The organism is Candidatus Abyssobacteria bacterium SURF_5 (assembly GCA_003598085.1).
Taxonomy (GTDB): Bacteria; Abyssobacteria; SURF-5; order SURF-5; family SURF-5; genus SURF-5.
This window is the reverse complement of the sequence record QZKU01000114.1, coordinates 1-99,757: the sequence shown is the minus strand read 5'-3', so window position 1 is coordinate 99,757 and position 99,757 is coordinate 1. Positions and strand designations below refer to the sequence as shown.

Genomic DNA, 99,757 nt, shown 5'->3' with positions numbered 1-99,757 from the left:
TGTCGCGCCCCGCGGGGGCGCGTGGATTGAAACGCGCTGATTGCGCATGACGCACATCAGGCACTGCGTCGCGCCCCGCGGGGGCGCGTGGATTGAAACGAGTCAACGAGATAGCATCGGTCGCGGTCGCCCTCGTCGCGCCCCGCGGGGGCGCGTGGATTGAAACGAGTCAACGAGATAGCATCGGTCGCGGTCGCCCGTCGCGCCCCGCGGGGGCGCGTGGATTGAAACTCCCCGACCAGGACATCGGGCTTGAAAAGGTTGGTCGCGCCCCGCGGGGGCGCGTGGATTGAAACCACATGGCATTGTTTGATGCCATCAGTAAGGCCGTCGCGCCCCGCGGGGGCGCGTGGATTGAAACTGGAATGCAGAGTCTGAATGTTGCTCGATCGTCTGTCGCGCCCCGCGGGGGCGCGTGGATTGAAACATCAAGACGCTGGATAGCGACGAGGAAGCAAGGCGTCGCGCCCCGCGGGGGCGCGTGGATTGAAACATTCGCGCTGTGCTGCATGATGGCCTCGTCGATGTCGCGCCCCGCGGGGGCGCGTGGATTGAAACATACATCCGTACGACGCTCAGCGCGAGGACATGCGGTCGCGCCCCGCGGGGGCGCGTGGATTGAAACCCGCATACTCGTTCCTCCGAACCGTCCACGCCGTGTCGCGCCCCGCGGGGGCGCGTGGATTGAAACGCCATCAGCCAGGAACGTGTACGGCCGCCCCTGAAAGTCGCGCCCCGCGGGGGCGCGTGGATTGAAACGTTCGGCTATTGTCATTATGGAGGAGGTAGCCGCGTCGCGCCCCGCGGGGGCGCGTGGATTGAAACTGATAGAGCGGAGGTGATATCAAGTGAGCAGACGGTCGCGCCCCGCGGGGGCGCGTGGATTGAAACGGCAGGCGAGGCGACGGAAGACTGTGGCCGGCGTCGCGCCCCGCGGGGGCGCGTGGATTGAAACCGGCATCCGACATGCCCGGAGACCGGGCGCGTTATGTCGCGCCCCGCGGGGGCGCGTGGATTGAAACGAGTCAAAGCGCGTCTGGCCATTCTGCGCCTTGTGTCGCGCCCCGCGGGGGCGCGTGGATTGAAACGGCGTATAAAGGAAATCCCTTCGCCGCATGTATGTCGCGCCCCGCGGGGGCGCGTGGATTGAAACCTGGTTTCCCGCGTCTCCCCATCCTGGGACGGGGAGGTCGCGCCCCGCGGGGGCGCGTGGATTGAAACCTCGATCTCCGCCTGCTCCTGCGAGCTGGCGGGTCGCGCCCCGCGGGGGCGCGTGGATTGAAACCTTGTGCGGGTCGAGCTTGTGCGGAGGGGACTGCTGTCGCGCCCCGCGGGGGCGCGTGGATTGAAACATGAGGCTCTCATAGGTTTCACCCGCAGGCGTTGTGTCGCGCCCCGCGTGGGCGCGTGGATTGAAACTTAATATCGAGCTGGGTTATTACCGCCTTAGAGAGTCGCGCCCCGCGTGGGCGCGTGGATTGAAACCCTTCGGTTGACGTGTGGCGCGAATGTCTGCGGGCGTCGCGCCCCGCGTGGGCGCGTGGATTGAAACGGTTTTGGTGACGGCTAATGTTTCGCCGGGGTGCTGTCGCGCCCCGCGTGGGCGCGTGGATTGAAACCGCTGGATTTCCTCGCTCACAAGCACCCACTGCTTGTCGCGCCCCGCGGGGGCGCGTGGATTGAAACGCTCCGCGCCAGACCATGCGCGCATGGCCTAGGCCGTCGCGCCCCGCGTGGGCGCGTGGATTGAAACACTCGTGGCTTCAGCAGAACCCGGACGTGCGCAATGTCGCGCCCCGCGTGGGCGCGTGGATTGAAACGTCGCCCCTTTCGCCTTTTCCCTCGCAGCCATGTCGCGCCCCGCGTGGGCGCGTGGATTGAAACCCGCTGCCGGGTGAAGGCGATAAATAAATACGAGGTCGCGCCCCGCGTGGGCGCGTGGATTGAAACTTTAATGGAGTGCTCGAGCAGGCGCATTTCCGGCGTCGCGCCCCGCGGGGGCGCGTGGATTGAAACGATTGCGTGGCCGGTCGGGAATGCCGCCTTGGGTTGCAAATGGGGTCGCATCTTTATTCTTTACTATTCTACTCATAGTAAAGAAGTTGCCTTAGTGACCGAAGTGCTGTCTCCAAGATCCCATGCTTCCTTCCTCCCGGCCCCAGAATAGACGCGTAATTCGCGGTTCGCGGTTTTCGTGCGCTTTCGCGGCGACGAATGCTTTTGTCTTTGCCGTTCTCCGCGGGTCTTCGTGATCTCCGTGGTGAGAAATTAGTCCAAGGTCCAATGTTCAAGGTTCAAAGTTGAAGAGATAAAGGCAGGTAACAGTCCGTGGTCCACAGGTCGCCAAAAGAAGAAAGCCGGAGAAAGCAGTAAGGCAATATGTAACCGCAGAGGCGCAGAGGTCGCAAAGATTTAAGATACAGATCTCTTGCATGTACTTCTCTGCGCTCTTTGCGTCTCAGCGGTGAAAAGGAGGTTTTTCCTGTGGGGCGATACGTTCCAGGTTTAAAGGTTGTGAAAGAATAGCAGGCAGGATGCCTGCGCTACGCGAGAGGATAACTCGAAATGACTCGGTTACGGCCGCGTGTTCTGGATTCCTGGCGGCAGCGGGGTCGCGACCCGAACGCAGGCGAGACATGCGGGAATGATCACGCCAAACGCGTGACTTCACTTCGTTCAGCGGGGTATGCCATCGGCGTCGATCGGCGTTCATCGGCGGTTGAAGAAACGTTTTTTCGGGCACGTCGCGCCGTGCCCCTACGATGATAATTTACGTGAATGGTTTGTTTCCGAGAATTCGTTTAATTCGCCTAATCCGTGAAATTTGTTCTGAGCATGCCGGCAAGCCATTATGAGGAGAGAGGCAGATTGAGAAGTTCTCTGAGGAGATCATCCGCTGCGGCACAATCTTCAGGAGAAAGTCTACCCAATTTTCTGAGGACGAGCCGTGTTTCTATGCTCGATATGACAGGCTTGACGGCTGAGGGTTTCAGTAAACCGGCGGAGCGCCAGTCAGCAATGAGACATTCCTCACTTCCTCTTCGCCGAATTTGGCTGGTGACGGCTATGATGACGATATCGGAGAAGGATTTGTTATGGTTATTCGAACTGATAACTGCGGCCGGTCTTTTTTTTGTAGAAGATTGGTCGGTGAAAGGAAAAGGGACGAGAACAACATCGCCTCGTTCATAGGTTGTCATATGCGGAGTCTTCTTCGTTATCCCACACTTTCTTGAAGGACGCAGAAGACAGCTCCTGACAGCTCTTTAACAGATGGCCCCTGTCCCTCTTGCCCTCAAGATACTGGATGAAATCGTAAACCTCGGCCAGAAGCTTTTCCGGAAGCTTATCGATTTCGTTTTTTATGGTCTCTCTCAACGACATTGACTCAACTCCCTCTGCTCCGAAGCGACTCTCCTATAAAAATAGTATATACGGCAGGCGCGAATGTCAAGTTGACTGGACGATGTTTCCGGTAAAAAAAGAAGCAAGTAAAGAGCAGAGAGGGGATGATTTCTCGAACAGCGGGGCTTCGCAGGCGACCCATCGCATCGCCCCCACGGTTCACGGGTGATGGCGGGGAAAGTCCCGCTTAGTCCCCCTTTAATAAAGGGGGAGATTCAGAGAGATGCGAGAGTTGAGAGCGATTTGTTTTTGCTCCTCAATCGCCTTTGATAAAGGGGGAGATTCGTTTTTTGATAAAGGGGAATGATTCTTCGACGGGCTCAGAATGACACAGCGTCGGCCATTGCCGCGGATCGAGGAGGATGAAATCCCCCTTAGTCCCCCTTTGTGAAAGGGGGAGATTCAGATGCGTGATGGCGGTGGAGAAGAGAGAGATTTCTCCCGAGAAGAAGAAGAATTCAGAGGTAGGGGCTGAAGAGCCAGCAGAAGGAATCGCGAATCTGGACGAGGAGCGGGCGGCCGTCCATCTCGGCCAGCGAGGTCTCTCGGGATTTTGAAAGCGCCTGCAGGAATTTATCGGCAAGAGTTCTGTTCAGCGACGCGTCGAATATCTCGAGGACCAACTCGAAGTTGAGCCGCAGGCTGCGCGGATCAAGGTTGGCGGAGCCGACGACGGCATAGAGATCGTCGACAAGGAATATCTTGCTATGGACGAAGGGGGGCGGCTGGTAATAGATGCGCACGCCTTGCTGGAGAAGCTGCCACAGCATGTTGTCGGATGCCCATTTGACATAGGGCAGATTGTTTTTTGATGGCAGAATCACGCGCACGTCGACTCCGCGGAGGGCGGCGGTCTGGAGCGCTCCGATGAAATCGCGCGAGGGCAGGAAATAGGGGGTCATGATGAAGACGCGATGCCGCGCCGCCGCGACTGCGCCCGTAAAAATGATGGAAAGGATATCCATGTCGTCGTTAGGCCCATCGACGATGACGCGGCAGAGGGCCTCGCCTTCCGTCTCACCGTTTGTCTCGACCGGGACCGGGATCTGCGTTCCGGTGCAAAAGCTCCAGTGCGCGAGGAAGACCTGCTCCATCTGGGTGACGACCGGCCCGCTCACGCGGAAATGGAGGTCCTCGACGCGAGCGGGATTTGAAGCATCGGCCGCCAGATGGCGGTCGCCGATGTTCATGCCGCCGGTGAAACCGACCTTGCCGTCGGCCACCAGGATTTTGCAGTGATTGCGCAGGTTGATGAACAGCGACGGCGGCAGCAGCTTCGGAGGGAGGAACCTGGCGACCGGGACCCTGGCCCGTTTGAGCAGCGTTCCGGCGCGCGGGAACGAATAATATTCTCCGACTCCGTCCAGAATGACGCGCACGTCAACGCCCCGGCCAACGGCGTCCTTCAGGGCTGCGATGAAAGCCCGGCCCGTTGTGTCGGAATCCATGATGTAAGTGGATAGATAGAGGCGTCGCCGCGCGCCGTTGATGGCGTCGAGCATGGCGGGGAAGGCCTGTTCGCCATGCTCGAGGGGCTCGACGCGGTTGCCTCCAAGCAGGCGCAGGTTGGTGATCCTGTCAGCAAGCCTGATGATCGCCCGATACGGCTCAGGCGCGGAGGAAGGAAACGACGGCTCCTGCCTGCTGAGTTCTTCAGCCGCCTCAGAATCGCTGCGCAGGAGCAGGGTCAATGCGCCGCCGAGCCGCTGGCCTTGCGTTTGCACGCGGTTGATTCCGAAGAGAAAATACAACAACGGACCGAGGGGCGGGAACAGGAGACAGAATCCGATCCAGGCGAAGGCGGCGCGCGGGTCGCGCTTGTTGAGAAGCGCATGCAGCGCGCTCGCCCATGAGATGAAAGCGATAAAGATGACCAGCGCCCAATTGAGAAAGGGCGTGGTACTATTCCAGGCGGAAACGAGAACGTCGTGGAATGTCTGGCCGGTCATGTCCATGGCCGCAACGCCGGTTTCCAAGTGTGTTGGGGGAAATGTGAGGTTGCGCAATTGAGCATTTATATCAAAATGCGGGTGAGAAGTCAAAGAGGAAGGGGTATTGCTTTTTGGCGTTGGTCGCCATATAATCGGACCGCCGTGGTTTTGCGGCCCGACTGCTCTTCGCCGAAAGTCGATTTTCTGTATATGGAGGAAAAATAATGAGTGTTGATTTTGAAGCGATCCGAAAGCTGTTTCCCGTGACCGATAATTTCGTGTATCTGCTGGCGAACGGAAAGTCGCCGCTGCCGAAGCCGGTGGCGCAAGCCGCCAACGATATGAACGAGGCCATGATGAATTCGGGCGTGATCGCAATGGCGCTATCGCGCAATATGATTGAGGAGACGCGCGAGAAAATGGCGCGCCTGATCGGTTGTGACGCCGAGGAGATCGCGTTCTCGCGCAATACGGCGGAGGGGATCCTGTGGCTCGCGCAGTCGATCGCGTGGAAGAAAGGCGACGAGGTTCTGTTTACGCGCCGCGAATACCCGTCGATCGTTTATCCGTTTCTCGCGCAGAAGCATTGCGGGGTGAAGGTGAAGCTGGTCGAGCAGGATAAGAGGAGAATCACGCCCGAGGTGATCGAGAAGGGGATTACATCTCGCACGCGGCTTGTGGCCGTTAGCTGGCCTCAGTTCGATACCGGCCAGCGTCCGAACCTGGAAGCGATCTCGGAGCTGTGCCGCGGGCGCGGAATCATTTTTCTCGTCGATCCGATACAATGTCTCGGCTCGATCCGGCTCAACGTGAGAGAAAAGGGGGTCGATTGCCTGAGCGCGGGCACACATAAAGGATTGCTGGGGCTGCCCGGCCTCGGCATCTTCTATTGCAAGAAGGATCTGCTCGAACAGCTCCGGCCGGTTCATATCGGGTGGGGCAGTCTCGAACATGAAGAGACGATGGAATACGACATCGAGTCGTACGACTTCAAGCCGGCCAAGGGCGCGCGCCGGTACGAGGAGGGGTGCAAGAATTTTGCCGGCATCGCCGCTCTGAACGCGTCGCTTACGCTGCTCGAGGAAATCGGAGTGGAGAATATCGAGCGGCGTCTGAAACAGGTGACCGATTACCTGTGCGAGAAGGCGCGCGCCAAGGGATGCGAAATCATGAGTCCGCGGGATAACGACGAATGGTCGGGAATCGTTCTGCTGCGCCTCCCGAAGCAGGATCCGTATAAACTTGCGGAAGAACTGCGGGAACACCTGATCATGGTTCATGCAATGCGCGGCTGCCTGATCATGGGATTCAATTTCTATAATAATGAAGAGGACGTCGACAAGTTGATGGCGCATATCGAAGCGGCGTGATAAAACGAACCACCAAGGCACAGAGGCGCCAGGACAAAAGGTTTAGTGTAACATCACGAATCAGAATCGGGCGGCCACATGGGCCGCCCCAACGGTTCAGGGGCAAGAGAAATCCCCCTTTAGTTAGGAGGCTGTCCCGTTATTGAGATTTGTCTTCTTCTGCCAGACCCTGGATTCCTGCTTTCGCAGGAATGACGGGCTACTCTGACTTGTCGATACCTTTCTGTCATCGGTGCCGACCCATTATAAGCCGACAGACACCATTCTACGAATTCAAGAGGACGTGAAACCATAAATGGAGTCAGTTCCCCGCGCGTTGGTGCCCTGTGATTGTTTCCGACCTCACACCGTGCGGTTGCCGTTGACGCGGTCTCTCAGGATGGTGAGATAGCGGTAGGGGAGTTTGACGCTGCCAAGCAGCATTTTGTCCTTGATCACGCCGTGGCAGTCGGAGCCGCCGGTGACCAGCAGGTTCAGTTGTTCGGCCACCGCGACGTACCTTGCTGTCTCGTCGGACGTATGTTTGGAGTAGAACGCTTCGATGCCCTTCAGGCCGATATGCACGAGTTCGGGGATATGTTCGTCGATGTGCACCAGTTTCGGATGCGCGAGGACGGCGATGCCGCCGGCGCCGGTAATGAGCTCGATCGCCTCGGCGGCTTTCAGGCGCGGTTTGTCGGAATACGCCGGTTTTCCTTTTCCGATGTAACGGTCGAATGCCTCCTGCACGCATGTCACCTGGCCGCGGTCGAACAGCGCGCGCGCGAGATGAAGGCGGCCGATGCTTCCCTTGCTGCCGGCCACCCTGCGTACCGCTTCGATATAGATGTCCACTCCCAGCTTCCTGAGTTTGTCCACCATTCGCTCCATTCGCTTGAACCGTTCCGATCGCAGGTGTTTCAGGGTTTCCCGCAGATCGGTGTTGTTGTGATCGATGAGATAACCGAGCAGGTGGATTTCCTTTCCATTGCAGGCCGAGGTCAGCTCGACGGCGGGAATGATTTCGATTCCATGCGAGTGTCCGAGCCAGATAGCCTGGCTCACCGCTCCGACTTCGTCGTGATCGGCGATTCCGATGGCGGCGAATCCGAGTCGTTTCGCGTGAGTAACGACATCCTCGGGTGAAAAAGAGCCGTCAGAATAATAGGTATGCACGTGAAGGTCAACAAACCGATTCATTGGTGCTGAATGTCTCCGTTGTCTTGTTCGCTGCCGGCTGTGGACTTGCCGATTTTCTCGCGAATCTTGTCGAGGACTCCGTTGATGAATCCTCCTGATTCGTCAGTTCCGAACGCTTTTGCGATTTCGACCGCCTCGTTGATGGTAACCTTTGGCGGGATATCGGGGAGGTAGACCAATTCATACGTCGCAAACCTGAGGATCGCCCTGTCGACGGAATTGAGACGATCGATCGACCAGTTCTCGACCGTGGAGCTGATCAACTCATCGATAGGTTTCCGGAATTCGAAAGCTCCGCGCACCAGCGTTTCAGTGAACGATTTCACTTTATCGCCGGTGGGATTGCTTTTCCAGAAGTCCCGAAGAACCGTTTCGATATCCGATTTATTGAAATCGAGCTGAAAAAGTATCTGAAGCGCCTTTTCTCTCGACTTGCGTCGTGAACCCATCTTAAATCTTTTCGAAGAGATTAACCATTTCGATTGCCGACATAGCCGCCTGGAACCCTTTGTTGCCGGCCTTTGTGCCCGCCCGCTCTATCGCCTGTTCGAGTGTGTCCGGGGTGATGACCCCATAGATGACCGGCACGCCGGTTTTCAGGCCCGTCTGCGCGATGCCCTTGGTGACTTCGCTGGCGATGTACTCGAAGTGCGGAGTCGATCCCCTGATGACCGCGCCGACGCAGATAATGGCGTCATATTTTTTGCTTTCCGCGAGGCGCTGCGCGGCGTAGGGTATCTCGAAGGAACCCGGAACCCACGCAATTTCTATTTCATCATCTTTGACGCCGTGTCGTTTCAAAGCGTCGAGCGCGCCCTCGAGCAATTTGTTGGTTATGAATTCGTTGAATCGGGATGCGACTATTCCAAATTTCTTTCCGGTTGCCACCAACTGGCCTTCATAGGTTTTCGGCATCGCCCTCTTCTCCTTTTTTGATTTTCTCCCGGGTCATGCGATTCGAGACCTTTAGGGACACCCTATTCTACGAATCCAACAAACAGGATTGTAAATAGGGTCAGGTCCAGGTCAGTCCCCTCTACAGGTTTAACAAGTGGCCGAGTTTGCGCTGCTTGGCCTCGAGATACAACAGGTTTTCGGCGGTTGGCGCGATTTCGATCGGGATTCTCTCGACCACTTTCAGGTTATAGCCTTCGAGCCCGACAATTTTCCGCGGGTTATTCGTCATCAAACGGATTTCAGTCAGCCCGAGATCGGAGAGAATCTGTGCTCCGATGCCGTAATCGCGCAGGTCGGGCTTGAATCCGAGTTTCTCGTTTGCCTCTACGGTATCCAGTCCGGCGTCTTGCAGCGCGTATGCCCGCAACTTGTTATGAAGGCCGATGCCGCGGCCCTCCTGGCGCATGTAGAGAAGTACGCCGACGCCTTCGTCGTGAATCATTTCCAGCGCTTTGTGCAGTTGCGAGCCGCAGTCGCAGCGTCTCGAGCCGAAGACGTCGCCCGTGAGGCATTCCGAATGGACGCGAACGAGCACTCCTTTTTTTCCGGCGACTTCGCCCTTGACGAAAGCAAGGTGGTGCCAGTTATCGACCGACGTCTCATACACATGAAGATTGAACTCGCCGTAGGGTGTCGGTATTTTCGTGGTGACCGTCTTGTTCACCAGCTTTTCGGTGAGGCGGCGATATTTGATGAGGTCCTCGATCGAGCACAATTTCAGGCCGTGCTCTTTTGCGAACTCAATCAAATCTGGCACGCGCGCCATGGTACCGTCGTCCTTCATGATCTCGCAGATCACGCCTGCGGGATAGAGTCCTGCCAGGCGGGCCAGGTCCACCGAGCCCTCGGTCTGGCCGGTTCTCACCAGGACGCCGCCGTTTCGCGCCCGCAGCGGGAACACATGTCCCGGCCGGGCGAGGTCTTCAGGTCTGGTCGCCGGATTGACAGCCGTGAGTACGGTGGTTGCCCGATCCGAAGCCGAGATGCCGGTGGTAACATTTCTCTTCGCTTCGATCGAAACGGTAAAAGCGGTTTCGAAGGTCGACGTATTCTCGGTCACCATCGGAGGCAGCTTCAACTCGTCGCATCGTTGGGCTGTCATTGCAAGACAGATGAGGCCGCGGCCATACCTTGCCATGAAGTTGATTGCATCCGGCGTCACCTTCTCGGCAGCAAGCGTCAGGTCGCCCTCATTCTCGCGGTCCTCATTATCAACCAGAATGATCATGCGGCCGGCCCGCACTTCATCCAATATTTCCGGAATCGGGCTAAACATGTGGATCCTCCTCCATTTTGCCGTCCTGCGCGCGTGCGTCGTGCACGACTCTACAAAAAGCCTGAATCCCGCAGAAGCTTCTCTGTTACTGTTCCCGATGCGCCCCGCAGGTAGCGGTAGATATATTTCCCGATGACATCGGTTTCAAGATTTACGTAATCACCCGCGCCTTTTGAATTGAGCGTCGTGTGTTGAAGCGTGTGCGGGATTATGCCGATCGTAAACGCGCTGCGGCTGCATTCGATGACGGTGAGGCTGATGCCGTCAACCGCCACGGAGCCTTTGGGCGCCAACTGCTCGGCCAACTCAGGCGGAACCGATATCTCGTACAAGACCGAGTTTCCGCTGCGCCTGGTCGTGAGAATTTTTCCCGTTCCGTCAACGTGACCTGCGACCCAGTGGCCGCCCAACTTGTCGCCCAGCCTGAGCGACGATTCGAGATTCACTTTGCCGCCGATCTGCAGGTACTTCAGGGTTGTCTTCTCGATGGTTTCGGGCATGGCGTCAACCTGAAAACTTGCCGCGTCATAATCGACGACCGTGAGGCAGGCGCCATCGATACTGATACTGTCGCCCAGTTCGATATCCTTGAGTGTCTTTTTTGCTCCAACCCTCAGCTTGTATGCCTGCCCGGGCAATATCTCGCGTATTAATCCGATTTCTTGAATGATTCCGGTAAACATCTAAAATTCCACGTAGGCCTCGATCAGGATGTCTTCCCCGATCAGCCGGGTCGACAGGTTTCGGAGCCGGTAAGCATCGGCGACCTTTGCGACGCCGGCGCCGCCAACCGGCGTCGGAGCATCTTTACCACCAAAAATTTTCGGGGCGACGAAAAAAAGCACCTTATCCACGATTCGTGCTTCGAACGCGGCCGCCAGCAATCCGCCACCGCCCTCGATCAGAACATTGGCTATATTTTGACTTCCTAATAGCGCGGCTACTTGCTTCAGGTCTACTTTTTCTCCGATCGGATCGACCTCAAGCAATTGGGCGCCGGCCTCTTCGAGGGCCGCCTTTCGATCACGCGGAGCTGTGGTTTTCACAACGACCATCGTCCGGGCGGACGACTCTGTTTTCAGCACCCGCGCCTCGGGCGAGATGGAGGCCTCGCCATCGATGACGATGCGGAGCGCGTCGCGCCCATTGCCGGATTGGGTGCGCGTGGTGAGCAATGGATCATCGATTTTGACGGTTCTGCTGCCGACCAAGATCGCGTCTGCGCCCGCGCGCAGCCAGTGCACGTATTCGCGGGCTTTCTCGCCGGTAACCCATCGGGAATCGCCGGTATGGGTGGCGATTTTGCCATCGAGCGTCATAGCGGCTTTCGCGGTAAAGAAAGGGGTGTTCGTTCTGACGAACTTGACGTACCATTCGTTCAAGCGATTTGCCTCGTCAGCCAGTACTCCGGTTTCGACCGCGATGCCGGAACCCTCCAGTGCCGATTTGCCCTTGCAGGAGACGAGCGGATTCGGGTCCTCCATCGCCATAACGACTTTTGCGATTCCGGCCTTAATCACCGCCTCCGTACAGGGAGGGGTTTTGCCATAATGGCAACACGGCTCGAGGGTTACGTATAAGGTTGAGCCGCGGACGGATTCGACCGCCTGTTGGAGCGCGGCAACCTCGGCATGCGCTTCCCCATACTTCCGATGAAAGCCTTCGCCTATTACTTTTCCGTTCTTTACAATGACCGCGCCGACCAGAGGATTCGGGCTGGTGAAACCGCGGCCAAGCGCCGCTAGCTCGAGGGCGCGCGCCATGTATTTTTGCGATTGGGAAGACATGTGCAACTGCTTCAGTTTGGTCCAATTAAGAAGCTTCGGGAGGTCTGCAGGAGAGGCAAAACACCGCACGTGCCCTCAAGCAAAAGCCCGAAATGCAAAGGCATTTCGGGACACTTGAGACACTTCTCTTCTGATCGACTTCTCCCATCCAGACTTTCACTGTCGGCCCTGGCCTCTCACCAAGTCTGCATATCATGGGGGTTGAAAGCCAGATACGCTCGCGGGCTCGGCCCCATTTACGGCGCCATACCGCCGGTAAGGAATTTCACCCTGTCCCGAAGCCGTTTTATGAAGACAATATACCATGGGAGTCGGAGATTTGTCAATGTCGGTTTTCCTATTGCTCACCTGAAAGTCGGATGACACATTTCAATCAGCACTTCTTCAGCCCCTTTAATTAAGTTCATTTCTGCGGGAGCATTATAAATGAAGGCTTTAGGATGAAAGCATCTTGAGCTTTCCTTGCGGAGGACATACATTATGGACACACAAGTGAAAAGGTGTACGTTTCGCCGCGGAACTGAAAAAGATCTCCCGGAAATCGCGGCCTTATTTCGGCGGCACAACTACGGTATTAGACGGTCCGAATGGCTGCATTGGAAGTACTTTCAAAACCCTGATGGACCGGCCCGTATTTATGTTGCGGAAGACGAGGAAAAAGGAATAATCGGACTTACCGCGCGCACGCCGCGTCGATTCACCAGCACGAAAACCGGTGCATTCGATGTTTTCCAGAATGTGGACCTCTTCATGGCGGAGCAATTCAGAAACAAGGGGATATATGGAAAACTTTCAAAGTTTGCCGGGAACGAGCGCAACTATTTTCTCATCGGATTTCCGAATGAACTTTCGCACGTAGTGAATGAGCTGGACCACGTTATCCCTCTTGAAGTATGGCTGTTTCCCCTGGCTCTTTCGCAACTGAAGGTTTTTTTTCATCATAGAGCCGCGTCTTTCCTCTTGGATTTATTCTCGGAGATGTACACATTGATGTGGTTTGGTTCGTCCCCGCGCAATATCCAGATGAAGCCGGTCATTCGGTTCAAGCAGGATTTCGATGTGCCCTCCGATTTCATACAAGGCGTGCGGTCGGCCGCGTTCTTGAACTGGCGGTTTTGTGACAATCCGACCCGGCGGCTTTCCAGTTTCGAATTCATAGAAAATGGAGAAAGCATCGGCTACTGCGTTTACGCATTCTCCGGCACCGCGGCAGAGATCTATGACCTGGTTTGCATTCGACGGCAGCGGGAATGCATGCGCCTGCTTATCGATCATTGTCGATCCTGGAGATTCAGCCATCTCAGTTTTCAGGGAGTAAACCTGCGATTGCATCGTTTTGGTTTCATGCGTTGCCGGTCTCGCGAAGACTGTATCCTTTCGGACATCCGAAACGGTCCGCGGGCGCCGGAAGGGCCGTGGATGCTTACCCTTGCCGACAGAGATGTCTGATCGCGGAACTGCTTACTGCTCAGAGTGTAACCGGTTCTTCCCTTGCGCCCTCCATTTGATGATTGCAATACTATTATAGGTAAATATACCGCTCTTCGAACGTCTTCAGACGGGAAGAAGGGGAAAAGGGGGTGAATCAAGTGAAGATACGTGACGTTATGACACGCAATGTGGAATCGATTCATCAATCGGATTCGATTGCCGACGCGGCTCGGAAGATGAAGGAGCTGAATATAGGTGTGCTGCCGGTTTTTGATAATAATCGGTTGGTTGGAATGATAACGGATCGCGACATCACGATACGAGCCGTTGCGGAGGGCTATGACCCGAATACTTTTAACGTGAGCCAAATAATGACAACGGATGTCATCTCATGCAATGAGGATGCCGATGTCGATGAAGCGATCAGGCTGATGGAAACGAACCAGATACGCCGGCTAATCGTGAAAAATGAAGAGAACCAGGTTGTGGGCATTGTCTCGCTCGGCGATCTGGCGGTTCATTTAAGCGGAGCACTGGTCGGCGAAGCGTTGCGCGAGGTTTCTGAGCCCGCAAGACCGGAACGTTAAAAGACAGCAGCGAAAGGTGTCGAGAAGGGGGAATATCGATTCCCCCTTTTCTTGCAAGGGGGCACATGGTTGCGGGGCGGCAAATATTGCCGGGGTTGCTCATTTGAACGAGGGAGTGTTCCTTTTGAGGCTTTGGTAATTTGACAAGGGGGGGCGCTGTGACTATAATGCGCGATTAACCGAATTGTGGTATTCTAGAGTTGTGATGAAAAATGGCGCTACTTATTGATGGACACAACTTGATCGGGAAAATGTCGGGGATCTCTCTGGCCGATCCCGATGATGAAGAGCAATTGATCCGGATTCTGGCACAACATTTGCAGTTACGGCGTCAAAAGGTTACAGTGGTTTTTGATCGCGCGGCTGAATTGTATTCAGGGCCGCGTTACGAAAGGGGTGACGTGCGGGTTATTTTCGCGCTGCCCCCAATTTCTGCCGATGAAATCATCATCGAGATGATCAGAAAGGACCCGAACCCGAAAGGTCTGACCGTTGTATCTTCGGACAATGAGATCCGCAGGTGCGCGCGCAGCCGGCGGGCACGGACGATAAGCGCTGAGGAATTTGCACGAACATTGGAATCGCCGGCTCCGAAACGCCGGCCTGTTCCCGGTTACCTGCGGGAGGAGGTCGATGTCGAGGAGTGGCTGAAATATTTCAGGAAAAGGAGAAGTTGATTCGTGGCCAAGAAACTGTTGGTAGTAGAGTCGCCTGCAAAAGCGAAGACTATAAACAAATATTTGGGCAAAGAATATCACGTTGAAGCCTCGATGGGGCACGTCCGTGATTTGCCGGAAAAGGAACTCGGGGTGGATGTTGACGGCAACTTCCGGCCCAAATACACGATTCTGAGCGGCAAGAAAAAGATTGTCAGCCGTCTCAAAAAAGAGGCTCAGGATGCCGAAATCATATACCTCGCGCCGGACTTCGACCGCGAGGGCGAGGCTATCGGATGGCATATTCAGGAGGCGCTCGGCTCACAGGCCAATAAGAAGATGAAGCGGATCGTCTTCAACGAGATCACGCGGAATGCCGTTCAGGAAGCGATCCGCCATCCGCGGGACATCGATATGGCTCTGGTGAACGCGCAGCAGGCGCGACGGATTCTTGATCGCCTGGTTGGATACAAGATCAGCCCGCTTCTGTGGGACAAGGTCAAGCGGGGGTTGAGCGCAGGGAGGGTGCAGTCAGTGGCCGTTCGGCTGCTGTGCGAGCGGGAAGAGCAGATCAACAAGTTTGTTCCGCAGGAATACTGGTCGATCAAGGCCCTGCTTCAGAAGGCGGGATATTCGCCGTTCGAGGCGTTGCTTGCGAAAATAGAGGGAGAAAAAGCCGAAGTCGCGAATGGCGAGGAGGCGAGCAGGATTGCCGGTGAATTGCGCAAAGCGTCTTACGTTGTCAAGAACCTCGAGACGAAAGAGGTTCGGCGCAGGCCGTATCCGCCTTTCATCACCAGCACGCTGCAGCAGGAAGCTTCGAAAAAATTGAGGATGCGGCCGACCAGGACAATGCGGCTCGCACAAGAACTGTATGAGGGCGTGGAGATCCCGGGAGAAGGCAATGTGGCGCTCATCACCTATATGAGAACGGATTCGGTCCGTATCTCGAAAGAGGCCCAGGATGAAGCGCTGAACTACATTCTTGCTCGATATGGCAGGGAATATTATCCGCCGAATCATGTGAATGTGTTCAAGAATAAGCGCGACTCGCAGGACGCGCATGAGGCTGTTCGACCAACTTCAATGGAATGGACGCCTGAAAGGCTCGCGCAGCATCTGCCGAAAGAGTACCTGCAGTTGTACACGCTGATCTGGAACCGATTTCTCGCGAGTCAAATGGCCCCCGCCATCTATGATCAGACGACGATTGAAATAGAAGCCGCCGCGAAGTACCTACTGCGGGCGTCGGGCTCGATACTACGATCCAAGGGATTTCTCGTGTTGTACAAAGAGGAATCGGAGGATAACGGAAACGGCGAGGAGCGAGAGACTTCATTTCCGCCGGTAGTCGAAAACGATGCATTGGAGCTGAAGGACGTGCAGCCGGAGCAGCATTTCACGAAGCCGCCGCCCCGGTTTACGGAGGCCACTCTTGTGAAGGCGCTCGAGGAACAGGGGATCGGGCGGCCCAGCACGTACGCCACGATCGTTGACACGATTCAAAAGCGCAAGTACGTGCACCGCGAGAGAGGGAGGCTTTCACCGACCGATCTTGGCTGCACGGTTAATGATCTGCTTGTCGAGAGTTTCCCTAAGATACTTGACATCGAGTTCACGGCGAAAATGGAGGAACAGCTCGACGAGGTCGAGGAAGGGAAGATCGATTGGCAGCAGGTGTTGTGGGAATTTTATCGCCCATTTGAAGATTCGCTTGCGACCGCAAGCCAGAAGATGCGGGATGTAAAGAAAGACGGGGTTCCCACCGAGGAGACATGCGAAAACTGTGGGAAACCAATGGTTCTTCGCTGGGGCCGATACGGGAAATTCCTCGCTTGCTCCGGATATCCCGAGTGCAAGACCACGAAGAAAGTAGCCGAAGAAGGCAGTGCCGGCTCTCAAGAGGAGGCCCAGCAACTCGTTTCCGGGAAGACCTGCCCTAACTGCGGCGGCCAATTGGTAGTGAAGATGGGGCGGATGGGCCGCTTTGTTTCTTGTTCTAATTATCCCGAGTGTAAGACAGCCATGCCTCTAAGTATCGGCGTCGCGTGTCCCGAGCCCGGGTGCGGAGGTGAAGTTGTCGAGCGGCGCTCCAAGAGGGGGCGTGTCTTTTACAGCTGCAGCCGGTATCCCGACTGCAAATTCGCCAGTTGGAACAAGCCGGTGGCCAAGGCTTGTCCGTTGTGCGGCGGGAATTATCTGGTCGAGCAGTACACGCGCGACGGCAAGCACCTGTTCAAATGTCCCAGGAAAGGGTGCTCATATAAAGAAGACGTAAAAACTGAGGCTGCACTCTAAGGCGTATGGATTGCCTTTCCCTTTTCGAGGAGTACCTGAGAAGCGAGCGCAACGCCAGCAAGCATACGGTGCGCGCGTACGCTTCCGATATCCGGCGCCTCTTGCTTTTCGCAAACAACTCTTCTGACGACGCGCTGGTCCATCCGGAGGCGCTCCGGCTGATCGATACCCTGAAGCTGCGAGCGTATCTTGCCTCGTTGCATGCGAGCGGAGCGTCGCGGCGAAGCATTGCCCGAAAGCTCTCGACCGTGCGAAGCTTCTTCTCCTTCCTGCAGCGCGAGCGGATCATTTTCGAAAATCCGGCCGAGGAGATCTCCACGCCGAAAGTGCGCAGGCATCTTCCCGAATTTCTTACGGTTGACGAGGTGAAGCTGCTGCTGGAATGTCCGGAAAAGGACGCGCTGGCGGGCCTGCGCGACCGCGCGATCCTCGAGGTGTTTTACTCGACCGGAGTCCGTGTGGCCGAATTGGCGGCGGCTGATTTGAGCGACATGGACCTGCTTGGCGGCGTCATGAAAGTCACGGGAAAAGGTGGAAAGCAGCGGATGGTCTTGCTGGGCAGATATGCGGTGGACGCAGTGCGAAGCTATTTGCCTGAGCGGGCCTCGTGGGACAGGGGGCTCTCCCGGAACAGGATTTTTCTCAGCAGGACAGGGCGTCCGTTGCAGGAGCGAGATCTGCACCGGATCGTTACGAAGTACTCGCGAAAACTGTGGGGTGGCCGGTCAGTAAGCCCGCACACGCTTCGCCACAGTTTTGCGACTCATCTGTTGGACGGAGGGGCGGATCTGCGCGACGTTCAGGAACTGCTCGGTCATTCGAGTCTCTCGACCACTCAAATATATACGCATGTAAGCGCTGAGCGGCTGCGGATCATGTATGATCGGGCGCATCCTCATGCGCGGCGGAAACCGGAGGGCGGATAACATGTTTCGTGGAACGACTGTGCTGGCGGTCAGGCATAAAGGGATAGTTGCTCTTGGCGGAGATGGACAGGTGACCCTTTCGGAGACGATTGTCAAGCACCGGGCGGTGAAAATCCGGAGATTGGCGGAAGGAAAAGTTCTTGCGGGCTTTGCAGGGGCTGCCGCCGACGCGATCACGCTTTTTGAGCGGTTTGATGCGAAGCTGTCGCAGTACAAGGCGAATCTTCAGCGGGCGGCAGTCGAACTGGCGAAGGACTGGCGGACGGACAAGTATTTGCGCAGATTGGAAGCGCTGCTGGCGGTGGTCGATTCCACTCATTCGCTTCTGTTATCGGGGACGGGAGAGATCGTCGAGCCTGACGACGGCATAATCGCCATCGGTTCCGGCGGTCCATTCGCCCTTGCGGCGGCGCGGGCGCTCATTAAACATTCCGACCTCGACGCGGAGCAGATCGTCAGGGAGTCCCTGTTGACGGCGGCATCCATTTGCATTTATACGAATGAAAATATTACGGTCGAGACATTGCAGGCGGAATAGAATGCGGCGGGGCGGCTCTCTAGGACAGTTTTCTGATCTTCTCGATATTTCTGTTCTCGCCCATGATAATGAGCACTTGGTTTTCCTGAATTCGAAAATCGCCGTCGGGGATTTCTACATTTCCGGTCTTCCGAGTCGTGATTTCCTGTTTCTCCGGTGTTCTGACTGCCAGCACGTGAACCCCGAAACGATTCCGCAGCTTCAGATCCGCCAAAGTTCTTCCGAAGAATTCATGGGGAGCTTTTATTTCCACGATGCTGTGGCCATCGCTGACGGGGATGAAGTCAATCAGGTTTGGCGTAATCAGGTTATCAGCCACTTTCTCTGCGATGTCGCGCTCGGGGAAGACGACAATGGTCGCGCCGACATTCTTGAGGGCTTCGACATGGTCCTCGCTAATGGCTTTAACCAGTATTTCCTTAACGCCCACTTTTTTCAAGAAGAGGGCGATAAGGATGGAGGCATCCACTTTTTCTCCGAGGCTGACGACGACGCAGTCGAACTTTTCGATATCGAGTGAGAGCAGAGCCTTCTTATCGGACGCGTTTGCGACCACGGCTTGCGTTACCGAGTCCTTGATATTCAGGACCGCTTGCTCGTCTATGTCAACGGCCAGCACCTCCGCCCCTTTGCGGGCGAGAGAGCGCGCCAGATGAGATCCGAAATTTCCCAAGCCTAAAACGGCAAATCTTTTCACTGGGAATCCCTCCTAACCTATCATAACATTTTCTTCGGGATATTTGTATCGCTGTTCCAACTCCCGTCCGAGCAGAGAAAGAGCCAACCCCAGGGGGCCCAGCCGCCCGATGAACATTGTCGCAATGATAACGAGCTTGCTGCCGGGGCTCAGGTAAGAGGTAACACCTGTGGAGAGGCCGACCGTTCCGAAAGCCGAAACCACTTCGAACAGCCAATCGATGAAAAACAGGTGAGAGAAGTTGCCGCCATTCCCGCTTTCAAAGACAAGCAACAGAATGGTTGACCCCACGATCAAGGCAAATGCCATTGCGGTTGTGGCCACCGCCTTGGAGATAATTCGCGCCGGAATAGTTCGACCGAAAATCTCCACATGCTGTTTACCCCGAAGATAGGATATCACCATTATCAGATAAATTGAAAAAGTTGTCGTCTTGATTCCGCCGCCAACCGATCCGGGTGACGCGCCGACAAACATCAGAAAAATCAGGAGAAAAAGCGTCGCATTGGTGACGCCGGCGATGCTTATGGTGTTAAAACCCGCGGTTCTGGCAGTTACCGATTGAAAGAATGATACAAGAATCTGCTGGGAAATGGGTCGTCCGGCGAAGGCCGGGTTATTCAATTCAAACAGCCAGAACAGAACTGCGCCTCCCGCGATCAGCGCGATCGTCGACATGAGAACCACGCGCGAGTGCAGGGAGAGACGCCGGAATTTTGTTTTGTGGGGAAGCAAGATGGCTACGACATCCGTCAGAACGGTGAATCCGAGCCCTCCGACGATTATCAATGACATCACTATGAGGTTAATGGGCACATGCGCCGAAAAATCCTCAAGGCCGCTCGGTAATATTGAGAAGCCGGCATTGCAGAAGGCAGATATCGAATGAAAAATAGCAACATAGCCCGAGCGAGTCTGGCTGAAATATTCTCTGAAGCAAAGCCAGAGCAAGATAGCGCCGATCGCTTCAGTGACAAAGGTGAACAGAAGGATATTTCTTACCAGTCGAAACAGGTTCCGGTACGGAAAATGGGTCATCGTCTCCTGGATGAGCATTCTGCCCCGCAAAGAAGTGTCCCCTCTGAGGATAAGAACAAAGAAGGTCGAGAACGTGAAAATGCCAAGGGCGCCGATTTGGATCAGCAGCAGGATTGTCCATTGTCCCACAGGAGAAAAATACGTGCCGGTATCCACAACGACCAGGCCGGTAACGCAGACGGCGGAAGTTGCTGTGAATAAGGCATTTATTAACGATATGCGGCCTTCGTCCACCATCACCGGCAACATGAGAAGCGAGGTTCCCAGCAAGATAGTGGCTCCAAACCCCGCCAGAAGTACTATGGTGGGAGACAAAACCCGCCTTCTCAGGGTACCCGTCTCTTCTGTCAACGACTCCACAACGCTTCTCCCCAGGTTGAACAATTCCGGATATTATACCACGAGCCGGAGAAAATTCTGTGCAGGGAGTCTTTTTGCGCGTTAATCGTGCTTAGCCACCATGATCTTCGTCATTCAAAAAACCGCTAAAATGAGGAGATGAAGCAGTCAGGACGGAAAAGCTTGTTTAAAAGCAGCTCAAAATGATTCAAAGTCTTTATTGACAGAATCTTCGGCTCTGCGCTATAATGCACTGAATCGGCCGCTAAATTTGGTAACGGTCGAGTTTTTTCACTTATGATACGACACCGCCGCATGGACGCCTAAGGAAATTGATCCAGATGGAAAAACTCAAGGAACGCGTCATTGAGATGCTTCGTGAATCGGCTGATCGACCGGTCAAGCTGAAAGAGATCGCTCGACGGCTGAAGATCGATGTGGAAGCTACTCGCAGTCTTCGAGTTGCGGTGAAGGAGCTTGTTGAGGCGGGCGAGTTGGTCCAAACGAAGGGGAAGCGTTTTGGGGTACCAGAACATATGAACCTCGTTGTGGGCGCACTGATCGGGCATCCGAACGGCTACGGGTTTGTTCGGCCTTTTCCCAGGCCGGGCCAGGTGAATCTGCCCGATATCTATGTCAGTGGAAGAGATATGGACGAGGCGATGCACGGCGACAAGGTAGTGACCAGGATATCCGGCCATCTCACCAAGGAGCGGATCCGCGGGGAAATCATTCGAGTTCTTGACCGGGCAAACAAGACAGTCATCGGGTATTATGAAGAAAGCCGCCATTTCGGGTATGTTGTCCCGATTGATTTCCGGATCACTCAGCATGTTTCGATTGATCTTGCCGAGGCCATGGATGCTCGTCCGGGGCAGATCGTTGTGGCAGAAATAATCGAGTACCCTTCTTATCAAAGGAACGCCGAAGGCAGAATTATCGAGGTGCTCGGGTGGAAGGGCGATAGAGGGCTTGACACCGAGGTGCTGATTCGCAAGCACGGCCTGACGCCGGAGTTCTCTCTTGCTGTTTTACGGGCGGCCGAGGAGTTGCTGCGGATCATACCCGAGGAAGAGCTGCGAAAGCGTGTGGATCTGCGAGACGTGCCGATGGTAACGATCGACCCGACCGACGCCAAGGATTTTGATGATGCCGTCTCTCTCGAGATCAATGAGGAGGGGAATTACCTGCTGGGCGTTCATATCGCCGACGTGAGTCATTATGTTCAGGAAGGCGGGATTATCGATGATGAAGCCTTCCGCCGCGGAACCAGCATTTATTTGGAAGACCGCGTGTTGCCGATGCTGCCTCATCGGTTATCCAACGAGCTGTGCAGTCTCAGGGAGAACGAGGACAAACTCACCTTTAGCGTGCGCATGGAAATTAGTCCGAAGGGGAATGTTCTGAGCGCCGAGATCTTTGATAGCGTCATCCGCTCGAGCCATCGGATGAGCTATGACCAGGTTTTTTCCATTCTTGAAGGCGATGAAGAGCTGACGCGGCGATTTTCGGATGTCGCGGACACGTTGAAATTGATGAACAAGCTGGCGCAGACGGTCCGCGCCAAACGCATTGCGCGTGGCAGCCTCGACTTCAATTTTCCCGAGGCTCGCGCGATTTTCGGGAGCGAGGGAGAAGTAATTGACATTGTTTTGCAAAAGCACAACGTTGCGCATGAGCTGATCGAGGAATTCATGCTGCTTGCGAACGAAATGGTCGCGCGTCACGTCACGGCGAGGCAGGCTCCGATGCTCTACCGTATTCATGAAGAGCCGGACCTGGAAAAGATGAGCGAATTCCGGGAATTTATTGCGTCTCTGGGTTACCGGCTCAGCGAGAGCGATTCGAGGACGCCGAAGGGGCTTCAGAAAATATCGCACCAGGCGCGGGGAAAGCCGGAGGAGTCGCTGATAAATTATCTCATGCTCCGCTCGCTGCGTGAAGCGCGGTACTCTCCCGAGAATGCCGGCCACTTTGGACTCGCCTCCGATTACTATACGCATTTCACGTCGCCTATCCGGCGGTATCCGGACCTGGTGGTGCATCGTATTCTCCGGACGCTTGCGCGCGAGGGAGTCAAGGGTGTTGCCGGGCGCTACGGCGATCAGTTGGAAGATATCGCCGTGCAGTCGTCGCTCCGTGAGCGAGAGGCGATGGAAGCGGAGCGCGAATCGCTGCAGATGAAACAGATGGTCTTTATGAGCGGCAAGATCGGCGACGTCTTCGACGGCAGAATTACCGGCGTTCATTCCTACGGCCTGTTCGTTGAAATCGTTGATTTTCTTGCGGAGGGGCTGGTGCATGTAAGCTCTCTTGACGACGATTATTATGCCTACGTTGAAGAGCGGCATTGTCTGCTGGGGGAGAACACGGGAAAAGTGTACCGGCTGGGCGACGCGGTCCAGGTGCAGGTGGTGCGGGTTGACCTGGAGAAGAGGCGAATGGACTTTGATCTGGCGGATTCGGAAGCCGGGAAGGCTCCGTCAAAGGAAAAGAAGGGAAAACCGGCGAAACTGCTCGAGCGCGGCGGAGCGGGGAGAAAAAAAGCCGGAAAAAGATTCGTCCCTGGAGCGAAAGGCAAGAGGCGGAGAAGATGAAGAAAGTAAAGGTGGCGATAATCGGAGCCAACGGATACACCGGCGGCGAGATGGTGAGGCTTCTTTCGGGACATCCGTCGGTCCGGCTGACCGTCCTTACGTCGCGCCAATTCAAGGACAGGAACATCAACGAAGTATTTCCCTCGCTTCGGGGCATTCTCGATATGAAACTGGTGGAGTTTGAGGCGGACTCGGTGGCCAAATCATGCGAGGTCGCCTTCCTGGCGATCCCGCACACGCAGGCCATGCCGATCGTGGCCGAGTTGGCCGAGCGGGGCGTTCGAGTTGTTGATTACAGCGCCGATTTTCGCCTGAAGGATGCGCGGGTGTATGAGCAGTGGTATAAGGCGGACCACTCCGCGCCGGAATTGCTGGAAAAGAGCGTTTACGGTCTTCCCGAGCTGCACGGGGAGGAAGTTCGCGTCGCGGACGTGATTGCACTGCCCGGCTGCTATCCGACGGCCGCGTTGCTGGCGCTGGCGCCCGCCGTCAAGGGTGGCATCATTGATGTCAACCGGATCGTGATCAATTCGCTTTCCGGTGTCTCAGGCGCGGGGCAAACTCCGAGCCAGCAGACCCATTATCCGGAAATCGCCGATAATCTGCGGGCGTATGGAATCACCACGCACCGGCACACGCCGGAGATAGAGCAGGAACTGTCATTGCTTGCGGGAAAGGAAATCCACGTGCTTTTCACACCGCATCTGGTACCGGCGAATCGCGGCATTCTGAGCACGATTACCGCTCCGGTAAAGAGCGACATATCTGTCGAAGAGCTTACAGAGATGTATCGGTCATTTTATGAAGATGCGCCATTTGTGAGGATCAATCCGCCGCGGACTTATCCGGAGATCCGGTTTGTGCGCGGCAGCAACTTCTGCGATATCGGGCTGGCGATCGACAAGAGGACCAGCACATTCATCGCGATATCAGCGATAGACAATCTTTGCAAGGGAGCGGCAGGCCAGGCGGTTCAGTGCATGAACCTGATGTTCGACCTGCCGGAGAAGAGCGGTCTTGGTTTTGGGGGTTTGACGCCGTAAGGGAGAGATCCATGTTGGAGTTTCAGGAAGTATCCGGGGGGATCACTGCGCCGGTGGGATTTCGAGCGGGCGGATCGCATTGCGGCATCAAGAAGAACGGTAATCCGGATCTCGCTTTGCTGTTTTCCGAGCGTCCCGCCGCTATCGCCGGCATGTTTACTCGAAACATTTTCAAGAGCGCTGCGGTTTTATATTCACAACGAATTGTTCGATATGGAGTGGCCCGGGCGGTTGTTGTCAACAGCGGGAACGCGAATGCAGCGACGGGCGCCCGCGGCGAGCGTGACGCCGAAGCGATGGCCGAAGCGGCGGCGGAGAGCCTTGGCATCTCGTCCGATCAGGTGGCTGTTGCCTCGACCGGCACAATCGGGGTGCTGCTGCCGATCGACCGCATAAAGAAGGGGATAGGCGAGTTATCACGTCGATTGGACGCTGCGGGTGGCGAGATTTCGGCGCAGGCGATCATGACAACCGATACATTTCCTAAAAGCATCGCGGTAACTGTGCCGCTTTCAACCGGGAAAATCACCATCGGCGGCATGGCGAAGGGTGCGGGAATGATTTGTCCGGATATGGCGACGATGCTTGCATTCGTGACCACAGACGCCGCCGTCGAGCTGTCACTCCTTTCGCGGGCATTGCGGGAGGCCGTCGAGACAACTTTTAACTCGATAACCGTTGACGGAGACGGCAGCACGAACGACACCATTCTCATTTTAGCAAATGGAGCATCGGGGACACCTGCTATCGATCGCGTCTCCGATGATTACCGCCTGTTCTGTTCGGCGCTCGAGCACGTGTGCGCCGAATTGGCGAAAATGCTGGTTCGCGACGGAGAGGGCGCGACCAAACTCGTTGAGGTTAACGTCGGGGGAGCAGAGCGGAAAATGGATGCCGAAAAGATAGCCAAGACCATCGCGAACTCGCTCCTGGTGAAGACCGCCATTTTCGGCAGCGACGCAAACTGGGGCCGCATCATGGCCGCGGCCGGCAGAGCGGGAGTTGCTCTTGACCCGGGTCGGATTGAGATTCGCCTGGGAGACCTGCTCATGTTTGAGAAAGGCTCTCCCGTTCCTTTTGATGAGGATCGCGCGAAACGGCTTCTTTCCGAGAAAGAGATCCAACTCCATGTAAATCTGGGTATGGGCGGCGAATCGGCCACCGTATATACGTGCGACCTTACGTACGACTACATCAAGATCAATGCATCGTATCGAACCTGACACAGCACGAAAAGGATCGGATGCCCCATGAAAGAGTACATCGAGAAGGCGACAATACTGAGCGAGGCGCTTCCGTATTTCCGCAAGTTTTACGGGAAGACGGTCGTCATCAAGTATGGCGGGAGCGCGATGGAGGATGAGGCGATCAGGGAGAAAACCGCCAGCGACATCGTATTGATGAAATATGTGGGTATGAATCCGGTCGTCGTTCATGGCGGCGGCAAGGCCATTTCGGAAGTAATGGCGAAAATGGGCAAAAAAGCGGAGTTTCACAAAGGAATGCGGGTCACTGACAGCGAGACCATGGAAATCGTCGAAATGGTGCTCGTGGGCAGGATCAACAAGGAAGTGGTTTCCTTGATCAACCGGGCCGGCGGAAAAGCTGTCGGCGTCAGCGGGAAAGACGGCGAACTCATTCGGTCTTCCAAATATAAGCCCACAGAGGATATTGATATCGGGTTTGTCGGCGAGGTGCAAACGATCAATCCCGGCATTATTCGTTCTCTCGAGCACGGGGGCTATATTGCGGTGGTCGCTCCCATAGGCGCCGGAGACGATGGAGAGACCTTCAATATCAATGCCGATTCCGTCGCCGGGGAGATAGCCGCCGCGCTCCAGGCTGAGAAGCTGGTGCTCCTGACAGATACGCCGGGCATCCTGCGCGAGCGTTCGAATGACGCTTCGCTGATATCCACGATTCAACTTTCCGAGATACCGCAATTCATTAATGCCGGCGTGATCGATGGCGGCATGATTCCGAAAGTCGAGGCGTGCGAGCGCGCACTCAGGGCGGGAGTGAAGAAGACGCACATCATTGACGGTCGCATTCTACACTCACTCTTGCTGGAGATATTTACCGATAAAGGGATCGGTACACAGATCATTCCGTAAAATCATTATGTTCCACATCAATCTCCGCCGACACCAACGAACATTCCAGCCAAAGAGCGCCGGTTCTTACTGGAGATACTTGCCGAAAGGGGAGATGCGGCAGTTGCGTCGCCCGCTTGCGGCGGCCGCATTTCTGTTTCTTGTCTTTGTGACCTCGTTTTTGGCTGCTGCCGACCAGGGCTCCGATTTCAATCGTATCCAAGCTGCCTTGAGGGCGGGCGACGTGCTGGAAGCGCAGGGGCTTCTCGAGAATTTTCTTGAGGAATATCCGTCAGGGAGGAGAGTGGCCGAGGCGCGATACCTTCTGGGACAACTGTATTATCGAAAGGCGGCATATAAAGAAGCGGGCGAAGCCTTCGCAAGAATACTGACGGATCACCCTGATTGGGAACAATCAGACAAGGCGCTGTATGGGTTGGCCATGTCGCAAGTCGGGATGCTCAACTATTCGAGTGCGGCCCGTTCTCTGAGCAACTTCCTTACGCTCCATCCCAAGAGCGAATTGCGTCCGGATGTGCTTTACTGGCTTGGTGAAGCTTATTACCGGTGGCAAGACTATGCCGCGGCCCTCGAAAGATTCGAAGAGTTTTTAAAGCTTTATCCGGACCATAGCCTTTGCGAGTATGCGCTTGATTCGTCGGGATGGTGTCTCGAACAGCTCAACAGGCACGCCGACGCCGTCGTCAGGCGGCGGGAATTCTTGAACCGTTTCAGGAACAGTTCTTTCGCGGACACAGCGAGATACTGTCTGGCCGGCGATCTGCTGAAGGCGGGGAAGAAGAAGGAGGCCGCCGATCTTTATGTGGAGCTTGCCAAGGCAGAGACGGATTCGACGCGGGTGAAGCAGTCTCACCTGCGAGCCGGATTCCTGCTGGCGGAAACGGGGAGAATAGAGGAAGCGGTTGGATTTCTTGAAAATGTTGCCGCCGCGACGACGGGAAACGAACGGCGGCTCGCGAGGGCGGTTCTGGCGAATTGTCACCTGAAAGCGGGCGACTATCAGAAGGCGAAAACGATACTTCTGGACTTATACAAAAAGGATCAAGCCGCCGAATTTGGAGAGGATTTGCAGGTTGCTCTTGCGCTCATTGCGCTTGGCGAATTCAGCCAAGTTACATCCTTTTTGTCATCGAGTGCGGTGGCACAACAGGGTGGCTCTCACGAGGAAGTGCGGCGTTTCCTGCTCGGTGCAAGCTGGCTGAATCAGGGCCAATATGAGAAAACTGTCGGGATTATTGATGTCCCGGCGGCAGGCAAGAAACTCTCTCAGCGCGCGCCGGATCTGCTTTTCTCGCTTGCCGCCGCGTATCTTCTTCTGGATCAATTTGATCAGGCTGAGCCGGTTCTCGAGTTGCTTTGCGGCAACAAGCAGTTCAGCGCGAAGATGCCGCAGGTTCATTATTATTATGGCCGATGCCTGTTCAAGCGGGAACAATATGTTGCCGCGAAGGAACAGTATGAGAAATTTTTGGAATCGGGGCGCATGAATGCGCTGGATGTGCCGGCTCGCTATCTGCTGGCGGAGTCGCAAGCAGGGGCGGGAGAGCTTGAACAATCGCTGAAATCGTTCAGGGCGTGTTTGGAGAAATCGCCGGAAGGCCCGGTTGCCGCATCAGTTTCCTATCAGGCCGGACTCATGGCGCTTATGTTGAGGAAGTATGATGCGGCGGTGTCTTTGCTTATGGGATTGGTTGAGGCCGGCCCTTCAGGTCCCGCGGGAGAGGCGGCGCGTCATTTTGCCGGTATAGCATATTTGAGAAGTGGTGATCCTGAGAAAGCAGCCCGAATGTTTGGGCCTTTGATCGGTCGCGGCCCCAACGGGCATCTTTCGGACAGGACAGCCATTGCGTACGGTCTGGCGGAATTTGGGCGGGGGAACCTGGAGAGAGCCGAAGCCGTTTTTCGAGAATTACCTCTTCATTTTGCCGATACAGAAATGGCCGACTCCGCTCTTTTTTTCGCTGCCGCTTCCCAATTTCGGAGGGGTTTGTTTTCGAGCGCAGGAATCGGATTTCGCGGCTTTGCCGAAGTCTACTCATCGAACAAGCTGACGGGGCCGGCCCTGCTGTGGGCCGCCATTTGTGAAGAGAAATTGAATCATCCTGAGAACGCGCTCGTTTTTTATCAGCGGGCTCTTCAGAAAGACCTCTCCGGCAATGAGCGTGCGGCCGCTCTTGCCGGGCGAATCTCGGCTTGTCTGGCCACAGGCGATAGTGAGAGGGCGCTGACGCTCCTGAGTCCGGTTGCCGAGGATCCGGAACGAGAGGCTGGAGAATATGCCGAGTTTTGGGCGGCCAGGCTGCAGTACTCTCTTGGGCACTGGATGGAGGCTCGAGAAGCGCTGGCGCATTATGCGAAAGGGCATCCTGCGTCTCCGCTGGCGGACGATGCTCTTTTTTTCTCAGGACGGGCCGCTCGAATGGGTCATGATTATGGCGGCGCGATTTCCCTGTATAATGACTTGAACCGGCTCTATCCCGGGAACCCGTTTACGGAGAATGCCGCGATTGAACTGGCAGAATGCATGCTCGAATCGGGAGAAGTCGATGGCGCCGTGGTGGAATTCGAAAGATTCATTGAACGGAACGTCAGTTCGCCATTGCGGCCGGTGGTCCTGTATGATTTAGGCAAGGCGCTGCAACGATCCGGAAGGTTTGAGCAGGCGATCGAGCAATTCAAAGCCGTTGCGGGCGGGAATACCGGCGAACTGGCGGCGAATTCACGCTTTGCGATCGCTGAATGCCTTGCGGAATTGGACCGAAGCGATGAAGCGGTGGCAGAATTGGTCGGAATGGTCAGGGGCGCATATCCGCGAGGGTGGCCTGAGCGGGCTCAGCTCCAGGTGGCACGGCTGCTTGAGCGAGAGGGACAGCTTGATGAGGCGCGGCATTTGTATGAGGCGGTTGCGCAAACGTATCGGCAGGAAGCAGCCGGCATGGTGGCTCAGAGGGCAATTGACCGCCTGAATACGGAGAAAATGATTTCAGCTCGATAAGAGCGTTTGCGGAATCAAAGAACAGAGGAGGAAGGAATGTCTCAAATCAATATTATCACGGGCGGCGGATGGTTGATGATCCCCATCTTCGGCTGCTCATTGGTTGCGGTTTCTCTGATTCTGGAGCGATTCTTCAGTCTCCGGAGGGCGCGTGCTTACTCGAAAGACCTTATGGATAACATTCGCGAAATCCTGAAACACAACAGGATATCCGAGGCGATCACGCTGTGTGAGGAAACCGGAGGACCGCTTGCTTTTATTCTGAAAGCCGGTTTGCTCAAGCACGGCCGGCCGAGGTCGGAGATTCGAGAGGCCGTCGAGGACGCCGGATTATTGGTCATTCCAAGTTTGGAGCGCTACCTGAGCGTTTTGGCGACTATAGCCAATATCGCGCCTCTGCTCGGCCTGCTTGGGACAGTGGTCGGTATGACGGAGGCATTTATGGTCATCCAGAGCCACGGCGGCGCCGTCACGCCTGGCGACCTGGCGGGGGGGATCGGGACGGCCCTCTTAACGACGGTATGGGGGCTGATTGTAGCCATACCAACACTGGTGGCATATAATTACTTTGTCACGCAGGTTGATAATATGGTCTGGGAAATGGAGATCTTGTCATCCGAACTGCTGGATATTCTTTCAGAAAAGGAAAAGACGTATGCAGTTTAGGAAAAAAGCGGTTACCCATGAGAAGGTGATGGTGGCGCTGAACATGACGCCGCTCATCGACTGCGTGCTGCAACTGCTGATTTTCTTTATGCTCACTTCCAGTTTTGTTCTTCAGACGGGCATCCTGGTGGAGCTTCCAAAGGCGCGCACGCCCAAGCTTCAGGAGGAACAGGATATCGTGATCACGATAACGCGCAATAATGAGACCTATTTGAATGATCAAAAGGTGCCGCTGGCGCAGTTGCCGATAGCCCTGCTGGAGAAGGTCACCAAGAGCAACCAGAAGATGGTGCTCATCAAGCCTGATAAGAGGGTGGAAACCGGAAAACTGGTGGAAGTGATGGGAATTGCGAAAAGTGTGGGAGTCGAGTCGCTCGGAATAGCGACAGAGCCGCAGTAAGGGAGGCGCCACCTCGTGCTTCATTCGGGCAAACCGGCGTTATTTGCACTCTTCTCGGTAGTCGTTCATATCCTTTTCGTCGTCCTCTTCGCGCAGGTGACCCTGAGCTTTACGCCGCCGCCGGTCAAGCAGCTTTCGCTGGTGCTCATGTCGAGCGGCGGAGGTCAGAGCGACATCGTCCAAAAAGAAGCGGTTTGGATCTCGCCGAAGAGAATCGAGCCTGCATTCCCGGTCGATGCCGTGCTTTCCGAATTGGAATCTGAAGTTCCGAAATGGAGGCATTTAGCCAAACCGGAGGATGCTCTTTTCACGTTAAAAGAGACCCTCCTTCCCGTTGTCGACGTGAAAGAAACCGCCGATAAACTTCGCCCTCGCCCGCCGGATAAACTTTTCGCTGCGCCGCCGGCTGAGTCCAAGCCCATGCCTACCGCGGAATTTGCTCTGGGTCCCGATCTTCCCCGAATTCTTCATGAGGATTGACGCATGCTGCACGCGAATTTGTACGTCGCCATACTCGGCTACGCCGGCACGATCCTCATATTCATCATTGCGATTTGGATGTGGATAGAGTTGAATGCTCACAGCGGAAGTTTGGGAGGGCAGGGGGTTGCTCAGCGAAAATGGAGATGCCATTACTGCGGGTACATGTATTTGGGATCGGGCGAAGAACAGCTTTCTCAATGTCCGCGCTGTGAGAGTTTCAATACTATGTCGGAGAAATAAGGCTTATCAGTAAGCATTTGATGGTTTTTAAGTGAGCATCTGAAGCTGCGAAGCGATCTGGCGGAAGGGGAGCAGGTGACTGCGGAGAAACGAAAGATATACTATGGCTGGTATATCGTTGCGGTTTGTTTCCTGGCGATGTTCTTTCTGAGCGGCATTGGATACACATTTGCCGTCTATTTCAAAGTCTTCATCGAAGAGTTCAAATGGAGCCGGACCGCGCTCTCCGGCGTCGTTTCCGCAAGCCTGGTTGTCGGAGGCCTGGCCGCTCCCTTCTGGGGCAACTGGACTGATCGCGCGGGCGGACGCGCGGTGATGATAACGGCGGCTTTTTTTGCGGGCTTGAGTCTGTTGTTGCGCGCGGGCATTTCCACTCTCTGGCAGTTGTACGTCATTTCGATAGCCGGCTCGGTGTTCTTTGCCGGCGTCAGCCTTATCCCCTTGAGCGCGATTATTTCCCACTGGTTCCAGAAGAAGCGTGGGGCGGCGATGGGATTAACCCTTATCGGCGGGAGCACGGGCGGCTTTCTCATGCCGCCTCTGGCAGAATATTTGATTGAATTGACCGGCTGGCGTATCTCTTATCTGATCCTTGCGGTAATCCTTTGGGGTGGAGTAATCCCTGTTGCCGCGTTGATCCTGAGAAGGAGTCCTTCCGCGATCGGTCTTCTGCCTGACGGCAAGGGAAGTGAGTCGGAACGGATGAAACCGGGCGGGCTGGAGGAGATCATTTCGCAGGAGAAAACGGTGAAGCTGCCGGCGGAAGAGTTCACTCTGCAGCAAGCGATGAGGACAGTAACTTTCTGGATGATTGCCGCCGCCTTCTTCTTTCCGATGATGTCGGGGGTCGGCTTAATTACGCACCTGGTGGTGGTCCTGACGGACGCCGGCATCGATACGCGACTCGCGTCTGTCTGTCTGGGACTCGTTGCCATACTGGGCATCGCGGGCCGCGTCACATTTGGTTTTGCGGCTGACCGCTTTCCTGTTCGCAAGGTATTCACAGCGTGTTACATCCTGGAAACGATATCGGTTTGCATGCTGCTGGCATTGCCGTTGATCGGGACAAAGGCCTTTTTTGCGTACGTTCTTGTTTACGGCCTTACCGGCGGCGGCGGACTGGTGCTCGCGCCGCTGATTATCGGCGAATGTTTTGGATTGAAGTCGCTGGGCGCGATATTTGGAGTGCTTGCTATCAGCGGGGTTGCTGGAGGGGCAATAGGGCCGCTGCTGGCGGGCTTCATTTTTGACACGACCGGCGGCTACTATCTCGCCTTCGTCATCTTCGCCACCGGTGAAGCGATTGCCGCCTTTGCCATTTCCCGCGCAAAGATCATGCGGTCGCCATCGATAGAGACTGCAATCGTCGCCGGTGTTCTCGATTGACATTCCAGGCTTTACTTCCGGACACAGCCCTCAGCCGAAGGTTTTCAGAAAATCATCTTTGAGCCATTTATTCGATCGGCTCGAAGCGCGCCTGGAAGAAGCGCAGGTATTGCGGCTCGTAGGCCATCTTGAGGCCGCGGGTCTTTTCGCGGGCATCGAACACCGCCTTCACGGCTTCGGCGGTGACATCCATGTGCGCCTGCGTATAGACGCGACGCGGTATTGTCAGCCGCACCAGTTCGAGGGCCGGATAGCGGTGGTCGCCGGTTTTCGGGTCGCGCCCGGCGCTGACCACTCCGCGTTCCATCCCGCGGATGCCGGAATCGAGATACAGTTCGGCCGCGAGGCGTTGCGCCGGGAACTGGTTCTGCGGAATGTGAGGGTAGAACTTTTTGGCGTCGAGGAAGATGCCGTGCCCGCCAACCGGCTGAACGATGGGGATACCCCACTCGGTGAGCAGTTGCCCCAGATAGCGAACCTGTCCGATCCGAGCCCGGATATGATCATCCTGGACTGACTCGACGATCCCGATAGCCATGGCCTCCATATCGCGTCCGGCCATGCCGCCGTAAGTGTGAAGCCCTTCATAGATCACAACGAGGTTGCGAAGTTGGTCGAACAGGTCTCGATCATTAACGGCAAGCCAGCCGCCGATATTGACGAGGCTATCCTTTTTTGCGCTCATCCATGCGCCGTCGGTATAACCACAGAATTCCTTCAGAATCCGGGCGATCGATTTCCCGGCGTAACCTTCTTCGCGTTCCTGAATGAAAAAGGCGTTTTCGACCATGCGTGTCGCATCGAGATAGACCGGCATGCGGTTGCGGCTGCATAATTCATGAACCGCCTTCACGTTTGCCATGCTCACCGGCTGTCCGCCGGCCATATTCACCGTTCCGGCGAGGCTGACGTAGGCGACGTTTTCTTTTCCGACTTTCTCTAAGAGCGCCTGCAATTTCTTCAGATCGATGTTCCCCTTGAACGGATGGGTGCTTGCGGGGTTGTGAGCCTCATCGATAATAACGTCCACGAAAATGCCGCCCGCAAGCTCCTGGTGGAGGCGGGTCGTGGTGAAGTACATATTGCCGGGAACGTACTGTCCTTTCTTTATTGCGGCCTGGCTGATGAGGTGTTCGGCGCCGCGACCCTGATGGGTGGGAACGAGGTACCGATACCCGTAATACTGCTGAACCGCCGCCTCAAGGTTGTAGAAGTTGCGGCTGCCGGCGTAGGCTTCGTCGCCCAGCATCATTCCAGCCCACTGACGGTCGCTCATTGCGCTGGTTCCGCTGTCGGTGAGGAGATCGATGTAGACGTCTTCCGAACGCAGCAAGAATGTATTGTATCCGGCGTCGGTAAGGGCCTTTTGGCGATCTTCGCGACTGATGATCTTGATGGGCTCCACCATTTTAATTTTCCACGGTTCCGCCCACGACCTGCGGCCATACTGCTGTCCGATAGTTTGCGGTATATGTTCTGGCATCGTCTCCTCCCGGCTGCAATGGACGTATTCTTGATCTCCGTGGGGGTATTGAATTCGGCTATTATAGCAGATTTGCGCGTATGGGTATTGGTCTATTGTTCTCTTCCTGAGACTAGCCACCTTTTCCCTTTGACATCGGACATCTTCTCTCGTTATAATTCAGCCTGCCGTTGAAGCGTTTGTACTTGGTCTCACCGGCAGCCAAAGCTCGGCTGCGCCAGGAGTGCATATGACGACTGCAGCCGTCTCTTCATCAAGAAAACTCTCCAAGAAGGAAATCATCAGTTATGGTCTGCCGCGATTCGGTTCAGCGATCATGTTTCTTACCGTCGTCATTTATCTGCCGAAATTTTACACTGATGATCTGCTGCTGAATCCGGGGCTGATCGGGCTGACGTTTCTCCTGGCGCGGTTCTGGGACGCCGTGACAGATCCGGCAATGGGTTATATTTCCGACCGCACGCGCTCGCGGTGGGGGCGACGGCGGCCGTACTTCGTCATCAGCGCGATACCAGCCGCAATAGCTTATTTTATGCTTTGGACTCCGCCGCACGGTTGGCAGGGGCTCTGGCTGTTTGCTTACGTCACTGCCGCATACGTGCTCACGTACACGTTTTGGACCGTCTTCTCGATTCCCTATAATTCCCTTGGCGCCGAGATGACAATGGACTATCACGAGCGGACGGTGCTAACGGGGGTGAGGGAACTATTTGGAGTGGTGGGGACGTTGGTTGCGACTATAGCTCCTCCCGTTTTCGCGGCCAGGTTCGGGAAAGCGCACGGCTATTCCTACCTTTCGATATATGTGGGCGCGATAACCGCACTCTTTATCTTCGTTGCTTTTTTCAATACTCGGGAGAATCCGGAAAACCAGAAGAAAGCGCAGATTCCCGTTAAGGAAGGGCTGCGGGCGCTGGCTGGAAACCGGCCGTTCAGAATTCTGCTGGTAGTGTTTGTGGTCGCGTTGATGGGGAACACTCTCGTGCCCGTATTGACGCTGTATGTTGCGGATTATGTGGTGACGTTGCCGTCGGAACAAGCGCCGTTGCTTCTCAGTCTGGGGGGGCGCACGATAAAGATATCCGACATCGCGCCGATCATCATATTGAGCTATCTCTTGGCCGCCGCCCTTTCGATCATTTTCTGGACGCGTCTGTCGCGCCGGATCGGCAAGAAGGAGACGTGGTCGTACGCATTGGTAATGTCGTCGCTCGTGTTCATTGGCTCCCTTTACTATCATACTGGCACATGGCTCATCTGGATATTTCTTGCCGCCCTTGCAGGCTTCGGCTACGGCTGCACGTTTGCGATCGCGTACTCGATGATGGCGGATGTTATTGATATGGACGAGTTGGAGACCGGCCATCGGCGGGAGGGAGCGTACTTCGGGATGTTCTTCCTGATTGAGAAGGGGGCGGTGGGTCTGACCGCATTCATCGGACTGCAGGCGCTGGCCCTTTCGGGATACGTCCCGAATGTCGAGCAGCCGCTGCGGGTCTTTTGGACGATCAAGGCGTTGTACAGCATCTTGCCTGCTGTCTGTTTTGCGGCAGGCTACTACCTCCTGCGGCGATATCCGATCACACAGGCCGAACACCAGCGAATTCGGTCGCAGATCGAGCTGAAGAAGGCGGCCGCAGCGACTTGAGCGGCTCTCGTACGTGTTTTCCTCCCTGCTGAGGGCGGCGCGAAAAAAAACCTTCAGCGCCAACTACTCATCCCCCGACTCAAGTGCACCGAATCAAGCCGGACATTGGTAATTGCCCTTCCCTCACGCGAGCGTTATGGTAAAAAGAGATGATAGTGCAACATCTTTTTGCCATTTTGCTTCCATTTCATCAAGAAGAAGGGAGCTTTCTGAGAGGTGTTGAATTATGGCACAAGAAAGGAAGGAAAAAGTAAGTACACTCGAAAAAGGGGATATTTATTTCTTTTACAGGCCGAAGGTGGAGGAGGAAAGCCCGGAAAGCCGTGAGGATGTCCAGCGGCTATATATGGTTCTTCATCCTGAAAAAGAGAAGAAGTACCGGTTGTCGATAATTGGAAGAAAAAGGATGCCCGATCCGGCGGTATCCGGAAAAGAGCGGTACTGGGGATTCGTCCAGGTGGTCAGAAAAGATCCGAAGGCGATCCGAGACGAATTGAGAGAGGAGAAGTATCGAACGAAGACCCGCGGGGAGAGAGAAATACCCGCTGCACGGCCGCTCGGTGAAGGAATCTATCGTATCGCCCGGCACGGCAATCACACGCATTTGTTGTATTCGCTTGAGCTGCCGAAAGAACCGGGTGAACCGCAAGAGGAGTTTCAGATCGAGGAAGAGGCCAGCTACATTATGAGCATCAAGAACCCGGAGAAGCCTACGCCGCCTTCAGCCGGGCTGGGGGAGGCGCGGCAAGCTGAATACCCGAAGAAGTTGCAGGAGGTCTTTCGAGATCGCCGGTTTGCGGACGTGGATCCGCCGGAATTCATGGATCATGAAGGCACGCAGTTTGTTCTTGTCGCTGCATTAGAGGATATTAAGGAGGACATGGGAATCGATTTGGAGACCGAGAATGAATCTCGAGCCTCAGCCGATGTCTTCAAAGACTTGAAACTTGATAGATCCAAGCATCCTACCAAGCCGCTTTTCGAGGGCGAATGGGAATAGCTTCTTTTTGAATTGACAATCCGGCGGCGGCATTGTCGTCGCCGGATTTTTTAATTTTTCAGGATTGTAGTTGCGGGAATCATCAGATTTGTATATATTCATATTCCCGATTTCGGGTGTATGTACCGGAAATCAGGTAATTACTGTCCACTTACCATGAAAATAACAAAGTCTTTTGCTGGAATAGAAATTGCTATTCTTGGCGACGTGTTTGGCTTAGCCCCCACTGAAAAAACCAACACGCTGGCTGAATAAAAACCCACGCCAGAGCGTCTCACGAACAATTTCATAATTTTCAGGATCATTTTGCCCGAGAATGCGGCACGTCAAGGAGGTGATCTGGGGAAAACCCTTCTTCTTTTAAGCAGTAGCGTATGAAGATATTGACCGAACGGATACGGCATATTTTACATATCAAACCAGAAGCGTGAGTTACACCGACAGCAGTAGTCCCGTTGAGGAGAATCAGTACATGAGGAAGGCTTATTCATTCATCATCTTGATTTTGTTCGCCGCATTTACCGCAAGACCCGCGACCGCCGATTCAGTTGAAGAAGAAGCAACAGCCGCCCAAATCAAAGGTGCGGCCTTCAATTCCGACCTACTTGGGGATGAGCCGGTGGATAGACAAAGTGATTCGTTCCTTGAGGCGCCCGTCGAAGAGCCGCCTCTCATTTCCTGCGCTCCAGGCCTCAGGCAAATGATTGAATGTCTTGCCGAAGTGGCGTCTTTGCATGAACTAGTCGCCTCCTGCTTATATTCGACCGAATACAAAGCTCCCTTCTCGTTTATCGCGTCCGGGCCAGACGTTTTTGCGGGAGTGCGAGCGGTTAAGGCAGCGGATTCGGCCGGAGTCGCTTGTATGAGACGCGATCGAGGATACTAGAGAGTAACTGCCCGCTCCAACTGCGCATGCCAAAGCAAGAAGAACTGTCGGACGGGTCGGACAGTTCGGACGAGTCGGACAGGTCGGACCAGTCGGACCTGTCAGACATGTTGAAGATTCCGCCTATTTCAAGCCATTTGGACGGTTCCTTTTTTCAATCCGGTGTTTGCCGATCTTGATGGTCGCGCATTTTTCAGTTGACATTGCGCCCGGTATATTGTATGGTTGACCAACCAAAATAACAGGAGAGTCATGGGAAGAAAGAGTCTTGCGAAAGAGCGGCGCGAGCAAATTGTCCGTGCTCTGAATCGGTGTGTCGCCGAGTATGGGCTTCAGAAAACGACCATCAAGAATATTGCGCGGAAGGCCGGTGTCCAGCCGGGCATTCTGCATCATTACTTCAAGGATCGGGACGAAATCATCGAGGAGATGGTCGAGATGATTGTCAATGAGGTGAGCGCGAAGTATCTTGAGGAGCTTCAGCGCCATGATGATCCCGAAAAGCGGTTCGAGGAGGGAATCGATTTCCTTTTCAACCCGGTCATGATTAATGACGAGTATGCGAGCTTTTTTTACGACTGCTGGGCGGAGGCCAAGCGCAACCCGCGGATACGCGAGAGCTTTAAGATGCTGTATACTCGTTTCCGGAAGGCCATAATCGATTTGCTCGCCCAGAACAAAGGTGCCGCCGGTCTGTCTTCTGCGAAGATTCAAGAGCTTGCGGATATGATCATGGCGATACAGGACGGGATCTCGCTGCAATGGGAGATGCTTCCCAACGGGGTCTCTCTCAAGAAGGCAGCGAGCATGACAAAGCAGATGATTCGGTTATACATAAGAGAAGAGAACCGGTCCAGATGAACGGCCGAGGAAAGGTAGTGCAGGTCGGTGGAGATTCGGGGAGACGTGATTTTTGAAGACGTTGTCATCGTTCCGCTGCAGAAGATGATCAAAAAGCGGGCGGCGGCGCTCCTGGCGCGCGCGTTTGTGGAGGATTCGGAAGTCATTACCATTATCAGAAAGCCGCGCCGCGTTCGGCAGAGGATACTTCAATCCCACTATTCGATTCTGATCTCTTCATTCTTGCGCTACAATGCGTCGGCATGTGTGCTGGCGGGTGGAGAGCTGGTCGGGGTCATGCTGGTGTGCGCTCCGGGAGAGGAGCCGATAGGCGTGAAGGAGCTGGCGAGATTTTTCCTGAGGATGCTGTTGCAGCTCAATCCGGGTTCGTTTCGGCGCGGCTGGGTCTCGGCGCAGGACGATGAGCATCATCGTCCGTGCGAGCCGCACTATTACCTGAGCACACTCGGGATCGAGCCAAAGCGGCAGGGAAACGGTATTGGCAGTGTTCTGCTGAAGTATCTGATCGAACGAGCGGATAAAGAGAATACGGCCATCTATCTCAGCTCGACGAATCCCAAGGCTCTCCCGCTTTATGAGAGATTCGGATTCAATACGATTTCAATAACAAGTCCTCTGGGGGTCCCGAACCACCATATGGTACGCAACGGGATTAAATGAAAGGAGCGAGGCAGGATGTTTTCGCTTGAAGGGAAAGTGGCTGTGGTAACGGGCGCCGCGTCGGGGATAGGATTGGCTACGGCTCGCCGGTTCTCCCACGCGGGCGCCACGGTGGTGGTTGCGGATAAGAATGATGCGACCTCGGTTGCGCGGGAGATCGGCGGCCTGTTCATCAGGACGGATGTGACCCGCGAGGAGCAGGTGAAGGCGCTGATGGACGAAACGGCGCGAAGGCACGGGCGCATCGACATTGTGATCAATAATGCCGGGGGAGGAGACGGCAGTGGCGCGAATTTTATTTCGCAGCTTCCCGCGGAGGATTATGAATCGAGTTTTCGCCTGAATTCAATGGGAGTCTTGTTCGGGATCAAGCATTCAGTCGACCACATGAACAACGGCGGCTCGATAGTGAACACGGCCTCGGTGGCGGGCATACAGGGGGTAGCCATGTATTCCCCGTATGTCGCATCCAAGGCCGCGGTTATTGCCATAACGAAGACGGCCGCGCTGGAACTGGCGGGTCGCAACATTCGCGTCAACTGTGTTTGTCCGGGGACGGTGGACACACCGATGGCTTACGGGCCGGGGGGCGAAGCTGAATTGAAGCTTTCGAAGCTGATGATGCCGCTCGGCCGGCTGTGCAAACCCGAGGAGGTGGCAGCCGCATTCCATTTTCTGTGCTCGAACGACTGTTCGTTTATCTCCGGCCAGGCCATCTGTATAGACGGCGGCATGACGGCCGGCCTGAGTATGGGCCTGGTAATGCCTTTGCTGGAGATGCTGTAAGAATTGGACGGCGCTGGAGAGCGGGGGGCGGGCCGGCAATCGGCGTTCCCTCATCTTTCCAATGGACGATTCGAGAATTAACTCATTCGAAAGTGAGGGGGACAATATGAGCAGCGACATCGAGAGCAAATTTTCCGAAAAACTGGGCAGGTCGAACGAGGTGCTCGAACGGGCGAAGAAGGTGCTCCTCTCACCTGTGGCGACCGGGCCGTTTCGCGCGCCCAGGGCAGTTGTATTTGTCAAGGAAGGAAAGGGGGGTCGGATCAAGGATCTCGACGGCAATGAATACGTTGACGTTACCATGGCGTATGGTCCGCTCATACTCGGGCACAGCCATCCCGTCGTTGTCGATGCGGTTGAAAAGCTGGTGCGCAGGGGCACGGTGTATGCGATCGCCCACGAGAATGAAGTGCGCATGGCCGAGATTCTGGTTGAGGCGATTCCCTGTGCCGAGAGGGTCGCTTTTGCGAATTCAGGCACGGAAGCCACGATGCACGCGATGAAGGTTGCCCGCGCCCGAACCGGGAAGGACAAGATTGCGAAGTTCGAGGGCGGCTATCATGGAGTGCATGATTACGCTCAGGTGAGCAGCCTCTTTTCAGTTGGGGGCGGCACGATTGAGGACCCATTGAGCGTGCCCGACACCAGGGGCATCCCGCAGGCGGCGGTCGATCAAGTCATGGTGCTTTCTTACAATCGACCGGAGAGTATCGAGAAGATTCGAAAACACAAAGATGAACTGGCGGCGGTCATCATCGAACCGGTTCCGAGCGCGCTCCCCATAGATATGGGCGATTTCCTCAGGCAACTCCGAAAGGTGACGAGGGAGTGCGGTGTGCTGCTGATCTTCGATGAGGTCATCAGCGGGTTCCGTCTCGCGTACGGAGGCGCGCAGGAATATTTTGGAGTCGTGCCGGATATGGCAACGTACGGCAAGATAATCGGCGGGGGTTTCCCCATCGGCGCCATAGCCGGCAGCGTCGACGCGCTCCAGCCGCTTGTCACCACGGGCGACTTCTTCCAGGACATCCAGGAGAAATGCGCCATCATCGGCACGTTCAGCGGCAATCCTATCAGCACGGGAGTCGGCGCCGCGGTCCTGAAATATCTGGGCGATCATCCGGAGATTTACGATTACATCAATAGCCGGGCGGCGCGAATAAAGCGCGAGGTTCAGGAGTTTTGCAAGGACAACGAGTTTCCGCTTCAACTGTTCGGACTCGGCTCATGGTTCGTCCCTCATTTCCATTGGGGAAAAGCTGAGAACCCGCGCGATCTCCTCAGCCCGGAAGGATGGGCGAAGGGAACGGCTCTCGGCCACTATATGCGGTACAACAAGGTGTATATGCCTGATCTGCACACGGTCTTCGTTTCGGCCGCACATACTGATGAGGATATCGAACTGATAATAGAGGGTTTCAAAAAATCGTTGATGGCGATGAAGCGGGACGGGATACTGGAATAAGCAGCAAGAAGAGAGGGTCGGGAGAGATTCTTCCCACGCGAAACGCGTGGTCAGAATGACTCCGTTGGGAGGACTTGCGCTTTTCAGCAGAAAGAACGGGAAAGCACGAAGGCACAAGAGCGTCGGTAGCGATCTTTGGAGGTCTGTATGGGACAAATAACCGGTGGTGAGCTCATCCTGCGATGTTTGGCTCAGGAGGATATCAAGACGATTTTTGCGGTTCCGGATGCGGGATATAATCCTGTGCTCGGAAAACTCAAGGATTATGGAGTACGCCTCGTGCCGCCGCGCCACGAGGCTGCCGCGGCGCACATGGCCGATGCGATGACTCGCATGACCGGCCGGCCCGCTGTTTGCATGTCTGGGGCGGGTCCCGGCACGGCGAATCTGGTTTCAGGCATTGCTACCGCTTATGCTGAAGGGAGTCCGGTCGTGGCGATAACGTGCAATCGGCGCAGGCCGGTCATCTATCCCGACAGGGGAGGATCTTTTCAGTACTGTAATCAGGTGGACCTGTTCAAGCCGGTAACGAAGTGGAATGCGGTAGTGAACGATTGGGCTCGCATTCCCGAGCTTGTACAGAAGGCGTTTCGGACGGCAACGTCCTGCAAGCCGGGTCCCGTGCAGCTCGATGTTCCGGATGACATTTTTTATGCGACCGGCGACGAAGATTCCGTGCGAGTGGTTTCTCCCAAGCGGTACCGGGTCGGCTACAGGCTGGCGGCCAATCCGGAACTGGTGGAGGAGGCGGCGCAGTTGCTGACAAAGGCGAAGCTCCCGCTGCTTCATGCGGGCGGCGGCGTGAAGCATTCGAAGGCGGCTGCAGTCGTATGCGAGCTTGCGGAATATCTGGGAGCGGTGGTTTCGACATCCGCGGGCGCGCGCGGAGTCGTTGCCGAAGATCATCCCCAGTGTTTTCACTGCCTGAGCCCGGCGGTGCGCGAGGCGCGCAAGAATGCGGACGTCGTGGTTGTCATTGGCAGTCAATTCGGCGAGACGGAGTTTCGGGGGCAGGCGCCCGATTGGGGGAAACCGGAGGCGCAGCGGGTTATACAGATCGACATCGATCCGGAGAGGATAGGGGTTAGCCGCGAGGTCGATATCGCGATCATTGGAGATGCGCGCAGAGTCGTCGCCGACATTCTTGAGCGGGTGAGACAACTTGGGCCGAGGCGCGGACCGGGGGCGCGGGTCGAGTCTTTTCGCGCCACACAGGATCTGTGGATCAAGGAACTTCTTTCCACAGCAGGTGATTCGCCCGATTCGCCGGTTCATCCCGGCGCAATGGCGGCAACGGTCAGGAGGTTCTTTCCGCGGGATTCGATCATGGTGCTGGATGGCGGAAACAATGGCCTGTATACGGCGCACTACCATCACATTTTCGAGCCCGACTGTATGCTGTGGACGTCGAAGTTCGGCCATCTCGGGACGGGGATCCCATACGCGCTCGGGGCGAAGCTGGCATGTCCCGACAAGCTCGTGTACGTTGTTACGGGCGACAGCGCGAGCGGATTCAATTTGATGGAACTGGAGACGGCGAAGCGCGAGAATTTGCCGATTGTGGTGATCATCAATTGCGATTATCAGTGGGGGATGGAGGCGCCCGGCCAAATCATGGAATTTGGCGGTCCGGAATTCATGGTTGGCGTGGCGCATTACCCGATCCGCTATGATAAGATAGCGGACGCGATGGACTGCCACGGCGAATACGTAGACAATATTGCTGATCTTGAGCCCGCTTTGGAGAGGGCTGTCGCTTCGGCCAAGCCTTCGGTTATCCACGTGGTAACCAACAAGGAAGCGAACACCTGGCCGCCGGGATTGCTCGAGTTTGCTCGGGTTTACAGCGGCGAGCAAGCTGCCGAGTAGCATTTGCGGCCGGTTATGCCGGGCCGACGGAGCGAATGAAACGGAGGAAAAGAAAATGGGGGAGTTAGAGGGGAAGGTTGCAGTCGTAACGGGAGTTGGACGTCCCCGCGGCATCGGCCGGGCATGCGCACTAAAACTGGCTTCAATGGGTGCGGATATTGTCATCAGCGATATCTGCCGCAGGTATGAGGGGGACCTTGCATTTTACAATCTCGGTGATTGGGAACAACTGCAGGCAGTGGTAAGAGAAATAGAGGCAATGGGTCGCCGAGCGCTTGCATGCAGGGTCGATGTTGCGAAAAAAAATGAAATCGAGCAGATGGTAAATGAAACTGTGGATGCGTTCGGGCGAATCGATGTTTTGGTGAATAATGCCGGCACCGGAGTTGGCGTCGGTCCGATATTAACCATCAGCGAAGAAGCCTGGGACAAGACGTTTGCCGTAAACGCAAAGGGCACTTTTTTGTGTTGCCAGGCGGTGCTTCCGGGGATGATGGAGAGGAGAGAAGGCAAGATCGTCAACATTGCCTCGACCGCAGGGCTGCGCGGGTCCGCGCAGTATGGGGCTTACGGCGCCTCCAAATTTTCAGTTGTCGGAATGACGCAGATCATGGCCGCCGAATTTTCGCAATTCAACATCAACATCAACTGCGTGTGTCCGGCAATGGTCGAGACCGATCTCGGCTTTGAAGAGTATGAGTTTCTCTCGTTTGTGCGGGGCGGGACGCCTGAGGAAGCGCGCCGGCGCATCATCTCGCAGATTCCGCTCGGACGCCCGGCCGTTGCCGCTGATATCGCCAATGTGGTTGCTTTTTTGGTGTCGAAACAATCCAACTACATGGTGGGGCAAACGGTGGCGGTGACCGGCGGGATGGAGTTCGGCGCGCATTAAGAAAGCTGAATCAGGCTGCGGACTATTTTTTTCAGCTCTTCGCTGCTAAAGGGTTTTATGAGCAAGGCATCCGGTTCCGGATGCATTTCCTCTTCTGCATGGCCGGTCATTATGATGACGGGGACACCCGGGTGATGGAGGCGGACATGTTCGAGCAGTGAAAGGCCATCACGATCGGGCATGAATTTATCGGTCACCACGAGATCGATTCTTTCGGCGCCGAGAATACGAATAGCCTCTTCCACTGTAGAGGATTCGCTTATTTGATACCCTTCCGATTTCAAGACTCTGACGAGTTGCCGTCTTTGCATCGCGTCGTCTTCCACGAGGAGGACATCAATTGTTGGCATATCGATCCCTCAAATTCTGCTGTCGAAGTGAAGGGGCGGCTTTCTAAGCATAACCACAGGAGTTGTGAAAGACAAGGGCGGACAGGACTTTTTTTGAATATGACACCTGTGCGCCGCTGCCGCTAATGGAGCCAGCCTAATCCGCTTCCCGTTTCGCACGTAAATGCCGATCTTCTATTTTCACGCAATGATGGTCGGCCGGATCGGAGTTTTTGTCAGGACTTCGTTTCCGGACTGTGTGATGAGGACGGGGCACTCAAGGCGGTGTCCGCCGACACCGGGCCGGTTGATCACGAGTGCGGCCACTTCGGTCAGATTCGGTTCGAGCACGATGTGGCTGAACTCCTCGCCGCTGGTTATTGCCGGGTACCACTCGTGGCCGACGATGCCGATGCCATGCCCGAATGCAGCGAGCGCGTCCTGCACGTAGCCGGCGGAACTGAGGTAATCCATCATTTCCTGCCAGATATCGGGCACGCGCGCCCCGGGGACAAGTTTGCTGATCAGGAATTCGGCGGCGCCGGTATACGCTTCCGCGAGTCTTTCCTGTTCTCTTGTCGGTTTTCCGATGATGTAGTTGTGTGACAGGTCGGAGTAATAGTGGCCATATGTGCTGTGGAGGTCGACGAGCACGTTGTCGCCGGGCTGTACGATTCGATCGGTGGGCGGAGTGCATCCGCATTGGGCGTAAGCGGTGCGCTCGCCGGAGGCGATCTCGTTGCTGCCGGTGATCGGCCAGTGGAACTCGCTCCCAAGCTGACGCATTGTCAGCTCGCCGATGCCTGCTATTTCGAGTTCTGTCAAGCCCGGGCGAAGCTCGTTCCTCACGGCTTCCTGTGCGGCATCACAAATGGCTGCCGCCCGCTTCATCAGGGCGATCTCGCCGGTTTCTTTGGTTGCGGAGACTTTATCGACGACGTTGATTGCATTGACGAAGGTCGCCTTTGGCAGGTCTTTGAGGAGCATCTCGTATTCGGTGGCAAACAGGAAACCTGCCGCCAATCGAGGAGAATGTCCGAGTTCGACGCCAATCGTTTTCTCCGCGTATCCCCAGGATTGAATGCGGGCAACGGCTTGCTCGATGAGCGAGAATCCGGGAAGGACCGGACCTGATCCGACGACTCTGTCGCCAAGCCAGGATTCGGCCTTCACGCGTTCGAAGTCCATGAGGAGGGTGTTCACTTCGATTCTGCCGTCCGACGACATAAGAGCGTAGCTTCTCCACGGAACGAAGGCGCCGCTGATGTAACAAACGCTTTTTTCGCGAGTGGCCAGAAGGATGTCGACTCCTTCTACGGCCATCTCTCGACGAATTCTTTCCATCCTGGCGGGGTAATCTATGTAGATGTTCATTATCTCTCCTCCGGCTGTTTCATGTTGATGGTGGGACGCACGATTATACCAGTTTCGCGTAGGGTTCTTCAATTCTGGGGCTTCGGGGACAGAGAATGCGTCGATGAGCAATTCCGCCGTGGAGTGCCTATATCCGGGCCGAGGAGAGATTCTTCCCACGCGAAGCGCGTGGTCAGAATGACGATGTTGTTAGGATGTCGCGCCTGCGGTGGGTTCTTGAGATGGTGGAAACCTCCCGGTATTTGAATAAGAGGAAAGTATATGTTACCTTTGCAGGAGGGGCTTCAATCGATCGTGGTTTGGAGGCAGGCGTGGAGATTATGCAGCGAAAATACGCATTTATAGTGAATCCCGCTTCGGGTGCAGGCGAAGGCGCTCAGATTGCCGCAATGCTGATGCGAATTGTCAAGGATCATCCTCGGCTCGGGGAGGGAGAAGCGGCGGTATTCACGGTAGACAGGCTGTCTGAAGATGAAATGATCAGCCTTATCTCGGAATCGGAAATGCTTATTGCTGTCGGCGGCGACGGAACCGTCAGCCAGTTGATCAGCCGTATGATGCAGTCGAAGAGGACGCCGGCGCTGGGCGTCGTACCGGTCGGGACCAGCAATGATCTGGCGCGCGCTCTCGGCGCGCCGCTACGAGCCGATTTTACCGATGATCGCGTCCTACGCGCAACCATTGACAGACTTCTTTCCGCGCGGCCGATACTGCTGGATATTCTTGCGATCAACGGGAGATTCTTCTTCTGCAATTACTTCAGCATGGGATTCGACGCCATCATTGTAAGCGATTTCGCCCAGATGCGCAAATCGCGCTGGATTCGGCTGCTCCCACGGGGGCGGTTCGTGAACAACCTGATTTACTTTCTGATGGGCGTCAAAAACGCGGGCTTCCGCTTGTCGCCGCCCGTAGTTGTTTCAATCGAATATTCCGGTGCCGAGAAGCGTCTTACTTTTGATCAGCCTGTACGCGCTGTAATCGTGACGAATCTGCCGGTATATGCGGGAGGAACAAGGATCAATCCGGGTGCCCGATTGGACGACGGCCGATTTGAGATTACGGTGGTAGAGACGCTGTTCCAGTTCATCATAGTGATTCTCACCCGTTTCCTTCGCTTTTTGACGTTGCCGCGCGGGATCGTCCAGGTTCGAGCGGAGCGGGCGGAAATCCAGTTGCACGGACCTGCGCCGTGCCAGATCGATGGAGAGGCGGCTTTCGATGCTCTGTCGGCCGATCATCTCCTCAAGATTACGCGTTGGGGCAGCATTCGGATCGCGGTCTAGGAACTGCGCTACGTAATGCGGCTTACAGATAACTTATTCCTGGTGAGTCAAAATATAAAGGAAATTTATCATCTTCACAAAAAGGGGGTCGTTCAGCGAATGCTGTCGTTCATAAACATGAAGTGTTCGGCGTGTGAATCTGTTTACACTCTCTTGATCGAGCAACTCAATATAGTGCTGCTGTTCAAATGTTACGAGTGCGGCCAGCACAACGTGTACGTCGCAGGGAACATCCTTGAGCTTGACCAGCAGATAATGACTGAAGGCACGGACGCACAGAAGCGGAAGCATATTGTCAATACCGTTCAGTGCTTTGCCGGCAAGTTTGCGGAAAATGTTTTTGGACACATTGATCGGATGGTCAATGTGAATGTTGATATCGAGATGGTGGAGAGTCGCCGTCGGAGGAGGAAACGCATGACTGAGAAACCACAACCGGCCAAGGAGATAGCCTCGGCCCGCCCCGTGCCATCCATCAAACAAATGGATGCACCCGAGATTTCCGCCGATGAGGTCAAGGATTTCGTGAAGATCGATTTGAATCTCATCGACAAGAAGCATTACTTTGACAAGTTCTTCCGCACGACCACCAATTAGTATCCCCTAACCGGGGCCGGCAGAGCGGAACCGACCGGCGATCCGGCAGTGAAGCGCATGCGCAGGGCGAAGGCTGCTTCTCTAACCGCTGACGATTTAGCAACTTAGATCATCCTCCAGAATCCTCTTTCATTTGACAAATCCAGGCGTCAGGGCTATAATTTTTTAATCCCCTTCAAGTGGAATGTTCAGGTGAGGAACGAATGATTCGGAGCATGACGGGATTTGGACAAGGCGCTGCCGAAACCGACGGATTGTCGGTATGGGCTGAGGTGTCTTCGCTTAACCATCGGTATCTGGATCTGAACCTCAAGCTGTCATCTGTCTTTCTTTCTTTCGAGCATGAACTCAGAAAATTTGTGCAAGGGTTCTTTGAGAGGGGGAGAATCAATATTTCTCTTACTTCGGAAGGCGCATTATCCGAGGCGACCGAGGTCGAATTCAATCGGCATCTTGCCCAGCAGTACCTTGATCAAGTGCGCGCTTTTTCCCTGGAATCCGATCTCAGGGACGACCTGAGCCTCACGTCCATCCTCCGCTTGAGCACGTTGTGGAATCCAAAACGCCCGGCCGCGGAAGACCTCGAGAAACTTCTCGGAGCGGCCAAGAAGGCTCTGACGGTTGCGATTGAGCAGTTGACCCGGATGCGCGAGCAGGAGGGATCGGCAATCTGGGCGGACCTCTGCGGCAGAATAGATCACATCAACACTTTCATCAAGCAGATATCATCGCGCGCGCCTGGCGTTGTGGACGATTATCGCCAGCGGCTGAAGGAGCGCATTGACAGCCTGTTGCCGGAGGGCGCCGCACTGGACGAGCAGCGGCTGCTGGCGGAGGTGGGTCTCTTCGGTGAGAAAGCCGATATTTCCGAAGAACTCGTGAGGCTCGCAAGCCATATTGAGCAGTTTCATGCGATAGGACAGCAGCATGGCAATGTGGGGAGGCGGCTGGATTTCCTTCTGCAGGAGATGTTCCGGGAGATTACAACTATCGGCTCGAAAGCCCGCGATGCCGCTATTTCGCATGATGTTGTGGAAGTAAAGGGGCTTCTGGAGAAGATGCGCGAGCAGGTCCAGAATGTCGAGTAACTTTTGAAAACTTCGGCCATGTCAGCGATAATAAACATCGGGTTCGGCGGCGCGGTCATGGTTGAGAAGGTGGTGGCCGTCATATTGCCCGACTCGAAACCGTCGGTTCGCCTGCGTGATGCGGCTCGGAACGAGAACAGGTTGATCGATGCCACCCAGGGACACAAGACGCGGGCCCTTATCATTACGACAAGCAATCATGTGATTTTGTGCGGCATTAATGCTGAAACTATTATTCAGAGGATCAAAGAAAGCAGTGCCACATAATCAGGTGTTTTCATCGAGAAAAGATGTTGAACCCGATGAGCTTGTCCGGGCCCTGCATCGCAGACGCGGACTGGCGGTGGTAATTTCGGCCCCGTCGGGAACCGGGAAGACTACTCTTTGCAGGCAGTTGCTTCGGGAAATACCGGATCTCAGCCTGTCTGTCTCGGTTACGACGCGATCGCCAAGAAGGGATGAGCAGGACGGGCGTGATTACCATTTCATATCACGGGAGCGATTTCAGGAGGAGATGAGGAGCGGTGGTCTGCTTGAGTGGGCCGAAGTTTACGGACATCTGTACGGCACTCCTCGCGAGCCGGTTGCGACGAGGATCGAGCAGGGTAAGGACACTGTTCTTGACATCGACGTGCAGGGCGCCCAATCGGTGAAGGAAACTCTTCGGGAGGCGGTGCTGATTTTCCTTCTTCCGCCGTCGCTGGCTGAACTCGAGCGGAGGCTGCGGACTCGCAGTTCCGACTCCGCCGACGATATCAGCGTGCGTCTTCAAAACGCTTTGACCGAACTCAGCCGCTACAGGCTGTATGATTATCTGGTGGTCAATGATGATATGAGCAGCGCCGTGAGCGTATTGAAGTCCATTGTTCTCAGCGAGCGTCATCGGTTGAACAGGATTCTCTAACAATGTGGATCAAATTTTGTTGTAGTCCGGGAGGAACGAATGTTCAAAATTTCATCGGAGAAACTTTTGCAAGCCTGTGGAGGCCAGTATCGACTTCTGGAGATGGCGTTTCAGCGGATGCATCAACTGAACAATGGCATGCCGCCACTTGTGAAGCCGGCTTCAAAGAAGAATTCCACGATAGCGCTTCAGGAGATAGCCGAAGGGAAAGTGTGGATTGCCGATAAGAAGGCCAAACCCGATGAAGAGGCTGGATAGCAAGTCCATCGTGCTGGGCGTATGCGGCGGCATTGCCGCATATAAAGCCTGTGATCTTGCGAGCAAGTTTAGCCAGGCGGGGGCGGAGGTGACGGTTATCATGACGGCGGCGGCCCAGCAATTCGTCACGCCTCTCACGTTTCAATCGCTCACGCATCGCCCGGTGATAACGAGCCTGTTTTCTCCGATCGAGGAATGGGAGATCGAGCACATTGCGGTCGCGCATCGGGCTTCTTTGGGGATTATCGCGCCGGCCACGGCGAATGTTATCGGGAAGATTGCCGGCGGAATAGCCGATGACTTCCTTACGACATTTGTCCTGGCTACTCGAGCGCCGATCGTGGTATGTCCCGCGATGAACTGTGAGATGTACGCAAACAGCGTCGTCCAGGAAAATCTCGGCCGGCTGCGGGCGCGGGGATTCCACATTGTGGAGCCGGAAGAAGGGGCGCTTGCGTGCGGCGATACGGGCAAGGGCCGGCTCGCGGGGGTGGAGACGATCATCGAACGCGCCCTGTCGCTGCTTGGCAAGCCCGGCGATTTTGAGAAGATCAAGGTACTTATTACCGCAGGTCCCACACACGAGCCGATCGATCCCGTCCGCTATATTACCAATCCGTCAACCGGCAAAATGGGGTACGCTCTCGCGCAGGCCGCGCAGGAACGCGGAGCCGAAGTTGTCCTGGTTTCGGGGCCGACTAATTTGACGGCGCCGGCGGGCGTGGAGGTGGTGAACGTGACAACGGCGAAGGAGATGGCTCGAGCGGTGAAACAGAAGAGCGCCGGCTGCCGCGTCATCATTGGGGCTGCGGCCGTTTCGGATTATACTCCCGAGCGTTTTGTTGATCAGAAGATCAAGAAAACGGATGAAGCGATGACGATAAGCTTGAAACCAACTACAGATATTATCGCGGACTTGGGAAGGAGAAAGAGCGGGCAAGTGCTGGTGGGCTTTTCAGTCGAGACCCGCGACCTGATACAGAACTCGAAGGAGAAATTGAAAAGAAAGAATTTGGATTTGATTGTGTGCAACGACGTCACCCAGCCGGGAGCAGGTTTCGCAACGGACACGAACATCGTCACCATTCTGGACTCGAACGGCGCAACCGAACAACTGCCGAAGCTGTCGAAACTTGAAACCGCACACAAGATTCTTGATAGAGTTCGCTTGCTCCTCTAAGGGCCACACAGCTCTTACCGTATTATGGATGAAAAAAAGGCTTCCCTCCTTCCGCTCCTATTTCTGAGCGCCGCAGCCGTTTGCACAATCTACCTTTTCTCTCGCTATTCCGGAAACAGCCTCAATTACAATGAGAGCCACAACCTCATATATGCCGCCTCACGGACTCCGATTCAACTGCTGAAAATCGACGACATGCACCCGCCGGGCTTCTATCTTTTCATGCGCTACTGGCAGAAAGCGGCGGGAAAGAGCGAGATTTTTCTCCGGTTTCCTTCGTTGATCTTTTCGCTGGTGTCTATTCTGCTCGTGTATAAGGCGGGCAGGAGCTTATTTGATGCCAATACGGGCGCTCTTGCCGCTCTTCTGTTTGCCGTCACACGATTGAACGTGCAAGCCGCAAACTCAATTCGCCCGTATGCACTCATGACGCTGTTATTTCTGATGTCTCTGGTTTCTTTTCTGGAAATCATTCGGGACAACAGGACCCGAAGTCATCTGTTAAATTCTGCCGCGATCCTTGGGGCTTTTTTCCTACATTATTACGCCATATTTTTTGCGATGTGCCAGTTGTTATACCTTTTAATCGATTTTCGCAGCCGGCGGCCTCAGCTTAACAAGTGGTTGATCTTCCAAGGCGCTGCAGCAATCCTCTTCCTGCCTTTCGCGTACATTGCAGCCACTCATCAACTACGGATGGTGAACCCGAGCGGGGGCGCCGATATCCTCTCGTTCTCGAATTTCGTTCGACTGCTTTATTCGATGAGTCCGCTCTCGCAAAAGTATTCACCCCATATTTCGGCGATAATGTTCGGCGTCGCCGCTTGTTTTACCGCGCTTGCGGCGTTCGGGCTGCTTCCATTACGGCAGAACAAGCTGTTGCTTTTGGTGCTCGCCACACCAATGCTCGTGGTAGCGATTTTGTCGAACGCGGCGGGATTGAAGTTTTTTCAGCCCTACCACTTCACCTACCTGCTCCCGGCCTTTGTGTTAGCGGTTGCGCACGCGCTGCTCAAGTTCGGGAAAACCGGATACGTAATTGGCGCCGGCGTCGCACTGGCGGCGCTGATGATTCCGCTGCAGACGCCTATACCTGATTGGAAAGCCTGCAGCGAGTATCTGCAGACACATATGCATCCGGGTGATAAGGTTCTTATTTGTCCGGACCTGAATGACGCCCTCCTTTATTACTGGCCTGACGCGCAGATCATTCCCATTTCAGGAGTGAGTCGTGACACAGATGAGCCGCGGCGGGTCTGGCTTGTCCTCGTTTATAAGGACATCTATTATACGGTCAGCGCCAAGGATGCACTGCTGGACTGGTTTCGATATCTGAATTTCTCCGACGAGCCGATCGAGGCTGGAATAAAGAATGTGGATATTATTGTTTTAACCCGGGGAGCGGGAAACTCGCTCTTTCAGTCATCCTCCGCCACGACGGAGGGGAGAAAAGGGATTGTCGAACCTGAGGGGGGCTGAAGCTGCAAGCGCACGGGTAAAAGAGAAGACGCCCGACGCATGTCTTTATCGGCTGTTTGCTGGCAACCGTATGACAGCGTCAGGCGCGGACTAAGTTCAGCTTTGGGTGGCGTCGGGTTCCGGCGTTTTCTTTACGCCGAGCGAGGCAAGACGTTCTTGCGCATAGTCGGCCCAGAGGCTGTCGGGGAGCAATTCCGAAACACTCTCATATGCTTCTATTGCGTCCTGCACGTTCCCCATTCGTTCATGGCACAGGCCCAGCCGGTACCTTGCTCTTGTTGCCGCCGGGTGGGACGGATATTTTTTCTTTACGCGCTCATATTCGTTTATTGCTTCTGCCCATAGGCCGAGAGATTCGAGGCTATAACCGGCCGCTTCCAAAGCCGCGGGTGCGGCCGGATGGTTGGGATGGTTTTTGGCAAAATTGAAAAATTCCCTACGGGCTTCCTCATACTTTCTCTGGTTATACAGGAAATTCGCCCGTTGGTATTTCGCCAGCACGGCAGCCGGTGTTCCCGCATAATCTTCAGAAACGTTCAGCAGCCCCTGTTCTTTTTCATTATCTTTGAGCCCCTCGGCCCGATAGAGCGCGAGTGAAGCCTCCGAAGCGAGGCGATTTGCGCGTATATGTCGATAGTACCCCAACGCGAACAGGGCCAAAAGGGCGAAGATTCCGATGGCAAGTTCGAGACGACGGCGCACAATGAAGTCAGTAACGCGCGCTATCGTGGTGTATATTTTGTCTTCTTTCAGGTCTTTTCGTGTTACTTTGGGCCCCGCCATTCGTTACCTCAGGCTGACTGGAGGCGCCGCCTCCGTGGATTTTGGGAAGAAAGACGCATCGATAAAGGAGCTTCGGCTGCCTTTCGGGCTGATCAGGATAGTTGCCGTTTTGTCCGTCTTATCATAGTAGAGGGTAATGGTATCATGCTCGGCGATATTGAGCAGTTTCCATCCATATCGCGGCATTTCGTCGATATAGAATTGTGCAACGGATGTAAGCGGCTGTTTTCCGACGTAGCGGATTTTTCCGACATCGAGGAGCGGGTTCTGGAAAACAAATGTGCCTTCCCGCACGATCTCGAATCCTGCCGGAACAGGGATGTCGGAGATGCGGAAATCGGGAGCCAGCGGGATCCCCGTTGAAAGCTCGGTGGCGGCTTCCGGTTCAGGCGCGCGAGACGTTGTTGCGCAGCCCATTGCGACAACGGCGAGAAGAGCAAAAATCGCCACAGCCATTTTCATTCTCATCTTCAGCCTCCTAGCCTAAGATTTTGCCCATAAGCCTGTTAACGAGCAGCCGAGAGTTTTCGGCCGTCTTTTTCAGATAATCCGCATCCAATCCTGCACCCAAGATTACGTGTTCTCGCATATGCGGAGTCATGAGATCCCCCGGCGAATGAGAATCTGTATTAACAACAAGGATCGCTCCCGCCTCGCGCGCGAGGCCGGCCACATGACCGTTTGTCATCCCATGCATTTTTCGCGTTGTTAACTCGAGCGCCACTCCTTTGTCGCGGGCAAGCTCGACCTCTTCCCTGGTGATCAACCCTGGATGCGCCAGAATATCGGCTCCCCCCTCGATAGCCGCTCGATTCGTTCCCTTGGGCACCGGCTCGACAACAGTTTCGCCGTGAACGACGATAAGCCGCGCACCCAGCATACGAGCCTCCTCGATCAGGTCCCGGATCGCGGAAGGGCGCACGTGAGTCAGTTCGACTCCCGGCACAATGCAAATAGGCGAAGCGAGGGTGGAATTGAATTCGCCGGCTATTTTATTTGCCGATTCAACCAGGAATTTCAGATTGGATTGATCAGCGTGATCGGTTATGGCCATAGCGCTATAGCCGGCGGCGATGCATCTCTGCACAAGTTCCGAAGGCAGCAGATCTCCATCGCTGAGGAATGTGTGCATGTGGAGGTCGATCAGCAATTCTTGTGGCTTCATTGTCTGTTGTACCCAAGCTATTGCGCTGATTATACCATGAGGGGTTGGAATAGTCAAAGGCGCAGAGTCTTGTTTACCGGCCCGAGTGGGGCGGGCGGGAAAATCTTTCCTACTGCCAAAAAGCGTTAATCGTGTGGTTCCAGTTCAGCTTCGATCATTTTGCTGAGTTCGTCCAGACTGCGCTGTTCCAAACGTTTCCCATTGACGAAGACAGTGGGTGTTCCCCGAACATCGGCCAGTTGTCCTTCACGGATGTCCCTCGAGATAATTTCTTGAAGAGCCGGATCTTTCAGGTCGGCCTTAAATGTTTCCAAATCCAGTTCCAGTCCCTGCGCTATTTCCTCGATCTTGGCTTCATTCAGGAGGTGCTGGTTTTCAAATAACTTGTCGTGGAATTCCGGAAATTTCCGCTGGCGCTCGGCGGCGAGAGCGGCCGCTGCCGCCAGCCGAGCCGCTTTATGCATCTGGAGCGGGAAATTTTTGTAGACGACGCTGACCTGGCCCGGAAATTTTTCCATTATTTGGGTGAGCAGACCGCCGACATTCTTGCAATAGGGGCACTGGTAATCGTTGAATACCACGACAGTGACCGCAGCATCGGGCGTCCCGAAACGAGGGAGATCCTCGACGGAAAAATCATACACTGCTTGCAGACGAATTAATTTCATTTTTCTTATTGAGGTGCTGAATAGGGCTATCTGCTCATCGCGGGTGATTTCGATCATGTCGAATCCTTCATCGACGGAAATGCGCTCCTCTATTTTTTGCGCGGCGAGGGAATACAGAAGGATTTCGCCCGGTAAGAGGATGCAGAGCCGTTTGCCGTCGGGCGATGCCGCCACATCCAGCGGCGGATACTCCAGTTCAAGGCGTTCAACAATTTCCCATTCAATGTGTTTTGAAAAGTCAGCGTCCGCCGACGGGGTAAAAAGCAAGACCGAGAAGAGAACCAGCAAGACCATGAACTCTCTGCTTTGGGATTCGTACCGACCGATTCTTTTCATTTTCATTTTCCCTTTCCTTTTTGCAGATATTGGCTGGTAAATCATATCTAAACGAGATTCTCCGGTCAACAGATACTTGAAAAGTCCGGTAAAAAAATTATTGCCGGATTTTTCATGGATCGATGCGGCTTTTTTCCGTCTCACTGTATAATTGGGACCATTTTGTAAATCAGCAAGTTCTTATGATATCATAAAAAGGACCCCATGGCGCCATGAAAGCCCAATCAAAGCGAAAATGGCGACAAAATGACCCGGTGAAGAGGTCGGTCGCTTTTGAATGCGCTATTTGCATGGCGTGCACTGGAACTTTTTTCTGAGGCGGGATGTTGCTCCGCGTGTGATATGGATAATCAATTAAGTACCGTTACTCCCGCCGGCGGGAACCAAAGCGATGGCAGGCCTGCCGGTTTATTGGCTTTTTGGAGTCGTTTAGGGCTTCGCTCCCGGATCCTCATTACACTGGGAGGCCTTGTTGTTATCACGGCCGCAGGCGGCATTGTAATGATCTGGTACACTTACCGGATGGAAAAGCTGCTGATGAGCGTGCTGGAGGAAAACGTGGCGTCTCTTCAAGTAGCGAAGGGGCTGGAAACGGCTCTTTTGAATCAAAGAGGCTATGTCTCATACTATCTGCTTGAGAAGAATCCGGATTGGCTGAAAGAACTTGGACGGTCTCGCCAGGACTTTGACGAGCGGATGCGTGAGGCTCGGGCGCTGGAATGCGTTGGCGGTCATGCGCAGATCCTTGACAAGATCGAGGCGGAATACCGGACGTATATCGATGGAAAGGATGAAACCATTACTTTATATTTATCGGGGCATCGTGAAGAGGGAGAGAAGCTCCACCGGGATTTGAGGCAAAAGTTTTCTAAAGTTCTCGAATTGTGCGGCGAGTATAACGAGATGCACAACCGGGAAATACATGAGATGTGGTTGAGGGGGCAGGCTCAAGCGCGCGGACTTCGCGGGATAGCCGCTGCGGCTGTATCGGCGGCGGTTCTGATCGGCGGTTTCCTTTCCTTTGTTCTGGTGGTGCAGATACTTGATCCAATCCGACGGCTGGCGATCCAGACGAGCGGCAAAAACGGGTCCGATAGATCGCTTGATGAGGTGGCTGCATTGAAGAGCGGCGTTCGAGGTTTGATGGAGGACGTCGACCAGACTCATCTGGAACTGGAGCGCAGCCGCACTCGGCTGCTGCAGTCGGAGCGGATGGCTCTGGTAGGAAAGCTGGCTGCGGAAGCGGCTCACAGTATTCGCAATCCGATGACGTCAATAAAGATGCGATTGTTCTCTCTGCAGCGGTCGATTGGTCCCGCGGTCGCGCGGGACGATTTCGACGTTATCTCTGAGGAGCTGCGTCATCTGGACAACATTGTCAGGAATTTTCTGGAGTTTTCGAGGCCGCCGAAGCTGAAGGTGCAGAAGGTGGACGTATCTGATGCGGTGGATTCGGTCCTTCAACTGCTGGAAAAGCGACTGGAGCGCCATGGGGTGAAGCTGGAGCGAGAGCGGCGCAATAGTATTCCTTGTATCGATGCCGACCCGGAGTTGCTTAAGGAAGTCATGGTGAATCTGATCGTAAATGCATGTGATGCGATGGGGGAGGGCGGCAAGATATTGATTACGGAGGAAGAGGGACTGGCGGAGGAGATTGGGAGGGTGGCGCTTATCCAGATAGCCGATACCGGTCCTGGAATTCCTGAATCGATCCGCGACAAGATCTTTCAGCCGTTCTTCACGACCAAAGAGGAAGGAACGGGACTGGGTCTTTCCATCGCCGCCAGGATTGTCGAGGAACATGGCGGGCGGTTGACGGTGCGGTCTGAAGAGAATCTGGGGGCCACCTTTATCATCGCTCTCCCCATCAAAGAGGAACCGGCATGAGTTCGATTCTGATTGTTGAAGACGATGTGCAACTGCGGCAGAGTTTTGACAAGCTGTTGCAGGAAGAAGGCTATTTGGTCAGAACGGCATCCTCCGGAGAAGAAGGTATCGAGGCGCTCAAGCAGTTCGTTCCCGACCTGCTCATCATGGACGTGCGCCTGCCCGGCATGAGCGGAATGGAAGCTTTCCAGGCGATCCGCAAGATCGACTCCAAGCTCCCGGTTATTATCATGACAGCTTTCGGCACGACCGACACGGCGATTGAGGCGACCAAGTTGGGCGCCTTCGATTACGTCCTCAAGCCGTTCGACATTCCCGATATCCTCAGTCTCATCGAGCAGGCGATTGAGGCGGGCAGGTTCATGCGCTCGCGCGTTGAAATGGATTCGGTCCCGGATACGGCGGCGCCTGAAGCCATAATCGGGCGATCTCCCGCGATGCAGGAAATCTACAAGGCCATAGGGCGGGTTGCCCCGACCGATGCGACCGTCCTGATTCGCGGGGAATCCGGAACGGGCAAGGAACTGGTTGCGCGGGCATTGTATCAGCACAGCCTGCGCGCCGACAAGCCGTTCACGGTAATCAATTGCGTCGCGATACCGGAGACATTGCTCGAGAGCGAGTTATTCGGGTATGAGAAGGGGACGTTCACCGGCGCCGTAGCCCGGCGGATCGGGAAGATCGAGCAGGCAAACGGGGGGACGATCTTTCTCGATGAGATCGGGGATATGCCCCTGAGCATTCAGGCGAAAATCCTGCGCTTGCTTCAGGAGAAGAATATCGAGCGGTTGGGCGGTCGGGAGCCGATCCCGGTGGACGTGCGTATCTTGGCGGCGACCAACCGCAATCTTGAGGCCGCCCTTTCAGAAGGCCGATTCCGCGAGGATTTGTACTATCGCTTGAAGGTGGTCACGATTGAGATTCCCCCGCTTCGGAGCCGCAAGGGCGACACTCGGCTGCTTTGCCATTATTTCCTGACCCGTTTCGCAACGGAAATGGGGATGGAGAGTCCCGGCATCACAAATGAAGCGTTGTCGATGGTGGAAAATCATCCGTGGCACGGCAATGTGCGTGAGCTGGCAAACACGCTCCAGAAGGCGCTGATTTTCAGTCGCGGCTATCCGATCCGGCCGGAGGATATCTCACAGGCGGTCCATAATGATGCGGCTAAGGACGTTGTCGCCAACAGGAATATAGAAGAGAGCATCCGCCAATGGGTGCGCGGCAGCATAATGGCCGGAGGACGGAATAATCTTTTCTCGTCTCTCATAGATCATTTCACCGAACTCCTGATAACGGAGGCGCTGAATCTGACGCATGGGAACCGGACGAAAGCCGCCAAGCTTCTGGGCATCTCGCGACCCACCCTCCACGCCAAGATGGAAAAGTGCAACTTGACTGAGTCCTCCGAACAGCCTCAGGAATAACAACATCTCGGGGTTCCCTTGTCAGAATTCCTTACAGTTGTAAAATCCTTCGTCAGCAATCACTCCTTCTCCGGATGATCCCACAGCATTCGGGACGCAAAAAAACCCCGTAATTTCCGCAAATTTTGCTTTTCCTTCTTTTCTTCTTCACTCGGCATATCGATTGCAGATAGGTAACTGAAAGTATGGAGCAGGTTCCCGCCTATCCATACAGCAGGAAACCAATGACCCGGCGAAAAGAGGAAGGGGCGGTTAAGTACAAACCGCAGATGCCACCTCTGTGGCCGGGCTCGAGGAGCGAAATGCATAAGAGCGCCGAGACCATGGAGCCAACGGAGAGGCCCAGATCTCCCAGGACGATCCCGCCGCTTCCCCGGGTCGGAATGCGGGAATACTACCGCCGACTGCGCCACCGATTGTCCGTGGGCTTGCTGATCGCGTTCCTGACGCCCCTCGCAATTCTTTCTCTTTACTTCCATTTTCAGTTCAATGTGACGCTGAAGGAAAGCGGGAAGCTGCATCTGACAACATTGGCCGAAACCCAGCGCAACACGATCGACCTCTTCCTGCAGGAGCGGGTGGTCAATATATTCAATCTCTTTCATGGCAGCTACCTGGATTTTCCTCCCGCCCAGGAAGACATGGGCAAGGCGTTGCAGCAGCTTCTTGAAATGAGCGATGCATTTGTGGATGTCGGTTTCCTCAATGAAAGGGGGACGCAGATCGGCTATGCCGGACCTTACTCGTATCTGCGGGGGAAAGACTACAGCAAGGAAGCATGGTATCAGACACTGATGAGTCAGAATCAGAACTACTACATCAGCGACATTTATCTTGGATTCCGCCAGAAGCCTCACTTTACGATTGCGGTAAAACAGATGGTGGAAGGCCGTGCTTACGTGGTTCGGGCGACCCTGGACCCCGACAAGTTTTACCGCTTCATACGGACGATTGGTCAGGGGAAAGTGGCGAATTCGGCTCTCATTAATCGGGAAGGGAAGTACCAGGTGGTCGATCCAGGCGAGGGCGGCCTGCTTGGAATCAGCCCGTACATGCCGCCGAAAGGCAGCGGTTCGGGCGCGAACGAAGTTGCTTCGAACGGCGACCCGCAGCTATTCGCCTATTCCTGGTTGAAGGAGGCGCCCTGGGTGTTAGTTGTCCGTCAGCCGCTCAAAGTGGCTTACGCCGATATGTATCGCGTTCGCCGGATCATGATCGCGGTCACCGGCCTCTTTGTGGTCGTGCTGGCGACGATCACGTGGGCGGCTACAAACAGGCTGCTGCGCCGGGCGCAGGCAACTGACGAATCCCGCAAGGAACTGAAATCACAGCTTTTCCATGCGGCCAAACTGGTGGCTGTCGGGGAGCTTGCCGGCGGCGTCGCGCATGAAATCAATAATCCACTCGCCATCATCTCCTCGGAATGCGGGGTGATCCGGGACCTGCTCGATCCCCAGTTCGGTCTGGAGTGTACGCCGGAGAAGATCAGGCAGGAACTTGACTATATTGACGAAGCTGTGTTTCGCGCGCGCGATATCACTCAGAAATTGCTCAATTTCGTGAGAAAAAGCGAGCCGCGCCTGGCGCCGACGGATATAAACCGACTGCTTGAGGAAGTGATTTGCGGATTGAAGGAGCGCGAATTATCGGTGTCCGATATTCAGGTGGTGCGAGACTTTGATCCTTTGTTGCCGAAGCTGAAGGTCGACCCGGATCAGATGCGCCAGGTGTTCCTCAACATCATCAATAATGCGGGCGATGCGATCGTGAATTCAGGCACTATCACGCTGGCGACCCGCCTCAATGAAAACGATGTACGAATAAGCATTACCGACACGGGCAAGGGAATGACCTCGGATCAGATGTCCAGGATATTCAATCCCTTCTACACGACGAAAGAGGTCGGAAAGGGGACCGGGCTTGGCTTGAGCATCAGTTTGAGCATAGTGCAGGCGATGGGGGGACAGATTGAAGTTCAGAGCATGCCGGGCGCCGGAAGTTGTTTCACTGTTGTGCTCCCATTGAACTCAGCGGAGGAGAGTTAATTATGGCCACACAAGCAACGTCTGCCGTCACCGACGGCGTGGCACGGGTGTTACTCGTTGATGACGAGGAAAAATTCCGTGTCGCAATGAAAAAGCAGCTTGAGGTCCGCGAATACAAGGTCTGGGATGTCGACAATGGCGAGGACGCTATCAAGATAGTCCGCCACAAAAACCCGGAGGTGGTCATCCTCGACCAGAAAATGCCGAAGATGGACGGCATCCAGACCCTGAAGGAGATCAAGAAAATCAGGCCCGAGGTGCAGGTGATCATGCTGACTGGATTTGGCAGCACTGAATCGGCGCGTCTTACCGGCAAATATGACGTGTTTCATTACATGCAGAAGCCGTGCGTGCTCAATGATCTGGTCGAGGTGATCGAGGCGGCCCGGAAAGAGCGGGTGTACGCGATGGCGCGGCACGAAATTCCGCACATCAAGCGGGGCAGCCTGAGGCGCTGGCTGATTGGAGCACATAATGCGCGGCCGATGTACATCATCCTGGGGCTGTTGCTGTTCCTGGCGATCATAGCGACCCCGGCTCCACAAAAGCTTCTGACTCTCCTGAGCACGGAGAAACTTGAAAATCAGCCCCAGTCGATCATGGGCTACTCCGAATACAGGAAGATGAAAGCCGGCCAGACGATCACGGATTACTACAGCGAGAAAGCCGGTTACACGCACACGGTCACCCGTGAAGATGGAAAGAACGTGAAGGTCGGGTTAAGCCCGAAGCAGGCGGCTTTTCGGGCGCGCGTGATGATCGGGACGCTGGTGGTCGCGGCGCTTTTCTGGGCGACCGGCGCGATGCCGGTCGGGGTGACCGCACTTCTTGTGGGAATGCTGATGTACTTCTTCGGAGTTTTGCCGCCGGATCGGGTTGCCGCGGCCTATGCAAAAGATTCGGTCATATTCATCTTCGGAGTCCTTGCCGTGTCCGCCGCGATTGCGAAAACGGGACTCGACCGAAGAATCGGGCTGTTATTGCTGGGGACCAGCTCCTCACTGGCAAAGCTGGCGCTTATCTTCGCGCCGCTGCTGGCGGTATCGGCAGCGTTCCTCTCGGAGCACGCATTGGTTGCTTTCATCGCACCGATCTTCATCCTGGTGTACGGCGGCGCGGTACGGGCCGCAGGCATCAACAAGGATCGCAATCTGGCGGTGATGATGATCCTGATGTTGACCTTTGTCGCCAATGTGGGGGGGCCCGGCTCTCCTGCCGCCGGCGGGCGTAACGCGGTGATGCTTGGCATCCTGTCGGATTACGGGATCACGCTCCCATTCGCACAATGGGTGAAATATGGGCTGCCGACGGTTCCCGTGATGGCGCTGGTGATCAGCATGTACTTCTTCCTTCTGTTCCGGAAGAAGATCAAAGTGAAGAATCTGAATGTGGCCGCCGAGGTCCGCAAGGAATCCGAGAAGATAGGGAAAATGACGAAAAACGAGTACAGGACGGCGGCGGTTCTGGTCCTGTTAATCATCCTGTGGTCGACGGTTTCCAGCAAGTATGGAATGGGCGGTCCTGTACTGCTGTGTATTGTGCTATTGAATGTGCTCGGGATTTTGCGGTGGAGGGACATCAACCAGATTCACTGGGACGTTGTTGCTCTGTATGCCAGCGCGAGCGCAATGGGAGCGGGACTGGCATATACGGGCGCTGCCCTGTGGATGGCCGATGCATTTATCGGAGCGCTTCCCGAAGTGATGACGAGCGGTATCGGCCTGTGCGTGGCCACAAGCATCTTTTCAGGCGTGATCACGAATTTCATGAGCGACGGAGCGACGGTGGCGGCGATCGGGCCGATCACGGTTCCCATGGCGACGCTCTCCGGCACTTCCCCGATCATGGTCGGGTTGGCGACGGCTTTCGCTTCTTCTTTCGCGTTCATGCTCATCATTGGGACGCCGAACAATGCAATCGCGTACAGCATGGCAAAGGATCCGGAGACGGGCGAGCAGTTGGTGACCACGCAGGACTTTCTGATTCACGGGTCGGTCGTTCTGCTCCTGTCTTTCATCGTGCTGTGGGGATGGACCTTCTTCGGCTACTGGCGCTGGATGGGCTTCTAACGGGGCATGGAGGAAAAAATGCAAAACGACAAAATCAACCTCTTGATCGTCGACGATGAAGAGCGCTTTCTTGAATCGACCAAGAAGAGACTCGAAGTGAGGGATTTCAACGTCATCACTGTCAACCGGGGGGAAAAGGCGCTTGAGGCGGCCAGGAAGCACCCGATCGATGTGGCGCTGGTCGATTTGAAGATGCCCGGAATGGACGGGGAACAGACGCTCGAGGCGCTGAAGAAGGAACATAAGTGGATGGAGGTTATCATCCTCACCGGTCACGGCTCGACCGAATCGGCGGTTGAATGCACGAAGAAAGGGGCCTATTTTTACCTCCAGAAACCGTGCGAACTCGAGCGACTCCTATCCGTGTTGACCGATGCCTATAAGCGTCGCGTCATGAACAAAAATAAGATCAAAGAAGAGCGGATGGATGCGATTCTCGACATGGCCGACTCGAGTTCTCCGCTGGCCATCCTGCGGCGCATCAAGCAGTTGGACCAAGAGGGAAAATGAACTCCATTATCGAAAAAACGGTCAATTTCGAGAATACCAGGCGGATGATCCTGCTGCGGGTGCTGCTGGTTCCATTCGTGGCGGTCATGCTGGTTTTTGGAACGCTCATCTACTATTTCGCGACCAATCTGAGCGGTCAGGTGAGTGCCAGGCTGGCGTATCTGGCCGAAGGTCAACGAAACCTGGTCGAACAGTTTCTGCTCGAGCGCTCGGCGGACCTGAGGTACGTTGCTGCCTCGAGTAGTCTTTCGGAGCTCAGCGGAAACGGCAACATCAAGGCGGAATTCGAGCGTCTGCAGAACCTGTCGCGCGGCTTCCTGGATTTGGGCGTCTTCGACGCGGAGGGGAATCATGTCGCCTACGTCGGCCCGTATGATCTGGAGGGGAAGAATTACGCTCAGGCCGAGTGGTTTAAGCGGGTCCAGAACGAAGAGATATTTATCTCGGACGTGTTTCTCGGCTATCGCAATATCCCTCATTTCGTCATCGCGGTCCGGAGGTTCGAGGGTGAGCGCCCCTGGTATATCCGGGCGACAATCGACACATTCTTCTTCAACGATCTGGTTGAGAACGTCCGGATTGGCAAGACCGGCGAGGCGTATCTGGTCAATCGGAATGGTATATTTCAGACCAGGCGCCGATCGGGCGGGAACCTGATGGAGGACGATCCTGATTATATCGCTTATCAGGTCAACCAGAAGCAAACCACTTCGTTTGCCGCTGATGACCGCGCGGGCGCGCGCCACCTGTATGCCGTCAGCAGGCTGGAGCCGACCGGGTGGCTGCTCGTGGTGCGCCAGGAGATCGGCGATGCTTATGCGCCGCTGTTGCGAGCCGTTCTCATAGCTGTTGGGATCATTCTTGCCGGCGGGGTCGCCGTCGTGACGATGGGGTTTTTTCTCGCAACCGGCGTTTCTCAGCAGTTGACCATGGCGGACATGGAAAAGAAGCGGATGGGAAGCCAGCTCATCATGGCGGGCAAGCTGGCCGAGGTTGGCGAAATGAGCGCGGGAGTCGCCCATGAAATAAACAATCCGCTCCAGGTGATGAAATCCGAAGAGATGCTGATGAAGGACATTTTGGCGGATATCGAAGCGAACGGACCCGATCAGGCGGAAAACTTTCGGATGCTGCGCAATTCGATAGACCAGATGGGTGCGCAGATTGACCGATGCGGAAGGATCACACAGGGGCTCCTGAAGTTTGCGCGGGAATCCCAAACAAATATTCAGGCAGTGGACATTAAGACGTTGCTGCCGGAGGTCATTGCATTGGTCGAGCGCAGGGCGCACGTGGAGAATGTGAACATTTTGCAAGAGGTGCAGAGCGATCTGCCTCCCATCAAAAGCGACCCGGGCCAACTCCAGCAGGTGTTTCTGAATCTTATCAATAATGCGATGTATGCGGTAAGCAAAATGGCGGACAGCGGCGAGATCCGCCTGACTGCCGCGCAGGAAGGAGAAGACGTGATCATCTCGGTGCAAGACAACGGGTGCGGAATCTTGCCTGAGCACATTGAAAAGATATTTCTGCCGTTCTTCACGACAAAGCCGGTCGGGCAAGGCACCGGACTGGGGCTCAGCACGTGCTACGGCATAATCGAACGCCTTGGAGGAGACATTTCGGTGAGCAGTGAAGTGAACGTTGGCTCGACCTTTACGGTCCGCCTCCCGATCTCGGGGTCGCCGGGGGGGAAGACCAGGAGCTGGTTAAACGCTCATGAGCAAGGAGGGATACCAAAATGAACTCGATAAATTTGTTACTGGTGGACGATGAGGAGCAGTTCCTTTCGACAGCGAAGAGGCTGATGGAAAAACGCGGTGTTAGCACATTCGTGTGCACCAACGGGTTTGACGCCATCAGGATTCTGAAGGAGCGGCGCATTGACGTTGTACTGCTCGATCTGAAGATGCCGGGAATCAATGGAGTCGAAGTGCTTCGAAAGATCAAGCAGAACCACCCCGACATTGAGGTCATTCTGCTGACCGGTCATGCCTCGGTCGAGTCGGCTGTGGAGGGACTGAAACTGGGGGCCTTCGACTATCTGATGAAACCGTCCACGATCCCCGACATTCTCGACAAGGTAAGGGACGCGTATGAGCGGAAAGTGGCAAAAGAGGAGAAAGCGCGGAAGAGCAAAGTTGAAAACATCATCCGCCATCCCATGGCCGTTTTTGACAAGGAAGAAGAATAACTCCTGACATTCCGGCGATACCATGAGGAGCGAACTATGACTGGTGGCAATAATGATATGAGAAGCGGCCTGCTTGCGAACGTGCTGGCCAGTTTTCCCTGGTCGTCAGCGCGACGGAAACGGATGGCCATTGAAAGGGAAGCACGCCCGGCGGAAAGAAAGAAAGCGACAGGCTACGACAAATATATTGACTGGAAGATATTTATCATTCCGCTGGCGCTGTTGTTTGGCATCATCTATATGCCTCCGACCAAAGGGATGATCGACGTAGGGACCGAATACAGCCTGGGCTCGAGCATGGTGATCGAGCATCTTGCTCTCCAGCATTTCAACAAATCGGGGGCCGACCTTGAGCAGTGGCAACTGCTTACCGCAAGAATCCAGGAGCAATCGATCCGCAATGCCGCGATGAAGCGCTCCGGATTTCTGAAGCGAGACGAGAAGTGGTGCAGGAGCTACGGGATTCCTGTGGACAAACAGAACCTGGCGAGAGCGAAGGCGTTTGTGGAAGCCTTGTCAGACGACGCTTATGCCGCTGTCATGGTATCGGCTGCGTCTCTGCGAACCGACGGATTGAATTATGACGATCTCACTCCTGCGCAGAAGAAGGTGGCCGACAAAGGAATCTGGAAGCTGAAGGTAGCGCTCGGGGTGATGGTATTCACCGTCGGATGCTTCGTCACCGCATGTATCCCGTTGCCGGCGGTGGCTTTCTTCATCGGAATAGCATTTACCTTCACCGGAGTGGTCTCGCGGGAGGACGTTGCATCGCTCTACTGGAGCGACGCGGTCTGGTTCATTCTGGGGAGCCTCATGTTTTCCGCCGCTTTCGTGAAAACGGGCGTTGACCGGCGCATCTGTCTGGCGCTCTTCAACAAGCTGGCGAAACCAAGCGTGGCGGCGATAACGTTTGTTCTCATTGCGGTGATAGCGCCCGCATCGTCTTTCATATCCGACCACGCGCTGGCGGCGATTTTCCTGCCGATTGCGATTATCCTGTTCAGGGGGAGCCAGAAGGAGGGTCACCCGCCGGATATGGAGCTGGCGAAGATGCTGATGATCACGGTGGCGATGGCCTGCAACATCGGCGGCTTCGGTGCCCCGAGCGGCGGCGCCAGAAACGTGATCATGATGACGTACTTGAACGATATGTTCGGGCTGGACATCGGCTACTTCACGTGGGTGACGTATGCGATGCCGTTTGTGGTCGTCATGATGCCGCTGACGTGGCTGGTCATCCGGTGGCGCTTCAAACCGAAGACGAGCGACCTGTCGGGCGCCATGACGTATTTGCAGCAAGATATCAGCCGGATGGGAAAATGGAATCGGCAGCAGATCGTAACACTGATCATCTTTGCCGTAATGGTGTGGCTGTGGTTTACCGAAAAAGAGTTTTATCAATTAGGCATTTATCCGGTCCGCCTGGGAATCGGCGTAGTTGCGATAGCGGGCGGGATAGCGTATATTCTGGCCGGAGTGGTCAACTGGCGCGATTATCAGGAGAAAGTGGACTGGGGTGTCGTATGGCTCTATGCAGGGGCTATAATATTCGGGAAAGTGCTGGATGAGGCTGGGGCGGCGTTTTATCTGGCGCGTTCCGCCGTTGAGGGGCTTGCCCAATTGGGCATGTCGTCGGGTCTCCCGCTCATCGCTCTGGCCGGCATTCTGACCGGCGGAATGACGCAGATCATGGCGGACGGGCCGGCCGCGGCCGCCGTTGGTCCGATTACACTGAACATGGCGGGCATCGTGCATCCGGGCACTTTCGTATTGCCGTTCATGGCGATGGTCACGGCCTGCGCCTCCAGCTTCGCCTATTGTTTGATCATTGGAACCCCGCCCAACGCCATCGTGTATGCGAGCGGGTATCTCGAGCCGAAGGATTACTTGCGTGTAGGGGTTATCCTGTGGGTGGTCGCAAATGTCGTGTTGCTGCTTATGGTTTCCTTTTACTGGATGATCCGAGGGTTCGGCGGCTTGCCGGGAATTTGAAGAGGGGAATGACATGTTAGGCATCGAAACCATTCACGTACTGATCGTAGACGACGAGGAACGATTTCGGGCGAACACCGCGACAATTCTGCGCAAGCGCGGGTTCTCGGTAACCGCCGTAGGGAGCGGGATCGAAGCGATCGAGGAGATAAAGAAGAACCAATACCACGTGGTCGTGCTCGACATCAAGATGCCGGGCATGGACGGCCACGAAGCGCTTCGGGAGATAAAGAGGATCAAGCCTGATCTCGAGGTCATCATGCTGACCGGGCACGGGACGCCCGAGTCCGCGTTTACGGGCCTGAGGGAAGGAGTGTTCGATTACCTGGGGAAGCCATGCGACATCGACCTGCTCTCCCGCAAGATTCGCAGCGCGTACGCCAAAGAGAGAGGGGTAGTCAAGGAAGAGGCGCGGGTGAAGGATGTCATGGTTCCGTTGTCCTCATTCAGCACCGTACATGAGGATTGCACCGTTGGAGAAGCGATCGAGATCATTCTGCGCTCATTCCAGGCGGCAATCAGCACGGCCACCATTCATGAGTCGGTTCATCGTTCGACGCTGATTTTGGATGATCGCGACCGTGTTATCGGGGTGCTCAGCTTCACCGATATCCTCGAGGGGCTCCAGCCGGAGTACATGAGGATGGCGAAGAATCAGCGCCCGATGATGGCCGATACCGTCAGCCAATTCCTCGAAGCTCCCAATTATTCGGGGATTTTCACGGTTATGGCGCGGGACCTGGCCAAGAAGAAGGTGCGGGACCTGATGTCTGAAGCTCCTCCGACGATCGAAGGAGACGATAATTTGATGGCCGCGGCCAGTAAAATTCTTGCCTTGAAAGTACGGCGCTTGCTGGTGACGGAGCAGGGCAGGCCAATCGGCGTAATCCGCGAGCAGGATTTGATTTTCGAGATAGCGAACATCATCCGGGGAACGAGACCTCCGCGGTAAAACGGCTGGGGACTGAATCAGCTTTCCCATGAGGATGAAGAGGAAGCTCCACAGAAAGGGGTGCTGAGTTATGGACAAGAAAAACATCCGAGTGCTGGTGGTGGACGACGAGGAGAGGTTTCGAAAGACCGCGACTGCGACGCTGAAGAAGCGGGGATTCGAAGTGGAGGCGGTGGGGAGCGGTCTTGAGGCGATCAATAATCTGAAGACGAACGATTTTGATGTTGTGGTGTTGGATGTCAAGATGCCGGGAATGGACGGCAACGAGGCGCTGAGGGAGATCAAGATTCTCAAACCCGACCTCGAGGTGGTCATGCTTACGGCGCATGGAACAGTCGATTCGGCGCTCGCCGGATGGCGCGATCAGGTGTTTGCGTATCTGACGAAACCGATCGACGTCGATATTCTGGCCGAGAAAATAAGGGACGCAGCCGCCAAACGAAGGGGCATCGACAGCGCTCTCTGGTACACCGTATGGAAGGACCGGGTGGATATAACCGACTGAAGGGCCGGCAAAAGGAGAAAGTCACTTGCAGCGTTTTCGGGCAGCCCGGCGAGATCGGGAACCCGCATGCGAGAAAGGAGCGCCGGGATGGAAGAGGAGAAAGGCATCCAGGTATTGATTGTCGATGATGAAGATCGGTTCCGAGTCACGACCGCAGCCACGCTGAAGAAGCGCGGCTTTGCCGTCAAGGCGGCCGCCAGCGGAATCGAGGCGATCGAAGAACTGAAGAAAAGCGAAGTGGACGTGGTAATCCTGGACATCAAGATGCCCTCGATGGACGGGCATCAGACACTGCGGGAACTAAAGAAACTCAAGCCGAATCTCGAGGTGATCATGCTTACCGGCTACGGATCGCTCGGTTCCGCGCTTGCCGACCGGCGCCGGGGCGTATTTGCATTTCTCACGAAGCCGTGCAGCATCGATTTTCTGGCCGAGCGGATTGAGGAAGCGTTTGCAAAGAAAAAGGGAGTTCCCGAATACAGTCGCCGCGCCCGGGATATCATGGTGCCGTTTTTCGCGTTGATGAGCAGAGTCCGTGCCGATCAATCAGTGGCGGAGGCGGTTGATGTCGTGCTCCAATTTTTTGACGAACCGTTTCGTGAAGGCAAGCCGCATGATTCGCTCCACCGTCCGATTCTCGTAACCGATGAAGAAGAGCGGGTCATCGGCGTCATCAGCTTTTCCGATCTTTTACGAGCCCTCCAGGAGCCGTGCGCGGGACTGATGGAAAAGGATTCTCTCAGTTCCCATTCGATATACCTGGAGGCCTCAAGCTATGTGGGCGGTTTTGCCACGATGGTGCGTGAGAACGCTTCCAGAACCGTGAGAGGACTTCTTCCCCCCAAGCCGACCACTATTGATGAGAATGCGGAATTGATGGAAGCCACGGAGAAAATTCTCTCACTCAAAGTGACCAACCTGCTGGTGGTCGACCAGAATGTTCCCGTGGGAGTCCTCAGGGAAAAAGATTTGTTTCTCGAGATGGCCAAGATAATCAAGGACCATCAGATGGAACCGCAGGCGACGCCGAAGGCGGGGCTCGAAGGGGTTTGTCCGTCCCTGTTTGACACAATGAAGACAACTCACGTAAGATAGAATACACCCTAATATACCATGTGACCCGTTTCATTTGACCAGCAGTTGGCACCGAGCATTTGGATTCAGTGAGGGAGGATTATGCCTGTTGTAACGATTTTCAGCGCTTCATTTTGCAGAGGAGATGAGGTCGCCGGAACGGTTGCCGCCAAGCTCGGGTATTCCTGCATCAATGGACAGGTGCTGAGCTGGGCGGCAAAGGAGTTTGGCGTTCCCGAGGAGAAACTTCACCGGACTCTTCACGGTTCGACCTCGCTGTTGGAAAAGTTTGTCCACGAGAAGGAGCGGCATATTGCCTATATCAAAGCCGCGATTGCGCACCTGGTTCAGAGTGACAACGTCGTTTATCACGGCTTTGCCGGGCATCTTCTGCCAAGGACGATCAGCCACGTCTTGAAGGTGTGCCTGGTCGCCAATCGCGACTACCGGATTCCGCTCGCGATGGAGGAGGCGGGAATCGGCAAAAGGGACGCGCTGAAAAGGATTCAGAAGGATGACGAAGAGCGAAAGAAGTGGACGCAGCACTTGTTTGATCTCGGCCCGTGGGACAAGAGCCTTTATGACATAAAGATTCCGATGCAAACGACTTCGCCGGGTGAGACGGCCGAACTGATCTGCACCAATGCCCGCTCGGATGCGGTCCGAACGACGGCGAGTTCATTGAAGATGATGAACGATTTCGCTTTTGCAAGCCGGGTGAATGTTGCGCTCGTGGAACGGGGACACGATGTCGATGTTGTTTCCGACAGCGGAAACGTTACTATCCTCATCAATAAGTACACCGTGAGGCTCGAGAGCCTGAAGAATGAGCTGCGGGAAATAGCAGGCGGGATACCGGGGGTAAGGAATATCGAAGTGCGAGTCGGCCCGAAGTACAAGCGCCCGGCAATTTATCCTGCGGTCGAATTCGAGCTTCCGTCAAAGGTGCTGTTGGTGGACGACGAGCGGGAATTCGTGCAAACCCTCTCGGAGCGTCTCCAGATGCGGGACCTTTCGACTGCGGTCGTATATAACGGCGAGGAAGCCCTCTCCTATTTGAATGAAGAAGAGCCCGAAGTTATGATTCTCGACCTGCGCATGCCCGGAATTGATGGAGTGGATGTGTTGCGGCGCGTCAAGAAGGAGCATCCGAATGTCGAGGTGATCATTCTCACCGGTCATGGAACCGAAAAAGACGCGATTCTGACTCGCGAACTCGGGGCATTCGCCTATTTAGAGAAGCCCGTGGAAATTGAAAAACTCGCACAGACGGTAAAAGCTGCCTATGAAAAGATAAGAAAAGAAAAGGTGGCTAAGAAGCTTGGAAACGATTAGCAGAAAAGACGCGGACCGGCTTGCTATCCGGGACAGATTGAAATCGTTTGTGCGAAGAGTCATACCCGGCGGCTGGTGGGAAAGGGAAAACGGCGAAAAGCGCTCCTCCCGTTATGCGCGCCTGTGGCGTTTCACCGTTCTGATCACGGCCGGCGTCTCAGTCACTCCTCTCATTATCATCACGATCTACGATTATTACCAATATCGCGAAGCGTTTCGCCAGGAGATGATGTACCCCATTCTCCGCCTCACGTCAACGATGAAGCACTCGATGGAATTCTTCCTGGAGGAGCGGCGTTCCGCTCTGGCTTATATCATCGAGGATAAATCATTTGATGAACTCGCAGATCAGGAAATCCTTGCTCGAATCCTGCGGAACATGAAGAATACTTTCGGCGGCTTTGTGGATGTCGGGCTGATCGACTCGACGGGCAAGCAGCGGACCTACGTCGGACCATACGAGCTTCAGGGGATGAATTATCAGGAACAGGATTGGTTCAACGAGGTCAAGCTGCGGGGCGCCTACGTGAGCGATGTCTTTATGGGGTACCGCAAATTTCCTCATTTTGTGGTGGCCGTGAAACACGAGAGACAGAACGGCGATTTCTACGTGCTGCGGGCGACCATCGACACGAAGGTGTTCAATCACCAGATTTACTCGCTGGGTCTGAGGCCGGCGAGCGACGCGTTCATTATCAACGATAAAGGGATTTTTCAAACTGCCTCTCGTTTCCACGGAAATGTGCTCACCCCCGCCCCGATTCCGGTTCCGCCATACTCCAACAGGCCTGAAGTGGTCGAGGAATATGATGGAAGCGGGAACCCATACGTCCTCGGCTACGCCTACATAGATCAATCGCCGTTCATCTTCGTTGTCGTGAAGGGGCCCGAGGATTTGATGGAGAACTGGCTCGGGCTGCGGCGGCGCATGTTCGGGTTTCTTGCGATCAGTGTCGGGATTATTCTTCTCCTGATCATGGGCACCTCATCATATCTGGTCTCGCGCATTCGCGACGCCGACTTACGCCAGGCGAAGGCGCTTCATCATATCCAATATTCAAACAAAATGGCGTCGATAGGCAGGCTGGCGGCTGGCGTGGCGCATGAGGTGAATAATCCTTTGGCCATCATCAATGAAAAAGCGGGCCTTGCCAAGGACCTGATTGCGCTTTCGAACGGATTTCCGCAGAGGGAGAAGTTCGAAAAGCTGATGGATTCCATTCTCGCCTCCGTCACGCGCTGCAGCACGATCACGCATCGCCTGCTCGGTTTTGCGAAGCGGATGGACGTGAAGACCGAGAAGATCGACCTTGAGGCGCTTATACAAGAAGTTCTCGGTTTTGTGGAGAAGGAGGCGGGCTACCGCAACATCGCGGTCAGCGTCCGGAGCGACAACACGCTGCCATCCATCGAGAGCGATCGCGGCCAATTGCAGCAGGTGTTCTTGAACATCATCAATAATGCGATCGAGGAACTCGAGGGGGGCGGACAGATAGATATTTTGCTGAGAGAGCAGGACCAGGAGACCGTGGAGATAACCATTTCGGACAACGGGCGCGGTATTCCAGAGGAGCATCTTCACCATATTTTTGAACCGTTTTTCACGACGAAAAAGGATTATGGCACCGGCCTCGGTCTCTCGATTACGTATGGGATCATGGAGAAGCTGGGGGGGGGCATCAGCGTGAGGAGCAAGGTGGGCCAGGGCACAAGTTTTATCGTTGCGCTGCCGATCAGGAAGCCGCCTCTATAGGAGCCACCGATGAAAAATCACCTGCGCGTTCTCGTAATCGACGATGAAGAGGAGTTGGTATCCGCCCTGGTCGAGCGAATGATGTTGAGGTCGATAGACGCTTACGGCGCCATTACGGCCAGAGAGGCTCTTCGGAAGCTGCAAGAAGAAGACATCGACGTTGTGGTTCTCGATGTCAAGATGCCCGGCATGGACGGCCTCGAACTCTTGAAAAAGATCAAGGTGAAGCATCCGTTGGTGCAAGTGATTTTATTGACCGGGCGCGGTTCAGAAAAGGAATGCGAAGTCGGGCTTGCCGAGGGCGCTTTTGATTATCTGATCAAGCCGATTGATATCGAGGAGCTTATCGGAAGGATGAAACTGGCCGCAAACAGCTGAGGGGCCGCCGGAAATGACGGAAAAGGAAATCCGCATCCTTTGGGAAAAAGAGCTGGCTTTTTTCGGAGTCGTTACAGCCAGTCTTTCGCACGAGATCAACAATGTGGTTGCGATCGTGGGTGAGCTGACCGGTTTGCTCGACGATCTTCTGTCTGCGAGTGAACAGGGGCGCCCGCTGAATTCCGAAAAATTGAAGGGGCTTTCCAGCAGACTGTCGAAACAGGTTGACAAGGGGAAAATAATCATTAAGCGCCTGAACCGCTTCGCGCACAGCGTCGACGACCCGGTGAAGCAGGTGAACCTTGGAGAGCTGCTGTTCCTGATATCCGCGATAGCTGAAAGATTCGCTTTCCTCAAAGGGATTTGCATCAAAACGGAATTTGATTCCGCTGATTCGGTGACTGTCGAGACCGATCCGTTCGCACTGCAGCAGGCGGTCTTCACGTGCATTCAGCTTGCGCTCTCGACGGCGGGCAGTAATGCAGTAATCAACATCGGCCTGAAGCCGGAGGCGTCGGAAATCAGGATTTTCGTGGCGGGCGCACCGGTTGCCGATGCCGCGGACATCAATGAAAAAAGAGAGGTCCTTTCGATTCTGATGAAAGAGTTGGGAGGACGTTTTGAGATAAAACCCGCGCATAATACTGAACACTCTATCGCGCTGTTCATCCCTCGCTCGCTGGCAGGCGGTAGAGGGCGGATTACCCCCTGAGAATCCGACCCCCCGGGTGTTGGCGCGGATGAAATATCAAGCTGGACGTGAGCAACCTATGACCCGAGAGGGGGAGGATTGTATGGCGAATGAGAAAGTTCTCTTGGTAGACGACGAGCAGGAGTTTACGCAAACACTGTCGGAACGGATGGAGTCGAGAGGACTCCAGGTTGTGACGGCCGAGAATGGCCCGACAGCCTTGAGGAAGGCTGAAGAGGAGTCGTTTGACGCAATCATCCTGGACATCATGATGCCCGGCATGGACGGCATCGAAACGCTGCGGCGGCTCCGCGAGATCAACCCGAAGCTGCAGGTGATCATGCTGACCGGACACGCGACCGTGAAAACCGGAATCGAAGCGACCAAGCTGGGAGCGCTCGATTTTCTGGAGAAACCGGCGGACATCAAACAGCTCTTGGAAAAGATCGACCAGGCAAAGACGAACAAGATGCTCCTGGTGGAAGAAGAGAACGAAGAAAAGATCAAGAAGATTCTGAAGAGCAAGGGGTGGTGAACCGAGGATGCCGCCCGAACAGAAGGGTCAGGGCTATTGATATGGAAGCTAAGCGCGCTCACGAGATCATGATCCCGCTGGATCAGTACCCGCACGTTTCGCACAAGGCCGCGTTGCGGGAGGTCGTTGAGGTGATGGAGCGGTCGCAATTGAATGTTGGGGGGCGCAATTCCCTTCCCCGGATCGTGCTGGTCTTCGATAGTGAAGGAAAGTTGGTCGGGCAAGTGCGCCGGCGCGACATTTTACGGGGACTCGAGCCCGATTTCCTTTCGAGCAAGCCGATGCAGTACCGCAAGAAGCTGTTCGATGTCAAAGTCGATCCGAATCTGGCTGAGCTTTCGTATGATCATGTGCTGGAGGGGTTGGGGAAGCGGGCGGAGAGGCCGGTAAGCGACGTCATGCTTCCGGTTGTCGAGACGGTCGATTTCAATGATCATATAGTCAAGGTCATTTACGAACTGGTGGACAACAACCTCAGCCTGCTCCCGGTGGTGAAGGAGGGCAAGGTTGTTGGAGTGGTTCGTTCCGTTGACGTGCTGCACGAAGTGGCGCAGCTCTTGCTCTAAAACACCCCCAAGTTTCGCAAGAGCGGAAAGGGAGTTCCGATGACGGAGGAGAGAAGTCTAGAGACCGGCCTGGGGACGGGAAAAGCCGGTGAAATAGGGCGAGGAGAGGTCACTGCCATCCGGGAAGCTTCGCAACTGAGCCGAATCTTCCGCGGCGTTGATTGGAAGCGGATTCTTTTCATGGTCGGCGGCATAAGCCTTTTTGTCCTGGTTTACGCCTCACCGCCTTGGCCCGATGCAGTTGACCCGATCGGGAAGCACTTCGAATTGAGTCGAGAGGGAAAAGCAGCGATTGGCTTATTTCTGCTGACAGCCACGTGGTGGGTTTTTGAGGTGGTCCCGATCGGTATAACCAGCATCATGGTTGGCGTGGTGCAGGCGTTGTTTCTTATCAGAGCGGCGAAGACGGCTTTCAACGATTTCATGGACCCGTCGGTGTGGTTCATCTTTGGGTCGATCATTATCGGCATGGCCTTTTCGAGGACCGGCCTGACGAAGAGGATGGCGTATAAGATGCTCACGCTGGTCGGCGAGCGGACCAGCATGATTTATCTTGGCTGCTTTGTGATGACTGCTGCGCTGACGCTTATCATGGCGCACACTGCGGTGGCGGCCGCTGTTTATCCGCTGCTGATGGCGATCTACACGCTATACAACGATGAAGACAAACCTACCCGTTTCGGCAAGGGACTCTTTATCGGGATGGCATTTGTGGCGGGCGCCGGCAGTATTGTAACGCTGCTTGGGGCCGCTCGCGGGGCGGTCGCGATCGGCTTTTTCAAGGACATGGTGGGCAGGGAGATCTCGTTTTTCGAATTGTCCTACTACATGTTTCCTCTGGGTTGGGCGATGCTGTTTCTGTTATGGGCGTTCTTCATGGTCTTCTTCAAACCGGAAAGAAAGACGATCCCGGGCCTGCGCGAGCGGGCGAAGGCGCTGAATGCGCGTCTGGGGCCGATTTCCCCCACTGAAATCCTAACTTTGATTATTGTTTTTTCGGCGATTGCGGTGCTGAGTCTTCGCTCCTTCATCCCGATTCTGGATCCGCTGAACAAGAGCGCGATCATCCTGATCACAACAATCCTGTTTTTCGTGTTCAACATCCTGAACATTAAAGATCTGGAGGAAATACCCTGGAATATCATCCTCTTATTCGGCGGGGCGATGAGCATTGGTTTTTGTCTGTGGGAAACCGGTGCAGCGAATTGGATCGCCGTACAATGGCTGGTCATGTTCCAGCATGCGCCTGCGTTTGTATTCGTCCTTGCGATTGCATTCTTTGTGCTGGTCATGACGAATTTCATCATGAACGTGGCGGCCATCGCGATTTCGCTGCCGGTGGCGCTTGTGATTGCGCCTTATCTTGGGGTAGCTCCCGAGGTAATCCTTTTCGCCTCGCTGGCCACTGCCGGCATGCCGTTCCTGCTGCTGGTGGGCGCGGCGCCGAACGCAATCGCCTATGAAAGCAAACAGTTCACCTCGGGCGAATTTTTCGTGGCGGGCATTCCCGCAAGTATTCTCCTGATGGCGCTGCTGGCGCTTTTCGTGTGGCTGATCTGGCCGCTGATGGGAATGCCGGTTTTAGCGAATTAGTGCACCGAAAACGGGCGGGGAGGATTCTCGTGCGGGCTTTTACCTATCTCTTCGTGTTCCTGTCGGCGATCGCCATATGCGGCGACCGTCCCTGTTTTGCGGAGGAGTCGCTCTCCGTTGAAGATCGCGTGCTGCGGATGGAGCAGGAGATCAGGGAGCTTCAGCGGAAGAACGAAATTCTCGAGCAGGAGGTTCAATTGCTGAGGGAGATAGTGAAAGAGCCGGGGGCCGAGTTGGGCATTCTGGCTTCGGATGGGTCGCTGGAAGCGTCTCCCGTGACGGAAGCGCAAGTGGCGCCGCAATTTGATGTCGGCTACAAGAACGGGTTTTTTATAGCTTCGGACGATGACATGTTCGCTCTCCAACTGGGAGGCCGAGTCACCGGCCGCCTTACCGTCTTCGAATCCGATTATCCTCTTTACGACGAGTTTTCACTGGAGAGAGCGCGCCTGGAGACCGACGCGACTGTCTTCGATTACTACACGCTCAGGGTAACGGTCGAATTCGCGGATTCGCCGAAGTTAAAGGACGGCTATATCGATGTTCATTATTTCCCCGAAGCGAGGTTGCGCGCCGGGCAATTCAAGGTCCCCTTCAGTTGGGAGGCGCTTCAATCACATAAGTATCTTGATTTCGCCGATCTTTCGCTTGCGGTTAACAACATGCGCGGCAGCCGGGATATCGGCGCGATGGTGCACGGCGTGCTCTTCGACGATCTGATCAGTTATCAGTTGGCGGTGCTGAACGGTTCGGGCGAGAACCGGGGCGACAACAACAGCTCAAAGGATATTGCGGCCCGGGTTGCGCTGCTTCCATTCGTGGAATTTGATAATGAACTGACATCCTCCATGCTTCTGGGAGCGTCGGGTACATATGGTGATCAGAATACCGATCTTTCAGACACTGCGTTTCGAACGATAGCCGGCACCGAATTCGTGCAGTTCCTACCCGATTCCTTCCTCAAGGGGACGCGCACGCGTCTGGGTACGGAGTTCATATGGCCGATCGGTCCCGCATCGATAAAATCGGAATGGATGCGGATGTGGTTCGATGATCTGCGGAATACGGCCACCGTTGTAGAAGAGGATGTTTCATTCGATGGATGGTATGTATCGGGCACGTATCTGTTGACCGGCGAAAAAAAGACGCTTGGCAGGCTTATTCCGTTAAAGCCGTTCGATCCTTTCAAGAGGACATGGGGTGCATGGGAGCTCGCCGCACGCTATTCGCTGTTCGCAAGCGAGGACGATTTGTTTGACCTTGGCTTCGCCGAAGGGACGGAAAAAGCCGAAGCATTTACCGCAGGACTGAACTGGTACCTGAACGCGAACATGCGGATGATTTTTGATTTTGAACACACGGAATTCGAGGACGAATTGATTCTTGAGGGCGAGAGCGTCGACGACGAGGACGTTCTTTTCGTCCAGTGGCAGCTCGAATTCTGAAGAGGTTACAGAAGTCGCTGGGTTTGCACCCGTGATGGCCCTTCCGGTTGTCAGGATTTCTTACAAACTGTAAAGCCTTCTACCATCTCTCTTCTCTTTCCTGTTGATTTTTTTTCCGCTTTCCCGAGAAAAGCCCCATATTACGGTCATTTTTTTTGGATATTCCTGCCGGAGATTTAGGCATGTCAATTGCTTTCGTTACAAAAGCAGGTTTGACAAAAAGGCGAGGTTAGCGGATGGATGATCTTGTTTGGGAGGTCGTGCAATGAAGATGAAGGAGGTCTTGGCGGTTATTCTCGCGGGGGGAGCAGGTAAAAGATTATATCCGCTGACGCGGGACCGGGCAAAGCCGGCTGTCAGTTTTGGAGGGACGTACCGTCTGATCGATTTCACTTTGAGCAACGCGATAAATTCCGACGTCAGGAAGATATTCATTCTTTCCCAGTACAAGTCCCTCTCGCTCCACCGGCACATCAGGCAGGGCTGGAACATCTTGAATGGCGAGGTTAATGAATTCATTACCATGCTGCCGCCCCAGCAACGGATTAATGAAGAATGGTATACGGGCACAGCGGCGGCGGTCCATCAAAATCTGTATTCAATTCGTATGATGCGGCCGCGTTATGTGCTCATCCTCTCGGCCGACCACGTCTATAAGATGGACTACGCGAAGATGGTGCAGTACCACGAGCAAACGGGCGCCGATCTCACTATCGGCTCCATCAGAGTGCCCGCGCGCGAAGCGAGTCGGTTCGGCATTTTGCAGACAGACGGCGAGGGGCGGATCAAAGGCTTCACAGAAAAGCCGAAGAGCCTGGAAGATGTTCCTACAAACGGTAATGGCTGCCTGGGTTCAATGGGCATTTACGTTTTCAGCATGGATGTCCTGGCGGATGTGCTCGAGCGGAGTTGCGCCCGTGGCGGGGGGCGCGACTTCGGGAAAGACATTATTCCTTCAATGCTGCGTTCGCACCGCGTCATGGCGTACCCGTTCGTTGACGAGAACAAGAAGAAGCAGAGCTACTGGCGGGACGTGGGCACCATCGACTCGTATTGGGAGGCCAATATGGACCTGGTATCGGTCGATCCCATCTTCAATCTCTACGATGCCGATTGGCCAATCAGGACGTATCATGAGCAGTACCCGCCGGCCAAAACCGTTTTTGCGGGCGGCGGGGACGGCAAGCGAATAGGGCTGGTGCTCGATTCCATCATTTCCAACGGCTGCATCATCAGCGGGGGCCGCGTTCAAAACAGCGTGCTGTCGCCTGGGGTGAAGGTAAATAGTTATGCTGAGGTAACCGAATCCATCCTGATGAACGGCGTGCAAGTGGGGCGGCACGCGCGCATCCGCAAAGCCATTATTGACAAGCGCGTCATCATCCCACCCGGAGAGGAAATCGGATACGATCTTGATAAAGATCGCAGACGTTTTACCGTCTCTTCCCTCGGCATAGTTGTCATTCCGAAAGGAACTGTTCTGCCCGCGGTTTCGATAAGCAGTACCTATGCGCGGAAACGGAGTGACCTGGTTCCCGCCTTTGGCTAAGCGCGCTGCTCCTTTTGAAAAGGTTGGCGTAGTCCTCGTGAAACCAGAAAGGGGATGACAATGTTTCAGAAAGTGTGTGGCACCCTTTGTCAGGATCAGGACATGCGGTTGCGTATTCGAGGAGAATTCGACGGTTTACAAGCCTTTGAGCATGTCGATGAGCTTGCGGGCGGCACTTCCTTCGAAAGGCTCAGCCTGGATTTTTCAAGTGCCTCCCGAGTGCGGGCGATCGAGTTATTTTATCTGCTGGTGGAATTGGCCGGAGATGACCGCTTGAAAAATGTCGAGCTTTCCATTGAGGGGCTAAAAACGAAGCTCATGTCTTAGAATGCCGCGGTTCCGCCGGCACTCGCCAAGAGGCGAAAATTACTTTGGATAAACCCTGGAGCGGCCGTGGCAGGTCAGTCTCATGTGTCAGTCTGAGCAAGGTTTGCGGGAGGTTCCGGCTGAAATACTCATATTAAGCATTTCCTCGTGCCCGATTGACATAGCTTTCGTGGTTAATTTATAATAAAAGTGAAAACCTTTTCGCGCACGGGGGAACAGACAAATAGATACGAGAGAGCGAACCCAACCCTTCGAAATTGAAGAGGAGCATTCGGGAGGCTCGGGAAAAGCCACGGGCGAGCGGGTCTTGGCCACTGAGGCGTCTTCCCGCGGAAGCGATCGATCAGTTTGGAAGGAAGAAGTCCCTGCTCATACTCGCCTCCTTCAGAGAGGCCAAGGTCTTCTCCTTTATATTCTGCTATGGGCGCTCCTTCTGGCGGCTCTTCTCCTTATCAGCGATCGTAATTACCTCCTGTTCCACACGCTCGTTGAGATATTCGGCATCGTTGTAGCCTCGAGCATCTTCATGATTGCGTGGAATTCGCGCAGATTCATGGAGAACAATTATCTTCTTCTGGTGGGAATCGCATCGCTTTTTGTCGGAATCATCGGAGTCTTTCACACTCTTGCCTATCAAGGGATGCCGATATTCAAGGGCTATGGAACTGATCTGGCCACGCAACTGTGGGTTTCCGCTCGCTACCTGCAGAGCTTTTCTCTTCTTATCGCGCCGTTTTTTCTGCATCGGAGGCTTCGCCCAAGGCTGACGTTCGCAATTTATTTGGGGGTCTTTCTGATCCTCCTTCTTTCCATCTTTGCCTGGGACATCTTTCCCACATGTTTTGAGGAGGGCGAGGGGTTAACTTCTTTCAAGATAATCAGCGAGTACGTGATCTCGATGATTTTCCTGCTTGCGATGGCTGCACTGATCTGGCAAAAAGACCATTTCGATCGCTGGGTGTTGTATCTGCTGTCGGCTTCAATATTGTTCATGGTGGCCGCCGAGTTCTTGTTTACTTTGTACATGCATCCCTATGGCGCTTCGAATCTGGTGGGACATGTTTTCATGATCTTTTCCTTCTACTTCCTCTATCGGGCACTCATACACACGGGGTTGAGAAATCCGTATAACCTGCTTTTTCGAAATTTGAAGCTGAGTGAAGGGGCGTTGCGGGAATCGGAAGCGAGATATCGGCTTCTCTCGGAGCACCTGGAGGAAAAGGTAGAAGAGAAAGTGAACGAATTGAAGCTTGCGCAGCGACTGGCGAGTATCGGGCAGATGGTTTCGGTCGTGGCCCATGAGGTGAGGAACCCGCTGCAGAATATCAGCATGGGCATCGATGCGCTCCGAAAAGAAGTCGGCGATCATCGGGAACTGGCCCAGATTCTGGAGGAAATCGATTACGGCATCAGTTCGCTGACTTCGATCATTTCCGAATTGCTGGAGTATTCAAGACCAACCCAACTAAATACAACCACCTGGCATATTGCGGAAATCATAGAGCGGGCATTAAGAGCGCTTGCCGAGAAATTCAAAGGTATTGAGGTTCACATCGACTTGGAGCAGGATCAAATGGTCGTTCCGCTTGACGCGCCGAAAATGATCCGCGTCCTTGTAAATCTGCTTTCCAATTCGGCGGAGGCAATGTCGGGGCAAGGGAGCATCTGGATCACCTCCCGTTTTTCACTGCATGATGGAAAGAGTTTTCTTAATCTTTCGATCAGGGATAACGGGCCCGGGATCAGTCCGCAAGACCTCGACCGGATTTTTGAGCCTTTCTTTACCACGAAGGCCCGCGGGACCGGCCTTGGCATCCCGATCTGCCAGAAGATCATAGAAGCCCACCACGGAACGATCCGTTTTCAAAGCGCGCTGCAGGAAGGTACAACCGTCGAGATTGTACTGCCGGCGGTTGTCAACTAGCCCAGATTCATTGCGCTTTGCATTTCCTTTTCTTCAATTCACGCGCTGAAGAGGGATTCCCTGCTGCGTTCAGAGAAACAAACTTTTGAGAGGTGTTTTTTACTTCTGGGTACAGAGCCCACATGTTTACTTTCACAAATTAAGGTATAATAACAGTCTAAATATGGTCTCTGTCCCCATATTTTTTACAGGACTTCCTCGGCGGCCGCTTTTTCGTATTCTTTTCGGCGTTCTTCGAGGTAGGCGGGCACGGGAACATCCCACCAGCCGACGGCGGGGCTGCCGGTGTGAGGGAACTGCCGGTTGACGATGACCTCAACGAGGGCCGGTTTTCCGCTTTCGAGTGCACGTCTCATGGCCGGCCTGATCTTGTCCGGCGCGGTCACCTTTTCGGCGTGACATTCGAATGCCTCGGCCACCTTTCGAAAATCGGGAGTATATGGTTTCCCATCCTTCTCGAAATCGGTCGCATAAGCGCGGTCGCGGCCGAAGGCGTTCATCTGCAAATCCTTTATTGAAATCCATCCTGAGTTGTTCAGCAGGCATACGACGACCGGGATGTCATACTGCACGGCGGTCGCGAGTTCCTGCATGGTCATCATGAAGTCGCCGTCGCCGATCACCGCCACGACCGGCGTATTGGGTCTGGCAAGTTTTGCGCCCATTGCGGCCGGCAATGACCAACCCATGGTGGAGAACCCGCCGGTTGTGAGCAGCGTTCCCGGTTTTGTGAAAGAAAATTCCTGCAGAATCTGCGCTTGCGAGTTGCCGGACGAACAAACCACTATTGCCTCTTCCGGCAACTCGTCCCTGAGTTCCTTTAATGCGCGCGACATGGTTGGGGGAGTGCGGTCGCTGGTCTGCAATTTCCTGACGTATGCCAGCCATTTCTTCTGGAGCGCCTGGATTTCCTTGAAATACTCATTCTTTTTTTTGCCGCCCTTGGGGGCCAGCTTGATGACCGCATTCAGGAGATCGTTGAGGGCGACTTTTGCGTCGCCCACGATGCCCACTTCGACCGGATAATTTTTTCCGATTTCGCCGGCGTCGATGTCGACGTGAATCAGTTTTGTGGGCGGGATTGAGAAGCTCACGCCGCGGCGATAGGAGGAGGTCGTCTCATCTGCAAACCGGCAGCCGACCGCAAGCAGAACGTCCGCCTTCGAGCACAGTGTGTTGCCGATGGTCGTTCCCTTGCTTCCGGCATGCCATCCGTAGAGCGTGTGATTTTCAGGGAAACTGCTTTTGCCCATCATGGTGGTTACGACCGCCGCTCCGAGGAATTCGGCGAGCACCCGCAGTTCTTCATGGGCGGCGGACGAATGAATGCCGCCGCCGGCGAGGATGACCGGCCGTTTCGCGTGCACGAGAAGGAGCGCCGCCTGCTCGATGGCCGCCGGATCGGGCTTGACACGGGCGCTGCACTTGTGCGCCTGGGGGGCGGGCAGCTTGACGTCCGCCGAGGCGGCCTGCACGTCCATCGGCAAGTCTACGAGAACGGGACCTCTCCTGCCGCACAGCATTTGGCTGAAGGCGCGCTGCATGATATGCGGGAGCTGTTCAACATTGACTGCCTGCCAGTATCGTTTGACAATGGGCTCGAGTACGCGCGGGAAATTTGAGCTGTGCGTGCGCTCGATCTCCTGGAGCACGCCGCGCCCGAACATGTGGACGTGCGTATCGCCGGTCAGAGCGAGGACGGCGGTCGAATCGACGTACGCCGTCGCCAGTCCGATGGCGGTATTGATTGCGCCGGGCCCGATGGAGGTGAAGACGGCGAGAGGCTTGCCTGAGACGCGATAGTAGCCGTCGGCGAGGTGGACGGCGCTCATTTCCTGGCGGACCTGGATGACGCCGATCCTCTTCTTCGCCTTGAAGAGTGCGTCCACGAGAGCCAGGCATCCGTGTCCGGGGATGCCCGCTGCATAAGGCACTTTTTCCTGTATCAGATATTCGACGACGATTTCGCCACCGGTCATCTTCATTTTGGTCGTCTCCTTTTTTCGGCGGGCGCAACGAGCCGGGCGCCATCGGCGGCAGCGCCGACAATTCGCCGGTACAGTTCGAGGAATCCTTTCGCCGGCCTGTCCGGCGGGTTCCATGTCTTCATCCGCCGCGCCAGCTCTGCCTTTGGAATTTTTATGTCGAGCTTCCGGTTCGGAATGTCAATCACTATCATGTCACCATCATAGACAGCGGCCAGTGGACCGCCGTCGGCGGCCTCGGGCGAGACGTGACCGATGCACGGGCCGCGCGTGGCGCCCGAGTAGCGGCCGTCTGTCACCATTGCTACCGAATCGCCGAGCCCCATTCCCACCAGCATGGCTGCGGGGATTGACATCTCGCGCATGCCGGGTCCGCCGCGCGGGCCTTCATACCTGACAACCAGCACGCTGCCGGGTTTCACCTTGCGTTCGAGCAGATGCGCTCGGACTTCTTCCTCACTATCGAAAACAACTGCGGGCCCTTCGTGTTGCCGCATGCTTTTGTTCACGCCGCTGGTCTTAACGACCGCGCCTTCGGGTGCGAGGGAGCCGCGGAGGATGGCTATTCCGCCCTCCGGCTCGAGCGGTTGCTTGAGCGGCGCGATCACATGCCGGCCGTCTTTCGCGGTGGGGCGGATGATGTGCTTGAGGGATTTGCCCGTGACGGTAATCTGTTCGAGGTGAAGAAGGGGCGCAAGTTCGTGCATCAGCGCGGGAATCCCGCCGGCCTGATGGAAGTCGAGCAGATTCAATTGAGAGGCGGGTTTGAATTTGCACAGGAGGGGAGTTGACCGGCTGATCCGGTCGAACTCATCAAGCGGAAGCTCGATATCGAGTTCCGCCGCAATTGCCGGAAGATGGATCAGCGCATTCGTTGAACCGCCGAAGGCGCAGAGCACGTGAATCGTATTTCGAAAAGAATTTTGGTTGAGGAGTTGCGATGGTCTGGCCGGACGTGAAGCGGTTCGCTTTGTTGCGTTCACAAGCTGGACAATCCGCCGGCCCGCCGATTGCGCAAGCCGCAGGCGAGCTGGATCGACGGCGGCAAGAGTGGCCGTGCCGGGCAAAGCGAGGCCGAGGACTTCGAGCAAGCATGCCATTGTGCTCGCGGTTCCCATCATATTACACGCGCCCGCGCTTGCACATGCGGCCGATTCTGTCTCGTTCAGTTCGTCCGCGGTGATTTTTCCGGAGATATGTTTCCCGATAGCTTCTTTGATGTCACAGGTTACGAGGCCCCCCCGCGAACTCATGATGCCGCCGGTGAAGAAGATGGAGGGGACATCAAGGCGGAGCGCGGCCATCAGCATGCCGGGAATGATCTTATCGCATGAACCCAGGAGCACCATGCCCTTGACCTGGTGTGCGCCGGCCATCAGTTCGACCGATGCCGCGATGATATCGCGGGAGGGGAGGACGTAATGCATGCCCGCTCCCTGGGCGATGCCGTCGCAGGGGCCGATGGTGTTGAATTCGGCGGGCATGCCGCCGGCCTGCCAGATGCCTTGCTTGATGTGCTCGGCGATGCCGCGGAGATGCGAGTGGCCGGGATTAAGCTCGGACCATGAGTTAACGACCGCAATCAAGGGTTTTTCGAGATCACGGTCGGAATATCCGACAGCTTTATAAAGAGCTCGCTGATACGACTTTTCCGGATCGCGTCGTTTCTGGTTCATTGGAGGTTCGGGCCTGCCTTCTCTTTTTTATCCAATATCTCTTTGAGAAGAGATGAGACGAGTTTTCCCTCGACGTTCTTATGACCGGCCATGAAGCTCTTCATGATCTTTCCAAAATCCTGAGGGCCGGCCGGTTGCATTTCTTCCACCAGGCGCTGCAACTCGAGTTTGATTTGCCCTTCTTCCATCATTGGTGCAGACATAAACTGCTCGATGATTTGGAGGTCTCGTTCGTAGCGACGAGCTTCATCGTGTTTGCCAAGCGACTCGTATTCTTCCTTTGCTTTTTTATATTTCTTGAACATTTTCTGGAGGGCTTGCTCGGCTGCCGCATCATCGAGGCGACCCGTTTCCTTCTCCTTCAAGAGGAGATCGGCTTTGATCATGCGGAGGGCGGAAAGCCGTTCCTGATCCTTTGACTTCATGGCCTCCTTGATCCCGGCTTCGACTTTTTCTTTTATGTGCATACAGAAATCCCCCTTTTGGACTTTAGGGAAAGACCCTATTCTACGGATTGGACTTTAGGGACAGATACCATTCTGGAATTGGACTTTAGGGACAGACACCATTCTACGAATTCAAAAAAGCATGAATTCCGTAAATGGTGTCAGTCCCTTTCGGTTGCGTAAATGGTGTCGGTCCCTTTCGGTGAATTCCGTAAATGGTGTCGGTCCTCGACCGTCTCGAGCTGTACAAGTGGAATGAGATAACCAGCTTCGGGAGCCGCCCGTCATTCTAACACCAACAAAACCAAAATTCAACGCAGGTAAAACGGCCGGAAACAACTAACTTGTAATGCAGACGGCAGTTATGGTATCCTTTGGACAAGATTTCTTGTGAAGGTTTCGGTTCAGGTTCTCCAAGGAGTTCTGCTTCGCGAGTAAAGGAGTTCAAATTCTTCGATCGTTGCAGATGTGCTATAATTTGATCGATAAATACAAGCAAGCTTCAGCGGCCGGCATCGTCACATGAATTTTGCGAAAGACTCCGACGGCGATAAGAGAAACAGAGAAAAGGATGGAGTCTCCATTAAATCAACTCCTCCTGCCGATGAAATCTCTCAAGGCGAAGAGGAAGCTGTGAAATCTCCCGAAAATGAAGTTCCCTTTCCCTCCGAACCCGAAAAATCCCGCCCCGACAGCAGGCTTGTGCTCGAGCTGAAATCCGGCGACACCATCGGCATATATAAGGTGGACCGAATGATTGGGCGCGGCGGCATGGCGGTGGTCTATCGCGCCATGGACACGTCAAAGCAACGGGTGGTCGCCTTGAAGATTTTGAAGAGACGTTTTTCCTCCAGTTCGAAAGCGCTGGCGCGATTTGACCGTGAATTTCTTGCGCTGGAATCTCTGGATCATCCGAATATTGTTCGCGTTCTGGATAAGGGCGAGGAAAGCGGGATCAATTACTTCGTGATGGAATATATTGACGGCGCCAGTTTATCCCGGTTGTTGAAGCACGGGAAATTGACGTTCAACACGAAGGCTCAGATTCTGCTGCAGGTCGCCGCTGCGCTCGATTACGCGCACCGGAGGGGGATTGTTCATCGTGACGTCAAGCCGGACAACGTGCTGATTGACAGAACCGGCCGCGCAAAGATCGCCGATTTCGGGATCGCTCAGATGACCCGTTCCGGCTTGCCAATCAGCTCGATTACGGTTACCAGCAGTTATATGGGGACGGCGGATTATATGGCCCCCGAGCAGCGGATTGACGCGCGCTCGGTCGATCATCGAGCCGATATCTTCTCCTACGGCGTCATGTTGTATGAGACGTTTACCGGAAGGCTTCCGATGGGGAATTTTGCGCTTCCCAGCCAGGTCAATCCGGAGCTGAGCAAGCGGATGGACGGCATTATCTTGAAGGCGCTTCGGCAGGATCCCGCCGAGAGGTACCAGACGATTCTTGAACTGGCGAACGACTTGAGGCAGGAGATTCAAGAATCTGTGCTGAGCAAGATCAAGGCCCGCCTGTCGCTGATTCTGCAGACCGAGAGTTGGAGGCGCATGCTTGATTTGAAGATCGTCGCCTCCGTCGTGCTGGTAGGGGTGGTTATCGCCGGGCTCTTTGGACTGTTTTCGGCCGTGCACGAGGGGCAGCCGGTTCGGAAGCCCCCCGTTCCTGACCTTCCGCCGACCGCGCCTCCGCCGGAATGGTCGGTGCAGATTCCGGGGGCGCCCTTGAATATGACGCTTGTTCCTGCGGGCGAGTTCGTTATGGGGAGCGATTCCGAATTTGAGAATGAGCGTCCCATGAGGAGAGTTTTCCTCAAAGAATATTTTATCGATGTTTTTGAAGTAACTAACGCCGACTACAAGAAATTCATCGATGCAACGAATCACCCGGTTCCTTTTGTCAACGCTTTCTGGGCGGAGCCTTTTAATTGGCGCAATAACACGTATCCACCGGGCAAGGCCGATCATCCTGTTACCCTTGTGAGCTGGTTCGATGCCGCGGCATACGCGAAGTGGGCGGGAAAACGACTGCCGACGGAAGCCGAATGGGAGAAAGCGGCGAGAGGAACAGACGCACGGATCTGGCCATGGGGGAACACCTGGAACATCAATTACTGCAATATCCGCGAGAGTTTCATCAATATGACACAGCCGGTGCACCTGCTGACCGCCGGAAAAAGTCCTTACGGATGCTGCAATATGGCGGGCAACGTAATGGAATGGGTGAACGACTGGTATTTTGAAGACTACTACTCGAATGCTCCTCAGAAAAATCCTCCCGGCCCTCATACCGGAACCTTGAGAGTGGCGCGCGGCGGCGCATGGGACAGCAACATCAATCTCTACGCTCGGGCGGGATACCGGCATTTCTTCGAGCCGAATGAGAAGAAGGCAAGTATCGGTTTCCGATGTGCAAAGGACGTTGAGCCGAAACGCTAGCCGCCTCTAACCGGCGAATCATTTCATTTGTTTTTCCCCAGTGATGGGGGCACCCTCGCAATAGCCTTCTTGAAAAGGAGCGTCAGGTTCATGAAGAGGAAATTGTACTACGGCTGGTGGATTGTTGTCGGCGCATTCATCACGTTGTTTGTGTGCGCGGGAATCGGTTTTTCGACGTTTCCGGTGTTCTTGAAGTATCTGGAAGCGGATATGAAATGGGACCGCACCAGTCTCTCGATAGCGAGTGCGATTGCCGCTCTTGCGGCCGGATTCGCTACACCTGTTATCGGGGGAATCATCGAGCGATTCGGCCTGCGGACGGTGATGCTGCCAGGGGCCGTAATGCTTTCTTCCGCATACGTGCTGCTGAGCCGGATTCATTCCCTCGGACAGCTATATTTTCTCAATCTGGCGGTGGGGCTTGGCCTGGCCGCCACCACGATTCTGCCATCGCAGACGCTGGTCTCCCGCTGGTTCGAACGGCGGCGGGGTAGAGCCATGGGGATCGTAACCACGGCAAGCGCGTTGGGGTCGGTCCTGTGGATCCCCATAACGAGCGCGATGATCGAATCCTACGGATGGCGACATGCGTACTTGATGCTGGGACTGCTCATGGCTGCAGTCTCTCTGCCGATCATTTTCCTGATCATTCGAAATAATCCCGAATCAATGGGTATTCAAGTTGACGATTATCTTGAATCGTTGCAAGCTCCTGGAGCAGCGCGGGGAAATGCAACCGGATACACGCTGAAGGAGGCAACGCGGACCGGCACCTTCTGGCTGGTGGTAAGCGCGACATTTTTTGTCGTATTTGCCTCCTCCGGTTTCGGGCTCCACATCATTCCGTTCCTCTCCGATATGGGGTTGCCCCATACCCGCGCCGCCGGCGTCTGGGCCGCGGTGCATGGCGTCAGCATTGCCGCCCGATTTTTGTTTGGTTACCTGTCGGAGCGTCGGCAGAAGCGATATTTCGCGGCGGCTGCCAATGTCTCAAGAGTAATCGCATTGTTCAGCCTGCTCCTGTTTGCGCTGCATGTTTTACCTCTCGCCATTGCCGCGGGCCTTCTCATCCTGGTGTACGCTTCGGGGATGGGCTGTAACGCTGTCACAAACCCGCTATTGATCAGCGAGAGTTTCGGCGTGAAAAATTTCGCGAAGATCATGGGCCTGCTCGGTATTCCGTACACCATCGGGATGGCGCTCGGGATGTATGCGGGAGGCAAGCTCTTCGATGTGCGACATGATTATATTCTTGCGTTCAGCGTTTTTGCGGGCGCGTTCTTTCTCGCCGGGATAGCCATCTTCTTCGCGAAGCCGTGCCTGCTGCTTCAGGGAGAGCCTGCGCGGGCGGGGCAACTGCCGCAGACCGCTGCGGACAGTGAGGCTGTCTAATGTTGATTCATTTGGTTTCTTGCGATTGAGCGACGCTTACACTGGGGACAGAATCAGGCAAGCTCCGGGGACAGCGAATGTGTCCGACGATTGATTGTTCTTGCTTCGGGGGAAGGCGCCATTCTACGAATTTAAAAAGGCATTAATTCCGTAAATGGAGCCAGTCCTCTTCGCTTGGCGGACTGAACGGCGGGTGGAGCGTCATCTTCTCCCGGAGTGGAAGGGGCGACAACGTCTTTCACTGAAAAGAAGGACTACAGTTTCTCCAGTTCTCGCTGGATCATCTGCATGTCTTCCCAAGTGGGTTTCTTGTAGTCGGCATTCCTCAGCAGCGCCGCCGGATGGTAGGTCGGCATCAAAAGCGCTTCTCCGAACTTGTGAAATTTTCCCCGCAGCCGGTTCATCGGCGCCTTCGTCTGCAGGAGCGTTTGAGCGGCGACATTGCCGAGCGCGCAAATGAACTTCGGATGTATCACGCGAACCTGCTCCATCACAAACGGAAGACAGCATTCAATCTCATCGGATGAGGGGGTTCGATTGTCCGGCGGGCGGCACTTGAGAATGTTACAGATGTAGACGTCTTCCCTTTTCAGGTTGATTGCAGCGATGATTCTGGTCAGAAGTTGGCCGGCCTTTCCCACAAATGGTAACCCCTGCTCGTCTTCGTCGGCTCCGGGTGCTTCGCCAATGAACATGAGCTTCGCGTACGGGTTTCCCTGGCCGGGCACGACGTTTTTTCGGCTCCTCGAGAGATGGCATTTTGTGCAGGTTTGGACGGCGGACGCCAGTTCTGCAATGGCCGCGGCCGCATCTCTTTGTCTTTCTGCGGAATCGCTTGAGGCGACGTTATCGAGCTCGCTCAAGGCCGCCCGGCTTAACCTGATCTTCTGAAGTCCGAGCGTCTTCTGCTGCTCGAGAAATCGCTTTGCGAGCTCAATCACTTCCAGCAGTTCTGCACTTGCTCGTTCATCGTGTTTCATGAGGGGGTATCCTTATTGTTCCAGAGCTTCGAGAAACCCGCTGGCGAAGCAGTCTTCGATGTATCCCCGCAACGCCTGCTCCGATTTTCGGCACAACTCCATTCCTTCAGTAGTATAAGCGCCCTTGATCTCGATTATCAAGAACGCTTTTTGGTTGCACTTGAAGGCGTGCTTTCCCAGGGATGTCAGCACGTCGATCCAGGGAGTATCGCCGGTTCCGATGGCAACGCCTTCCTGGTTGCGATCGGTTCCCGGCGCTTTCGTATCGGAAACGTGATAGTAAAGCGGATCGAGCGCCCGCTGGAAAGACTCGAAATCGAGCGGGAACTGATTTGGATTTTCGCATTCGTGGTCCAGATAGGGGAAAACAGGACGCTTGTCCGGCTCGAGATCATAATAGAATTTCGTCATAAAGAAGTGAGACAGATCGAGGCAGGTCTTGATTCCCATGCGGGCAGCCCGATTTGCCAGATCGGCGGCGAATACATCAATTATGCTCATGTATTCGGCGGCGCCGATGGGCGGATTATTTTCGGTAGCGAGCATAAGGCGGAGATCGAGGACTTCAAGGAGTTTTCTGGCCGCCAGCGTTTGTTCGTCGGCATGGCGCAGGAAGATGTCGCGCAACGCGGGCAGTTTCCCTTTCTGTTTGAGTTGAAGGAGAAATGGGCGCGGAAGCTCGTAGAGGTTGTGAAAATTGAGAGCGCTCCTCTCGGGCACGAGGTCGAGCGTGCGGCACAGCTTGTCGAATGCCGCAGCAATCCGCCACAATGATCTGAAATAGCTATCGTCAATCAGATGGTATCGCGAATAACCGTCGATCGTTTCACCCCACGGGAAATGGCAGGAAAGGAACTCGAGTTGTTGGACGGCGGGATGGCTTGCCATCTGCTTGAATACGTTTTCAAGACCGGACAGGCCTTCGAGGGTACAGTATCGAGGCGGGACAAAGATTTCGAGACATTGGGGATTGAGTATTTCAAGGCGGGTGCGCCAGTTCGAAGGATCGGCATTATGCCCTATGACGAAGCGTTCCATGAAGAGGAATCCATTCGAAGCCCGCGAAGAATCGAGACTGTATGTCGGGGCATGCGGAAGGGAAACCGTCAGGTCTTCTTGCCCGACACTTTCTTTCTGGCTCGTGGCCTGAAATTTTTCCTGGGCGCATCGCCCCAGAGAGATTCGAGGTCGTAATAGGTACGCACGCGCTCGAGGAACACGTGAACGATCACATCTCCATAGTCGGCAAGAACCCAATTGCCCTCATCCAGGCCTTCCACGTGGTTTGGGGTGATCTTCTCCTCTTTCAACTTGAGAAGAATGGCTTCGGCTATCGCTTTCACGCCCAGCACGGATTCGCTTCCGCAGATAACGAAGAAATCGGTGACGCTCGAGAGTTTCCGCAGGTCCAAAATGAGAACATCCTGACTCTTTTTGCTATCGGCGACCTGCGCAGCCTTTTTTGCCAAATCTAATGGTTTGATCTTTAGCTCCTTTTGCCGCGCCAAGAGCGGCACCCCCAATGCGTCTTACCTGTCATGTCTTTTGCAGGCGCTCCCGCAGCAGCTTATTCAGCAGTTTGGGGTTTGCCTTGCCTTTGCTTGCTTTCATGGCCTGTCCCATGAGAAAGCCGAAGGTGCGCTCATTCCCGCCGAGGAACTCGGCAACAGGGCCGGGGTTGTCTGCAATTACCTTTTCGGTGATGCCAACCAACTCCTCTTCGTCCGTGATCTGGACCATCCCTTTTTCGCGGATGATCGTCGATGCGCTTTTTCCGGTATCGAACATCTCTGCGAATACCGTCTTGGCCATGCTGGCGCTGACGGTGCCGTCATCAATCAGCTTCAGGAGTTCCACCAGATGTTCAGGTGAAATCTTATTCTGCCGGATGTCAATTTGCTGAAGATTCAGATACCGCTGCAACTCGCCCATCACCCAGTTTGCGACCGCCTTCGGATTCGGGTAGAGCGAAGCCGCCTTCTCGAAATAATCCGCCATGCTTTTCGAGGCCGTCAGCACCTCGGCATCGTATTCCGGTATCGCATACTGCTCCTGCAGCCGCTGCTTGCGCCGGGCGGGCAGCTCCGGCAGCTTTGCCCGGATTTCCTCGATCCATTCCTTGCTCACGATGAGCGGAATGAGGTCGGGATCCGGGAAATAGCGGTAATCGTGCGCTTCCTCTTTGCTGCGCATCGAGCGGGTGACACCATGATCGGCGTCCCACAGGCGCGTCTCCTGCAGGATTCTGCCGCCTTCAGCAAGAACTTTTATCTGGCGGGCGGCCTCGTATTCAAGCGCCTTTTGCACCGCCTTGAACGAGTTCATATTCTTTACTTCAGTCTTGACGCCGAAGGCAGTTTGTCCTTTCGGCCTGACGGAGACGTTGGCATCGCAGCGGAGCGAACCTTCTTCCATGTTGCAGTCGCTCACCTCGAGATATTGCAAGACAGCCTTCAAAGTGACGGCGGTGGCATATGCTTCCTCGGGCGAGCGGATATCGGGTTCCGTCACGATTTCCATCAGCGGCACACCGGTGCGGTTGAAGTCGACATAGCTGACCGGGCCGGATTCCGGGTGGATCAACTTGCCGGCATCCTCCTCCATATGGACGCGGGTGATGCCGATGCGTCTGGTTGTGCCGCTGACCGATATGTCCATGTATCCGTTCCTGGCGAGCGGGTCCTCGTACTGCGAGATCTGGTAATTTTTCGGCAGGTCGGGGTAGAAGTAATTCTTGCGGGCAAATTTGCAGTAGTTCGCTATCTCACAGTTGAGGGCGAGACCGGTCATGATTGCGTCTTCGACCACTTTCTTGTTCAGGACGGGAAGCACACCGGGCAGGCCCATGCAGACGGGGCAGACTTGGGTATTCGGTTCAGCGCCGAATTTTGTGCTGCAGGCGCAGAAGATTTTAGAGTTGGTGGAAAGCTGAGTGTGGAACTCGAGGCCAATAACTATTTCATATTCCATTGCGAGACAGCATCAACTCCTTCAGTGGGCATGGCAGGGAGGGCCCTAGATAAACTGCCTTCACCACATTTTCAACAAACTACCCCCTGCTCTAAGACGATTTTATGATAATATAGCATAAGTTTCATTGTTTGCCAACCTATTTTATTATAGCATGTCAATTCGGTTTGCCGGGACTTGGTAGTCTTGCGCACCGACATTTTCTTGAATATCATTGTACACCATATGGAAGGCCGTAAAACTTGAGCGGAGCCAAGACATGGCATTTAGGGACAGACACCATTCTACGAATCCAAAAAGGCAAGCTACGGGGACAGCCCCGAATCTACGGCCTGAAAGACGCGGTCCGTAATTCTTGGGACAGTGAGACTATCCGACGATTGAGCGCTGGTTCTTGCTCTGGGTACAGACACCATTCTACGAATTCAAAAAGGCGTGAATTCCGTAAATGGTGTCAGTCCCCGCCGCACTTGCCGGTCCTCTTCGCAACCGTTGGACAGATTGACAGTCCCCTTCGCGTTCCGTAAATGGTGTCAGTCCCTTTCGGTGTAGATTCGGAGATATGACGGTCCAGAGAAAGGGAAAGACATGAAAATCAACTTTAAAGATGGTGAACCGGCAAAAGAGCGGGCGGATGCCTTGATTGTCGGAATTTTCGAGGACAGGCTGGATGAGGTCGCGAAGGAAATTGACGCAAGGATTGACCGTGGCATAACCAAGATCATGAAGACGGACGAATTCAAAGCGAAGTCGAATACCACGGCTCTTCTCCATGTCTTCGGCCAGCTTCCGAGCGAGCGACTGGTGCTTGTGGGTCTCGGCAAGAAAGCCGAATTCAACCTCGAAAAATTGCGTCAGGCGGCGGGGGTATCGGCTGCTTTTGCGCGTGATAAAGGATTTAAAACGGCGGTTTCCACGCTTCATTCGCAGGGGCTGGAGGATGCCGGCGCGGAGATGATCGGGCAGGCTGTGGCGGAGGGAACGCTGCTGGCGCTCTATCGTTTCGGCAAGTACAAGACTGAGAAAGAGACCGTTCAAGAGTTTTCGAAGCAGTTGGAGACACTGATTCTTCCCGAGCGCGATAAACAGCGCCGGGCCGACCTGCAGAAAGGCGCCTCGGCGGGCGAGAAAATATCGATGGCGGTCGGCCATGCGCGCGACATGATCAGCGAGCCGGCCGGGGTGTTGACACCGTCGGCGATGGCGGACCGCGCGAAGGAGCTTGCGCGCCGGCATGGTTTCAAGTGTACGGTTCTTTCGCCCGATCAGATAAAGAAGCAGGGCATGGGTGCTTTTCTCGCGGTCGCGCAGGGAAGCCATCAACCGCCGCGATTCATCATTCTGGAGCACAAGGGCGCCGGTTCGGAAAAGCCGCTCGTATTTGTCGGCAAGGCCATTACGTTCGACAGCGGCGGGATTTCAATAAAGCCGTCCGAGGGGATGGAGGAAATGAAGCACGACATGTCCGGCGGAGCGGCGGTCATCGGGGCGCTTTCCGCGGCGGCGATGCTGAAGCTGCCGGTCAATATCGTGGGGCTGATTCCGGCCACGGAGAATCTTCCCGGCGGCGGCGCGTACAGGCCCGGCGACGTGCTGCGCTCGATGTCCGGCATAACGATTGAGGTCATCAGCACCGACGCCGAGGGACGCCTCATTCTGAGCGACGCGCTCGCCTATGCCGCCCGCTACAAGCCTGCCGCAATTGTCGACTTGGCTACACTGACCGGCGCATGCGTGATCGCGCTCGGCCACATCAACACCGGCCTCATGGGGAACAATGAGGAGTTTCTTGCGAAGATCGAGGCGGCCTCGAAGGAGACCTCGGAAAAGGTGTGGCGCCTGCCGCTCGACGAAGAATACGCCGAGCAGATCAAGAGCGATATCGCCGACGTGAAAAACGTGGGAGGCCGGCCGGCGGGGACGATCACGGCCGGCCTGTTCCTCAAGAAATTCGTGGGTGATTTCCCGTGGGCGCATCTGGATATCGCAGGGACCGCCTGGATCAAGGAATCACGGCCGTACATCCCGAAGGGCGCCACCGGGATCGGCGTGCGCCTGCTGACGCAGTTGGCGAAGGATTGGAAGTAGCAGGCGCCGGTTGATCTTTAAAAATGCCCTTTACGGCTGTAATTCGAGCGTCACAGAGTCATAATAGAAAATTTCCCAGGAAGTCTTCCCGTCGGGATTCAGATCGGTCCCGCAGTAGATGACATATTTCCCCAGCGGCAGCGTCGAAAGCGAGACCGGCGCGAGGTTGTATGAAGGCACGGCGACCAGCGGGCTTTGCCGCGCCGGCTGTTCGGTGGGTTTCCATCCGCCGGAAGTGTAGTAGTATTTCTTGCCGTTCGGCAACTGGGCGAAGAGCCACCAATCGGCCAGTTCGGTGACGCCCCCGTTATCCAGCGAGAAGGACAGGTTGAGCGTGTTCGAGCGCGAGAGAGTCACAGGGCCATCCGAATTGTTCGCTTTGATGTTAACGATTGGTCTGGGCGCGATGTAAAGACTGGCTGAGTCTGCCCCGGTCATATTGTCGCTATCGGTTGCCTTGAAATTGATTTCATGCATCCCCGGCTGCAAACCCAGGGCGCCGATGACCTGGCCGGTTCCGAGCGGGCCGTCCAGGTTGGATTCCCACCTGATATCCGCTTCGGGGATTGTTCCGTCTTCCCGGTCCCACGCCAATCCTTCCAGGATAACCGGCTCTCCATACGGCACAGTGGTGACCGCATCCGGCACGAGAATGGAGACATGAGGCGGCTGTCCCCCCTTGGAGAAGAGACCGTCCGAGACGTCCTCGCCCTGATGAATTCCGTCGCTCGCCAATACCCTTACCAGGCACGAGCCTCCGCCGGAAAGGTTATCGAGGGGGACCGCCATTCCGGTTGCGGTCAATTCCGATCCGATGACATCCCAGGTAAGGCCTTTATCGTTGCTGAACATGACGGCATACGTGAGCGGGTCGCCATCCTCGTCTTTTGCGCTCCATTGGATTTCCTGGTAGCCGGTGGCGTTCCAGAGTTCGCCGCCGTTCGGCATGATTACCTTCACGTCGGGAGGGTGGATTCCCGCCGAGATGACAACGTCTTGAGCGAGGTGAGCGCTCGAGAGCCGGACTATTTCTGTCTGGGCGATGCCGGGCAGTATTTCAAATACCAACGCATACGATTCGAGGTTTGGGAGGGGAGTGGGATCGAAGTCGCGCCTAAATAAGAGGTTTCCGTTGCCGTCTTCCAATGAAAGAGAATATTCTCCCTCGCCCACGTAATCATAGGTTCCAGCCTCGTGCTGGACTGTCCATACCGGCTTCAGCCACGCCATTCCCTGTCCGAACATGATTCGCGCTCCGATATGGAAATAAGGGAGAGGCCCGAGAGGCGCAACCATCTGAGGGGCGGCCTCAGGCGCTGCGCCATCGGCTGAAGACGCAGCGGGATGGAAATGCCCAAACAGCCAGTTCCACGTGTAGCCGGATATCCAGGTGTCGGGGTCGCAGTACGACATCATATCGCCGGTAAAGCCGGGATCCCGCAGGAAAAACGTATTGTCATCCCGGATCATCGCTCCCCAATCTCCGATGGAGGGCGTGGGAGGAGACCCAAACAGTGTAGTGATGGGGAAATCCATGCCGTATTGATCGGTGTATATGGGATATGGTTCATACGGACCGGCCGGAACGTCGCACCAATCGCCGCCCAGAATGTGTCCGAGCCCCATTGCATGCCCGATCTCGTGAGCCGTTCTGTTCCTATGGTTATAGGCGTCGCTGGCGACAGATATGGAGACGGGAAAATCGCCATGAGTAATTCCCCGATGCGTGTCGGTGTGATGCGTGAGCCCCAGGTCGGCCACATTGTCGCACCACAATGCTCTTGCTACCCCATATTGCCAACCGTTGGCATACGAGAAGGTATGCAGGTATGCCGCCAGGTCATCGTCATTGCTGAGGTCGTAATCTCCATGTTCATCCGTGGAATATCCGCTTGTTGAAAATCTCTCGGGATTCACCGGATACATCAGGCGCATCAGCGCCATGTTCCTGTCGCATTCAGCAATCGTGGGCGAAGAACCGCCTCTTTCGAAGAGACGATACACCCTGATACAAAGATCCTCGGTATCATGGAATTGCACATCGAGAATGGTGGAATTGTAATAATCGTAGGCGCCGGTCTCCTCGGGCACTCCATTGAAGTGATTGACGGTGGCTTCGAGTCTGATCGTTCCCGGCGTGGTCCAATCATCGGGCAGAATGAAGTTGAAGCTTTTTCCTCCCATCGTTCGCTGTATCAGGTAATCTTCGCCGGGCCTGAGCATGACGCGATTGGAGAAGATGGGCGAGCCGGGCAGCTCCAGCACGCCGGGCAGGCGATATGCTCTGAGCATGCATCCGACGCCGCTGATATCCATAGCGGTTCCTTCCGCCACTCCATATACGCGAACCAAAGTCTTTTTCCCGGTCACCATATTCGTCTGCTGGTCCTTCGGGTCGGGCGTGGGACCGATCATATCCCAACCCTGAATCGCCTGCGTCACCTCCATGCCGCTGGCACGGATATTAAGCGTGCTTGGTGTGGGTGAGGGAGGAGGCGGCAAGGGACTGCAGTTGATGGTGATCTCCTCATAATCGACGTTTCCGCCGCCATCCTCAGCCGTGACGCGAATGGTGCTTGAGCCGGCCGGCACGTTAATCGGCTGGCCGAAAATGTACCGGGGCGCCCTCTGGCCGCTGATATCGATGGAGACGCTGTCGATGGGAGAAGAGACGACGAGGCTGGTGAGTCCCACGTCTTCATCCACGTAGCCGCTGACGTTGACAACCGTGTATGAAGTGGAAGACAAATCCGCGGGGGCGGTAATAACCACTGATGGAGGAATGAGATCGTCGGGCGGCGGCGGTGGAGGGCCTTCCCACACGTTTATATGGACGCAGTCAATCAGTTCCGATTCCATCGCCATACCATACGAGACGACGATCGAGTCGATGGCGCCGTCATCCGAATGAATGACAAGAGGATTGAGTATGCCGGCGGTACCGGGCCCCATCGTGACTGAATCCACTGCCCCGGGAATAAGCAAGGCGCCGCCGTCGCGATACCCGCGCAAGGTAGCGGTGACGGTGTAAGGGGCGCTCTGTTCGAGCCCGACGTAGACAATGACGTGGTCGGAAGTGAAATCGAACTCCATCGTCAGATCCTCATCCGAACTGCCGAATTCGGAGCCGAATGATGCGTCGTGGTACAAGGCATGAGGGGGCGAGCATGGAGACACCGTGGGATCAATGACGGTAGGATAGCCGTCGCCATTGATGGTGATTCCCAGGGAAGAGTATGGCTGTGACCACGGCCGGAATCTTGTGCCGACGGCCAGGTCGTCGAACCCGAGTATATGCTCGAGCGCCGCGGCAGGTGCGGTACCGAGAAGCAAGCCCAGAACTAAGAGAGAAATAACCGCCAGCAGATTTCTTCTCATGTGCCTCACGATTCTCCTCCTTTTCGCCTTCCCGCCAGGTAAAGGGTTGTGAAGTGCGCCCGAGGGTGCCAGAGGTTGAATATCTGCAACAGGCGCATGGGGTGTCACGGTTTCAAGTGGTGCATCAAGAAAAATCGCTTCATTTAACCGATTGGAGATAATTCTATATCATAAGGCAAGTGGGGTGTCAAGTGGGAAAGGAAAGGTGAATAGGGCTTACGCATCTAAATCGGCCCTTGGGGGCGGATTTTTGCTGACTGCTCCTTCTTATTGGCTCTGTTGGGTTTCCTTTGTGGTTTTGGAGATG

Annotated in this window: 85 protein-coding genes, 1 CRISPR repeat array and 1 riboswitch; of the genes, 58 read left to right on the top strand and 27 right to left on the bottom strand. The window is 55.2% G+C overall.

The window, feature by feature from the left end:
• Position 1: 1 nt before the first annotated feature.
• Positions 2 to 2,016: a CRISPR direct-repeat array (repeat unit 32 nt; unit sequence GTCGCGCCCCGCGGGGGCGCGTGGATTGAAAC).
• Between the two features lie 833 nt (positions 2,017 to 2,849).
• The 3 genes from C4520_16535 to cls all read right to left on the bottom strand — a co-directional run bounded on the left by C4520_16535 (position 2,850) and on the right by cls (position 5,354).
• Positions 2,850 to 3,200 carry a type II toxin-antitoxin system PemK/MazF family toxin gene (locus tag C4520_16535; GenBank protein RJP17570.1) on the bottom strand — a complete coding sequence of 117 codons (351 nt, stop codon included), beginning with the start codon at positions 3,198 to 3,200 and terminating at the stop codon, positions 2,850 to 2,852.
• A complete protein-coding gene (locus C4520_16530) occupies positions 3,187 to 3,384 on the bottom strand; it encodes a DUF2281 domain-containing protein (GenBank protein ID RJP17569.1) in 198 nt (65 codons plus the stop codon). The genes C4520_16535 and C4520_16530 overlap by 14 nt, the downstream gene beginning before the upstream one ends.
• A gap of 479 nt (positions 3,385 to 3,863) precedes the next feature.
• On the bottom strand, positions 3,864 to 5,354 hold the full coding sequence (gene cls / locus C4520_16525; protein ID RJP17576.1) for a cardiolipin synthase: 1,491 nt from the start codon (positions 5,352 to 5,354) through the stop codon (positions 3,864 to 3,866).
• 206 nt (positions 5,355 to 5,560) lie between these two features.
• Between cls and C4520_16520 the strand changes: the two genes are divergently transcribed.
• The gene (locus tag C4520_16520; GenBank protein ID RJP17568.1) at positions 5,561 to 6,706 is read left to right on the top strand and encodes an aminotransferase class V-fold PLP-dependent enzyme; all 1,146 of its coding nucleotides are present in this window, start codon (positions 5,561 to 5,563) and stop codon (positions 6,704 to 6,706) included.
• Positions 6,707 to 7,048: 342 nt separating this feature from the next.
• Here C4520_16520 and C4520_16515 read toward each other — a convergent pair whose 3' ends face one another.
• The 6 genes from C4520_16515 to ribD all read right to left on the bottom strand — a co-directional run bounded on the left by C4520_16515 (position 7,049) and on the right by ribD (position 11,905).
• Positions 7,049 to 7,885 (bottom strand): PHP domain-containing protein, encoded by an 837-nt coding sequence (locus C4520_16515; GenBank protein ID RJP17567.1) that lies wholly within the window; start codon positions 7,883 to 7,885, stop codon positions 7,049 to 7,051.
• Positions 7,882 to 8,334 (bottom strand): transcription antitermination factor NusB, encoded by a 453-nt coding sequence (gene nusB / locus C4520_16510; protein RJP17566.1) that lies wholly within the window; start codon positions 8,332 to 8,334, stop codon positions 7,882 to 7,884. Before nusB ends, C4520_16515 begins: the two co-directional genes overlap by 4 nt.
• Before the next feature lies 1 nt (position 8,335).
• Positions 8,336 to 8,800 carry a 6,7-dimethyl-8-ribityllumazine synthase gene (locus tag C4520_16505; protein ID RJP17565.1) on the bottom strand — a complete coding sequence of 155 codons (465 nt, stop codon included), beginning with the start codon at positions 8,798 to 8,800 and terminating at the stop codon, positions 8,336 to 8,338.
• A gap of 121 nt (positions 8,801 to 8,921) precedes the next feature.
• Positions 8,922 to 10,118 (bottom strand): bifunctional 3,4-dihydroxy-2-butanone-4-phosphate synthase/GTP cyclohydrolase II, encoded by a 1,197-nt coding sequence (locus C4520_16500; GenBank protein ID RJP17564.1) that lies wholly within the window; start codon positions 10,116 to 10,118, stop codon positions 8,922 to 8,924.
• Between the two features lie 50 nt (positions 10,119 to 10,168).
• On the bottom strand, positions 10,169 to 10,801 hold the full coding sequence (locus C4520_16495) for a riboflavin synthase (GenBank protein RJP17563.1): 633 nt from the start codon (positions 10,799 to 10,801) through the stop codon (positions 10,169 to 10,171).
• A complete protein-coding gene (ribD, locus tag C4520_16490) occupies positions 10,802 to 11,905 on the bottom strand; it encodes a bifunctional diaminohydroxyphosphoribosylaminopyrimidine deaminase/5-amino-6-(5-phosphoribosylamino)uracil reductase RibD (protein RJP17562.1) in 1,104 nt (367 codons plus the stop codon). It lies immediately after the preceding gene.
• Positions 11,906 to 12,037: 132 nt separating this feature from the next.
• Positions 12,038 to 12,192: riboswitch (FMN riboswitch) on the bottom strand.
• Positions 12,193 to 12,385: 193 nt separating this feature from the next.
• Between ribD and C4520_16485 the strand changes: the two genes are divergently transcribed.
• From C4520_16485 to hslV, 6 genes are all read left to right on the top strand, one after another.
• On the top strand, positions 12,386 to 13,354 hold the full coding sequence (locus tag C4520_16485) for a hypothetical protein (GenBank protein ID RJP17561.1): 969 nt from the start codon (positions 12,386 to 12,388) through the stop codon (positions 13,352 to 13,354).
• 158 nt (positions 13,355 to 13,512) lie between these two features.
• On the top strand, positions 13,513 to 13,923 hold the full coding sequence (locus C4520_16480) for a CBS domain-containing protein (GenBank protein RJP17560.1): 411 nt from the start codon (positions 13,513 to 13,515) through the stop codon (positions 13,921 to 13,923).
• 212 nt (positions 13,924 to 14,135) lie between these two features.
• On the top strand, positions 14,136 to 14,600 hold the full coding sequence (locus C4520_16475) for a hypothetical protein (GenBank protein ID RJP17559.1): 465 nt from the start codon (positions 14,136 to 14,138) through the stop codon (positions 14,598 to 14,600).
• 3 nt (positions 14,601 to 14,603) lie between these two features.
• Complete coding sequence (gene topA, locus C4520_16470) at positions 14,604 to 16,877, top strand: type I DNA topoisomerase (GenBank protein ID RJP17558.1); 2,274 nt, start codon at positions 14,604 to 14,606, stop codon at positions 16,875 to 16,877.
• A gap of 5 nt (positions 16,878 to 16,882) precedes the next feature.
• Positions 16,883 to 17,803: a tyrosine recombinase gene (locus C4520_16465; GenBank protein ID RJP17557.1), complete on the top strand. Its 921-nt coding sequence runs from the start codon at positions 16,883 to 16,885 to the stop codon at positions 17,801 to 17,803.
• 1 nt (position 17,804) lies between these two features.
• Entirely contained in the window at positions 17,805 to 18,341 is a 537-nt protein-coding gene (gene hslV, locus C4520_16460; protein RJP17556.1) for an ATP-dependent protease subunit HslV, read from the top strand.
• Between the two features lie 19 nt (positions 18,342 to 18,360).
• Here the strand turns inward: hslV and C4520_16455 are convergent, their stop codons facing one another.
• The gene (locus tag C4520_16455) at positions 18,361 to 19,038 is read right to left on the bottom strand and encodes a TrkA family potassium uptake protein (GenBank protein RJP17555.1); all 678 of its coding nucleotides are present in this window, start codon (positions 19,036 to 19,038) and stop codon (positions 18,361 to 18,363) included.
• Positions 19,039 to 19,050: 12 nt separating this feature from the next.
• Complete coding sequence (locus tag C4520_16450; protein ID RJP17554.1) at positions 19,051 to 20,391, bottom strand: hypothetical protein; 1,341 nt, start codon at positions 20,389 to 20,391, stop codon at positions 19,051 to 19,053.
• A 365-nt stretch (positions 20,392 to 20,756) separates the two neighbouring features.
• Here C4520_16450 and rnr point away from each other — a divergent pair, with 365 nt between their 5' ends.
• The 10 genes from rnr to C4520_16400 all read left to right on the top strand — a co-directional run bounded on the left by rnr (position 20,757) and on the right by C4520_16400 (position 32,339).
• Entirely contained in the window at positions 20,757 to 23,012 is a 2,256-nt protein-coding gene (gene rnr / locus C4520_16445) for a ribonuclease R (GenBank protein ID RJP17553.1), read from the top strand.
• The gene (locus C4520_16440) at positions 23,009 to 24,055 is read left to right on the top strand and encodes an N-acetyl-gamma-glutamyl-phosphate reductase (GenBank protein RJP17552.1); all 1,047 of its coding nucleotides are present in this window, start codon (positions 23,009 to 23,011) and stop codon (positions 24,053 to 24,055) included. The genes rnr and C4520_16440 overlap by 4 nt, the downstream gene beginning before the upstream one ends.
• Positions 24,056 to 24,066: 11 nt before the next feature.
• Positions 24,067 to 25,278, top strand: coding sequence for a bifunctional glutamate N-acetyltransferase/amino-acid acetyltransferase ArgJ (gene argJ / locus C4520_16435; protein ID RJP17551.1), 1,212 nt, complete (start codon positions 24,067 to 24,069; stop codon positions 25,276 to 25,278).
• Between the two features lie 27 nt (positions 25,279 to 25,305).
• The gene (gene argB / locus C4520_16430) at positions 25,306 to 26,169 is read left to right on the top strand and encodes an acetylglutamate kinase (GenBank protein RJP17550.1); all 864 of its coding nucleotides are present in this window, start codon (positions 25,306 to 25,308) and stop codon (positions 26,167 to 26,169) included.
• A 7-nt stretch (positions 26,170 to 26,176) separates the two neighbouring features.
• On the top strand, positions 26,177 to 29,164 hold the full coding sequence (bamD, locus tag C4520_16425) for an outer membrane protein assembly factor BamD (GenBank protein ID RJP17549.1): 2,988 nt from the start codon (positions 26,177 to 26,179) through the stop codon (positions 29,162 to 29,164).
• Positions 29,165 to 29,200: 36 nt separating this feature from the next.
• On the top strand, positions 29,201 to 29,830 hold the full coding sequence (locus tag C4520_16420; GenBank protein ID RJP17548.1) for a MotA/TolQ/ExbB proton channel family protein: 630 nt from the start codon (positions 29,201 to 29,203) through the stop codon (positions 29,828 to 29,830).
• Positions 29,820 to 30,230: a biopolymer transporter ExbD gene (locus C4520_16415; protein RJP17547.1), complete on the top strand. Its 411-nt coding sequence runs from the start codon at positions 29,820 to 29,822 to the stop codon at positions 30,228 to 30,230. The genes C4520_16420 and C4520_16415 overlap by 11 nt, the downstream gene beginning before the upstream one ends.
• A 15-nt stretch (positions 30,231 to 30,245) precedes the next feature.
• Positions 30,246 to 30,710, top strand: a complete 465-nt coding sequence (locus C4520_16410; protein ID RJP17546.1) for a hypothetical protein — start codon at positions 30,246 to 30,248, stop codon at positions 30,708 to 30,710.
• 3 nt (positions 30,711 to 30,713) lie between these two features.
• Positions 30,714 to 30,953, top strand: a complete 240-nt coding sequence (locus C4520_16405) for a hypothetical protein (protein ID RJP17545.1) — start codon at positions 30,714 to 30,716, stop codon at positions 30,951 to 30,953.
• A gap of 75 nt (positions 30,954 to 31,028) precedes the next feature.
• Positions 31,029 to 32,339, top strand: a complete 1,311-nt coding sequence (locus C4520_16400; protein ID RJP17544.1) for an MFS transporter — start codon at positions 31,029 to 31,031, stop codon at positions 32,337 to 32,339.
• A 67-nt stretch (positions 32,340 to 32,406) separates the two neighbouring features.
• Here C4520_16400 and C4520_16395 read toward each other — a convergent pair whose 3' ends face one another.
• Positions 32,407 to 33,822 carry a tyrosine phenol-lyase gene (locus tag C4520_16395; protein ID RJP17543.1) on the bottom strand — a complete coding sequence of 472 codons (1,416 nt, stop codon included), beginning with the start codon at positions 33,820 to 33,822 and terminating at the stop codon, positions 32,407 to 32,409.
• Positions 33,823 to 34,051: 229 nt separating this feature from the next.
• Between C4520_16395 and C4520_16390 the strand changes: the two genes are divergently transcribed.
• From C4520_16390 to C4520_16350, 9 genes are all read left to right on the top strand, one after another.
• Complete coding sequence (locus tag C4520_16390; GenBank protein ID RJP17542.1) at positions 34,052 to 35,470, top strand: MFS transporter; 1,419 nt, start codon at positions 34,052 to 34,054, stop codon at positions 35,468 to 35,470.
• Between the two features lie 226 nt (positions 35,471 to 35,696).
• Entirely contained in the window at positions 35,697 to 36,470 is a 774-nt protein-coding gene (locus C4520_16385) for a hypothetical protein (GenBank protein RJP17541.1), read from the top strand.
• A 472-nt stretch (positions 36,471 to 36,942) separates the two neighbouring features.
• Positions 36,943 to 37,356: a hypothetical protein gene (locus tag C4520_16380; GenBank protein RJP17540.1), complete on the top strand. Its 414-nt coding sequence runs from the start codon at positions 36,943 to 36,945 to the stop codon at positions 37,354 to 37,356.
• Between the two features lie 252 nt (positions 37,357 to 37,608).
• A complete protein-coding gene (locus C4520_16375; protein ID RJP17539.1) occupies positions 37,609 to 38,217 on the top strand; it encodes a TetR family transcriptional regulator in 609 nt (202 codons plus the stop codon).
• A 27-nt stretch (positions 38,218 to 38,244) separates the two neighbouring features.
• Positions 38,245 to 38,877, top strand: a complete 633-nt coding sequence (locus tag C4520_16370; GenBank protein RJP17538.1) for a GNAT family N-acetyltransferase — start codon at positions 38,245 to 38,247, stop codon at positions 38,875 to 38,877.
• Between the two features lie 15 nt (positions 38,878 to 38,892).
• A complete protein-coding gene (locus tag C4520_16365) occupies positions 38,893 to 39,663 on the top strand; it encodes an SDR family oxidoreductase (GenBank protein ID RJP17537.1) in 771 nt (256 codons plus the stop codon).
• A 61-nt stretch (positions 39,664 to 39,724) separates the two neighbouring features.
• Positions 39,725 to 41,128, top strand: coding sequence for an aspartate aminotransferase family protein (locus tag C4520_16360; GenBank protein RJP17536.1), 1,404 nt, complete (start codon positions 39,725 to 39,727; stop codon positions 41,126 to 41,128).
• Positions 41,129 to 41,275: 147 nt separating this feature from the next.
• On the top strand, positions 41,276 to 42,997 hold the full coding sequence (locus C4520_16355) for a thiamine pyrophosphate-binding protein (protein RJP17535.1): 1,722 nt from the start codon (positions 41,276 to 41,278) through the stop codon (positions 42,995 to 42,997).
• 55 nt (positions 42,998 to 43,052) lie between these two features.
• Entirely contained in the window at positions 43,053 to 43,889 is an 837-nt protein-coding gene (locus C4520_16350) for an SDR family oxidoreductase (GenBank protein ID RJP17534.1), read from the top strand.
• Here C4520_16350 and C4520_16345 read toward each other — a convergent pair.
• Positions 43,886 to 44,239 carry a response regulator gene (locus tag C4520_16345; protein RJP17533.1) on the bottom strand — a complete coding sequence of 118 codons (354 nt, stop codon included), beginning with the start codon at positions 44,237 to 44,239 and terminating at the stop codon, positions 43,886 to 43,888. The genes C4520_16350 and C4520_16345 overlap by 4 nt on opposite strands.
• Positions 44,240 to 44,419: 180 nt before the next feature.
• A complete protein-coding gene (locus C4520_16340) occupies positions 44,420 to 45,592 on the bottom strand; it encodes an aminopeptidase P family protein (protein RJP17532.1) in 1,173 nt (390 codons plus the stop codon).
• A gap of 194 nt (positions 45,593 to 45,786) precedes the next feature.
• Between C4520_16340 and C4520_16335 the strand changes: the two genes are divergently transcribed.
• A complete protein-coding gene (locus C4520_16335) occupies positions 45,787 to 46,878 on the top strand; it encodes a hypothetical protein (protein ID RJP17531.1) in 1,092 nt (363 codons plus the stop codon).
• Between the two features lie 33 nt (positions 46,879 to 46,911).
• Here C4520_16335 and C4520_16330 read toward each other — a convergent pair whose 3' ends face one another.
• Positions 46,912 to 47,439 carry a hypothetical protein gene (locus tag C4520_16330; protein RJP17530.1) on the bottom strand — a complete coding sequence of 176 codons (528 nt, stop codon included), beginning with the start codon at positions 47,437 to 47,439 and terminating at the stop codon, positions 46,912 to 46,914.
• Positions 47,440 to 47,678: 239 nt separating this feature from the next.
• Here C4520_16330 and C4520_16325 point away from each other — a divergent pair, with 239 nt between their 5' ends.
• From C4520_16325 to C4520_16300, 6 genes are read left to right on the top strand one after another with little or no spacing between them, the layout of a single operon-like run.
• Positions 47,679 to 48,563 carry a YicC family protein gene (locus C4520_16325; GenBank protein RJP17529.1) on the top strand — a complete coding sequence of 295 codons (885 nt, stop codon included), beginning with the start codon at positions 47,679 to 47,681 and terminating at the stop codon, positions 48,561 to 48,563.
• An 18-nt stretch (positions 48,564 to 48,581) separates the two neighbouring features.
• Positions 48,582 to 48,830, top strand: coding sequence for a DUF370 domain-containing protein (locus tag C4520_16320; protein ID RJP17575.1), 249 nt, complete (start codon positions 48,582 to 48,584; stop codon positions 48,828 to 48,830).
• Positions 48,784 to 49,467: a guanylate kinase gene (locus C4520_16315; GenBank protein ID RJP17528.1), complete on the top strand. Its 684-nt coding sequence runs from the start codon at positions 48,784 to 48,786 to the stop codon at positions 49,465 to 49,467. Before C4520_16320 ends, C4520_16315 begins: the two co-directional genes overlap by 47 nt.
• Positions 49,468 to 49,506: 39 nt before the next feature.
• The gene (gene rpoZ, locus C4520_16310; GenBank protein RJP17527.1) at positions 49,507 to 49,725 is read left to right on the top strand and encodes a DNA-directed RNA polymerase subunit omega; all 219 of its coding nucleotides are present in this window, start codon (positions 49,507 to 49,509) and stop codon (positions 49,723 to 49,725) included.
• Entirely contained in the window at positions 49,709 to 50,905 is a 1,197-nt protein-coding gene (gene coaBC / locus C4520_16305) for a bifunctional phosphopantothenoylcysteine decarboxylase/phosphopantothenate--cysteine ligase CoaBC (GenBank protein RJP17526.1), read from the top strand. Before rpoZ ends, coaBC begins: the two co-directional genes overlap by 17 nt.
• Positions 50,906 to 50,929: 24 nt before the next feature.
• Positions 50,930 to 52,384 (top strand): hypothetical protein, encoded by a 1,455-nt coding sequence (locus C4520_16300; GenBank protein RJP17525.1) that lies wholly within the window; start codon positions 50,930 to 50,932, stop codon positions 52,382 to 52,384.
• A 96-nt stretch (positions 52,385 to 52,480) separates the two neighbouring features.
• Here C4520_16300 and C4520_16295 read toward each other — a convergent pair whose 3' ends face one another.
• The 4 genes from C4520_16295 to C4520_16280 all read right to left on the bottom strand — a co-directional run bounded on the left by C4520_16295 (position 52,481) and on the right by C4520_16280 (position 55,480).
• Positions 52,481 to 53,167 (bottom strand): tetratricopeptide repeat protein, encoded by a 687-nt coding sequence (locus C4520_16295; GenBank protein ID RJP17524.1) that lies wholly within the window; start codon positions 53,165 to 53,167, stop codon positions 52,481 to 52,483.
• A 3-nt stretch (positions 53,168 to 53,170) separates the two neighbouring features.
• The gene (locus C4520_16290) at positions 53,171 to 53,635 is read right to left on the bottom strand and encodes a hypothetical protein (protein RJP17523.1); all 465 of its coding nucleotides are present in this window, start codon (positions 53,633 to 53,635) and stop codon (positions 53,171 to 53,173) included.
• Positions 53,636 to 53,645: 10 nt separating this feature from the next.
• Entirely contained in the window at positions 53,646 to 54,314 is a 669-nt protein-coding gene (locus tag C4520_16285; protein ID RJP17574.1) for a histidinol phosphate phosphatase domain-containing protein, read from the bottom strand.
• A gap of 143 nt (positions 54,315 to 54,457) precedes the next feature.
• Positions 54,458 to 55,480 carry a DsbA family protein gene (locus C4520_16280; protein ID RJP17522.1) on the bottom strand — a complete coding sequence of 341 codons (1,023 nt, stop codon included), beginning with the start codon at positions 55,478 to 55,480 and terminating at the stop codon, positions 54,458 to 54,460.
• Positions 55,481 to 55,678: 198 nt separating this feature from the next.
• Here C4520_16280 and C4520_16275 point away from each other — a divergent pair, with 198 nt between their 5' ends.
• The 22 genes from C4520_16275 to C4520_16170 all read left to right on the top strand — a co-directional run bounded on the left by C4520_16275 (position 55,679) and on the right by C4520_16170 (position 82,087).
• Complete coding sequence (locus C4520_16275; GenBank protein ID RJP17521.1) at positions 55,679 to 57,223, top strand: histidine kinase; 1,545 nt, start codon at positions 55,679 to 55,681, stop codon at positions 57,221 to 57,223.
• Complete coding sequence (locus tag C4520_16270) at positions 57,220 to 58,650, top strand: sigma-54-dependent Fis family transcriptional regulator (GenBank protein RJP17520.1); 1,431 nt, start codon at positions 57,220 to 57,222, stop codon at positions 58,648 to 58,650. Before C4520_16275 ends, C4520_16270 begins: the two co-directional genes overlap by 4 nt.
• A 185-nt stretch (positions 58,651 to 58,835) precedes the next feature.
• A complete protein-coding gene (locus C4520_16265) occupies positions 58,836 to 60,695 on the top strand; it encodes a sensor histidine kinase (protein RJP17519.1) in 1,860 nt (619 codons plus the stop codon).
• 2 nt (positions 60,696 to 60,697) lie between these two features.
• Positions 60,698 to 62,764: a response regulator gene (locus C4520_16260; GenBank protein ID RJP17518.1), complete on the top strand. Its 2,067-nt coding sequence runs from the start codon at positions 60,698 to 60,700 to the stop codon at positions 62,762 to 62,764.
• A gap of 18 nt (positions 62,765 to 62,782) precedes the next feature.
• Positions 62,783 to 63,274, top strand: a complete 492-nt coding sequence (locus C4520_16255; protein ID RJP17517.1) for a response regulator — start codon at positions 62,783 to 62,785, stop codon at positions 63,272 to 63,274.
• Entirely contained in the window at positions 63,271 to 65,019 is a 1,749-nt protein-coding gene (locus C4520_16250; protein RJP17516.1) for a sensor histidine kinase, read from the top strand. Before C4520_16255 ends, C4520_16250 begins: the two co-directional genes overlap by 4 nt.
• Positions 65,016 to 65,468: a response regulator gene (locus tag C4520_16245; GenBank protein RJP17515.1), complete on the top strand. Its 453-nt coding sequence runs from the start codon at positions 65,016 to 65,018 to the stop codon at positions 65,466 to 65,468. Before C4520_16250 ends, C4520_16245 begins: the two co-directional genes overlap by 4 nt.
• Before the next feature lie 123 nt (positions 65,469 to 65,591).
• A complete protein-coding gene (locus C4520_16240) occupies positions 65,592 to 67,460 on the top strand; it encodes a DASS family sodium-coupled anion symporter (GenBank protein RJP17573.1) in 1,869 nt (622 codons plus the stop codon).
• Positions 67,461 to 67,473: 13 nt separating this feature from the next.
• Complete coding sequence (locus tag C4520_16235) at positions 67,474 to 68,412, top strand: response regulator (protein RJP17514.1); 939 nt, start codon at positions 67,474 to 67,476, stop codon at positions 68,410 to 68,412.
• A 70-nt stretch (positions 68,413 to 68,482) separates the two neighbouring features.
• Entirely contained in the window at positions 68,483 to 68,917 is a 435-nt protein-coding gene (locus tag C4520_16230) for a response regulator (GenBank protein ID RJP17513.1), read from the top strand.
• A gap of 66 nt (positions 68,918 to 68,983) precedes the next feature.
• A complete protein-coding gene (locus C4520_16225) occupies positions 68,984 to 70,012 on the top strand; it encodes a response regulator (GenBank protein RJP17512.1) in 1,029 nt (342 codons plus the stop codon).
• Positions 70,013 to 70,093: 81 nt separating this feature from the next.
• Complete coding sequence (locus tag C4520_16220) at positions 70,094 to 71,326, top strand: response regulator (protein ID RJP17511.1); 1,233 nt, start codon at positions 70,094 to 70,096, stop codon at positions 71,324 to 71,326.
• Positions 71,313 to 73,079, top strand: a complete 1,767-nt coding sequence (locus tag C4520_16215) for a sensor histidine kinase (protein ID RJP17510.1) — start codon at positions 71,313 to 71,315, stop codon at positions 73,077 to 73,079. Before C4520_16220 ends, C4520_16215 begins: the two co-directional genes overlap by 14 nt.
• A gap of 9 nt (positions 73,080 to 73,088) precedes the next feature.
• Positions 73,089 to 73,457, top strand: coding sequence for a response regulator (locus C4520_16210; GenBank protein ID RJP17509.1), 369 nt, complete (start codon positions 73,089 to 73,091; stop codon positions 73,455 to 73,457).
• A 13-nt stretch (positions 73,458 to 73,470) separates the two neighbouring features.
• Complete coding sequence (locus C4520_16205; protein ID RJP17508.1) at positions 73,471 to 74,169, top strand: sensor histidine kinase; 699 nt, start codon at positions 73,471 to 73,473, stop codon at positions 74,167 to 74,169.
• Positions 74,170 to 74,251: 82 nt separating this feature from the next.
• On the top strand, positions 74,252 to 74,683 hold the full coding sequence (locus C4520_16200; GenBank protein ID RJP17507.1) for a response regulator: 432 nt from the start codon (positions 74,252 to 74,254) through the stop codon (positions 74,681 to 74,683).
• Between the two features lie 41 nt (positions 74,684 to 74,724).
• Positions 74,725 to 75,249 (top strand): CBS domain-containing protein, encoded by a 525-nt coding sequence (locus C4520_16195; protein RJP17506.1) that lies wholly within the window; start codon positions 74,725 to 74,727, stop codon positions 75,247 to 75,249.
• Between the two features lie 39 nt (positions 75,250 to 75,288).
• Positions 75,289 to 76,842, top strand: coding sequence for an SLC13/DASS family transporter (locus C4520_16190; protein RJP17505.1), 1,554 nt, complete (start codon positions 75,289 to 75,291; stop codon positions 76,840 to 76,842).
• Between the two features lie 29 nt (positions 76,843 to 76,871).
• The gene (locus C4520_16185) at positions 76,872 to 78,287 is read left to right on the top strand and encodes a hypothetical protein (protein ID RJP17504.1); all 1,416 of its coding nucleotides are present in this window, start codon (positions 76,872 to 76,874) and stop codon (positions 78,285 to 78,287) included.
• A gap of 271 nt (positions 78,288 to 78,558) precedes the next feature.
• Entirely contained in the window at positions 78,559 to 79,836 is a 1,278-nt protein-coding gene (gene glgC, locus C4520_16180; protein RJP17572.1) for a glucose-1-phosphate adenylyltransferase, read from the top strand.
• A 60-nt stretch (positions 79,837 to 79,896) separates the two neighbouring features.
• Positions 79,897 to 80,163 (top strand): hypothetical protein, encoded by a 267-nt coding sequence (locus C4520_16175; GenBank protein RJP17503.1) that lies wholly within the window; start codon positions 79,897 to 79,899, stop codon positions 80,161 to 80,163.
• A 307-nt stretch (positions 80,164 to 80,470) separates the two neighbouring features.
• Positions 80,471 to 82,087 (top strand): hypothetical protein, encoded by a 1,617-nt coding sequence (locus C4520_16170; GenBank protein ID RJP17502.1) that lies wholly within the window; start codon positions 80,471 to 80,473, stop codon positions 82,085 to 82,087.
• 185 nt (positions 82,088 to 82,272) lie between these two features.
• Here the strand turns inward: C4520_16170 and C4520_16165 are convergent, their stop codons facing one another.
• From C4520_16165 to C4520_16155, 3 genes are read right to left on the bottom strand one after another with little or no spacing between them, the layout of a single operon-like run.
• Positions 82,273 to 84,189 (bottom strand): thiamine pyrophosphate-binding protein, encoded by a 1,917-nt coding sequence (locus tag C4520_16165; GenBank protein ID RJP17501.1) that lies wholly within the window; start codon positions 84,187 to 84,189, stop codon positions 82,273 to 82,275.
• Positions 84,069 to 85,748 carry a dihydroxy-acid dehydratase gene (gene ilvD, locus C4520_16160; GenBank protein RJP17500.1) on the bottom strand — a complete coding sequence of 560 codons (1,680 nt, stop codon included), beginning with the start codon at positions 85,746 to 85,748 and terminating at the stop codon, positions 84,069 to 84,071. Before ilvD ends, C4520_16165 begins: the two co-directional genes overlap by 121 nt.
• A complete protein-coding gene (locus tag C4520_16155; GenBank protein RJP17499.1) occupies positions 85,745 to 86,215 on the bottom strand; it encodes a hypothetical protein in 471 nt (156 codons plus the stop codon). The genes ilvD and C4520_16155 overlap by 4 nt, the downstream gene beginning before the upstream one ends.
• Positions 86,216 to 86,716: 501 nt before the next feature.
• Here C4520_16155 and C4520_16150 point away from each other — a divergent pair.
• The gene (locus C4520_16150) at positions 86,717 to 88,642 is read left to right on the top strand and encodes a hypothetical protein (protein RJP17498.1); all 1,926 of its coding nucleotides are present in this window, start codon (positions 86,717 to 86,719) and stop codon (positions 88,640 to 88,642) included.
• 90 nt (positions 88,643 to 88,732) lie between these two features.
• Complete coding sequence (locus C4520_16145) at positions 88,733 to 90,034, top strand: MFS transporter (GenBank protein RJP17497.1); 1,302 nt, start codon at positions 88,733 to 88,735, stop codon at positions 90,032 to 90,034.
• 254 nt (positions 90,035 to 90,288) lie between these two features.
• On the opposite strand, the gene C4520_16140 is transcribed toward C4520_16145, so the two are convergent.
• From C4520_16140 to gatB, 4 genes are all read right to left on the bottom strand, one after another.
• Entirely contained in the window at positions 90,289 to 91,014 is a 726-nt protein-coding gene (locus C4520_16140; GenBank protein ID RJP17496.1) for a uracil-DNA glycosylase, read from the bottom strand.
• Between the two features lie 12 nt (positions 91,015 to 91,026).
• Positions 91,027 to 92,052, bottom strand: coding sequence for a hypothetical protein (locus C4520_16135; GenBank protein ID RJP17495.1), 1,026 nt, complete (start codon positions 92,050 to 92,052; stop codon positions 91,027 to 91,029).
• A gap of 68 nt (positions 92,053 to 92,120) precedes the next feature.
• Positions 92,121 to 92,498 carry a ribosome silencing factor gene (gene rsfS / locus C4520_16130; protein RJP17571.1) on the bottom strand — a complete coding sequence of 126 codons (378 nt, stop codon included), beginning with the start codon at positions 92,496 to 92,498 and terminating at the stop codon, positions 92,121 to 92,123.
• A gap of 52 nt (positions 92,499 to 92,550) precedes the next feature.
• Positions 92,551 to 93,984, bottom strand: coding sequence for an Asp-tRNA(Asn)/Glu-tRNA(Gln) amidotransferase subunit GatB (gene gatB, locus C4520_16125; GenBank protein ID RJP17494.1), 1,434 nt, complete (start codon positions 93,982 to 93,984; stop codon positions 92,551 to 92,553).
• A 588-nt stretch (positions 93,985 to 94,572) separates the two neighbouring features.
• Between gatB and C4520_16120 the strand changes: the two genes are divergently transcribed.
• Positions 94,573 to 96,072, top strand: a complete 1,500-nt coding sequence (locus tag C4520_16120; GenBank protein ID RJP17493.1) for a leucyl aminopeptidase — start codon at positions 94,573 to 94,575, stop codon at positions 96,070 to 96,072.
• A gap of 30 nt (positions 96,073 to 96,102) precedes the next feature.
• Here the strand turns inward: C4520_16120 and C4520_16115 are convergent, their stop codons facing one another.
• Complete coding sequence (locus tag C4520_16115) at positions 96,103 to 99,450, bottom strand: hypothetical protein (protein ID RJP17492.1); 3,348 nt, start codon at positions 99,448 to 99,450, stop codon at positions 96,103 to 96,105.
• Positions 99,451 to 99,757 lie beyond the last annotated feature (307 nt).

Excerpts from the sequence above, each read along its gene's own strand:
- C4520_16335 (RJP17531.1), top strand. The coding sequence starts at position 45,787 with ATGTCGCGCCTGCGGTGGGTTCTTGAGATGGTGGAAACCTCCCGGTAT.
- C4520_16290 (RJP17523.1), bottom strand. The coding sequence starts at position 53,635 with ATGAGAATGAAAATGGCTGTGGCGATTTTTGCTCTTCTCGCCGTTGTC.
- C4520_16405 (RJP17545.1), top strand. The coding sequence starts at position 30,714 with ATGCTGCACGCGAATTTGTACGTCGCCATACTCGGCTACGCCGGCACG.
- C4520_16225 (RJP17512.1), top strand. The coding sequence starts at position 68,984 with ATGCGAGAAAGGAGCGCCGGGATGGAAGAGGAGAAAGGCATCCAGGTA.
- C4520_16245 (RJP17515.1), top strand. The coding sequence starts at position 65,016 with ATGAACTCGATAAATTTGTTACTGGTGGACGATGAGGAGCAGTTCCTT.
- C4520_16330 (RJP17530.1), bottom strand. The coding sequence starts at position 47,439 with ATGCTTCTTGTCGATGAGATTCAAATCGATCTTCACGAAATCCTTGAC.
- C4520_16515 (RJP17567.1), bottom strand. The coding sequence starts at position 7,885 with ATGAATCGGTTTGTTGACCTTCACGTGCATACCTATTATTCTGACGGC.
- C4520_16350 (RJP17534.1), top strand. The coding sequence starts at position 43,053 with ATGGGGGAGTTAGAGGGGAAGGTTGCAGTCGTAACGGGAGTTGGACGT.
- C4520_16380 (RJP17540.1), top strand. The coding sequence starts at position 36,943 with ATGAGGAAGGCTTATTCATTCATCATCTTGATTTTGTTCGCCGCATTT.
- C4520_16150 (RJP17498.1), top strand. The coding sequence starts at position 86,717 with ATGAATTTTGCGAAAGACTCCGACGGCGATAAGAGAAACAGAGAAAAG.
- cls (RJP17576.1), bottom strand. The coding sequence starts at position 5,354 with ATGACCGGCCAGACATTCCACGACGTTCTCGTTTCCGCCTGGAATAGT.
- C4520_16275 (RJP17521.1), top strand. The coding sequence starts at position 55,679 with ATGGATAATCAATTAAGTACCGTTACTCCCGCCGGCGGGAACCAAAGC.
- gatB (RJP17494.1), bottom strand. The coding sequence starts at position 93,984 with ATGGAATATGAAATAGTTATTGGCCTCGAGTTCCACACTCAGCTTTCC.
- C4520_16270 (RJP17520.1), top strand. The coding sequence starts at position 57,220 with ATGAGTTCGATTCTGATTGTTGAAGACGATGTGCAACTGCGGCAGAGT.
- rnr (RJP17553.1), top strand. The coding sequence starts at position 20,757 with ATGGAAAAACTCAAGGAACGCGTCATTGAGATGCTTCGTGAATCGGCT.
- rpoZ (RJP17527.1), top strand. The coding sequence starts at position 49,507 with ATGTTCAAAATTTCATCGGAGAAACTTTTGCAAGCCTGTGGAGGCCAG.
- C4520_16255 (RJP17517.1), top strand. The coding sequence starts at position 62,783 with ATGCAAAACGACAAAATCAACCTCTTGATCGTCGACGATGAAGAGCGC.
- C4520_16205 (RJP17508.1), top strand. The coding sequence starts at position 73,471 with ATGACGGAAAAGGAAATCCGCATCCTTTGGGAAAAAGAGCTGGCTTTT.
- C4520_16415 (RJP17547.1), top strand. The coding sequence starts at position 29,820 with ATGCAGTTTAGGAAAAAAGCGGTTACCCATGAGAAGGTGATGGTGGCG.
- C4520_16165 (RJP17501.1), bottom strand. The coding sequence starts at position 84,189 with ATGGAACCCGCCGGACAGGCCGGCGAAAGGATTCCTCGAACTGTACCG.
- C4520_16140 (RJP17496.1), bottom strand. The coding sequence starts at position 91,014 with ATGAAACACGATGAACGAGCAAGTGCAGAACTGCTGGAAGTGATTGAG.
- C4520_16315 (RJP17528.1), top strand. The coding sequence starts at position 48,784 with ATGCTGAAACTATTATTCAGAGGATCAAAGAAAGCAGTGCCACATAAT.
- glgC (RJP17572.1), top strand. The coding sequence starts at position 78,559 with ATGAAGGAGGTCTTGGCGGTTATTCTCGCGGGGGGAGCAGGTAAAAGA.
- C4520_16325 (RJP17529.1), top strand. The coding sequence starts at position 47,679 with ATGATTCGGAGCATGACGGGATTTGGACAAGGCGCTGCCGAAACCGAC.
- C4520_16390 (RJP17542.1), top strand. The coding sequence starts at position 34,052 with ATGACGACTGCAGCCGTCTCTTCATCAAGAAAACTCTCCAAGAAGGAA.
- C4520_16475 (RJP17559.1), top strand. The coding sequence starts at position 14,136 with ATGGCGCTACTTATTGATGGACACAACTTGATCGGGAAAATGTCGGGG.
- ilvD (RJP17500.1), bottom strand. The coding sequence starts at position 85,748 with ATGAACCAGAAACGACGCGATCCGGAAAAGTCGTATCAGCGAGCTCTT.
- hslV (RJP17556.1), top strand. The coding sequence starts at position 17,805 with ATGTTTCGTGGAACGACTGTGCTGGCGGTCAGGCATAAAGGGATAGTT.
- C4520_16500 (RJP17564.1), bottom strand. The coding sequence starts at position 10,118 with ATGTTTAGCCCGATTCCGGAAATATTGGATGAAGTGCGGGCCGGCCGC.
- C4520_16260 (RJP17518.1), top strand. The coding sequence starts at position 60,698 with ATGGCCACACAAGCAACGTCTGCCGTCACCGACGGCGTGGCACGGGTG.
- C4520_16120 (RJP17493.1), top strand. The coding sequence starts at position 94,573 with ATGAAAATCAACTTTAAAGATGGTGAACCGGCAAAAGAGCGGGCGGAT.
- C4520_16375 (RJP17539.1), top strand. The coding sequence starts at position 37,609 with ATGGGAAGAAAGAGTCTTGCGAAAGAGCGGCGCGAGCAAATTGTCCGT.
- C4520_16395 (RJP17543.1), bottom strand. The coding sequence starts at position 33,822 with ATGCCAGAACATATACCGCAAACTATCGGACAGCAGTATGGCCGCAGG.
- C4520_16300 (RJP17525.1), top strand. The coding sequence starts at position 50,930 with ATGGATGAAAAAAAGGCTTCCCTCCTTCCGCTCCTATTTCTGAGCGCC.
- C4520_16135 (RJP17495.1), bottom strand. The coding sequence starts at position 92,052 with ATGGAACGCTTCGTCATAGGGCATAATGCCGATCCTTCGAACTGGCGC.
- C4520_16250 (RJP17516.1), top strand. The coding sequence starts at position 63,271 with ATGAACTCCATTATCGAAAAAACGGTCAATTTCGAGAATACCAGGCGG.
- C4520_16155 (RJP17499.1), bottom strand. The coding sequence starts at position 86,215 with ATGCACATAAAAGAAAAAGTCGAAGCCGGGATCAAGGAGGCCATGAAG.
- C4520_16465 (RJP17557.1), top strand. The coding sequence starts at position 16,883 with ATGGATTGCCTTTCCCTTTTCGAGGAGTACCTGAGAAGCGAGCGCAAC.
- C4520_16420 (RJP17548.1), top strand. The coding sequence starts at position 29,201 with ATGTCTCAAATCAATATTATCACGGGCGGCGGATGGTTGATGATCCCC.
- C4520_16495 (RJP17563.1), bottom strand. The coding sequence starts at position 10,801 with ATGTTTACCGGAATCATTCAAGAAATCGGATTAATACGCGAGATATTG.
- C4520_16355 (RJP17535.1), top strand. The coding sequence starts at position 41,276 with ATGGGACAAATAACCGGTGGTGAGCTCATCCTGCGATGTTTGGCTCAG.
- coaBC (RJP17526.1), top strand. The coding sequence starts at position 49,709 with ATGAAGAGGCTGGATAGCAAGTCCATCGTGCTGGGCGTATGCGGCGGC.
- C4520_16340 (RJP17532.1), bottom strand. The coding sequence starts at position 45,592 with ATGAACATCTACATAGATTACCCCGCCAGGATGGAAAGAATTCGTCGA.
- argB (RJP17550.1), top strand. The coding sequence starts at position 25,306 with ATGAAAGAGTACATCGAGAAGGCGACAATACTGAGCGAGGCGCTTCCG.
- C4520_16535 (RJP17570.1), bottom strand. The coding sequence starts at position 3,200 with ATGACAACCTATGAACGAGGCGATGTTGTTCTCGTCCCTTTTCCTTTC.
- C4520_16480 (RJP17560.1), top strand. The coding sequence starts at position 13,513 with ATGACACGCAATGTGGAATCGATTCATCAATCGGATTCGATTGCCGAC.
- C4520_16115 (RJP17492.1), bottom strand. The coding sequence starts at position 99,450 with ATGAGAAGAAATCTGCTGGCGGTTATTTCTCTCTTAGTTCTGGGCTTG.
- C4520_16530 (RJP17569.1), bottom strand. The coding sequence starts at position 3,384 with ATGTCGTTGAGAGAGACCATAAAAAACGAAATCGATAAGCTTCCGGAA.
- bamD (RJP17549.1), top strand. The coding sequence starts at position 26,177 with ATGTTCCACATCAATCTCCGCCGACACCAACGAACATTCCAGCCAAAG.
- C4520_16440 (RJP17552.1), top strand. The coding sequence starts at position 23,009 with ATGAAGAAAGTAAAGGTGGCGATAATCGGAGCCAACGGATACACCGGC.
- nusB (RJP17566.1), bottom strand. The coding sequence starts at position 8,334 with ATGGGTTCACGACGCAAGTCGAGAGAAAAGGCGCTTCAGATACTTTTT.
- C4520_16175 (RJP17503.1), top strand. The coding sequence starts at position 79,897 with ATGTTTCAGAAAGTGTGTGGCACCCTTTGTCAGGATCAGGACATGCGG.
- C4520_16230 (RJP17513.1), top strand. The coding sequence starts at position 68,483 with ATGGACAAGAAAAACATCCGAGTGCTGGTGGTGGACGACGAGGAGAGG.
- C4520_16195 (RJP17506.1), top strand. The coding sequence starts at position 74,725 with ATGGAAGCTAAGCGCGCTCACGAGATCATGATCCCGCTGGATCAGTAC.
- C4520_16505 (RJP17565.1), bottom strand. The coding sequence starts at position 8,800 with ATGCCGAAAACCTATGAAGGCCAGTTGGTGGCAACCGGAAAGAAATTT.
- C4520_16385 (RJP17541.1), top strand. The coding sequence starts at position 35,697 with ATGGCACAAGAAAGGAAGGAAAAAGTAAGTACACTCGAAAAAGGGGAT.
- C4520_16220 (RJP17511.1), top strand. The coding sequence starts at position 70,094 with ATGCCTGTTGTAACGATTTTCAGCGCTTCATTTTGCAGAGGAGATGAG.
- C4520_16295 (RJP17524.1), bottom strand. The coding sequence starts at position 53,167 with ATGGCGGGGCCCAAAGTAACACGAAAAGACCTGAAAGAAGACAAAATA.
- C4520_16200 (RJP17507.1), top strand. The coding sequence starts at position 74,252 with ATGGCGAATGAGAAAGTTCTCTTGGTAGACGACGAGCAGGAGTTTACG.
- C4520_16190 (RJP17505.1), top strand. The coding sequence starts at position 75,289 with ATGACGGAGGAGAGAAGTCTAGAGACCGGCCTGGGGACGGGAAAAGCC.
- C4520_16485 (RJP17561.1), top strand. The coding sequence starts at position 12,386 with ATGGACACACAAGTGAAAAGGTGTACGTTTCGCCGCGGAACTGAAAAA.
- C4520_16265 (RJP17519.1), top strand. The coding sequence starts at position 58,836 with ATGGAGCAGGTTCCCGCCTATCCATACAGCAGGAAACCAATGACCCGG.
- C4520_16145 (RJP17497.1), top strand. The coding sequence starts at position 88,733 with ATGAAGAGGAAATTGTACTACGGCTGGTGGATTGTTGTCGGCGCATTC.
- C4520_16235 (RJP17514.1), top strand. The coding sequence starts at position 67,474 with ATGTTAGGCATCGAAACCATTCACGTACTGATCGTAGACGACGAGGAA.
- C4520_16345 (RJP17533.1), bottom strand. The coding sequence starts at position 44,239 with ATGCCAACAATTGATGTCCTCCTCGTGGAAGACGACGCGATGCAAAGA.
- ribD (RJP17562.1), bottom strand. The coding sequence starts at position 11,905 with ATGTCTTCCCAATCGCAAAAATACATGGCGCGCGCCCTCGAGCTAGCG.
- C4520_16520 (RJP17568.1), top strand. The coding sequence starts at position 5,561 with ATGAGTGTTGATTTTGAAGCGATCCGAAAGCTGTTTCCCGTGACCGAT.
- argJ (RJP17551.1), top strand. The coding sequence starts at position 24,067 with ATGTTGGAGTTTCAGGAAGTATCCGGGGGGATCACTGCGCCGGTGGGA.
- C4520_16320 (RJP17575.1), top strand. The coding sequence starts at position 48,582 with ATGTCAGCGATAATAAACATCGGGTTCGGCGGCGCGGTCATGGTTGAG.
- C4520_16365 (RJP17537.1), top strand. The coding sequence starts at position 38,893 with ATGTTTTCGCTTGAAGGGAAAGTGGCTGTGGTAACGGGCGCCGCGTCG.
- C4520_16240 (RJP17573.1), top strand. The coding sequence starts at position 65,592 with ATGGCCATTGAAAGGGAAGCACGCCCGGCGGAAAGAAAGAAAGCGACA.
- C4520_16210 (RJP17509.1), top strand. The coding sequence starts at position 73,089 with ATGAAAAATCACCTGCGCGTTCTCGTAATCGACGATGAAGAGGAGTTG.
- C4520_16360 (RJP17536.1), top strand. The coding sequence starts at position 39,725 with ATGGACGATTCGAGAATTAACTCATTCGAAAGTGAGGGGGACAATATG.